Below are 82,082 nucleotides of genomic sequence, written 5' to 3'. Positions count from 1 at the left end.
GCCTCTGCCACCCCCCCCTGGGCCGGTACGGGCGGGCGCCCCGGGTGGGGGGCCCCCCCGGCGCTCATCCATCGGTAGGTGTTCGTTGCCGTGTTACTCGGAGAGGGTGAACGGCTCGGTGACCTTGTCGGCGTTCTCCTTGGTGATCAGGATGCAGTCGAACGCCTGCTTCTCCTCGGCGACGCCGGTCTCACCGGTCCGGATGAAGGAGTCGGCCTGGATGACCGCTTCCTTCGCGAACGTGGCCACCGGCTGGAGCACGGTGTACTGCAGCTCACCGGCCTTCACGGCCTCCACAGCATCGGGGGATCCGTCGAAGCCGCCGACCTTGACCTGCTCGAGCTTGCCGGCCTCCTTCAGCGCCGCGATGGCACCGAGGGCCATCTCGTCGTTGCCGGAGATCACACCGGTGATGTCGGGGTTCGCCTGCAGGATCGACTGCATCTTGTCGTGACCCTCCGTGCGGTCCCAGTTGCCGACCTGGCTCGCGACCTGGACGAGGCCCGGGTACTGCGAGATGACGGTCGCGAAGCCGTTCGACCGGGTCTGCGCGTTGTTGTCCGAGGGGGATCCGAACAGTTCGGCGTAGTTCGCGGTGTCACCGACGGCCTTCACCCACTCCTGTGCACCGAGGGCGGCGCCCTGGGCGTTGTTGGAGACGAGCTGCGCCTTTGCGAGACCGGTCTCGTTGATCTCGGCATTGACGAGGATGACCGGGATGCCCGCGGCGTCGGCCTTCTTCACCGCACCGACCGAGCCGGATGCGTTGGCCGGGTCGAGGATGATCGCGACCGACTGGTTGGTGATGGCCGTGTCGATCAGGTTGCTCTCGGTGTTGGTGTCACCGAGCGACGCGGCGACGTTGGACTCGTAGCCGAGCTCCTCCGCCTGAGCCGCGGCCACGTCACCTTCGGTCTGCCAGTAGGGGTTGGACGGGTCGTTGACGATGATCGAGATGAGGCCACCCTCGGACTCGCCCGAGGAGCCCGAGGCTCCGGGCGCTGCCTCGGGGGTTTCTCCTCCTGAGGCGCATCCGGACAGGGCGAGCGTGAGGCCCGCGCCCGCGGCGAGCACCGTTGCCAGCTTGCGGTTCATAGTGTTTCCTTTCGCTGTGCCGCGGTTGACGGGAGTCAACCGCGGGTCTTCTCGGGGACGGCGCCGGCGGGTGCCTGGGCGTCGGAGGTGGGAGAAGGGGTCGTGGGGGTGGACTGGTCGTCGGATCGACCACCACCGGAGCGACGGGGCTTGCCCGTGTACTGCACGGAATTGAGAAGGACCGCGAGCACGATCACGGCACCGGTGAACACGGTCTGCCAGTACGAGGAGACGCCGATGATCACCAGGCCGTCGGAGAGGAACCCGATGACGAAGGCACCGAGCAGGGTGCCGCGCACGTTACCGATTCCGCCGGAGAGGGCCGCACCACCGATGACGACGGCCGCGATGGCGGTCAGCTCGTAGGAGTTACCCGCCGTGGGGCTCGCACTCGTGAGCTCGGAGGAGAGGATCAGGCCGGCGATGGCGGCGAACAGACCGGACAGCACGTAGACGCGCACCTTCACGCGCTTCACCGGCACACCGGACAGTTCGGCGGCGCGCTCGTTGCCGCCCGAAGCGTACAGCCAGCGGCCGAACACCGTGCGGTTCAGGAGAAGGCTGACGACGATGCCGACGATGATCATCACGAGCACACCGATCGGCAGCCCGAACAGGCGGTTGAACCCGAGCCAGTCGAAGCCGGTGTTGCCGAGGGCAGGGTCTCCGGCGAGGTTGTTGTAGGTGAGGCCGTTGGTCATCAGCAGCCCGACCCCGCGCACGACGTAGAGCATGCCGAGCGTCGCGACGAACGGGGCGACCCGGAACCGCGCGACGAGCACGCCGTTGATGAGACCGATGAAGGCGCCCATCCCGCACGACAGCACGACCACGACCCAGAGGGACGGGTACAGGGTGACGCCGCCGATGGGGACGCCCTGCATCAGGAAGCCCGCGATCACCCCGGAGAAGCCGAGCGTCGACCCGACCGAGAGGTCGATGCCGCCGTTCAGGATGACGAGCAGCATCCCCACTGCGAGGATCGCGTAGACGGCGACGTGCGAGGACATCGTGAGCAGGTTGCTGACCGTCAGGTAGTTCGGTGACAGCACCGAGAACACGACGATGATGGCGATGAGGGCGAAGAACGCCCGTCCCTGAAGCAGGAGACGGCCGAGGTCGAACCCGTCCGAGAAGAGCGCGGGGCGTCGCTGCCCGGTCGCGTTGGTGGTCATGGTGGGCTTCCGTTCGCTGATGGTCACGAGATCACGGCTTCGCCGGACGCGGCCATGATGGCTTCTTTAGTGGTGTCGGCGCCGAACTCGGCCGCGATGCGGCCACGGCTCAGCACGACGATGCGGTGAGCGATGCTGAGGCACTCGCCCACCTCGGAGGTCGTGTAGACCACGGCCAGTCCTTGACGGGCACGCTCGGCCAGCAGGCGGAACACCTCGGCCTTGGCGCCGATGTCGATGCCGCGGCTGGGCTCGTCGAGCAGGATGACGTCGGGGTCGGTGGCCAGCATCTTGCCGATCACGACCTTCTGCTGATTGCCGCCCGAGAGCGAGCCGATCATCGCGCCACCGCCCGCCGTCTTGACGTGCACGCTGCGGATCGAGTCGGTGACGAGGTCCGCCTCGCGGCGACCCGACAGGAAGAATCCCTTGACGAAGGACCCGATACTGGCGAGCGACATGTTGCGGCCGACCGTCATCGTCTGCACGAGTCCATCGCGCTGGCGGTCCTCGGGCACGAGGCCGAGACCCGCGTCGATGCGCTGCGCGATCGACAGGCCAGCGAGGTCGCGGCCATCCTTCAGGATGCGGCCTTCGCTGATCGGGTTACGGCCCGCGACCGCCTCGAGCAGCTCCGTACGACCGGCGCCCATCAGGCCGTAGAGACACACGATCTCCCCCTGTCGCACCTCGAGGTCGAGCCGGTCGACGACATTTCGGCCGTGGATCTCGGCGTCGGGAACGCTGACGCCCTGCACCGAGAGGGCGACCTCGCCGAACTCGTAACCGGTGGGCGGCGAGCCGAGGTCGAAGCCCTCCCCCACCATGGCCCGGACGACCCAGGGGAGGTCGATGTCGGCCGACACGGCGGTGGCCGTGACGGTACCGTCCCGGAGCACGACGGCGTGATCGGTGATCTCCAGCGCCTCCTCGAGGTGATGGGAGATGTAGACGATGGAGACGCCGCGGGCGGTGAGGTCGTGGATGACGGTGAACAGCACCTCGACCTCGGTGGCGCTGAGGGCGCTGGTCGGCTCGTCCATGATCAGGATGCGGGCGTCGACGGAGAGCGCTCGGGCGATCTCGATGAGCTGCTGCTGCCCGAGGCGCAGGTCGGCGACCTTGGTCATCGGGTCGATGTCCTCGCCGAGCTCATCGAGGACGGCCTTGGTCTGCCTGGCCTCCTCGGCGTAGTCGACTCCGGACGGACCCGTGATCTCCCGGCCGAGGAAGATGTTGTCGCGCACCGAGAGATTCGGCGCGAGGCTCAACTCCTGATGGATGATCGAGATGCCGCGCTCGCGGGCGTCGACCGTGTCGGTGAACGCGACCGGTTCGCCGTGCAGCAGGATCGTGCCCGAGGTCGGTTGCTCCACTCCGGACAGGATCTTCATCAGCGTCGACTTGCCCGCACCGTTCTCGCCGAACAGCGTCGTGACCTGGCCACGGTGGATCGAGAATCCCACGCCCTTGAGGGCGCGCGTCGCTCCGTACGTCTTCACGACATCAACGGCTTCCAGCACGACCTCCCCGATGTCTTGGGCTGTCCGCTCAGCCTGGCTCACTGGACTTCCAGTTCGGACGGCGTGACCAGCCAGCCCTGGGGGTTGATGAGCTGGAAGGCACCGGTCACGTCGATGGTCTTGCCCTCGAGTGCGGTCGTGTCGACGGATTCGAGCACCGACGTCTTCAGCTGCTCGTTCAGCGCGCTGGCCGCATCCTGGAACTCGATCTGGTTGGTGAACTGCCCGAAGCCGACCGTGCCCGTGGCGTCGCGCAGGTCGGTCCCGTTGATGGCCGGACCCGTCTGCACCCGGATGAGCACGTCCTCGGGCACGCCCTCGACCGTCACCGGGTAGATGCCGGCCTGGCCCGCGCCCACGGTGCCCGTGAACGTCACGGAGAACACCGGACCGGTGCCTCCCATGACGCCGTACTCTTCGCCCGCGGCGGCCGGGTCGGCGGCGATGGCTTCTGCCAGCGTCGGCGCCTCGACGGCGCGATCCGCGATGGCCTCCTGGATGACGGGGAAGTTCTCCTCGCCCCAGGCTTCGGCGGAGAACGCCTCGGGTCCGGCGCCGAGGTCGGAGTCCGCTCCGACGACCTTGGTGCTGAGCGCCATCGCCACGAGCAGCGCGAGAACGATCACGCCGGTGATGATGGTGCGCCGGGGCACCTTCGGCGCGGCAGGGCGGGGAGCGCGCACGGGGGTCGCCGTTGACGAGGCGGTCATCGCGGCACCGTCGCCATCAGCAGTCGGAGAGTGCTCGACCGACGGGCCGAGGACTCGGGGTCGGTGGGTACAGCGCGCATCATCGCGGCTCCGTTCGTTGGTCGATTCGGGGGCGGCAGCGGCGACGAACCGGTTCGGCATCGTTGACGCTGGGGGTGGGGGAGAACGAGGTGTCTCGAAGAAATTATGTTCTAAACATTCGTTCCACAAGTCCTCAGCCGATATTAGTACCCGAACCGAGATGAAATTCTGTTCTTGACTTTTGTTCAGCATCGGGTAGGTTCAGAGCGCCGCGAGGATGCGGCGATCCGATCCGATGGAGGCTCTCCTTGACCACGTCCACTACCGTCTCCGACATTCCGGCCACCATGAAGGCGGTCGTCGTGCACGGTCCCGAGGATTACCGCCTCGACACCGTCGCCGTTCCCACACCCGGTCCCGGCGAGCTGCTGCTGCGCGTGGACGCCGTCGGCGTGTGCGCCAGCGACCTGAAGTGCTATCACGGCGCCGCGAAGTTCTGGGGCGACGAGAACCGTCCGGCCTGGGCCGAGCGCGATCGCATCGCCGGCCACGAGTTCGTCGGCACCGTCGTCGCCGGCGACGACGAGGCGCTCACCAAGCGCGGCGTGGCCGTCGGCGACCGCATCGCCTGCGAGCAGATCGTGCCGTGCTGGGAGTGCCGCTACTGCCTGATGGGCGCCTATTGGATGTGCGGTCCCCACGACATGTTCGGGTTCAAGGGCTTCGACGGCGCGATGGCCGAGTACGTCCTCGTCCCGACGCGCGCCCTGACCCACCCCGTCAGCCGCGACCTCGCACCGCACGTCGCCGCTTTCAGCGAGCCGCTGTCCTGCGCCATGCACGCCGTCGAGCGCGGCAACATCCAGTTCAACGACGTCGTCGTCATCGCGGGTGCGGGGCCGATCGGCCTCGGCGCCATCGCCGGCACGCGTCAGAAGAACCCGAAGCTCGTGATCGCGCTCGACATGAGCGACGACAAGCTCGCCCTCGCCACCAAGGCCGGCGCCGACCTCGTGATCAACATCACGAAGGAGGATGCCGTGGCCAAGGTCAAGGAGCTCACCGAGGGGTACGGCGCCGACGTCTACATCGAGGCCACCGGACACCCCTCGGCCGTCTCGCAGGGCCTCAACATCCTGCGCAAGCTCGGCACCTACGTCGAGTACTCCGTGTTCGGGTCGAACGCCTCGGTCGACTGGTCGATCATCAGCGACGACAAGGAGTTGAACGTGCTCGGCGCCCACCTCGGCCCGCACTGCTGGCCGGCGGCGATCAAGCTGCTCGAGAGCAACATCCTGCCGATGGACGAGATCTGCACCCACCAGTTCCCCCTCGACCGCTTCCAGGAGGCACTGGATCTCGTCGGCGACAGCGAGGGAGGCTCGGTGAAGGTATCCATCGTGCCCTCGCTGACCGAGGCCACCACGTCGCCCGCCGTCCGAGGCTGATCCGCGTGACGATCCTCTACGACGACCCGGACGAGTTCGCGGACGATCAGCTGGCGGGTTTCCTGGCGCTCTACGGCGACCGACTGCGCGGCGTGCCGGGGGGCGTGGTCGCGCATCGGACCTCGGGCGCCTCACCGCAGGTCGCCGTGGTGATCGGCGGTGGCTCGGGCCACTATCCCGCATTCAGCGGCACCGTCGGTCCGGGTTTCGCGACCGGAGCCGTGGTGGGGAACATCTTCACCTCCCCCTCCGCCGCGCAGGCGTACTCGGTGGCGAAGGCCGCTCATCAGGGCCGCGGCGTGGTCTTCAGCTTCGGCAACTACGCCGGGGACATCATAAACTTCGGCATCGCCGCCGAGCGCCTCCGCAAGGAGGGCATCGACGCCCGCATCGTCGTCGTCACCGATGACATTGCATCGTCGGACGATGCGGCGAAGCGTCGCGGGATCGCCGGCGACTTCCCCGTGTTCAAGGCCATGGGTGCCGCCGCGGCCGAGGGGATGTCGCTCGATGAGGTGGAGCGCGTCGGCAACGCCTGCAACGACGCGACACGCACGCTCGGCGTCGCGTTCTCCGGATGCACGATGCCGGGTGCGGATGAACCGTTGTTCAGCGTTCCCGACGGTCACCTCGGGCTGGGTCTCGGCATTCACGGCGAGCCCGGCATCCGCGACATCCCGCTGATGCGCGCGGCCGACCTGGCCTCGCTCCTTGTGGAGCAGGTGCTGGCGAACCGGCCCGAGGGCGCCTCGACGAGGGTCGCCCCCATCCTCAACGGACTCGGCACCACGAAGTACGAGGAGCTGTTCCTGCTCTGGCGCCACGTCGCGTCGATCCTCGCCGACAACGGCGTGACGACGATCGAGCCCGAGGTCGGTGAGCTCGTCACGAGCCTCGACATGGGCGGGGTCTCGCTGACCCTGCAGTGGCTGGATGACGAACTCGAGCGTCTCTGGCGCGCTGACGCGTACACGCCGGCCTACCGCAAGGCCGCAGCGCCCGTCGCGGCGTTCGTCGTGCCGTCGCCCGACGAGGTCGCGGTCGGCATCGACCAGACCCCGCCGCCGGCGACCGATGCGGCGACGCGGATGGCCGACGTCGTGCGAATCGCGTTATCCGCCATTCATGACCTGCTCAAGCATGAGGAGCACGCACTCGGCCGCATCGATGCAGTCGCCGGCGACGGTGACCACGGACGGGGAATGCTCAAGGGCATCGGTGCAGCGGTCGCCCGTGTCGGATCCGTCGACGAGCGGGCCGGAGGCGCGTGGCTTCTGAGCCGTGCCGGTCAAGCGTGGGCGGAGTACGCGGGCGGCACCTCCGGGGTGCTCTGGGGCGCCGCGCTCGAATCGCTCGCCGAGTCCCTCACCGACGACCGCCAGGATTACACCGCCACCGATGTGGTTCACGGCGTGGACGCCTTCGCGGAGGCCATCGTGGACCTTGGCCGCGCGAGCGAAGGGGACAAGACGATGCTCGATGCGCTGCTGCCTTTCGCCCGCGCCCTGCGCGAGCGGGTCGAGCAGGGGATGTCCCTGTCCGACGCGTGGCGCGAGGCGGCAACGGTCGCCGTTGCGAGTGCGGCGGCCACGGCGGACCTGCGCCCCCGGGTAGGTCGCGCACGGCCACTGGCGGAAAAGAGCATCGGCACACCCGACGCCGGCGCAACATCGATGGGCATGATCGTCACCGTCGTCGGCAATGTGCTCGCGGGGGTGGGCGGGCACGACGCCGGCACGCCCGTCCGTGTCGACGACTAGCGTTCGGTCACCGCGGGGACGGGTCGGCCCTTCCGCCGGGTCCGGCCCTCCCCCGCCGGGCGAGACGATGCACGACCTGCACCGTGTCCGGGTAGAGCTGCCGGTAGTCGGCGTAGACGTCGTCGTAGAGCGAACGCCGGGCGGGATCGGGCCGGAGCACCTTTCCGGGCGGGTTCCATCGATCGACGTCCACCTCGGTGACGAGTCCCGCCGCCAGCAATGCCGATCCGAACGACGCGCCGATCGTGATCGACGGAACGGTCTGCTCGAGGCCGCACACGTCGCTCACGATCTGGGGCCAGAGATCGGTGGCGACCCCACCGCCCGCACCGACCAGAACGTCGACGGGTATGCCGTTCGCCATGAGCACCTCGAGGTGATGCCGCACTGCGTACGCCGTCGCTTCGAGCACGGCGCGGTAGATGTCGCCGCGGGTGTGGGTGACGGTGAGTCCCGCGATCACCCCACGAGCGTCGGGATCGGCGACGGGCGTGCGCTCCCCCGCGAAGTACGGCAGCACGACCAATCCGCGGGCTCCCGGTCCCGATCGCTCCGCCTCGGTCATCATCTCGGACCGGTCCCCACCCGTCAGTTGACGCAGCCAGTCGGTGATCGCACCGGAGGTGGCCATGCCCCCCGCGGCGACGGCCTCCCCCGGCTGCGCGCCCACGGTCGTGAGGAGGCCCGCGAGCGGGTCGGGCGCGTTCATCGGCGCGACGAGGAACATCGTCGTGCCGTACTGGAGGAATACTCGACCGGCGTACCGCGAACCGGCGCTCAGGCACTCGGCCCAGGCATCGATGGTGCCGAAGACCACCGAAACACCGACGGGGAGCCCGGTCGCCGCCGCTGCTTCGGCGGTCACCCTGCCCGCCTCCTCGCCCGGCCAGCCGAGTCGGGGCAGGGCGAGGCCCGGGGCCAGCAGGTCCGCCCACTCGGTGATCCAGCGATTCTCGGAGACGTCGTAGAGAGGCGTGCACTGGCTCGCCGAATGATGGTCGAGCACGTATTCACCGGTCAGCAACTCCACGATGCGCGACGATGGCATCGTGAAGCGCTCCGCCCGGTGCCAGACCTCCGGTTCGTGACGCGCCAGCCAGGCGAGCTTGACCCCGGCCGCCTGCGCGCTGAGCGCCGAGCCGGTCCGGGCCCGCATGGCGTCTTCGCCACCGAGCATCGCGGTCACCTCGTCGAAGAGGTCGACACTCCGGGTGTCGACGCCGTAGAGCACGGCCGGTCGGAGCGGCTCACCGGAGGCGTCGGTCAGCAGCACGCAGGGTCCCATGCCGCTGACACCGACCGAGACGATCTCGCAGTGCGGGGCGGCCGTCAACAGCTCGGCGACGAGGGAGACGAATTCCGTCCACCAGACGCGGGAATCCATCTCGACCCGGCCCTGGGCCGGCCGGTCGACCGCATGGGCGCGAGACGCCTCTCCGACGACACGACCACGGAGGTCGACGAGAACCGCCTTCGTGCTCGACGTGCCGATGTCGACACCGAGGACGGCCTGCATGTCCCACCTTCCCGGGGCGGCGTGTGTCGTTCGCGCCCGACTGAGAGCATAGGACGAGCGTCGGTGTCCCGGTCCGCGATCCGCGGCGTCGAGGTCGTACCGCTTGTGCTCCACTCCTCCCCCGCGTCGCCGCGAGAATCCCGCCCCAGAAAGGACACGAGTGATGGAACGATCGCTTCCCGCTCCCCCCTCCCGCCCGACCGTCGTCGTGGTGGGCTCCATCAATGTCGACCAGGTCATCTCCGTCGAACGACTGCCGTTGCCCGGTGAAACACTGATCGGCTCGTCGCTGACCCTCTTGCCCGGCGGCAAGGGCGCCAATCAGGCGGTCGCCGCGGCCCGACGCGGGGCAGCGACTCTCCTGATCGGTGCGGTCGGCGACGATGCGCACGCCGCCGCGGCATTGACGGTGCTCACGTCGAGCGACGTAGATGTCAGCCGGGTCGACGTCGTCGTCGCCCCTACCGGGTTGGCCGTGATCAACGTGAGCGTCGACGCCGAGAACACCATCGTCGTCGTTCCGGGAGCCAACGGCACGGTCGATGACGCGGCCGTCGAGCGTCACGCCGATGTTCTCGCCGATGCCGCCGTGGTCGTGCTCCAGGGCGAGATTCCCGCGTCGGGCATCGAACGGGCGGCCCGCCTGGCGGGCGGGCGCATCCTGCTCAACCTCGCACCGGTCATCCGCGTCGACCCGGCCGTTCTCCGCGCCGCCGACCCGCTCGTCGTGAACGAGCACGAGGGCGCGCTGGCGCTGCAGCAGTTGCGGCCGGATCGACCGGTGCCGGTCGACCACGCGGAGATCGTCGACGCCCTGCGCACCGAGGGGATCCCGTCGGTCATCATGACCCGCGGCGCGGCGGGCGTCATCGTGGCTGACGGGTCGGGAGTGCACGTCCTGCCGTCGCCTCGCGTCGACGCCGTCGACACCTCGGGAGCGGGAGACGCGTTCGTCGGGGCCCTCGGCGCATCGCTCGCCACGGGGGCCTCGCTCGTCGAGGCGGCCAGGGACGCCGTGCGTGTCGGTGCTTTCGCCGTCACGGGTGTCGGCACGCAGTCGTCCTACCCGTCGCTCGAGGACGAGCTTCCGAGCGTTCCGGCGTCGGCGCAGGCGGATGCGGATGCCGCTGCCAATGCCGATGCCGATGCCAATGCCGATGCCGAGCGTGGCGAGGCAGCATCATGAAGCGGGGCGGAATTCTCAACGCCGAACTGAACGCGGCCATCAGCGCACTCGGTCACGGTGATCTCGTCGTCGTGGCCGACTGCGGCCTTCCGCTGCCTCCCGGCGTGCCCGTCGTCGACCTGGCGGTCGTCCACGGCGTTCCCCCCTTCGCGGTCGTGCTGGACGCCCTCCTCGCCGACGCCGTCTTCGAGGGCTGCACGGCGGCCACCGAGAGCGAGGACACGACAGCGGGCGACCTCATCCGGCACCGCTTCGATGTCGTGGATCTCGTGACGCATGACGAGTTGAAGACGCTGTCGCGCAGCGCCCGCGTTCTCATTCGCACCGGCGAGGCGACACCGTATGCCAATGTCGTGCTCCGGTGCGGAGTCCCGTTCTGAACCATTCCGCGCGGACCGCGGTCCGGGGCCAGCGGAAGGAGCCGGGTATTCCGCCGCAGGAATGAGAGAAGGCCCAGCATGCGCCTGGGGGGTGGCGATGCTGGGCCTTCGGGGTGCACGCGGCTTCGGATTAGCTGCGCACACAGGACCGTCGAGGTCGGCACGATCACGGGGAAATCGCACGGCCTCAGTGGCAATCCTGCACTGACGCCTAGGGTGCGTTTCGTGCTGTCACCACGGTAGCGGATGTCCGCGCTTTGGGGGACACCTCGCGTACCCCCATAACGCGGGGTAGCGCGGGACCGTCCTCTCCCTGTCCTCCGTCGACACGGGAAATTCCGCGAGTGTCGAAGCCGGGCTAATCGGAATCCTGCCGATAGCGTGCGAGAACACCGTCCCCTCCCGAAGCGGGTTCCCCTTGCGCACTCACCTCTCCGCGATTCTCTCCGTCCTCGTTCTCGCGGGGGCGACGCTCGTTCCCGCGGCTCCGGCGGTGGCCGTCGACGTATCGGCCGACGACCTCTTCGCCGCCATCCCCGTCCGGACGGACTCGACCGCACGATACGACCGTGCGGCCTTCGAGCATTGGATCGACGCCGATCGGGATGGATGCGACACCCGAGCGGAGGTGCTCCAGCTCGAATCCTCCGTGGCGACGACCACCTGCCCGGTGAGCACCGGGGAATGGCGCTCCCCGTTCGACGGCGCGTCGTGGACGAACGCCGGGAATGTGGACGTGGACCACATGGTTCCCCTCGCCGACGCCTGGCGATCGGGCGCGGCATCGTGGTCCATGGAGCGTCGGCGCGACTTCGCCAACGATCTCGGGATCACGGAGACGCTGAACGCGGTCACCGACACCGTGAACTCATCGAAGAGCGACAGAGATCCTGCGGAGTGGCTGCCACCGCTCGCGAGCTACCGATGCGACTACGTGATCGACTGGATGGTCGTGAAATATCGCTGGGCGCTCGCGATGGATGCCGTGGAGCACGCGGCCATCGACGCCGAACTGGACGCGGAGTGCGGTGCCGTGCCGGTGTCGCTCCCCGCGCGGGCCGCGGCCGAAGAAGTGCTCGCACCCGTGGTGCGTTACGAGGGGAATGACCGGTTCGCCACCGCCGTGAGCATCTCGCGGGAGTACGAGCCGGGTGTCCCGGTCGTCTATGTGGCGACGGGAGCGAACTACCCCGACGCGCTCAGCGCCGCGGCCGCGGCGGCGAAGCAAGGCGGCCCGCTGCTTCTCACCTATCCGGGCGAGCTCCCTGCCAGCGTTCGGAACGAGCTCATGCGGTTGCAGCCGCAGCGCATCGTGGTGGTGGGTGGACCTACGGTCGTGTCCCCGGTCGTGGCCGATGAACTCCGCGGCTACAGCGCCGTGGTCGACCGAGTCGCGGGTTCGGACCGCTACGAGACGTCGCGTCGACTGGCCGATTACGCCTTCGGTCCCGGCGGCGCGGCTCGCGCCTATGTGGCCACCGGTCGCAACTTCCCCGATGCCCTTTCCGCCGGCGCGGCAGCGGGGAGCACCGGAAGTCCGGTCCTGCTGGTGGACGGTCTGGCCGGGAGCATCGATGCCGCCACCCGCGCGCTGGTGCTGCGACTGGCGCCGGCCGACGTGGTCGTGGTCGGGGGAACCAACACCGTTGTCTCGGGCGTCGAGAATGAGCTTCGCCGACTCGCGCCCACCCTCCGCCTGGGTGGCTCGGACCGCTACGACACCAGTCGCAGGATCAACGCCGAGGCCTTCGACGACGCATCCCGAGTGTTCCTCGCCACGGGTGTGAACTTCCCCGACGCCCTCGCCGGAAGCGCGTACGCCGGGTCGGTGAGCGCGCCGCTCTACATCGTTCCGGGCGGCTGCGTGCCGGGCGACATCGCTGGCGACATCACCCGATTCGCTCCCGCTCAACTCGCCCTGCTCGGCGGAGCGGATGTGGTGAGTCGCGCGGCCGAGAACCTCACCGTGTGCCTGAACACCCCGCCCGTGAACGTGTCACTCGAGTGCCCGAGTGGCATCGTGCTGCGAGCGAGCAACATCAACCCGGTGCCCGCCACGGTGGACTTCGAGCTCGACCGCAACCGCGATGGTCGGGCGGATGATGTCCGCGCCGGCATCCCGATGCCCGCTCACACCACCATCACGGAGCGATTCCTGCCGACCCCGGGAGAGGACACGACCGGCACGGTTCGCATCCGGTTCCAGGACCGCATCATCCACAGCCAGGATGTGCACGTCGACTGCGTGACCCCGCCGCCGCCGGCTCCTCCGGCACCGCCCGCACCGCCCGCGCCTCCCGCACCGCCCGCACCGCCCGCTAACCCGGGTAACACGAAGAATTGCGGAGACTTCGGCACCCAACGCGAGGCGCAGGCGTGGTTCGACAGGTACTACCCGTTCTACGGGGACGTCGCGCAGTTGGACAGCGACAACGACCGCATCGCCTGCGAGACGCTGCCGTAGCCGTTAGGCGGGAGTACGCCACACCGACACGTGCGCCTTCGGGCGGCAGATCGATGCCTCCGCCGTGCGCAACGGAACGACTCCATAATCGTCACCTACTCGTGTCGTGAGCACGATGCGGCGGACCCGTTGCACGTGGAGCATGACGCTAGAGTCACGTTCATGTCCCGCCCTCGCCTCCTGGTTATCGTCGCCGGTTTGTCCCTCGCCCTCACTGGTTGCACGACCGCACCGCCGCAGACGCCCACGCCCTCCGCAACAGCGACGCAGGCAGAGCCGAGCGTGACAGCGACTCCGGCCCCTAGCCCGACACCGACACCGACACCGACACCGACACCGACAGTCACGCCCACACCAACTCCCGCCCCGACGCCGCCGAGTACCTTGACGATCACGCTCGATGGAGTGAGCTACACGGTGGGTGGCACCGCCGACACTCTTTCTTACGACGACGGGAGCGGAATCGTCGATCTCCTCAGCGGCCTGAGCGGCTCGGAACCGGCCGTGACAGACATCGAGGACCCCTGGGGCAACGGCACAGTCGTGGGCTCCAGTTACGAGTGGGAGGGCATCGTGGTCAGCGTGTACAACGGCCGGGCGGGCGTGGCGATCTCGGTGCCCGAAGTGGGCGACACGAAAGTACAGACCCCGGAAGGCATCTCCGTGGGATCGACCCGTGCCGAGGCGATGGCTGCGGGGGCGTGGACGGTATGGGACCAGGACGGTAACGGGAACGCCAACTATCTCGGTATCGGGTCTCGAGAGGTCCCCGATACGAGGTCGCTGAGCAACCCCGGTTCGGTGGGGATCGAGTACCTCATGCTGGTGCTGGCGGACGACGCGGTAGGGGCGATCCACGTGCCGGCCAATGACTTCAGCGATATTTGACCGCCGGTCCCGGACTAGCGCACGAACTGTGCCATCGCTCCGTCCACGCGCTGCAGCGCCATCCGCTGTGCGTGGGAACATCTCCTATATGGACCCGAGCCGACGTCGTGTCTCCAGCGGCGCAACGGACCTCGGGACGACGGTTTCTCGTCGCCGGGAGCCCGGCGGCTATGGCGGTGTGGTCGTCCGCTCCGCGCCTACTTCTCTGCTGCGCCTCAGCGGGACGAGTGACCGGACACTATTGCTTCCGCAGCACGGATCAGCGTTTCCTGCTGATTCTGCGTCGGCGCAGAGTAGCCGAATCGCACGCCTGCGGTGATGGCGAGGCGTCGACGTCGCTCATCGCTGGATTCCCGTCGGCGTAACGCCGAGGGTGTTGAGCATGGCCTCGACTCTGAAGACGATCTGGTCACGGATTGCGCGGACGTCCTCGATAGGCAGTCCGGCAGGGTCGGTGAGGTCCCAGTCCTGGTACGTTTTGCCGGGGTAGATGGGGCAGGCGTCGCCGCAGCCCATCGTGACGACGATGTCGGCGGCTTGCACGACATCGTCGGTGAGGGGCTTGGGGAACGCCTCGGCCACGTCCAATCCGAGCTCGGTGATCGCGGCAACCACCGAGGGGTTCAGTTCGGCGGCGGGCATGGAGCCGGCGGAGCGCACGTGCACGCGACCGTTGGAGAGGGCGTTGGTGATGACGGCGGCCATCTGGGAGCGGCCGGCGTTCTGTTCGCAGATGAACAACACCTCCGGCACGTCGTGCGCGAACGCACCCTTGGCCTGGGCGAGGGCGGTGAGCCGATCCGTCGCGAAGCGGACGGTGTGACCGGCGAGGTGCGCTTTGACTTTCGAGGTGCGGAGCAGTCCGGTGTAGGACTCGAGCACGTATCGCTCCACGGTCTCGGCGGCGAAGATTCCGGTGAATCGCTCGCTGAGCTCTTCGGCGACTCGGCCGAGGTACGCTTCCGGATAGGTGAGGCCGGGGAGTGTGCGGCGGGCGCTGACGTCAGTCATCGCGATCAGACCGTCGCGGGAAGCAGCTGGGCGAGCAACGCCTCCACGCGCGCCCTGATGTCGTCGCGGATCGGGCGGATCTCGTCCAGGCTCTTGCCCTTCGGGTCGGTCAGCGCCCAGTCCTCGTAGCGTTTGCCGGGGAAGATCGGGCAGACGTCGCCGCAACCCATCGTGATCACGACGTCGGACTCGCGGACCTGGTCCGTCGTCATGAGCTGGGGGACGGCGTGCGAGATATCGATGCCCTCCTCCGCCATCGCCGAGACCGCCATGGGGTTGATCTGGTCCCCTGGCTCGGATCCTCCGGAGAGCACCTCGACGACCCCGCCGGACAGAGCGCGCAGATATCCGGCGGCCATCTGGGAGCGGCCCGCGTTGTGAATGCAGACGAACAGGACGGTGGGCTTATGGGTCATGGGATTCCTTCCTCGAACCCCTAAAGCATAGACCGTGATCTATCAGTCGGTCGAGAACTGCCGGTGAGGATTCACGGAGCGTTCACACTCAGCGTCGCCAGAAGCGCACGGACGCGCGCATCAATGTCGTCGCGGATCTCCCGCACCCGCGCGAGCGGTAAGCCGACAGGGTCCTCGAGGTCCCAATCGAGATAGCGGCGACCGGGGTAGATCGGGCAGGCGTCGCCGCAGCCCATCGTCACGACCACGTCGGAGGCGCGCACGACCTCGTCGGTGAGGGGCTTGGGATATTCGCCATCGATCGAGACACCGATCTCGTCCAGAGCTGCGACGATGACGGACCGCACGGCGTCGGCGGGGGCGGATCCCGCGGTTCGCACGCGCACCTTGTCCCCAGCGAGGTGCCGCAGGATCGCGGCGGCGAGCTGGGATCGTCCGGCGTTCTGCACGCACACGAACAACACCTCGGGCGTCGCCCCCGATCCGGCCGGAGTGGCGGCATGCAGGGCGCCGAGCCGGTCGGCGGCGAAGCGAGAGGTGAGCGAAGGCAGGTAACGGGTGACACGGGCACGGTCGGCGAGGAGGTTGTGGCTCTCGCGCACAAACCGGTCGACCGTAGCCGGCGAGAACGTGCCGGCGAAGCGATCGGAGAGATCGGCGACGATCCGATCGAGGACGTCGTCCTCGACCCGTGGCACCTCGGGCGCGGCACGGAGGTAGTCGCTGACCCGGTCGAACTGCTCGGGAGCGATCGAGTACCAGACGTTCCGTCCCTCGGGCGAACGGACGAGCAATCCCTCCTCCACGAGAGCGCGGACATGATGACTCACCGTGGGTTGACGAAGCCCGAGAGCGGCTGCCATCTTCCCGACGAGCTGTCGACCTTCGGCACTGTCGAGGATCATCGACGCGATCTGCGCCCGAGTGGCGTCGGCGAGGAGTCGCAACGCACTCACCGAACTTACGCCACTCATAGACGTCAGTCTATGCGAAGCTAGGCGGGTGACCACGCCTCCGCCCGCCCTTGTCCGCCGAATCGCCGCCGAATTCCTCGGCTCCGGGGCGCTGGCGGCCATGGTGGTCGGTTCCGGAGCCGCCGCGGTGAACCTCACCGACGATGTGGGCGTGCAGTTGTTGATCAACGCCATCGCCACCGCGTTCGGGCTGTTCGCCCTCATCACGGTCCTCGGGCCGATCAGCGGGGCGCACCTCAACCCCGTCGTGTCGGCCGTGGACCTGGCCTTCGGCTACCGGGGCCCGCGGGACATCGCTCCGTACATCGCCGCACAGGTGCTCGGCTGCATCAGCGGCAGCGTCCTCGCGAACATCATGTTCGAGGTTCCCCCGGTGGCGTGGAGCACGACGGATCGGATCAGTGCCGGGCATCTGATCGCCGAGGTCGTCGCCACGGCGGGACTGGTCGTCGTCATTTTCGTATTGGCCCGGACCGGACGCGCCGCCTACGCCGCCGGTGTCGTGGCCGCGTACATCGGCTCGGCGTATTTCTTCACCAGCTCCACCAGCTTCGCCAATCCCGCCATCACCATCGGCCGGATGTTCTCCGACACGTTCGCAGGAATCTCCCCCGCATCGACGCCGCTGTTCATCGGAGCGCAGATCCTCGGCGGTGCGCTCGGCTACACCGTGGTCCGAGTGCTCATCCCGCGGCACTCGCCGGTGTCATAACGCCGCGTCACGCGATCACCCTGACGACTGAAGGCTTCGACGAGACAGTCGGCCAGCCGGCGAGGCGTCGGCGTCTCTTCTTACATCGGGCTCCGGGATGACCCGGACCGAAGAGCTACCAGCATCACCTGTCGCATGGAAGGGAGACGACCCGTCCGGAACGGGGGTCCATCATCGCCCCCCGAAGTGGGGTCCGCGCTTTGGAGGACAGCGCGGATAGTCTCGGCTCACGCGTTCGAATCCCCCCAGGCTGCGGATGTCGTCCTGCGCTTCACGTGTCAGGTGCACCACTGGTAAGCCCGACGCTGACCACTCCCCCGAAGTGGTACCTCCCCGAAGAGGTACCACCCTCTCCCCCGAAATGAGCTCACCCATGCCCGAACGCGCCCACAACACCGCCCGCCGTATCACTACCGCCCTTGTCCTGCCCGGAGTTGTCGCCGGCATGCTGATGTTCGCCCCGCCAGCTACCGCAGCGGCGAGCTCAGTCACCGGCAGCTGCAACGGAGTGACGAATCAGTTGTCGCACCGCGGCGCCGTGCAGCCGAACCTGCTGAAGGCCGCGGCCCGGCAGAACGCCGGGCAGATCGCGGTGCTGACCGCCGAGCGGGCCACGCTGGTCACCACGCAGGGCAGCCTCACGGCGCAGGTCACCGCGGCGGAGAAGGAGATCGCCGCGCTCGACGCTGAACTCGCCACGCTGGTCGGGAAGATCGACACCACGACGATGTCGTTGACCCAACTTCAGGCGGACAAGGCGACGCTGACCGCGGCGATTGCCGCAGCGAACACCGAACTGGCGACGCTGCAGGGGCAGAAGACAACGCTGGTGAACCAGATCACGCCGTTGCAGACGCAGCTGACGACCGCACAGACCGAGCTCACCGATCTGAACGTGAAGAAGACTCAGGCCCTCGCCGACAAGGCGACCAAGCAGGGTGAGCTCGCCGCCGCCAAGACCCGTCTGGACAGCGCGACCGCGGCAGCGACCACGGCTCAGAGCACCGTGAACGCCCAGGTGACGGCGGTCGAAACCGCTACGAAGGAGTTGGCCGACGCGATCGCCGCAGGCAACACCGTCCAGGGGGTGGTGGATGCCGCGGAGAAGAAGCTGGCGGACGCCCGCCTCGCGCTGCCGGGGCTGGAGGCGACTGCTAAGACTGCTGACATCAACGCCGCCGCGGCGACCGCTGCGGTGGTCAAGGCCGAGGAGAACCTGCGCCTGGCCGGGCAGAGCGTGATCACCCTGACCCAGCAGATCGGTGCTATTGACGCCAGGCTCCCCGTCCTGCAGACCGAGATCGCCGGCCTCCAAGGGGACATCACCACTAAGAACGTCGAGATCGCCGCGAAGCAGAAGGAGATCGCTGCCGCGACCGCGACTCCGGTCGCCGACGCCGCCGCGCTGCGGACGCAGCTCGCTGCTCTCGAAGCAGAGCTCGCCGGGATCAAGGGCAACGCGGACAAGAGGAAGCAGGAGTTGAACGCGTCGATCACCGCGAAGAAGGCGGAGATCGTCGCGGCGGAGCAGCTAGCCGCGAGCAAGACCGCATTGATCAGCGCCCTGAACGGTGACCTGGTCACGCTGCAGGGGCAACTGGCTACTTTGAACTCCGCCCTGTCGGCCAAGCAGCAAGAGAGCAATAACCTCCAGCAGCAGCTCCCGGGCCTGCAGTCGAGCCTGGCGGGCGCCACCGCGCAGGTCACCTCCGCCACCGAGACGTTGGCCGGCGCCAAGACCGCTCAGCTCGTCGCGAACACCGCCGTGACCGACGCCGACGCCGCGGTGACCGCCACGAAGACGGAAATCGCCGCGCTCGAGGCCGCTGTACCCGGCCTGATCGAGGATGCGACCGCCGCCGAGGCCGAGATCACGTCGAAGCAGGGCGAGCTCATGGCCCTTCAGGATGCCCTGCCGGGCCTGCAGGCCACCCTCGCCGCTGCCAACGCCGCGGTCAGCCTCGAGACCGCCGAGGTCAGCCACCTCGATAGTGAGGTCTCCAAACTGGTCACGACTCTGGGCACGCTGAACACCTCGATCACCGCTGCGGAGAAGGCGATTCTGTCGCTGCAGAACCAGCTCACCCCGCTGCAGACCTCCCTCAACACGCTCACCCAGCAGGTCAGCGACGCAGAGACGGCGCTGACCACCGCAAAGGCCGATCTGAGCACCATCGACGCCAAGATCGTCACCGAGTCCGCGACCCTTCGGACCCTGGAGAGCGCCAAGAAGGTCAACCGTGACGCGGTTGCCGCACAGAAGACCGTGTTGGCCGGCCTGCACGCCCAGTACAAGGCGGTTCTCGACCGGATCGCCGCGATCGACGGGACGATCGACCTCGGCGGCTGCCTCGCCTGACAGCACCGTTAGATCAGCAGTGCCACGGCAGGCCCCCGGATGACCCCGGGGGCCTGCCGACGCGTCATCCGGAAGGCGGGAGTCTCCTGCTACCGGGCCGCCGACATTCAGTAGGCAGGACGCATCCGCCCTAACGACTGAAGGCTTCGACGAGACAGTCGGCCAGCAGGCTGTCGAGATCGGCGTGCACGCCACGACGTCGGAACCATTCGACGACATTGCAGCAGTCCCGCTCGAGCAGGTCGACCCCGGTGGGGTTGCTCACCACATCGACCAGTTGCGGGACGTCGATCACCACCACGCGGCCGGCGTGCACGAGGAGGTTGTACGCCGACAGGTCGCCGTGAGCGAACCCTGCCCGAGCTATGCCGAGGAGGATCTGCACGACCTGCGCGTAGAGGTCGGGCAGGGCGGCACTCCCCTTCGGTATCTGCGCGAGCCGCGGCGCGGCCGTGTGCCCGTCACCGATGAACTCCATCAGGATCTCCGTGCCGCTGATCTGCACCGGGTAGGGCACGGCCACTCCGCGGGCGTGCAGCACGCTAAGCGCATCGAACTCCGCCGCAGCCCACAGGCCAGCCTGCACGTTCCGCCCGTACGAACTGCCGCGGGCCATCGCCCGCCGGTCACGGGTGTTCCGCACCCCGCGTCCCTCGCGGTATTGGGACGACCGGTGGAAGTCCGAGTGGTCGGCGCTACGGTAGCGCTTCGCCGCGAGCACGACGGCGGAGGCCTCGGACGCGCCGAGCTGCACGTCGGCCGGCACCGCTCGCTCGATCAGAAAGACGTCGGCTTCCTTGCCCGACTTCACGACGCCGAGTTCGGTGTCGATGGCGGCTGCGGAGGTGACGACCCAGGCGGGGAACGGGCGGGGCCCCCGCTGGGTGGGAGTGGTCGCCGGCCAGGTGGACCAGCGCTGGTCGCCGGCGGGAGTGATGGCGGAGAAAGTGGGTACGACGAAAGGGTCGGAAGGGGTCAACGGTGTCTCCAGAACGGAGGCCACCGGAGCGCGATCGGCTCGGTTAGACGGCGGCCTCGGGGGATGAGGGGTGCGGGGTCTTCTCGCTCGTCGCAGTCATGCTCATCACCCCTCTCATTCCTCGTCGCCGGATGCCTCGCTCACGTTAGCGCCGCCCCAGCATCCTGTCCAGAGAATCTCCCGAATCTCTCGAATCACCGGTCACGATCACCGATCACCGATCACCGATCACCGATCACCGATCGATGTCGATGTCCTTCGTCTCCTTGCCGATCAGCAGCGCCACGAAGGTGATGACGGCCATGACGGAGAGGTACACGCCCACGAGCACAGGGCTTCCGTCGGCGAGGCTCCACAGCCAGATCGCGATGAACGGGGCGACCGCGGCACCGAGGATCGACGCGACGTTGTACGAGACACCGGATCCCGTGTACCGCACGTTGGTGGGGAAGAGCTCGGGCAGCAGCGCCCCCATCGGACCGAAGGTCATGCCCATCAGCGTGAAGCCGAGCACGAGCCACAGCATGACGCCCGGGAAACCGGCGCCGAGCAGCGGCACCCAGAGCAGGCCGAACACGATGATGGCCCCGGTGACCAGCAGAAGGGTGCGGCGGCGGCCGTACCGGTCGGCGAGCGGCCCGGACACCATGGTGAAGATGCCGAAGAACACCACACCCGCGATCATCATGAGCACGAACGTCGTGTAGTCGTAGCCGAGGCCGGCGACCGGCGCATCCGTCGCCGCACGCCCGTAGGACAGCGAGAACGTGGTCATCAGGTAGAAGAGCACGTAGGTGGCGAGCATGAAGAAGGTGCCGAGCAGCAGTTCGCGCCAGTTGTTGCGGAACACGGCGGTGAGCGGCACGCGCACGAGCGCTCCCGACTCGGCCTTGTTGGCGAACGTGGTGCTCTCCACCAGGCGCAGTCGCACCCAGAGCCCGACGATCACCATCACGGCGGAGAACAGGAACGGGATGCGCCAGCCCCACTCGAGGAACGCGGTGGAGGGGCGGGTCGGGTCATCCGACGGGAGCAGCGCCGCGATGAGTAGGAACAGTCCGTTGGCGATGATGAATCCGATGGGTGCTCCCAGCTGCGGGAACGTGCCGTACCAGGCGCGCTTGCCCGCGGGCGCGTTCTCGGTGGCCACGAGCGCGGCACCGCTCCACTCACCACCGAGCGCGAAGCCCTGGGCCAGGCGCAGGATCACGAGCATCAACGGGGCGAACCAGCCGACCGCGGCGTACGTGGGCAGCACACCGATCAGGAAGGTCGCGATGCCCATGGTGAGCAGTGCACCGACGAGAGTGGCCTTGCGGCCGTGCTTGTCGCCGAGGTGTCCGAACACCACCGCACCCAGGGGGCGGGCCACCATGGCCGCACCGAACAGGGCGAACGATGCGAGCAGTGCCGTCGTCTCGTTGCCCGGGGGGAAGAAGAGGTAGGGGAACACGAGTACAGCCGCCGTGGCGTACACGTAGAAGTCGTAGAACTCGATCGTGGTGCCGATGAGGCTGGCGAGCACGACGCGGGAGCGGGGGTTGGCCGGTGTGCGAGCGGCCGTGAGCTCTGAGGCAGGACTGGACATGGGTTCTCCGAACGACGAGGCGACAGTCAAGCGTAGACCCCGATTCGAGGCAGTCTTTCAGCTAAGCCCGTTTTGTCGACGGGCCAACAGATCGATGAGGCGCTCCGGGGTCGCCAGGAGTGAGCGTGACGCCGGATCGTCGACCATGCGGCGAAGCAACGCGGATGCGGCCCGCACGGTGCGCACCCAGTATCCACCCACGTGGTGGCGGGTCAGCGGGGCGGTGAGGACCGACCCGTCGCGGAGGGCGATCGTGATCTCCCCCTCATCCGGTTCGTCGCTTCCAAGACCCCAGTCCCCCGCTATCCCGGCCAGCAGGCCGATGACGACCGTCGTCGCGAGACCCGGCCAGCGAAACCGGGTCTCGGCCACGCGCAGCGTCGCTGAGGTTACGTCCGTCCAGGGGATGTGCCGCGCATCCGCTTCGAACCGCCGAAGAACGAGCGCTGCCGGCGTCAGTTCCACGTGCGACCCGGCCGAGTCACCCAGCACCAACGCGTTCGCCGGAAGCTCGAGGGGACCGAACCGCTTCACCTGTCGACCTCGGCCCGGGCAGGAACGGACACTCGGTCGAATCTCGGCATGCCCCATTCTCGCAGCGCCGTTCGGGCGGCGATCGCAGCATCCGCCGCCCGACAGGCGTCTCCCGCCACTCCCATGCCCACGAAGGAAGGGTCCGACCGGCGTCGTCCCGGTCAGACCCTTTCTCGGTGGACGCTGCTACCGAACGCTAGAGCGTCGCGGCCGCGGGGTCCCAGCTCTCCGCCAGCGGTGTCGGCTGATCGACGGTGGATGGAACGGCCACCACCTGCTCGCTCTCGGCGGCCTCGGAGACGGCTAGGAGCACGTCGAGCACGTGCAGGGCGATCTCGCCGCTCGCCTTCACCGCTTCTCCGCTGCGGAGCGAGCGCGCCAGGTCGAGCACGCCGGAGCCGCGACCGTAGGTCGAGCCCGTCGCGTCGAGCGACGTGGGTTCGTCCTGACCGAAGTGCCAGAGGCTGGACGATCCATCGAACATGTTCGGGTCGGGGAGCACGATAGTGCCCTCGGTGCCGCTGATCTCGACGAATCCCGCCCGCGGGAGGGCGTTCTGGAAGCTGAACGTGGACTGCGCCGACTGGCCGTTCTCGAAGCGGATGAGTGCAGCATGGTGCGTCGGCACCTCGACAGCGAACTCGGTGCCCTGGCGCGGTCCGCTCCCGATCGTGCGGGTCGTCTTCGACGTGGACGAGATGGCGCTGACGCGATCCGCCGCTCCGAAGGCGTGCACGAGCGTGGTGATGTAGTACGGGCCCATGTCGAACAGCGGACCCGCTCCCCGGGCGAAGAGGAACTCGGGGTTCGGGTGCCACGCGTCGGGACCGGGAACGTGGAACATCGTGGTGGCCGTGAGCGGCTCACCGATGTCGCCTCGCGCAATCGACCGCATCGCGGTCTGGATGCCGGCGCCCAGCACGGTGTCGGGCGCGCACGCGACGGTGAGCCCGGCGGACGTGGCGGCGGCGAGCAGGTCGGCACCCGATGCGTGATCGAGCGCCAGGGGCTTCTCGCTCCACACGTGCTTCCCGGCGGCGATGATCCGGTGACCGACCTCCGCGTGCACGATCGGGAGCGTCAGGTTGACCACGATCTCGATCTCATCGATCGCGAGCAGTTCGTCGACGGTGCCGTGGCCGGGGATGCCGTGGGCCTCCGCCTGCGAACGCGCGCGATCCGCGTCGATGTCGGCGACGAAGAGCACCTTGAGGTCGGGGAACGACGTCATGTTCTCGAGGTAGGTGCCCGAGATGACGCCCGCGCCGATGACGCCGACGCCGACCGGTCCGGTGCCGCTCACTGGCCCGCCTCCGCGGCGTCGTCGTTCTCGGCCAGCCAGGCGAACGATTCCGCGATGCCCTCGAAGACATCACCCTTGTAGCCGTCGAACTCGACGACGCGGAGCGCGTGGGGTGCGGCAGCGAGAACCGCCTTCACATCCACGTCGCCCTGCCCGGCAGGGGTCTGGTTCTCGAAAGCCGCCTGCAGGGCGTCGGGCACGACGAGGGCGCTCTCGCTGCTCGGAAGGCTGCTCGCGATGTCACCCGACACCTTGCCGTCCTTGATGTGCAGGAACTGCACGCGGTCACCGAGCCTCGTCAGCAGTTCGGGCGTGTCCGCCCCGCCGACGGTGGACCAGAACGTGTCGAGCTCGAGCACCACCCCCGGCGCGAGAAGCTCGAGGAACAGCTCGTAGATCGGGCGTCCGTCCACCTGGTTCGAGAATTCCCAGTTGTGGTTGTGGTACCCGAAGCGGAGTCCCGCGTTCGCCGCCTGCTCCTGCAGCTCGTTGACCCGGTCGGCGATGCGGCGGGCGTCATCCGCCGTCTGCCAGCGGTCGCTCGGGATGAAGGGGTCGATGACGGTGCCGATGCCGAGGGCGATTGCCGCGTCGAACGCCCGTGCCGGGTCGGCGGAGTCGATGACGGGGGCGTGGCCCGACGGCGCGGTGACACCGGAGGCCGCGAAGGCGGTGGCGAACTCATCCGCGCGATCGACGAATGCGTAGGGCTCCACCTTCGTGAAGCCGATCTCGGCGACGCGGGCAACGGCGCCCTGCAGGTCGGCCGAGATGGCGTCGCGCACGGTATAGAGCTGGACGGAGGGGGACGAGGGCATGCGTGAAGCTCCTTCGATTCGAACGGTGTGCCGCCAGTATGGCGGGTCTGTCGTGGCGATGCGCGATCGTTACTCGCGCTCGACAGGCTTCTCCACGGTCACCTCCCGCGCGTTACGACGACGCACGCTCGAATCGGAGGGTGGGACGGCGCCGTCGACGCCGGGGCTTGAGGGTGAGGTACAGGACCGCGACGCTGCCGAGAACGAACGTCGCCGCCAGGAGGGCGGTGAGCGGATCGGTGACGAGCAGCCGGGGGATCGCCCGTGACGGCACTGTCGCGGCGAACCCGAAGGCCGCGAGAAGGCCGAGGTAGCTGCCGATCATGTTGCCGCGATGTGCGCGGACGTTGCCTCGCGCCGCGGCGAGGATGCCGACCGTGACGGTGAGGATGGTGAAGGCGGACAGGCCGTGCAGCCAGCTGTAGTGCCCGTCGGTCACGATCCAGAAGCTGCTCACGCAGACGTAGTACATGGCCCCGGCCCAGACGACCCCGAGAGCGCGATGAGTGCGGTCCCGGCGGCGACGGAAGATGTTGACCGGGCCGATGACGAGGGCGTACAGCGCGGCGACCACATGCGTGACGAGGAGCGGGTTCCAGTCCATGCTCATAGGATAGTTGCACTATCCAGCCTGCACCATCAGGAGAGTTGAGGGCCGTGCAGCTATCCCATGCTCCGGAGGAGGAAGATCGGCATGAGACTCGGTGAACTCAGCGAGGCGACCGGGGTCAGCCCCGCGAGCATCAAGTTCTACCTCCGTTCGGGTCTGCTCGCGGCCGGCGACCCGATTCACCCGACGCGGGCCGACTACGGCGATCGGCACGTGCGGCGCCTCGCCCTCATCCAGGGACTTCGCTCCGTCGTCGGGCTCGGTCTTGACGACATCCGCCGGATCCTCGACGCCGCCATCGGCGCCGATGACTCCCCTGCCCAGCGACTGATGCTCCTGAGGACGGTGCAGCACGTGGTGCTGGGCCTCGACGGCAGCCCGGCGGAACCGTCGCCGTCCGTCGACGGTCTGGTGCAGGCCATGGGCTGGCCGGGTGACCCGAGCGAAGCCCGCTTCGCCGTGGACCGGCATGTCGCCGCGATGGAAGCGGCTGGGATCGCGCCGGGAGCCGATGTCCTCGCGGCCTACGGGCGGGCCGCCGATGCCATCGCCGAAGCACAGCTGACCGTCACCCATGCACGGGACGACCTCGAGGACGTCATCCTCACGGCCGCCATCGGCATGCACATGCACAACCAGCTGATCCTGAAGATCGTCGCGCTCGCACAGGCGAGCCATTCGATCCGGCGGTACGGCGGACCGCCGCGGGACGACGGGTGATCCCGCACAATCACTCCCCTCGCGCTCGACCGAGGTACGGAAGAGGATGGATCCCGTGCCCCAGTCGCCGCCCGGATCCGAACCGGTACCGCTCACGTACCCCCTGACGGGATGGATCCGTGCGCGGAACAGCCCGGCGCGCCGAGTGCCGAGCCATGGCACCGACCTGATGGGCACCACCTACGCGATCGACCTCATCCCCGTCGATTCTCGGGGGCGGGCGGCGCGGGGGAACTGGCGAGCGGTCCTGACGACAGAAGAACCGGAAACCTTCGTCGGATTCGGCGCGGTCGTGAGGTCGCCGGCCACCGGCACCGTGGTCATCGCTCACGACGGCGAGCGCGATCACGAGGCGCGCAGGTCGCAGCTCGCACTGGTCCCGTACCTGGCGGCCCAGCCCCGGCGCATCCGACGGGGCCCGGGTGCGATCGCCGGAAACCACGTCGTGATCTCCCTCGGCGACGGCGGACCGTACGTGCTCACGGCTCACCTGCGGAAGGGCTCGGTGCGCGTGCAGGTGGGCGACCGCGTGACGGCCGGCCGGCCGATCGGTCAGTGCGGGAACTCGGGGAACAGCACGCAACCGCACGTGCACGTCCAGGTCACCGACAGCACGGACTGGGCACGGGCGCGCGGGCTCCCGATCGTCTTCCGCACCGACTCCGGGGAGGGACTCCCGCGCGAATCGGAGATCGTGTTCATCCCGGACGCCGCGACCGAACGCAACCGATAGTTCCACTCAGCTGCCGGTGCGGGGCGCGACGGCGGCCGCGAGCGCAACCCGCGTTGTCGGCGAGCCAGACCTGGCGGCGGAGAATGACGCCTCCCCTTCCCTCGTCCCACATGCGCCGCTCAGCCGCCGCCGCACCATCCTGGCCGCACTCAGTGCACGCTCGTCGTCGCCGACCCACGATGGCCGAGGCGCGCGGCCGCCTCGCCCGACGGGAATCACGGAATGCCTATTGCGTAGCCGCTAATCTGTAATACTATGTACCGGTAGCAAGTAACACTGAGTAGCGGGATGGCGGCAATGGGTAAACAGACCACGGAGATGCTGAAGGGCGTGCTCGAGGGCATCGTGCTCGCTCTCCTGTCCACACGACCCGCCTACGGCTACGAGATCACCGCACGACTGCGGGACCAGGGCTTCACCGATATCGCCGAAGGCACGATCTACGCCCTGCTCGTGCGGATCGAACAGCGCAGTCTGGTCGACGTGGAGAAGGTCCCGTCGGAGAAGGGCCCGCCCCGCAAGGTGTACTCCCTCAACGCACAAGGGCAGGAGTACCTCACCGAGTTCTGGAGGACATGGAGCTTCCTCGCAGAACATCTCGAACAGCTCCGTCAAGGAGGTACGGAACCATGGGAGTCCCCCGCATCATCACCACGCTGATCGGCGACAAGCGGCGCTGGCGGGCGTATCGCGATCGAGTCAAGCGGCTGCCGGTCGCCTACCGCACCGCGGCCGAGGGCATCGAACGGTATCTGATGCACACCGGTCCGAGTGACGGCGAGAGCTTGACCGTCATGCTCGAAGACCTGGCCGACCTGCTGGAGCAGAGCGCGGCCGCGGGAACACCGATCCGTGAGGTCGTCGGAGACGACCCGGTGGAATTCGCCGAAGCGTTCAAACGCAACTACGGCCTGGGATCGTGGCTCACCAAGGAGCAGCAACGACTCTCCGATGCCGTCGACCGCGCCGAACGGGAGCAGGGGGCTGGATCATGACCGCGATCATCGACTCCCCTCCCGCCATCCGCGTGCAGGGGCTCCGGAAATCGTTCCGGAATGTGGAAGTGCTCCGGGGCGTGGACTTCGAGGTCGCCCCGGGAAGCATCTTCGCGCTCCTCGGTTCGAACGGAGCAGGCAAGACCACCACCGTTCGCATTCTGGCGACGCTGCTCGCGGCGGACGGGGGCACCGCCACCGTCGGTGGTCTCGACGTCGGCACCCACGCCGGTCGGGTCCGCGAGGAGATCAGCCTCACCGGGCAGTTCGCCGCCGTGGACGAGATCCTCAGCGGCCGGGAGAACCTCGTCCTCATCGCCAAGCTGCGCCACGTGCCGAATCCTGCCGCCGTTGCCGACGACCTGCTCGCCCGGTTCGACCTCACCGACGCGGGCGGGCGGAAGGCCGGCACCTACTCGGGAGGGATGCGGCGACGGCTCGACATCGCCATGAGCCTCATCGGAAACCCCGGGGTGGTCTTCCTGGACGAACCGACCACGGGGCTCGATCCCCAGTCGCGCATCGACGTGTGGCGGACCATCACGGACCTCGCCGCCGGCGGGACCACCATTCTGCTGACGACGCAGCACCTCGACGAAGCCGAGCACCTCGCCGACCGCATCGCGATCCTCCACGAGGGGCGCATCATCGCGAATGGCACGCTCGCGGAACTGAGGCGGCTGCTGCCCCCGACGACCGTCGAGTACGTCGAGAAACACCCCACCCTCGAGGAGATCTTCCTCGCCATCGTCGGCACCGGGCCCGCATCCGCCAGGGGCGCCGACGGTGCTGCCAGCACAGACGGGACGCGTGAATCATGACCTCGCACCACTACGGCGACACCGTCGCCCTCACCGGTCGCTCCCTGCGCCACATCCTGCGGAGCCCGGACACCATCGTCACCACGGCGATCATGCCGATCGCTTTCCTGCTGCTCTTCGTCTACGTGTTCGGCGGGGCGATCGACACCGGATCCGGACCGTACGTGAACTATCTGCTGCCCGGCATCCTGCTCATCACCGTCGCGTCCGGGATCGCCTACACCGCCTACCGGTTGTTCACCGACCTCTCGGGCGGCATCATCGATCGGTTCCAGTCGATGCCCATCGCCCGGTCCGCGGTGCTGTGGGGCCACGTCGTCACGTCACTCGTCGCCAACTCGATCTCGCTCGCCGTGGTGATCGGTGTCGCGTTCCTCATGGGCTTCCGAACCGGCGCGAGTCCGCTGGCATGGTTGGTCGTCGTCGGCATCCTGCTGCTGTTCACCCTCGCACTGACCTGGATCGCCGTGGTCGCGGGACTCTCGGCGAAGACCGTCGACGGCGCCAGCGCGTTCTCCTACCCGCTCATCTTCCTGCCGTTCCTCAGTTCGGCGTTCGTCCCCACCGACACCATGCCCGGCCCGGTGCGCTGGTTCGCCGAGAACCAGCCGGTCACCTCGATCGTCAACACGATCCGTGATCTCTTCGCAGAGCGGGCACCCGGCGCGGACATCTGGGCGGCCCTCGCCTGGTGCGGAGGCGTCCTCGTGCTCGGCTACGTACTGGCGACCCGGATCCATCGGCGCCGGGTCCGCTGACCGCAGGGGCCGGCCCGCTTCCTCGGTCGTGGATCGGCCAGGGCTGCGGGGACGGGTCGTCGGCGGCCAGAAGCTCACGGGCATCGTGCCGCTGACCCGCGTTCGCGGTCGACTCGACGCGGTGGAGCGTAGCCGGGGACGCGGGCACCGTACCCTTGGGTCGTGGACATCCGCACAGCGACTCAGCCGCGCATCGCGACGGGACTGACGGCGGGGATCGGCCTCACCGTCGTACTCCTCACCCTGCGGGCACTGAGCCCCGAGGAGCCGTCCGAGAATCTGCCCGAGCTGGTGCAGGACTTCTTCACCCTCTCCATCAGCGTCGTCATCGAGTCCCTGCCCTTCGTGTTCCTCGGGGTGATCCTCTCCATCGGCGTGCAGCTGTTCGTGCCCGCGCGGGTGTTCACCCGTCTGCTGCCCACCCACCCCGTCGCGCGCCGGGCCGTGATGTCGTTGCTCGGCGTGCTGCTGCCGGTGTGCGAGTGCGGGAACGTGCCCCTGGCGCGTGGACTACTGGTCAAGGGGCTGTCCGTCCCCGAAGCCATGACCTTCCTGCTGGCGGCTCCCATCCTCAACCCGGTGACGATCATCACCACGTACCAGGCCTTCGGCTGGGACCACGGGATTCTCCTCGGACGCATCCTCGGCGGATTCGCCATCGCGAACCTCATCGGCTGGTTGTTCAGCATGCATCCGCGCCAGGAGCAGCTCCTGACACCCCGGTTCGAAGCGACCTGCCACGTCGACCACGACAAGCCCGTCGAGGGCTCGCGGTTCCGCCGCGGTGTGCTCGCCTTCGCGGAGGAGACGAGCACCATGCTGCCCGCACTGATCGTGGGCTCCGCCGTCGCCGGAGCGATCCAGGTCGGGGTGTCCCGCGACCTGCTGGCAACCCTCGGCGGCCACCCGGTGCTCTCCGTGCTGGCCCTGATGGCGCTGGCGTTCATCATCGCCATCTGCTCGAACGTCGACGCATTCTTCATCCTGTCCTTCGGTTCCACCTTCCTTCCGGGCAGCATCGTCGCGTTCCTGGTGTTCGGCGCCATGGTCGACGTGAAGATGCTCGCCCTGCTGCGCACCACGTTCACCGCGTCGACCCTGCTGCGGGTGACGCTCACCGTCGGCCTCTGCTGCCTCGTGCTCGGCTTGGGGGTGAACCTCCTTGCGTGAACGGTTCATCGCGCGGTGGCCGGGAGTGCTGCTCAGCCTGATCGGAATCATCGCCACCCTGTGGCTGACCGTGACGGGACAGCTCGGCCTGTACATCCATCCGCGGTACTTCGTGTTCACCGCCGTGATGGCCGTGCTCGCCGCCGTCTTCACGGTCGCGGCGTTCGCCATCGTGCCCTCGGCCGACGCCGAGCTGGACGATACCGAGCACGACCATGCGCACGACGACCACGCGCACGAGCCCGACCACCAGCCAGAGGAGCCGGGCGGGAAGCCGCCGAGCGGAACCGCGGCGCTGGTCGGCAGCGTGCTCGTCATCGTGCTGACCGCAGGCGCCCTGCTCGCTCTTCCCCCCGCCACACTGACGACCTCGACCGTGGAGAAGCGGGACCTCAACGCCTCGGTCGCCGGACCGACGGCGGAATCTATCGACCTCACCGGCGGCGATTACTCGTCCTTCACCGTGAAGGACTGGGCTGCGCTGATCCGGCAGGGGGCGAGCGACGACTACTTCGCGGGCACCCCGGTCACGCTCACCGGCTTCGTCACCCCCGACCCCGACGATGCGGAGAACGTGTTCTACGTCGCCCGCTTCGTGGTCACCTGCTGCGCCGTGGATGCGCAGCCCGTCGGCGTGGCCGTATATGCGCCGGGGTGGCAGGACCGCTTCCCGGTCGACAGCTGGGTCACCGTCACGGGCGAGTTCGACGCGAATCCGAGCCTCGCCAGCCTGCAGACGACGGCGATCACCCCGGTGACGATCGAAGAGACCACGCAACCGAATCAGCCCTATGTCTACTGACCCTGCCGCGGACGGGGGCGGCGGGCCGCGCCCGGGCCGCTCGCGGTTCCGACGCGTCAACGGAGTGGTACTCACCGTGCTCGCCGGTGCGGCCATCGCTCTCGGGGCCGCGAACGCGACGCAGGGACCGCGACTGAACTCGGCGGAGATCAACACCCGTGCCCTCGTGGCCCGCGCGGAGCAACGGCTCGTCCTGCACGCCAATCAGTCGCTGACCGACATCGATGCATCGCAGGTCACGGTGACGCCGTCCGTCCCGGTCGACGTGTCGGTCGACGCGGCGGCCATCACCATCCGCTTCCAGGAGATCCTCGACTACGACACCGACTACTCCGTGTCGGTTGCCGACGTGACCGGAGCATTCACGAACGCGGCGCGGCGGTTCGACTACGACTTCGTCACCCCGAGCGTCGACGTCTACACCCTGCTGCGGAACACGACGACCGAGGCGGGTGTGGACGCGCCCGACCGGGTGCTCCGCAACTCTCCGACCGGCGCGGAATCGACCGTGGTGTTCGAGGCGCCGCGGATCCAGGAGTATGCGGCGAGCGAGACGGTGCTGATGACCGTGCTGCAGGAGCAGGACGACACCACCGCGCTCGTGCTCACGTCGCTCAGCGACGGCGTGTCGACCACCGTCGGGACACCGGCCGGAGGTCCGTTGCACGATCTCCGGATGTCGGACGAGTTGGTCGGCTTCCGGATGGGAGGGGAGCTCGATGCGGTCACGTCGACCCGCCCCGCTCCCCTCTTCGTACTGGATCTGACCGACGCGTCGGGAGTGCCGGTTCAGGTCGTCGGGCTCGACGGCGCACCCCTTCCCGTGCTGGACTACCTGTTCGTCCCGGGCACCACCGCACTGGTGGCGCAGGCGGAGGACACGCAGCTGTACCTCGTCGATCCCGTCACCGGCACTCCCCCGACGCCGCTCGGCCAGCACGCCGAACTCCGCGGGTTCGTGCCCGGCACCACGGACCTCGTCGTGGCGGATCCCCTGTCCGGATCGCGCATCGATCTCGCGGACGGAAGCGTGCGTCCGCTCGATCTGCCGCCCGCCGAAGCGGATCCGGTTCTGACCGCGGGGAAGATCGTCGTACTCGGTGAGAACACCTACCTGCAGCAGTTCGATCGCTTCGACTATTCGGAGGCGCAGACCTCGATCAGTTCGGTACTCAGGCTCGTGGATCCCACGGGAACCCGGCCCGCCTACACCCCGGCCTCGGAATCGAGCCGTATCCGGGACTTCTGCATGTCGCCGAACGGTCAGCTCGCCGCAATCGAGGTCGTCCCGGCCGGCAGCCCCGTCGACGACTACGACCGGCTGCCCGCCTTCACCGACATCACCACGTACTTCGTCGATGTCGCGACGGGCGCGACGAGGCGGAGCGTCAGCGGGTTCCTGCCCAGTTGGTGCCGGTGACGCTGCCAGCCTCGGCCGTGGTGTTCCGCGTTCCGCGTCGTCAGAAGTGGAAGTCCCCGTCATGGTCCGGCATGCGATCGTCGAACGGAACCCCGGTCGGCCGCTCGGACAGGCGGGTCATCTGCTCCCGCATGTACGCGACGGCATCCGTGTTGTCCGGTTCGGGCAGCGGACTATTGATGGTCTCCGCCATCAGCGGGGCACCCGCGTCGAGAAGGAACGTCGCCGTGGTGCTGTTTCCTTCGGAGCTGATCGCCCGAATGTCCACCGTATCCGCGTTGTTGTTGCGAGCGAGCACGGCGGCGTAGGCCAGGAGCACGTTCGCAGCCTCGTCCCCGACGAGAAGCGATTTGTCCGCATAGGTGACGTGCTTCATGCTCCGACACTACGGGGGTACCCCACCCCTCGCCCCGGGGTTCCCAAGCGGCCCCGAGTGAGCTACGCGAACACGAACTGGTCGGTGAACTCGAACCGGAACGGCGGCGCCCGACACCGGAACGCGCACCGTCACGGGCCGCCGACGGCACGCAGTCGACGACCGAGGCGGTGTGCGGCCTCCCGGAGCTCGTCGGGTTGAACGACGTCGAATTCGGCGTCGAAGCGTGCGATCGTGGCGGCCAGCGCGCTCCAGGACCACGCACCGAGGGTGAGCACTGTGCGCCCATCGGCGCCCTCGGCCGCGAGGGCGTCATCGGGAAGATACGGAGCGAGCTCGCGGACGGCCGCGGACACCACCACCTGGCCGACGCACGGCCAGACGTCGTCGCCGCCGGACCCTTTGAATCGAGCGGCGAGGAACGTGCTCGAATCCCCGCCCGGCAGGTTCCGCGGTACGAACGCCGCACCGGTGTGTGATCGCAGGCGCATCCGGTCGATGCGGTACGTGCGCCAGTCGGCCACGTCGATATCCCACCCGACGAGGTACCAGCGCCCGCGCCGAGCGACGATGCCCTGCGGTTCGACTCGACGGGTGCGCGCGTCACCGGATCCGGACTCGTACTCGTACTCGAAGCGGAGAACCCTCCGGGCGGTGATCGCCGCACTGACGGACGCGAGCACATCCGGGTCGACGAGCACCGAGCCCGGAGGCACGTCGAAGCCGAGGGCATCGACGCGGTGCCGGAGCCGCGACGGCAGTACCTGGCGCACGGTCGCGAGCGCTCGAGCCGCCGCCTCGGCGATGTCCGCACCGGACGCGGGCGCGACCCGCAGGGCGAGCGCGACGGCGACCGCCTGGTCATCGTCGAACGATAACGGCGGCAACTCGCTTCCCGCGGCGAGGTGGTATCCCCCGTCCGGTCCTCTCCCGGACGCGATCCGGTAGCCGAGTTCGCGCAGACGGTCGACGTCGCGACGCACCGTTCGGGGACTCACGCCGAGGCGATCGGCGAGCTCGACGCCGGACCAGTTCCGGCTGACCTGCAACAGGGACAGCAGGGTCAGCATTCTGGATGAGGGGCTGGCCATGCTTCAGTATTCCCCGAGAAGAGGACAGAACATGACCGCTACCGCTGCGAGTCTCGTCGAGTGGCCGCACACCGTGGCCATTCGATCCGGCAAGGAGCCCATCATGACCCTCTCCATCACCCCTCACCTCAACTTCGACGGCGCAGCGCGCGAGGCACTCGACTTCTACCAGGCGGTTTTCGGCGGTGAGATCACCGTGCTGACCTACGCGACCATGGGCGTACCGCATGAACCGGAGCAGGCGGAGCGACTCGTCTGGGGTCAGGTCGAGGCGCGGAACGGATTCCGCATCATGGCGTTCGACGTCTACCCGGGTCAGCCGTACGACCGCGGGCAGAACCCGTTCTACGTTTCGGTACGTGGCGGCGACGCGGCGGATGTCGCTCCTGTCTGGGAGGGACTGTCGGCCGGGGCCGAAGTGCGCCAGGACCTCGCGCCGACGAGTTGGTCGCCGCTGTACGGAATGCTCACCGATCGGTTCGGCGTAACCTGGGTGGTCGACGTCGCCAGCCGCACCAGCGCCGAGAACTGAGCGGCGGCACCGGGTCGGCTCCGGCTCACTCGCCCGTTCGGCCATCCAGCATCTCCCGCAGGATGTCGAGGTGTCCGCAGTGGCGTCCCGTCTCCTCGATCATGTGGACGAGCACCCAGCGGACGTCGTGCGAGCCGGAGCCGCCGGTGCAGGCGTCGTCGGGCCGATACCTGGCGATCACCTCGCGGGACTCCGCGCAGGCCGACTCGTAGTCGGCGAGTACCCCGGCGAGCGTGTCGTCCGGGCCGACCCGGAACTCGCCATCCGGGTCTTCCGCCGACCAGCGGGTGACGACGGTGGTCTGCCCGTCGACGACCTCGCGGAACCAGGTGCGTTCGACGTCCGCCAGATGCCGGATGAGACCGGCGACGGTGGTCAGCGAGGGCAGGAGGCGTCGCCGCGCGTCATCGTCGCTGAGGCCGGACGCCTTGACCACGACCGTCGCCCGGAGGAACTCCAGGAAACCGACGAGGATGGCCCGCTCGTCACCCGAGTTCGGCGGCTCCGGGCGGGTGTCGACGTCCATGCCTTCAACATAACGAGTAGCGGCGTCCTCATTCCTGCCCCGGCGTCCGGGCCGTGTAACGTAATTTACGATGCATAAGAATTACCGATCGGTCACGCGTCGGGTGCTGGGTCTCGGGCTCGCCTGCGCGGCCGTGGCGTCGCTCGGTGCCTGCGCTGCAACCGCACCCTCAGCCGCACCGACGACTCCCGCCGCACCCGTGCCTCCCACCGCCTGCACGGTTGCGCCGATCGTCGACGTGATCCCCCGCGACGGGGCGTTGGTCGGAGTCAATCCCGACTGGGCCGATCAGACGCTCGAACAGTACGCGGCGGCGATCGGCCACCGCCCGGCAGTGGCAGTGTCGTTCGCCGACGTGCCGATGAGCGACACCGACAGGACGAACGTCGTCGCGGCGGGCGAGCAGGTGACCCGCAACGGCGGCGTTCTCCTCCTCACCCTGGAACCCAAGATGGGGCTGGCCGCGGTGACGCCGGCGGTCGCTGCGGACGTCGCCGAGGTCGCCGCGTCCATCGAGGACACCGGTACCCCGGTCATCGTGCGGTTCGCGCACGAGATGAACGGGTCGTGGTACCCGTGGGGGCAGCAGCCCACCGAGTACATCGCCGCCTTCCGCACGATGAGCGAGGCCGTGCGCGAGGGGACGCAGGCGACGGCGATGATGTGGGCGCCCAACTACGGTGGCGGTTACCCCTTCACCGGCGGCGCGTTCGAAGCACGACCGGGGTCGCCGGAGTTCGCCGTGCTCGACACGGACCAGGACGGCGTCCTCACCGCTGCAGACGACCCGTATGCGGCCTACTACCCCGGCGACGATGTCGTGGACTGGGTGGGGATGTCCCTGTACCACTGGGGCGCCGCGCACCCCTGGGGGGAGAACGAGCTCCCCGAGGACGGCAAGTTCGTGCAGCAGCTCACCGGTCGATACAACGGATCAGGGGGTGACGATACGGTCGTGCCCGACTTCTACACTCTCTACGGGGCCGACCGGAACAAGCCGGTGGCGGTACCCGAAACCGCCGCTCTCGTCGTTCCCCGCGGCGATCCGGCCGGTGAGCGCGCCATCAAGCGGGCGTGGTGGCGTCAGATCTTCTCGACGGAGACCGCGACCGCGTTCCCCGCGTTACGGATGGTCAACTGGTTCGAGTGGAGCAAGTTCGAGCCCGAGGTGGGCGACGAGGTGGATTGGACGATCACCTCCGACGAGGCGACGAGGGACGCATTCGTCGAGGACCTGCCCTCCTGGGCGCGCTTCGCGATCGAGCCGGAGGCATGCGCAGCGGAGGAGTGAGTTCCCGCATCGTGCGGGCGGGGCCGGGTGGGGGGCCGGCACGCGACGGAGGGGCGGCACCGGCCCCCGCGGGACGGACCACCGAACGGCGGAATGCGCTCCCGCACTGAGAAGGCGAGCGACCGGGGGTGTCCCCACCTTCTCCAGCCACCGAGGTCCAGGGTGGCATCCACGACAGCGTAGCCTCATCCGACGCCCGATCGCTAGGCCGGTTTTCCGCATCCGATCAGGACGTGCGGAGCCGAACGAAACGCTGTCGTCTCGGCGTTGCGTCGGTTCCGGCATTGACCTTCCGCTGCGCGAAGGGACTCCCCGCCCGCGAACCGATCCCGTGACCGACGCCCGCTCCCCGCCCGAGCAGCACCGCCGCGGCCGTCAGGACGATGGCAATCAGCGCGGTGATGATCCGCAGCGTCCCCGAAGCGAGGTCGCCCGGATGCTGGAGGAGGTTCAATGCCGACATCGGAAGCGCATGCGCGAACACCGCCGGCCATACGCTGCCGAACCGACGCACCGCCGCACTGAGGAACAGACCGGTCGGAAAGAGCAGCAGGGTGCTCGCGGCGAGCACGTCGACGGGAAGGGTGCCCTGGAGAGCGAGAGTGCCGTGAAGAGGGAGGTGGAAGAGCACCCATACGGTCGACACGATCGCTGAGGCCGCCCAGAAGCCGCGGCCGGCGAGCAGGTTCTGCAGGTAACCCCGCCACGCCGCCTCCTCCCCGAAGGTGCTGATGGAGTACAGCACGACCATCGGCACGATGAGCACGATGAGCACGAGGATCGGGGCGAGGTCCGACCAGGGCAGCGGGGACGCCAAGTGGCGGCGACGGAGAACACGAGTGCTGCACGCTCCGGACTCGGTTCGGGCCGCACCGCCACGTCCGTCGACGGGTGCCGCGCCTTCGCATTGGTCGACGGGTACGGCGTCGACGCGTGCCGGCGAGCGGGGCCCGTTCGGGAGGATCGGTCCCCCATGTCAGGCGGCACTCAACCGCCGCGCGGAGCCCGTGCCGGTGCGCAGCAGGAACCGCAACGCGTCGTCGGTGCTCGGGAACACGCCGATGGATCGATCGAGCCAATCGAAGAGGGTGAAGCCGTCCGTAGTCCGCCAGATGTGCCCCGCGACGGTGAGCGTGCCCTGGAGTTGCACATCCCACCGTCCCTGACCCGCCTCGATCAGGTCGAACGCTTCTCGAATGGTCACCGTGATCTCCTTGTCGGCCTGTGCCCTGCGGCGATGACGCTAATGAGCGAAGGTGAACGCGGTCGAAACAGTGGGCGGCTCGGAAAGGGCATGGGCTGTCACCACGGCGGTGCGCGCCGCAGGGACCGTCATCTCGGCGGATCGATCCGGGCGGATCGATCCCCCGAGACGAAGGCGACGTTAAGAAACGCGACGTTAATCGGGGGCATCTAGGGTGACCGCACCGACCCCCCCACATGAAGGAGTTTCCGTGTTGGTTTCTGCCCTCCCGCCCACCGGGCGACGGCGCGGCATCGTCGCCTGCGTCGCCGTCGCATCGCTGGCGTTGGCCGCGATCCCCGCCTCCATGGCGGCCGCCGCGCCGCCGGCCGGCCCGTTCATCTCCGAGTTTCACTACGACAATGCGGGCGCCGACGTCGGTGAGTTCATCGAGGTGCAGATTCCCGCGGGCAGCACGTCGGTCGGGCTGTCGCTGGAGCTGTACAACGGCAGCACCAGGGCACCGTATGGCACGGTCGCGCTCCCTGTCGTCACGGCTCCCGCCGACGCGCCCACGGTCGCCGTCGTCGACTATCCCGGACTGCAGAACGGCTCCCCCGACGGAATGGCGCTCGTTCGGAACGAGAGCGTGGTGCTCGAGTTCCTCTCCTACGAGGGCGCGATGACGGCCACCTCCGGCACCGCATCCGGCCAGACCAGCACCGACATCGGCGTGTCCGAGACAGGAACGGAGGCGGTGGGCCAGTCCCTCTCGCGCAGTTACAGTGCCGCCGCGGATGCCCTCGTCTGGAGCGGCCCCGCCGTCGCCACCCGCGGCGCGGTGAATGCGGGCGCGGTCGTCACCCCCGATCCCGACCCGGTCGCGGTCTGCGACGTGCCGGTCACTCACGAGATCGGCGATGTGCAGGGCACCGGGGCGGCGACTCCGCTCGCCGGACAGCAGGTCACCGTGCGCGGCATCGTGGTCGGCGACACCCCGGGACTCGCGGGCTTCTACCTGCAGGACCCGGATGGTGACGGCTCGGCCGCGACGTCCGACGGCATCTTCGTCTTCAGCGAGGTCGCCGTCGACCTCGGCGACACCGTCGCCGTCACCGGCGAAGCCCAGGAGTACTTCGATCAGACTCAGATCAGCTCCCGCACCACCGCCGAGATCTGCATCGACGGCGACGCCGGGGATCTCCCCGCACCGGCACCGCTCGACCTCCCGGCCGATGACGCGGCGCGCGAGGTGCTCGAGGGCATGCTCGTGAGCCCGGTCGACGACCTGACCGTCAGCGAGGTGTTCGACCTCACCAGCTTCGGCGAGCTGACGCTCTCCGAGGGGGGAGTGCTCGTGCAGCCGACCGAACTGGCCCGTCCGGGTGCGGAGGCGGAGGCCATTGCCGCGTCCAACGCGCTCCGACGCATCGTGCTCGACGACGCACTCAGCAGCCGCGTGACCACGACGACCCGCCCGTACCTCTCACCGACGACCCCGGTGCGCGTCGGCGACGTTCTCGAGTTCACGGAGCCGACCGTTCTGGGCTACGGCTTCAGCCAGTGGCGGCTCCAGCCCGCCGACGGCACGGCCGACGGCGTCTTCGCGCCGCAGAACACCCGATCCGCCAGCCCCGCCGATGTCGGTGGTGACCTCACGATCGGTGCGTTCAACGTGCTGAACTACTTCGTCACGCTGACGGGGTCGGATGCCCGCGGCGCCAGGACCCCTGCCGCGTTCGAGAAGCAGGCCGCGAAGATCGTGCCGGCGATCGAGGCGCTCGACGCCGACATCGTCACGCTGATGGAGATCGAGGACACCGACTCCACCGGATACACGCCGGGCGACGCCGACCAGGCGCTCGCCGATCTCGTGCGCCGGCTCAACACGGCCGCAGGTTACGACAAGTGGAGCTTCGTGCCGCTGCCGGACGAGCTGTACAGCGTCGACCGCGACGTCATCCGCAACGCGATCATCTATCAGAACGACGTCGTGCAAGCGGTCGGCGACTCCGTCGCGCTGGTCGACGAGAGCGTCTGGTACAACGCCCGCGAGCCCCTTGCGCAGAGCTTCGTCAAGGATGGCGACCTGATCACCGTCGTGGCGAACCACTTCAAGTCGAAGAGCCCGGGGTTGCCCACCGGCGACAACGTGGACTCCGGTGACGGCCAAGGCGCCTGGAACGGTGATCGCGTGCGCCAGGCCGCGTCCCTCGCGGGCTTCATCGATGCCCTGCGTGCGTCCACCGGTGACCCCGACGTCGTCGCACTCGGCGACTTCAACGCCTACACCCGCGAGGATCCGATCGAAGAGCTCCGCAGCGAAGGGCTCATCGACCTCGGCGCCGTCTTCGACGAGGGCGGCTACAGCTACGTCTACGACGATATGTCGGGCTCGCTCGACCACGCGCTCGCGACCCCGGAGCTGACGGCGAAGGTGACCGACCTCACGCACTGGAACATCAACGCGGTGGAGTCGTTCGCCTACCAGTACACGGGCGACCCCGCACTGTACGCCGCGGACCCGTACCGGTCGAGCGATCACGATCCGCTCGTCTTCGGTGTGGACCTCGATGAGCGCTGCTTCGGTCTGGTGCCCACCATCGTCGGCACGAACGGCGACGACGTGCTCACCGGCACGAACGGCCGCGACGTGATCATGGGCCTCGGCGGCAACGACACGATCGTCGGCGGCACCGGCGATGACGTGATCTGCGGCGGCGCGGGCGACGACCGTCTCACCGGATCGAATGGTGCGGATGTCCTGCTCGGCGGCTTCGGCAACGACATCCTCGACGGCGGCAACGGCGACGACACCCTGATCGGCGGCCCGGGCGAGGATCGTCTCGTGCAGGGCAAGGGTGCGGGATCCGAGCAGCAGGAGGGCGCGGAATCCTGATCGACTGACACCGGTGCGGGCGGGCGTTCCTCGGGGCGCCCGCCCGCTCTGCGTCTCCCGCCCGCACTGCTGGCGGCAGAAACGACGAAGCCCCTGCGGTGCAGGGGCTTCGTCGTTGTGGACCCGTCGAGCGTCGCGCACCTGACGCGATCCCGTTCCGGTCCATTGGCGGTGGCGGTGGGATTTGAACCCACGGTGGAGTCTCCCCCACACACGCTTTCGAGGCGTGCTCCTTAGGCCGCTCGGACACGCCACCGGGGTCGAGTGTAGTACAGACTTCCCGCCGACCCGGAATCGAGGATGCGCTTCCCCACCCGGCCGGTATGCCGCACGATGTCGGCCAGCGCGAGTACAGTTCTGCGCGTGAGCAGCCGCAAGAGCACCAGTCATCCCTTCGCCACCGCACTCCTCTTCGGCGGCCTCGTCGCGGGAACCACCATCGGTCGACGCGTCTTCCGCAGCCGCCGCGAGGCCAGCGCACTGATCCTCAACGAGACCCTGCCCGTGCACTCGAAGTGGTGGCGGGACCAGGTGAAGGTGAAGGGCGACATCCTCTACGTCGCCCTCGGCGACTCCGCCGCCCAGGGCATCGGCGCCACGAAGCCCGAGAACAGCTACGTCGGGATCCTCGCCGAGCACATCCGGCAGCGCACCGGCAGCTCGGTGCACGTGGTGAACCTCAGCATCTCCGGCGCACGGGTGGAGGATGCCATCGAGCGCCAGCTGCCGCGCCTGCTGGACCTCACCCCGGACATCGTCACCGTGTCGATCGGCGCGAACGACATGGCCGACTTCGAGCCCGAGCGCTTCGGTCGCAGCGTGCGCCGGCTCTTCTCCGCGCTCCCCGCCTCGTCGCTCGTGGCGGACCTGCCGAGCTTCCACCTCGCCGACGGCGAGCGGAAGGTGACCGTGGCGAACCGCATCGTGCACCGGGCGATCGCGGCGAACGGCCTCACCCACGTGCCGCTGTACAAGACCACGCGCCGACAGACGATAGCGCTCGCGCTCACGCAGGTGGCCGGCGACTTCTTCCACCCGAACGATCGCGGCTACCGTGTGTGGGCGTCGGCCTTCCTTCCCGCCCTCAACCACGCGATCGCGAAGCTCGATTAGCACGGATCGCCGGGGCCTCCCGGCGATGACGGTGGCCCCGGTTAGGCTCGGCGCGTGGCAAAAACCCAGTCGAACTTCCGGTGCACCGAGTGCGGCTGGACCAGCATCAAGTGGGTGGGTCGCTGCGGCGAGTGCCAACGGTGGGGAACCGTGCTCGACGCGGCCGATCAGGCCGGACCGAGCCGAGCCCTCCGCCCCGTCTCGATTCCGGATGCGCGGGCCGCCCAGTCCATCATGGATGTCGCCGTCGACACGGTGTCGCACTGGCCGAGCGGCATCGCCGAGTTCGACCGGGTGCTCGGTGGCGGAATCGTGCCCGGCGCGGCCATCCTGCTGAGCGGTGAGCCGGGTGTGGGAAAGTCCACCCTGCTGCTCGAAGTCGCCTCTCGCGCCGCCGGGGCGGGTGCCCGCGTGCTCTACGTGAGTGCCGAGGAGTCCGTTGCTCAGGTGCGTCTGCGCGCCCAGCGCACCGGAGCCATGCATCCGGCGCTCTTCCTCGCCGCAGAGACCGACCTCGCCACCATTCTCGGCCAGATCGATTCGGTGCAGCCGTCGCTCGTCATCGTCGACTCCGTGCAGACCGTGAGCAGTTCCCTCTCCGACGGTCTCGCCGGTCAGCCCAGCCAGGTGCGCGAGGTGGCGGCCACGCTCATCCGGGTGGCGAAGGACCGCAATCTGCCGGTGCTGCTGGTCGGCCACGTGACGAAGGACGGCTCCATCGCCGGACCCCGCCTGCTCGAGCACCTCGTGGACGTCGTGTGCCAGTTCGAAGGCGACCGGCACACCGCCCTGCGTTTCGTGCGGGCGCTCAAGAACCGCTTCGGCCCCACCGACGAGGTCGGCTGCTTCGAGATGACCGGCGACGGCATCGCCGAGGTCGCCGACCCCAGCGGGCTCTTCCTCAGTCGGGGCACCCAGCAGGTCAGCGGCACCTGCGTGACGGTGGCCATGGAGGGCAGACGCGCCCTCCCCGTCGAGGTGCAGGCACTCGTGGTCGACACGAAGGCGCCGCAACCGCGACGGGTGACGAACGGGGTGGATGCGTCTCGGGTGGCCATGCTGCTCGCGGTGCTGGAGCGCCGGGCGGGCGTGAAGTTCGGGGAGCGGGACGTGTACGTGTCCACGGTCGGCGGCGTGAAGCTCACCGAGCCTGCCGCCGACCTGGCCATCGCCCTCGCGTTGGTGTCGGCCGTGCGGGAGACCGCACTTCCGCACACGCTGGCCGCCTTCGGCGAGATCAGCCTCGCCGGCGAGATTCGTGCGGTGTCCGCTGCGCGACAGCGCTCCGCCGAGGCACGACGGCTCGGCTTCACGCGCACCGTCGACTCGGACGCGGGCTCCCTGCATGCGATCGTCACCGTGGAGTTCGCCGCGGCGCGCAACGATCGGGAGCGGGAGCTCGACGCCGCCTTCTAGCGGACGCGCCGGGCGGCCGCCGGGCGCACGCGTCCGCCGCCGGTCGAGAAGCGGGCTAGAAGAGCAGGAAGGACTTGGCGTCCTTCGAGCGGATGCCGTCGACCTCGACCGAGAGGTTGTAGGTCGCGCCGTCGGCCACGACCTCCTGGCGGTCGGCGTCGTCGCAGGTCGAGGAGTCCGACCACACGCGGTCCCAGGTGAAGGACGCGGAGGACACCGGCTCGTCCGGTCGCAGGGTGACCAGCCCATCGAGCGGGTCGGTCTGGCAGTCGGTCGAGACCCAGACGGTGTCGTTCCCGCTCGTCACCGTGAAGACCTGGGTGGAGGTGCCCGCGTTCACGGTGCACGGAACGGTGCCCACGTTCGCGATGGTGAAGGAGAACTCGGGCTTGGTCGATCCGATGTACTCGACGGAGTCGGTGACCGGCACCACCTCGACGTTCGCTGCGGTGCAGGCCTCTACGGCACCGTCGGCGTCGCTGTCGGCGGCCTCCTCCTCGGTCGCGTCGGCGTCCGAGGCGGCGCTCTCGTCGCTCGCGGTCGCCGTCGATCCCGAAGAATCGGTCGACGTGGCACTGTCGTCACCGGCACCGGGGCGCCCGACGATGAGGGAGATGATCAGGATGACAGCGAGCAGCCCGAGAGCGACCAGGATGCGGCGACGCCAGTACACCTTGCTGGGCTGAGGGCCGACCGGATTACGAAACGTCGACATGCCCCAAGGGTAACTTCGGGTTCCCCTGCCCCCCGGGATTGACGCGGAGCGTCGGCGCGATCGGGCCGACGCGAGGCCCGATCCGGGATCTGAGCCGACCGAGGCCGACCTGAACCGACCCGGAGTCGGCCGAGCCGACCAGACGGACTAGAGCTGCTTGAGCATCCGCGTGTTGCCGAGCGTGTTCGGCTTCACTCTCGACAGGTCGAGGAACTCGGCGATCCCCTCGTCGGGCGACCGGAGCATCTCGTAGTAGATCTCCCGATCGATCACCGACTCCCCCACCGGCTCGAAACCGTGCCGGGAGAAGAAATCCACCTCGAAGGTGAGGCAGAACAGGCGGCTGAGGCCGAGCTCGCGCGCGTCGTCCTCGAGCCGCTGGAGGATGGCGTGCCCCACACCCTTGCCGCGATGATCCGGGGACGTCGCGAGGGTGCGCACCTCGCCGAGGTCGTCCCACATCACGTGCAATGCTCCGCACCCCACGACCTCGCCGTCGGGCGTCTCCGCCATGCGGAACTCCTGCACGGACTCGTAGAGCACGACCAGGTCCTTGCCGAGCAGCACGCGGCTCTGCACGAGCGATTCCACGAGCACCTGGATGGCGGGCACGTCGCTGGTTCGCGCTCGACGCACTCGGATGTCGCTGCGGGTAGGCACGGGGAATCGGCTCCTTCGGATGGACGGCTTGCTCGTTCAGCCTATGGGCGAGAGGGGACCGCCGTGGAGCGCCTCCCTCGCGGTGAACCGGACGCGGGTCGTCCGGGAACGCCGAAGGGCCCGGCGAGGAACTCGCCGGGCCCTTCGGATGCCGCTATTCGCTGGTGATCGCGAGGTCGGGCGTGCCGGGCCCCGCTCCCACGGCTGCGGTGGCGTTGACGCCCACACCCACCGTCTCGCCGCGGTTCGTCGTGGTGAACACGAACTCCCCCGCCACGAAGTCGGCGTGCACGTGATCGCCGGCGCTGAGCTCGCCGTGCAGGATGCGCTCCGATAGCCGGTCCTCGATCTCGTGCTGCACCGCGCGACGCAGGGGCCGGGCACCGAGAGCGGGGTCGAACCCGATCTCGATCAGGCGCTCCTTGGCGGGCTTGGTCAGCTCGATGGTCATGTCGCGGTCGAGCAGACGCTCGCTCAGTCGCTTCACGAACAGGTCGACGATCTGAAGCAGCTCGTCGGGGTTGAGCTGCGGGAAGACGATCGTCTCGTCGACACGGTTCAGGAACTCCGGCTTGAAGTGCTTCTTCAGCTCCTCGACCACCTTGCCGCGCATCCGGTCGTAGCCGGTCGCGGTGTCGCCCTCGATCTGGAAACCGACCGGGCCCGCGGTGATGTCACGGGTTCCGAGGTTGGTGGTCATGATGATGACGGTGTTCTTGAAGTCGATCACGCGACCCTGGCCATCCGTCAGGCGTCCCTCTTCCAGGATCTGGAGGAGCGAGTTGAAGATGTCCGGGTGAGCCTTCTCGATCTCGTCGAACAGCACCACGGAGAACGGCTTGCGGCGCACCTTCTCGGTGAGCTGGCCGCCCTCCTCGAAGCCGACGAATCCGGGAGGGGCACCGAACAGTCGCGAGACCGTGTGCTTCTCGCCGTACTCGCTCATGTCGAGGGAGATGAGGGCGTCCTCGTCGTCGAACAGGAACTCCGCGAGAGCCTTGGCGAGCTCCGTCTTGCCGACACCGGTCGGACCGGCGAAGATGAACGACCCGCTGGGGCGCTTCGGGTCCTTGAGTCCGGCGCGGGTGCGACGGATGGTCTTGGCGAGCACCGAGATGGCCTCTTCCTGACCGATGACGCGCTGGTGCAGGGCCTTCTCCATGAAGATGAGCCGGCTCGACTCCTCCTCGGTGAGCTTGAAGACGGGGATGCCGGTCGCCTGGGCCAGAACCTCGGCGATGAGTCCCTCATCCACCTCGGCCGTGGTCTTCACGTTTCCGCTCTTCCACTGCTTCTCGAGGCGCAGGCGCTCGCCGAGGAGGTTCTTCTCCTCGTCGCGCAACGACGCGGCCTTCTCGAAGTCCTGATCCTCGATCGCGGCTTCCTTCGCGGCGCGCACGACCGAGATCTTCTCATCGAACTCGCGCAACTCGGGCGGCGACGACAGGATCGACAGGCGCAGCCGGGCGCCGGCCTCGTCGATCAGGTCGATGGCCTTGTCGGGCAGGAACCGGTCGGACACGTAGCGGTCGGCGAGGTTCGCGGCCGCGACGAGGGCGCCATCGGTGATGGACACCTTGTGGTGCGCCTCGTACCGGTCCCGCAGCCCCTTGAGGATGTTGATCGTGTGCGGCAGCGACGGCTCGTTCACCTGGATGGGCTGGAAGCGGCGCTCGAGGGCGGCATCCTTCTCGAAGTGCTTGCGGTACTCGTCGAGGGTGGTCGCTCCGATGGTCTGGAGCTCACCCCGCGCGAGCAGCGGCTTGAGGATGCTCGCGGCGTCGATCGCACCCTCGGCGGCACCCGCACCCACCAGGGTGTGGATCTCGTCGATGAAGGTGATGATGTCACCGCGGGTGCGGATCTCCTTGGTCACCTTCTTGAGGCGCTCCTCGAAGTCACCGCGGTAGCGGCTGCCGGCGATGAGCGAACCGAGGTCGAGGGTGTAGAGCTGCTTGTCCTTCAGCGTCTCGGGCACGTCGCCGCGCACGATCGCCTGGGCGAGGCCCTCGACGACGGCGGTCTTGCCGACACCGGGCTCACCGATCAGCACGGGATTGTTCTTCGACCGGCGGGAGAGGATCTGCATGACCCGCTCCATCTCCTTGTCGCGACCGATCACGGGGTCGAGCTTGTTGTCGCGCGCGGCCTGCGTGAGGTTGCGTCCGAACTGGTCGAGGATCTGGGATCCCGCCTTCTCGCCCTGCTGCTGGTCACCGCCGACGGCGATGGCCTCCTTGCCCTGGTAGCCCGAGAGCAGCTGGATGACCTGCTGGCGCACGCGGTTGAGGTCGGCGCCCAGCTTGACGAGCACCTGCGCCGCCACACCCTCGCCCTCGCGGATGAGGCCGAGCAGGATGTGCTCGGTGCCGATGTAGTTGTGGCCGAGCTGGAGCGCTTCGCGGAGCGAGAGCTCGAGCACCTTCTTCGCGCGGGGCGTGAAGGGGATGTGGCCGGTGGGCTGCTGCTGCCCCTGACCGATGATGTCCTGGACCTGCTCGCGCACGGCGTCGAGCGAGATGCCGAGCGACTCGAGCGCCTTCGCGGCGACACCCTCACCCTCGTGGATGAGACCGAGCAGGATGTGTTCGGTTCCGATGTAGTTGTGATTGAGCATCTTGGCCTCTTCCTGGGCCAGGACGACGACGCGACGAGCGCGGTCGGTGAATCTCTCAAACATGTGATCTCCCTAGAGGCCGGGCAGGGGTTCGGCCTCGATACAAAGATGCTAACGAGCCGACCCCGGGTTCCATGCCCCTGTTCGCCGTGGGCGTGAGGCGATACCCGGATTGGTTGACGTGCTTATCGACAATCGCTATGTTAACGACATTCGTTATTATCGATAGTCGTTCGGAGGAACCATGGTGGAGCGCACGGACCAGTTGACCGGGCTCGGCTGGAGCGCGCGAACCGCGCGCGGAATCGTCTGGACGGTGTTCGGAGGAGCCGCGCTGTTGGCAGTCACGCTCCTCGTCCTCGGCATCGTGTCGATCGTCGACGGCGCGGTGCGAGGGCGCATTCCGCTCACGCTCTCGGTGGACGGGCCGCTGCCCAATGAGGCGGATGCGGGATCCGCGCGCATCGTGGAGGGCGGGTACGAGAGCGCCGCCGTCCTGCTCGAGAACCTGTCGGGAGGCACGATCGCCGTCGCCACGATCGCTGCCGTGATCGGATTGCTGACGCAGGCCGCGGCGGCCGGGGTGGTCGCGTTGCTCGCCTGGCGGCTGGTGCGCCCAGGCACGTTCAGTCGCAGCCTCAGTCTCGGCGTCGCGGCGGCCGGTGCCGTGCTGCTGATCGGGGGGATCGTGGCCGTCGGTCTCGGCGCGATCGCGTCGTGGATGGCCGCGGCCGAACTCAACGCGCCCGATGCCGGCCTCGACGGGTTCTGGCCCGTGATGGCGTCGATCGACCTCTCGCCGCTCGGACTCGGCCTCATGCTGCTCCTGGTCGGCCTGGCCTTCGAGGCCGGTGAGAAGCTGCAGCACGACAATTCTCGGTTGCAGCGCGACACCGAAGGACTCGTCTGATGAACGCGCGTGCCGTCGATCTCGCGCCGGACGACAGCGACGGAGCCACGGGCATCCACTGCCGGCTCGATGAGCTGCTCGAGGAGCGCGGCATGACGTTGACCCGGCTCAGCGAACTGGTCGGGGTGAGCATCGTCAATCTCTCGGTGCTCAAGAACGACCGCGCCCGGGCGATCCGGTACTCCACGCTCCGCGCGATCTGCGACGCGCTCGACTGCGAGGTGGGCGACCTGCTGGTGCGCTCCCCCGCGACGGCCCCCCACGGTCCCTGAGCCCATTCCGGTCCCTGAGCCCGTCGAAGGGGCGGCGGTTCCGCTCCTGCGCCCCCGTTGCGATCGGCGACGCCGCGGTTGTGCTCAATCGCTCTCGATGATTCGCGGGCGATTGACCGAAAGCGGGGCGGGGCCAGCGTCACGCACCGAGCACCCCGCGCGCTATCCCGACGCCGACGGACGACCGAGCAGCCCCGCGTAGAACGGGCGGAAGGCCGCCGCCCGCTCGGGGAAGGCGAGGACGTCGGTGCTGTCGACCAGTTGGTCGATGGCGCCGACCAGCGGCATGGCGCGCAGCGCGCTCCCTCGAATCTCGGAGACGGCGGCCTCGGCGAAGCGCTCGGCCGCGAGCACGAGCGCAGGGCGATCGTGGAACGGCCGGAGACCGTCGTCCACCGGGTCACCGGGGAAGAGCGCATTAAAGCGTCGAGCCAGGATCCGGTAGGCCTCGCCGAGCAGCCGCTCGCGCTCGGCACCCGCCGCACCGGGAACCGCCCGAAGACGCGTGCCGAGCCCCTCCGGGTCGTGCACGCGGGCGAAGGCGGTGCCCACCCACTTGGAGTAGGGCGCGTAACGCCGCGCTAGGAGCAGGGAGAGTCGCATGCAGTCGCGCACCTGCCGGGATGCGACCACCGCCGACCCGAGATCGTCTCCCACCTCGGCGGTGCGCGAGACGAACGGTTGCTCCTGATCGAGCCGACGCCAGGCGCACGCGACGAGCCACCACCACACGTGGTCGGGATACCACGCGAGCGAAGCCCGGACGCGCCCGAGTTCACCGGTGTCATCGGCGAACACGGCGCCCGCGGTCACGCCGAGCAGGCGCTGCTGCGGCATGGTGAGCCAGTCGAGCGTGGACGGCGGGCTTTCGACTTCCCGACCGAACTGCGCCCGCAGCCACTCGGGCAGGGTCGTCACCTCCACGTGCGGCTCGAGCGGCATGTCGTCGCGGCCCATGCGCACCGGCCATCCGGCGAACGAATCGGGTAGCGCGGCGGCGATGCGCAGAGCCGTTGCGTCGACGTGCTCCTCGGCGACGAACACGACCGCCCGCGGGCCCCAATCATGGTCGGTGGAGCGCTCGGTGTCGTAGCCCAGCACATCCGATCCGGGGCCGAGGAGACCGGCCGAGTGCGGAACACCGATCACCGGCTTCAGCGCCTCGTGATGGAACCGCCGACACAGCGACTGGGCGGGCTCGAACATCGGCACCGCCCCACTATCGCAGGTCGGTTCGCGCTCAGGCGCCCGGCTTCTTCTCGGGGGGAAGCCCCATGCGGGCTCGTTCGGCCGACTCGATGTCGGCGTACGCCTTGCGCTCGTTGCGGTCGGCGTGGATCACGGCGCGCATGATGAACCAGAACACGAGGCCCACCAGCAGGGTCGGCGTTATCGACCAGATCGCGTTGCCCCAGAAGTCATCCATCGTGGGACAAGGATACGCCCCGCCGCCTGCACGCTTGCCGCGTGGCGGCTCTGTGCTCGAGCGGGTGATCGCACGCTCGAGCCGCCGGACGTCGACCCGTCAGGGCGTGAGGATTCCGATGAGGCCCTGCACGAGGAAGACGAGACCGAGACCGCCGACGATGAGCCATAGGGCGTAGCGGGCCATGGTGGGCTTGTGCGGATCCCTGCCCGGGTCGCCGCCCGCGCCGTTGGTGCCGTTGGAGTTGAACATCGCGCTCCCTACTTGACCAGGGGGAAGAGGATCGTTTCGCGGATGCCGAGGCCGGAGAGCGCCATGAGCAGACGATCGATGCCCATGCCCATTCCACCGCAGGGCGGCATGCCGTGCTCGAGCGCCCGAAGGAAGTCCTCGTCGAGCGGCATGGCGTCCATGTCACCGCGGGCACCCATTCGAGCCTGCTGCACGAACCGCTCGCGCTGCACCACCGGGTCGACGAGCTCGGAGTACCCCGTGGCGAGCTCGAAGCCGCGCATGTAGAGGTCCCACTTCTCCACCACACCGTCGATGCTGCGGTGCGCGCGCACGAGCGGAGACGTCTCGATCGGGAAGTCGAGCACGAAGGTCGGGCGTTCCAGCCCGCCCTTCACGAAGTGCTCCCACAGCTCCTCCACGAGCTTTCCGTGGTTGGCCAGGTGCACGTCGACGCCCTCGCGATCGGCGAGGGCCTGGAGCCGCTCGACCGACGTCGCCGGCGTGATCTCCTCACCGGCGGCGGCGCTCAGCGACTCGTACATCGAGATGCGGTCCCAGGCGCCGCCGAGGTCGTACTCCTCGCCGTCGGCCCAGGTGACCGTGTGGCTTCCCGCCACGGCGAGCGCCGCATCCTGGATGAGACTCTGGGTGAGGTCGGCGATGGAGAGGTAGTCGCCGTAGGCCTCGTACGCCTCGAGCATGGCGAACTCGGGGCTGTGCGTGGAATCGGCGCCCTCGTTGCGGAAGTTGCGGTTGATCTCGAACACCCGGTCGATGCCGCCGACCACCGCGCGCTTGAGGTAGAGCTCCGGGGCGATGCGCAGGTAGAGGTCGGTGTCGAACGCGTTCGAGTGGGTGACGAAGGGCCGGGCGGATGCGCCGCCGTGCATGACCTGCAGCATGGGCGTCTCGACCTCCACGAAGTCCGCATCGGCGAACGACCGGCGCAACGAGGCGACCGTCTTGGCGCGGTTGAGCACGTTGGTGCGCGCCTGCTCGCGCACGATCAGGTCGAGGTAGCGGCTCCGCACGCGGGTCTCGTCACTCAGCTCGGTGTGCAGGTTGGGCAGCGGGAGGAGCGCCTTGGCGGCGATCTTCCACTCCGTCGCCATGATGGAGAGCTCGCCCCGGCGGGAGGAGATCACCTCGCCCGCGACGAAGAGGTGGTCGCCCAGGTCGACGAGGTCCTTCCAGTCCGCGAGGGACTCGGCACCGACCTCGGCGAGCGACACCATCGCCTGGATGCGCGATCCGTCGCCGGCCTGGAGGGACGCGAAGCACAGCTTTCCGGTGTTGCGGAGGTGCACCACTCGACCGGCGAGGCCGACGGTCTCCCCCGTGGCGGTGTCGGGCTCGAGGTCGCCGAACCGGGCCCGCACGGCGGCGATGGTCGCGGTCACGGGCACCGATACCGGGTACGCCTCTGCGCCCGACGCGTTCAGCCGCTCGCGCTTGGCGAGCCGCACGGCCTTCTGCTCGGCGATGTCCTCGGCCGTGGCGTCGGGCGCACTGTCGGGAACCTCACCGGTCTGCGGCGCGGTCGGCGCTGTGGTCGCGGGGGTGTTGCGTGTCATGAGCGGGTGTCTCCAGGGGCGACCTGGATGGTCGCGTTGTCGATGAGTCGGGTCGTGCCGAGTCGGGCGGCGATCAGCGCCTGCGCCGCCCCGCGATGGTCGTCGGTCACCGGCAGGAACGTGCCCGGGTCGACGACGGCGAAGTAGTCCAATTCAACCAGACGCTCGGCGTCGAGCACGGCGTGCGCCGCCGCGATGGCCGCCTGCACTCCGGCGGTCGCCGCCCGGCCCGCGGCGGCGAGTGCGGCGGAGAGCGCGACCGCCGCCCTCCGTTCCGGTTCGCCCAGGTACCGGTTGCGGCTGGAGAGGGCGAGGCCGTCGGGTTCCCGCACCGTGTCCACCACCTGCACGCGCACCGGGATGTCGAGGTCGCGCACCATCCGGCGCACGAGGAACACCTGCTGGGCGTCCTTCTGGCCGAAGCTCACGACATCGGGGGCGACGATGGCCAGGAGCTTGGCGACCACGGTGAGCATCCCGTCGAAGTGACCGGGCCGCGATGCGCCCTCAAACGTGCCGGCGACCGGTCCTCCGGTCACCCGGGTCGAACTCGGACCGTCGGGGTACATCTCCTCCACGGACGGGGCGAACACGAGGTCGGCTCCCACCCCGGCGAGCGCGGCTAGATCGGCGTCGAGCGTGCGCGGGTACCGGTCGAGGTCTTCGTTCGCGCCGAACTGCAGCGGATTGACGAAGATCGAGACGACCACGAGGGCGGCCGATTGCCGTGCCCGCTCGACGTGCGCGAGGTGGCCGGCGTGCAGGGCACCCATGGTGGGCACGAGCACGATGGCCCCCGCCGGGTCCGCGGCGCGCGCCGCACGCGCCCGCGCGACGCGATCGCGCACCTCGTCGATCCGGTGCACCACCTCGGGCCGGTGCGTCACCTCGGGTGGGCTCGTCACCTCGGGTCGGCTCGTCAATCCGGTCGTCCATCGTCGAAGGCATCGCCGCGCAGCGCCGATCCCGACGAGGCTCGGGTGAGCGCGTTGTCCACCGCGGATCGGAAGAGCGGCCCGAGCACCAACCCCGGGTCCTCGACGCCGAGGGTGGCGAGCAGTCCGGTGGCCTGGTTCACGATGGCGGAGGAGAAGGTGGCCGCCGTGGCCACCGCCTCGGCGTAGGTGGCGCGATCCGCCTCGGCGATCACGATCGGCTCGCCGCCCATTTCCACCACGAGCGCCTGACCGATGGGCTGCACGGGGCCCGGTGCCGTGACGGCGAAGTAGCTCTCGCTGAGGCGCTTGAGGTCGAGGCTGGTGCCGGTGAACGACATGGCCGGATGGATGGCGAGCGGGATGCACCCCGCCGCGGTCGCCGGCGCCAGCACATCCACCCCGAACCGGGCGGACGTGTGCACGACGAGCTGGCCGGGCAACCACGCCCCCGCGGCGGCGAGGCCGGACACGATGGACGCCAGTTCGTCCTCGGGGACGGCCAGCAGAACCAGTTCGCTGCGCTCGACCACCTGCAGCGACGTGAGCACGGGCACACCGGGCAGCATGGCAGCCGCGCGCTCCCTGCTGCGCTCGGAAATGGCGGCGATGCCGGTGAGCGCGTGACCCGCGCCGGCGAGGGCTGCGCCGAGCACCGGGCCGACGTGACCGGCACCCAGGATGCCGATGCCGAGGCGCGCCGAACGACGCGAGGGCGCGATCACCTCGGCTCCTCACGACTCGGCGCGCCGTCGGTGACGACCTCGCCGTCTGCGCCGGCGGAGCCCTCGAACTCGGCGATCAGCTCGGCGGCACCGGCGTTCCAGCGGTGCGTGCGATCCGTGCGGTCGGACTGCGCCGCCGACGCTGCCAGGTCGAGGTAGAGCTGCACGGCGACCTCGCGGTCCACGCCCGGCAGCTCGCTGTTCACGGGGCCCGCCACCGTGTGCGCGTGCACGCGCGCGATGCGCAGCGCACGCTCGAGCGGGCCCTGCTTCAGGGCGATGCTCTGCAGGCGCGCGTGCGGCACGATCACGAGATGCCGCCAGACGGCACCCGTGCGCAGCAGCAGGGCGGTGGGGTCGATGGCGAAGCCCGTGCGCCGCCAGGAGAGCGGGCGGAGGATGCGACCGCGGCGCGGGGCGTTCACGAAGCCGTCATCGGGCGCGCCGCGCCCGAGCATGCCGGTGCGGATGAGCGAGGTGGAGGTCTCGCCGACGAACTCGGGAAGGATGAGCCCGAGCACGCGGGCCACGTCGCCGAGTGTGCCGACGGGGAGCAACTCGCTGCTCGCCTGCGCGGCGGCGCTCTGCCCCACCGAGCTGCTGGCCTTCGTGATCCGGATGCTCCACCAGCCCGGGATGCGCCAGAGCAGCGGCTGATGCACCTCGACCGCGTGGATGCGGCCCGGGGGGAGGGTGTCATTGCTCGTCGACAGCAGTCCGTAGCCCACCCGGATGCCGTCGGGCGTACCGGCGATGCTGTAGCGCAGCGACCGCATCACGCGGCTCACGTAGAACCCGATCGAGCCGATGAGGCCGGGCAGCACCGGGAGGAGCAGCCAGTAGGAGCCGGTCGCCACCACGATCGGAATGCCGACGAGGATGACGAGCAGGATGGCGATGGTGAAACCGCTGAGCAGGATGGAGCCGATGAGGCGGCCCACCGGGATGGTCACCACCGATTCGGGCGGCGCCGCATCCGGGTCGAGCTCGGGTGAGAGGAACTCGCGAGCGCGCTCCTCGAGGAATGCGGTGCGATGGCCCTCCGCCGGGTGCCCGTCCGCGGGTTGTCCCGTGCCGTCGGGAGCGGACACTCCCCGTGTGCCGTGGAGGGTCGCGTCGGTTGCCGGAACGCCGGCCGACACCCCGGCGCGTTCGGCGCGCTTGCCCGACGCGAGCAGCAGGATCTCCCGGCGAAGGGTGTCCGCATCCTTCGAGCGCAGGTACGACAGCTGCACGTTGGCATTCTGCCCCGCCACATTCACCTCGAGCTTCGCCGCACCGAACAGCCGGGCGACGAAGGGCCGCATGATGTTGATGCCCTGGATGCGGTCGAGCCGGCCTTTGCGATTCGTGCGGAAGAGGATGCCGCTCCGCACCTCGACCACCTCGTCGGTTACCCGGAACTCGTGCATGCGCCAGGACACGTAGAAGCCGACCATGGTGAGCAGCACCCCGCCGAGCAGGATGAGCAACGCCCACCCCAGGAGTCCGTTGTCGTAGAGCAGGCTGATCGGATCGTCGTCGCTCGGTCCGCCGCCGAAAAAGCCCTCGATGATCCGCTCGCGCAGGTTCGCGATGAGCACACCGGCGATGGCGAGGAGCGCGATACCGCCCTTCAGCAGCGGCGTGGCAGGGTGCAGCCGATGCCAGTCGCCATCGGTGAGCTGTTCGGCCGCACGAACGGCTGAGGTCACAGGCCCGCCCGTCGCGTTTCGGCGAGCTCCACGAGCCGGTCGCGCAGGTCGTCCGCGTCGCTCATGGCGAGCCCGGGGATGGACACGTTGGTCACGGCGGCCGCGGTGACCAGCTTGAGGTCGGCGAGGCCGAGCGAGCGGGCCAGCGGACCCCTGGTGATGTCGACGAGCTGCATCCGTCCGTACGGCACGGCCACGAAGCGCTGCCACATGATGCCGCGGCGGAACACCAGGTCGTCCTCGCGGAGCTGATACCCGATGGAGCGCACCCGGCGCGGCGTCAGAACCGCCATGACCGCATGGAGGACGACGGCGGCCACGAGGATCAGCCAGCCGAACCACACGTCGAGGTAGATCAGGAAGCCGCCGACCGCAGCGAAGAGAAGGGCCGAGATGAGGGTTCCGACGAGCTCGACCCCGACCAGTTTCGGCGAGACCCTGCGCCACTCGATGGCGGGCAGTTCGGTGCTACGCGACACGATCCTCCTCATTCGCTGAACACTCTAGCCCGGACCCTGGAAGACGGACCTTCAGGGCAGCGATGCCGCCTGACCGGGGTCGTCGAGGCGGGCCGTGCTCGACCCGTCGGATCGGTCGTCGGGCGGTATGGTGCACCAGCTCTCGGCGATCAGCCCTCCGATCAGGAGCAGCACTCCACCGAGCAGGGCGGCACCGCTCAACCAGAGCGACGTGCCGTCGGCGATGACCGGCCGGGTGGCGAGGAAGGCGAGGATGCCGAACGCCACTCCTGCGAGCAGCGCTCCCGACAGGGCGGATGCCTTGGCGAGCAGCACCACGCGGGTGGCGCGGAACGGATCGACGCGGCGCGCGTCCTCCTTCCGCACCGACTGGCGCACGGGCCATGCCAGCAGCAGCACGACCGCGGCGAGCACTCCGAGAGTGATCGGCAGTGTCACGGGAGGCACGAGCGCGGGCCGGCCGGTGAGCACGAGCATCATTTCGACGAGCCACCCGAGGCCTCCGCCGATGACGATGAACAGGACGATCGTGGACATGCGGGTACGGGTCACGGATGGTCCTGCTCTCCGGGAATGGGATCTGCGGCGGACGCGTCGGCGTCGGTTGCGTCACCGGGCCGGGATGCGTCGCCGGGGTTCCCGGTTGGCGCCGCCCGGTCGAGAGCCGCGAGCAGGTCGGCGACGGGGCCGTGCCCGGGCAGCTCGGCGTGGGGGTCGACCTGCAGCCACGGGGCCAGCACGAAGTCCCGCTCCGCCGCGCGCGGATGGGGCAGCGTGAGTCGTTCGTCCGATCGCGCGACCGCGTCGTAGGTCACGATGTCGATGTCGAGGGTGCGGTTCGCCCATCGGGTGGTTCGCACGCGCCCCCGGCCGTGCTCTATTCCGTGCAGCGCGTCGAGCAATGCGAGCGGGTCGAGCGTGGTGTCGATGATCGCGACCGCGTTCAGATAGGCGGGTGCCGATTCGTCCACTCCCGTCAGCGTCAGCGCGGGGGTCTCGAGCAGGTCGGACACCCGCCGAACACGGATGCCGGGTGTGGCCGACAGGTCGCGGACCGCCCCTCGGATGCTCGACTCCCGATCGCCGAGGTTGCTCCCGAGGGCGAGCACGGCGGTATGGGCCGGTCTGTCCCGGGTGATCGTGACGGACACGTCGTCGAAGGGCACGGTGATGGGAGCGCTCGGCTTGTGGACGGTGATCCGCACGCGGTGCACCGCGGCGTGGGCCAGTGCGACGGCGGCGATGCGCTCGGCGAGGGTCTCGATCAGGTCCACCGGGTCGCCCGCGATGGCCGCGGCGATCTCCTCCGCGAGCACCCCGTAGTGCACCGTGTTCTCCACGGAGTCGGACGCCGCGGCGGAGGCGAAGTCCAACCAGACCGTGGCATCCACCACGAAGTCCTGCCCCTCGGCGCGCTCGGAGTCGTAGACCCCGTGGAATCCGCGCGCTCGGATGCCCGTGAGGGTGATGGAGTCCAGCTCACGGTGCGGGTCGAGCGTGCCCGGTCGGTGATGCTCAGCCACGGTGTCGCCGCCATTCCCGCTGCACGGCGAGCGCGGTGCGCGTGGCGGGCACGTCGTGCACCCGCACCGCCCAGGCTCCGGCTTCCGCCGCGAGTGCGCTGACCACCGCGGTCGCCGGATCCCGGTCCGCCATCCCGGCGTCGGGCGGGAGCACGTCGGCCAGGAACCGCTTGCGGGATGCGCCCACCAGCACACGGTGTCCCAGGTCGACGAAATCCTCCAGCGCGCCGAGCAGCGCCCAGTTGTGCTCGGCGTTCTTGGCGAATCCGAGACCGGGGTCGAGGATGACGTTGTCGGGGTCCACGCCCTGGCGCACCACCTCGTCCACCCGGGCGAGGAGCTCCGTCCGCACCTCGGCGACCACATCGTCGTACTGCGCCCGGGAGTTCATGTCGGCACTGTGCCCGCGCCAGTGCATGACCACGAAGGGCACTCCGGCTTCGGCGACCACCCGCGCCATGTCGGGGTCGGCGAGTCCCCCGGACACGTCGTTGATCAGGGCGGCCCCCGCGGCAACGGCCCGGGAGGCGGTGTCGGCGTTGAGGGTGTCCACGCTCACCGTCACGCCCTCCGCCGCGAGTGCGGCGATCACGGGCAGCACCCGGCGCTGCTCCTCGGCGGGGGACACGCGACCCGCGCCGGGGCGCGTCGACTCGCCACCCACGTCGACGAGATCGGCGCCCTCCGCGGTCATCCGCACGCCGCGGGCGATGGCGGCGTCGGCGCCGTCGAGCTCCCCGCCGTCGCTGAACGAGTCGGGAGTCACGTTGAGGATGCCCAGGATTCTGGTGCTCATGCCGGAGGCGCCGCAGGGAAGTCCGGCGCGGCAGTCGGCGCGGTCGCAGGCGACGCCGCGGTCGCGGGTCCGCTCGGCGGCGCAGACGGCGGCGCGGGCGTCGACGGCGAGGCGATCAGCGCCATCAGCTCGGCGCGGGCGGCGCGTTCGGCGAGCACGCCGCGGCTGGCGACGGTGACGGTCGTGCTGGCGGCCTGGCGCACGCCGCGCGCGGTCACGCAGGAGTGGGCCGCCTCCAGCACTACGAGCACGCCGCGCGGCGCGAGCCCCGCATCGAGGGTGTCGGCGATCTGCTCCGCCAGTCGCTCCTGCACCTGCGGCCGGGCGGCGAGCGTGTCGATCACGCGGGGGATCTTGCCGAGCCCGACCACCCGGTCGCCCGGAACGTAGGCCACGGAAGCCGTGCCGAGGAAGGGCAGCAGGTGGTGCTCGCAGACCGAGCGGAAGGCGATGCCGCGGAGGAGCACCGGCTGCACGATGTCGGAGCCCTCGGCGTCGGTCACCGGGAAGGTGTCACCGAGGTGCTGCGCGGCATCCTCTCCGACTCCGGCGAAGAACTCGGCGTACGCCTCCGCCACGCGCTGAGGTGTGTTCTCCAGTCCTGGCCGCCCGGGATCCTCACCGATCGCGAGGATCAGCTCGGCCACGGCTGCCTCGATGCGCGCGCTGTCCACAGCCGACATGAGCCTCCCCCGCTATGCCGTGGCGGGACGGGGCCGGCTCACTCGCTTCGGCTTCGCGGGCTCGGAATCGACTCCGCCGTCGACGATCTCCGAGTCGATCGGCGCCTTGGCGGGCACCGCGACCGGGGGAAGGTCGGACAGCGGGCGCTTGTCGCTCGAGAGCCACTGCGGGCGCTCGGGGAGCTTGCGCACGGTCGCGAAGATCTCGGCGAGCTCGTTGTGGTCGAGCGTCTCCTTCTCGAGCAGGCTCGTCGCGAGGCGGTCGAGCACGTCGCGGTTGTCGTTGATGACCGCCCAGGCCTCGTCGTGCGCCTCGTCGAGGAGCGCACGGACCTCCGCGTCGACGAGCAGCGCCATGTTCTCCGAGTAGTCCCGGCCGCCGCCGAGGTCGCGGCCGAGGAAGGGCTCGCCGGAGGTGGACCCGAGCTTGACCGATCCGACCTTCGCGCTCATGCCGTATTCGGTGACCATGCGCCTCGCGATGGAGGTGGCCTTCTCGATGTCATTCGATGCGCCCGTCGTGGGGTCGTGGAAGACGACCTCCTCGGCGACCCGCCCGCCCATCGCGTAGGCGAGCTGGTCGAGCAGTTCGTTGCGCGTGACGGAGTACTTGTCTTCGAGGGGCAGCACCATCGTGTACCCGAGAGCGCGACCGCGGGGAAGGATGGTGACCTTGGTGACGGGGTCGGTGTGCCGCATGGCCGCCGCCGCGAGCGCGTGACCACCTTCGTGGTACGCGGTGATGAGTTTCTCGTGGTCGCGCATGATGCGGCTGCGCCGCTGAGGACCGGCCATCACGCGGTCGACGGCCTCGTCGAGGGCGCGGTTGTCGATGAGCTGGGCACTCGAGCGGGCCGTGAGCAGCGCGGCCTCGTTCAGCACGTTCGCGAGGTCCGCGCCGGTGAATCCGGGGGTCTTGCGGGCCAGCACCTCGAGATCCACGCTGGCCGCGAGCGGCTTGCCCTTGCCGTGCACCTCGAGGATCTGCTTGCGTCCGGCGAGATCGGGGGCGTCCACGCCGATCTGGCGGTCGAACCGGCCCGGGCGCAGAAGCGCGGGGTCGAGCACGTCGGGGCGGTTGGTGGCGGCGATCAGGATGACGTTGGTCTTGACGTCGAAGCCGTCCATCTCGACGAGGAGCTGGTTGAGCGTCTGCTCGCGCTCGTCGTTACCGCCACCGACACCGGCGCCGCGGTGACGGCCGACGGCGTCGATCTCGTCGACGAAGATGATGGCCGGGGAGTTGGTCTTGGCCTGCTCGAACAGGTCGCGCACCCGGCTGGCGCCGACACCGACGAACATCTCCACGAAGTCGGATCCGGAGATGGAGTAGAACGGTACGCCCGCCTCGCCGGCGACCGCGCGGGCGAGGAGCGTCTTTCCCGTGCCGGGAGGGCCGTACAGCAGCACGCCCTTCGGGATGCGGGCACCCACGGCCTGGAACTTGGCCGGTTCCTTCAGGAACTCCTTGATCTCCTCGAGCTCCTCGATGGCCTCGTCCGACCCCGCCACGTCGGCGAAGCTCACCTTGGGGCTGTCCTTCGAGGCGAGCTTGGCCTTGCTCTTGCCGAACTGCATGACGCGGTTACCGCCGCCCTGCATGCCGGAGAAGATGATCCAGATGAAGAACCCGATGAGCAGCAGGGGGAGGAGGATGCTGAATGCGGACAGCAGCCAGCTCGGCTGCGGTACCTCGTCGTCGAATCCGTTGGTGGGATTCGCCTCGTTGACCGCGTTGAGGACTTCTTCTCCGCGCTGCGTCACGTAATAGAACTGAACGGCCGTGCCGTTCTCGCCATCGGCTTCCCGGAGCGTGAGGTCGACGCGCTGTTCGCCGTCGACGATCTTGACGGACGAGACCGCACCCTCCTCCAGCAGCTCGAGGCCCTCCTGCGTGGTGACCGCACGGAAACCCGATCCGGTGAGAAGGCTGAAGCCGATCGAGATGCCGACGACGGCGAGCACGACCAGCAGGATCGGGCTGCGGAGAATCTTCTTGAAGTTCATGAGCGTTCGGGCACTGCGCCCGGCACCTTTCTTCCCACGCCGCTCGGTGCGGCGTCTGCAATGGTACCTGCGGATCACTGCGGAACCCGTGGGTGTTCGCTTCAGGGGTAGCGGGGTCCCGGACGTCCCGTGCTCCTGCCACTAGGGGCTTCGCGGGGGGGGGGGCGATCGCGGCGCGAGGCCGGCGGGTGTTAGCTGTAGACGTGCGGGGCGAGCACGGCCACCGAGCGGAGGTTGCGGTAGCGCTCCGCGTAGTCGAGGCCGTATCCCACGACGAAGTCGTTCGGGATGTCGAAGCCGACGTACTTCACGTCGACCTGCACCTTCGCCGCTTCGGGTTTGCGCAGCAGCGCGCACACCTCGACGGATGCGGGGCCGCGCGACCTGAGGTTGCCCACCAGCCAGGAGAGGGTGAGGCCGGAGTCGATGATGTCTTCCACGATCAGCACGTGCCGGCCCGTGAGGTCGGCGTCGAGGTCCTTCAGGATGCGCACGACACCCGAGGAGCGGGTGCCCGAGCCGTACGAGCTCACGGCCATCCAGTCCATGTTCAGGTGCATGCGCAGTTCCCGCGCGAGGTCGGCCATCACCATGACCGCGCCCTTCAGCACGCCCACCAGCAGCACGTCCTCGCCCGCGTAGTCGACCTCGATGCGTCGGGCGAGCTCGGCGAGCTTCGCGTGGATCTGCTCTTCGGTGAGCAGCGTCTCGCTGAGGTCGCCGGCGATGGCGCTCGTTTCCATGTGCGTGTTGCGTCCTTCAGGTCGACGGGAGCGGATCGGGGGCGGCGACGGGCGTGAATACCAGCATGCCCTCGCGCCGTTCCACACTAATGCCTGGCAGTGCGACCGCCCCTTGGCCGTGCCAGTCGGTCACGAGCGCGGTGACGCCGAGCGTGTGCGCGCGGCTCAGCGAGACGCCGTACTCGCTCAGCAGCACGAAGCGGACGATGCGCTGGCGCAGCGCCGCGGGGTTGGAGGCGAGTCCGCCCACGTCGAGAGTGAGGCTGCCGTCGGCGGTGAGGCCGACGATCTCCTCCGCCCACTCGCGGGCGAGCGAGTCGAGCGCGTCGTCGTCCTCGCGCAGGGATTCGGCCGTGCGGACGAGGGCTGCGGCGATCCCGGGGCCGAGTTCGCGTTCGAGCACGGGCAGCACGCGGGTCCGCACCCGCACCCGCGCGTACGCGAGGTCGGCATTGTGCGGGTCGAGCCAGGGCTGAAGGCCGGCCTCCGCGCAGAAGGCGACGGTCGTCGCCCGCGGGATCCCGAGGAGCGGACGGAGGAGGATTGCGGCGCCCGCGGGTGGGGTCGGTGCGGTGGGTGCGGCGGGTGGGGTGGGTGCGGCGGGCGCCGGTTCCGGTTCCGCCGCAAGGGCCGTCGCGGACGCGGTCGCGGCTGGTGCCTCTAAGGCCGTGGCGGCCGCCATCCCGCGGATGCTGCCGGCGCCGGATCCGCGCGCGAGCCCGAGCAGCACCGTCTCGGCCTGATCGTCGAGCGTGTGGCCGAGCAGCACCGCGGCCGCCCCGGTCTCCGCACACGCCCGGGTCAGCGCGGCGTATCGCGCATCGCGGGCGGCGGCTTCGGGTCCCTGTCCGGTCGCATCCACGGTCACCCGTCGCACGAGCACGGGATCGAGGCCGAGAGCGCGGGCATCCGCCGCCGCGCGATCGGCGACCGACGCCGACTCAGCCTGCAACCCGTGATCGACGATCACGGCGCCCGCGCGGAAGCCGGCGCGGGGAGCCTCGAAGGCGGTCGCCGCGGCCAGCGCGGTGGAGTCCGGCCCGCCGCTCAGCGCCAGGAGGAGCACGGACCCGGCGGGGAGGTCGGCGGAGGCGAGAGCCGTACGCACTGCTCGCCGCACATCGGCGATCGCGGGGGTCAAGCGGGGACGCTCCGAGGGCATCCACTAACGTTATTGCAGTACCCCACCCCCCTTCGCGAGGAGCATCCGCATGGCCAGCTACGACGTCGTCATCGAAATCCCCCGGGGGAGCCGCAACAAGTACGAGGTGGACCACGAGACCGGACGCGTCTACCTCGACCGTGTGCTGTTCACCTCCTTCGTCTACCCGACCGACTACGGCTACTTCGAGAACACCCTCGGGCTCGACGGAGACCCGGTCGACGCGCTCGTGCTGCTCGAGTACCCGGTGTTCCCGGGTGTGGGTGTGAAGGTGCGTCCGGTTGGCGTGTTCAACATGACGGATGAGGCGGGCATCGACTCGAAGGTCATCTGCGTGCCGGCGAAGGACCCGCGCTGGTCGCACATCCAGGACCTCGATGACATCCCGTCGCAGACCCGTGACGAGATCGAGCACTTCTTCAACCGGTACAAGGACCTCGAGCCCGGCAAGTGGGTCAAGACCGAGGGCTGGGCCGACGCCGCCGAGGCGGAGAAGATCGTTCAGGACGGCATCTCGAAGCTCGCCGCCGAGGGCCACTAGGCGCCCTCCCCCGCGCTGCTGGTCGCAGTGTTGGCCGCGCGCGCTTGGTCGTGCAGTTCGCTCCGGTCAGTGCGCACTCAACCGCCCGATGGGTCGGCGATTGAGCACCGAAGCGATCACCGAAGGTCACGGTGCCGGGTGTTTCGCCTCGTTCGGGCGCGGATGCCACCCGACGGTCCCCAAGCCCGTCACGAGTTTGCGCCACTTTGTCCCAACGCGGTCCCTGAGCTCGTCGAAGGGACGCAACGGTCCGGTCGCGTGGGGGTGCGGAGGTGGCGTGCTGGGGCTCCGCCCATAGATGCCCACCGACCCCCGAGCCCCACCACGCCACCTCCGCCCCCGACTCCTCGGGCGACGCCCGGTTCCCGGCGTGGACGGGTGACTCACGAGGCCACGGTCCTTAAGCCCGTCGAAGGGATACACCCGTACGGTCCCCGGGCCTGTCGAGGGACACCCCCACTGTCCGGAGCCCGTCGAAGGGACACCCCCGCGGTTTCGAGCCCATCAAAGGGACTCCCCCACGGTCCCTGAGCCCGTCGAAGGGATACACCCGTACGGTCCCCGAGCCCGTCGAAGGGACACAACCCCACGGTCCCTGAGCCCGTCGAAGGGACGCAACCGCACGGTCCCTGAGCTTGTCGAAGGGACGTAACCGTACGGTCCCCGAGCCCATCGAAGGGACGCAACCGGGCAGGCGCGGGTACCTCTCCTCCACAGACCATGGTTATCCCCAGAAGTTCGATACCAGTGTCGGGGGTGCTTTGGAACCTTGATCCATGAACATCCCGACCGCACCGGAGCTGAGAGAGGGCCCGCCACCGCCGCCCGCTGACGGTGACCCGATCGCGTTGCTGCGTTACCTCACGGACGCATGCGCGACCGGTCTCCCATGCGCGACGACTCCCAACCTCTCGGACGAACAGACCGTCGCGTTGATGACCGAGGTCGAGCGTCTCGGGCGCCGCGTCGACGCTCTACGTGTGACTTTGGCGGGAGAGATCGCTGACCGTTCCCGTCCGTCCCGGGGCGCGCGTGGGCTGGCTGTGTCCCGCGGCTGCCGCACCCCGGCGGATCTGATCGAGCAGCTCACTCAGGTCGCAGGGACCACGGCCCGCCGCCGGGTGGTGCTCGCCAATGACGTTCGTCGCGACCCGTTCCCGGGTGGCGACCGCACGCACGCCCGGTTCGATCTCGTCGCTGGCGCGGTCGAGGACGGCCGGATCGGCATCGACGCCGCCACGGTCATCACCAAGGGCCTCACACCGCTCCTCGCCCACGGCTCTCTCGACGAGCTGAGGAAAGCGGAGACCGAGTTGGTCGCCGCGGCAAGCGGCACGGGCCCTGACTCGACTGTGCCTGCGTCAGCGGACTCGCTTCGGGTGATGGTGGGGGTGTGGCAGGCGAAGCTCGACCCGGACGGTCTCGATCCGGCAGAGGACCGGGCGATGGCGGTGCGGGACTTCCGGTTCGGCCCAGAACGCAACGGGCTGCTGCATGGCTCGTTCCGGCTCATGACGGAAGCCGGAGGTCGGGTGAAGACTCTGTTCGACGCGTACCTGACCCCGACCACCGCACCCGCGTTCATGACCGAAGAAGAGCGGGCAGCCGCGGAAGCGGAAGGCGGCAAAGACCCACGGACGCCCGCTCAGCAGCGGCATGACATCTTCGTCGCGATCATCGACGCCATGGCGAGAAGTGGCCAGGCACCCGAGATCGGTGGTGCCGCACCCACCGTCCTGGTATCGGTCCGGGCGGAGGACCTAGAAGCGAACCGAGGTGCCGGCTGGTCCGACCGCGTCGAGGGCCCGGTATCGATGCGCACGGTACGGCAGATGGTATGCACCGGTGGCATCCAAAAGGTCGTCCTCACGAGTGAGGGGCGGATCGTGCAGTTGGGTTCACCGGAGCGCTGTTTCACCCCACAGCAACGACGCGCGATCTCCCTCCGAGACGGCGGGTGCGTCATCCCCGGCTGCACCATCCCCGCCGGATGGTGCGAGATCCACCACGTGATCCCTGACCGGGACGGCGGGCCCACGCATCCGGACAACGGTGTGCTGTTGTGCTGGTTCCATCACCGCACCATCGACACCTCCCAGTGGCAGATCCGGATGCGACACGGTGTCCCCGAAGTGAAGCCGCCACCATGGATCGAGTACTTCGGAAAGTGGCGACCCGCCACCAAGTCCCGCACCCGACTCCTCGACCGACTCGACACCCCACCCGACCAGCTCCCACACCGGGGGAGTCGCGTCGGTAGCCACGGTCCCTGAGCCTGTCGAGGTGGCGGGACCGCGCTGCCAGCGTCCCTTCGACAAGCTCAGGGACCGTGAGCCTTGCGTCCGCTCGGTCGTGTCCCTTCGACAGGCTCAGGGACCGCAGCGGACGTCGCGATCTCGAGTCACGGTCGCTGAGCCTGTCGAAGCGGCGGGACCGTGCGCATGCGTCCCTTCGACAAGCTCAGGGACCGTGCGCGTTACGTCCCCTTCGATTGTGTCCCTTCGACAGGCTCAGGGACCGCAGCGGACGTCGCGATCTCGAGTCACGGTCGCTGAGCCTGTCGAAGCGAAGGGGCGCGGTCGGCTAGCGTCCCTTCGACGAGCTCAGGGATCGTGAACGGCTCAGGGACCGTGCCCTCTCAAGTTTCCCGTGCACCCGTGAACCGGGCGTGATCCGAGGAGTCGGGGGCGGAGGTGGCGTGGTGGGGCTCGGGGGTCGGTGGGCATCTATGGGCGGAGCCCCAGCACGCCACCTCCGCACCCCCACACGACCGCAACCCGTTGCGTCCCTTCGACAAGCTCAGGGACCGTTGGGTGGCGTCCCTTCGACAGGCACAGGGACCATGTTGGGGCGGCGTCCCTTCGACAGGCTCAGGGACCATGTTGGGGCGGCGTCCCTTCGACAGGCTCAGGGACCGTACGGGTGCGGCCCTTCGACAGGCTCAGGACCGTGTTGGGGTCAGGGAGCGGGTCCGTGCGCCCCTTCGACGGCCGCAAGGACCGAGGGGGCGCAGGTGGGGCGGATCAGCCGGCGGGGCGACCGACGTAGGGGACGATGTCGCTGCCCCAGAGCGACTGCTGCTTCACGAAGTCGCCCGGCTTGGGCGCAGCGATGATCGAGTTGCCTCCGATGTAGATCGCGTCGTGGTACTTGGAACCGTTGAGCGATCCCCAGAAGATGATGTCGCCGGGCTGACGCTGACTGAACGGCACGAGCTTGCCCTGCGCTTTCAGGGTGTTGTACTGGTTGGTCACCGAGTGCGTGCCGATGTAGATCCCGACACTCCCGAACGCCTTCATCATGAGCCCGGAGCAGTCCCAGGTGTTCGGGCCCGCTCCACCGAGCTGATACGGCAGACCGATCTGGCGGCGGGCGAAGTCGATAGCGCCCTGCGCAATACCCGGATTCGGCTGGACGACGGGCGGCGCGACAGGCGCGGGCGCCGGAGCAGGAGGGGGTGCGACGGGCGCTGGCGCCGGGGCAGGAGGGACGGGCGCCGGTGCCGGTGCAACGGGCGCAGGAGCAGGTGCGGGAGCGGGTGCCGGAGCTGGCGCGGGAGCAGCCGGAGCCGCGGGTCGCGGAGCGGAAGGAGCAGCCGGCGCGGGCGCCGCGGGTCGCGGAACGGGCGGCGAAGAAGGGGCAGCGGGTGCGGCGGGTGCAGCCGGAACGGGCTCCGTCGCCGCATCGAGCGGCGCGGTCCCGCCGGACGCGGATCCGTCCTCCTCCGGCACGACGACGGGCGGTCGGGTCAGACTCTCGATGTAGGCGCCCTCGACCTCTGCGGTCGTGTCCTTCAGCAGGGCGAGCTGGGCGAGAAGCTCGTCGCGGTTGCGGCTCTGCTCGGCGAGAGCCGCCTCAGCGGTACGGGCTGCGTCATCCGCCTCGGCCAGGGTGCGCTCCGCCTGTTCGGCGAGCTCCTCGAGCTCTTCCCTCGCTATGGATGCCTGATCGCCCAGCGATCGCGCCGTGTTCGTGTCGGCGAGCGCCTCGGCGTAGGTCGCCTGGTTCGACTCGGAGAGCTTGCTCGCCGCACTCAGCGAGTAGAGCATGTCATCGGCGTCGGCCGAATTGAGCAGCAGCTGCAATGACATGTCGGCACCACCGGAGCGGGCGAGGTGTGACGCGAGCAGACCGGCGCGCATCCGAGAGGTGACCGCGCGGTCGGTGGCGACCTCGGCCTGCTCCGTGAGCGTGTCCAGTCGAAGTGCGGCCTCGTCGAGGGCGACGCTCGCCTGGGCGTACAGCTCGCCCTTCTTCAGCGCTTCGATACCCGACGCGTCGGCGGCCTGCTGCAGGCCGACCAGAAGCCCGGTGACCTCGGCGACGGACGCTCGCGTCGCTTCTTCCGAGTTCTTGGCATCCTGCACGTCTCCCCAGGACGGATAGTCCGGGGCTGCCAGCGCCGGGGCCACCACGCCACCCACGGCCGCCAGCGCGCCCACCGACAGCACGGAGGCGGCGAAGATCGCGGGACGGGACGAATTCATGCGTCAGCGGGTCGACGTGATCCGCACGCCGCGCGTACCCATGAAGGGCACCGGGTCGATCGAGGAACCGTTGATCCGGACCTCGAAGTGCAGGTGGCACCCGGTGGATCCGCCGCTGGTTCCCGCAAGGGCGATGTTCTGCCCGGCCGAAACCTGCTGGCCGACGCCCACGAGGAGTCCGCCCGGCATGATGTGACCGTAGGCGGTCGACAGGCCGTTGCCGTGGTCGATGCTGATGTAGTAGCCGTATCCCGACCGCACGCCGCCGTTGAGGCCGGAGTAGGTCACCGTTCCGGCGGCCGCCGCGTACAGGGGTGCGCCGCAGGTACTGCCCGAAACGAGGTCCTCGCCGGCGTGGAAGATGTAGCGCTTGTAGATCGGGTGGAAGCGATTGCCGTAGATGCCGCTCGAGAATGCTCCGCCCAGGGGGGCGGCCCAGCCGGCCGCGCTCACGGCTCCGGGAGGAGAAACCGGACCGGAGACGCCCGAGGCTGCGGAGGATGCGGCGGCCAGCTGGCGGAGCGCCTCCTGTCGCGCGAGCTCTTCGGCGCGCTTGCGCTCCCCCACTTGGTACTGCGCCTCGGTGACCGAGGCCTGATCGGTGAGCACGCGGAGCTGGGCCTCGAGGTCGAGCTGGTGCTGTTCCTGTTCCGCCTGCTTGGCTTCCAGCGCCGTCTGCGCTGCCACGGAGGCGTCGAGCGCTTCCTGGGCTGCGCTGGCGAGAGCCGCCAGCTGGTCCTTCGCCACGACGGCCTGGTCGCCCAGCGCCTGGGCCGTGTTCTGGTCCTGCACCGCGTTCGCGTAGATGCGGTCGGTCTTCTCGGTGAGCTTGCTCATCGCACCGAGCTGGTAGAGCAGGTCGTCGGCGCCGCGACTCCCGCTCATGAAGAGGTTGCCGCTCAGGTCACTACCCGCGGTGCGGGCGAGCTGAGCCGCGAGCATCCCGGCCTGCTCCTTCGAGTCGCCGGCGGAGGCGGCGGCTTCGTCGGCCTGCCGCTGCAGCTCGCTCGCCTCGAACGACTTGTCGTCGACGGCCTGCTGCGCTTCGCGGTAATCCTGCCCGCGCTGTTCGACCAGGGCGGTGGCATCCGCCACCTCGGTCTTCAGCGCGGCGAGGTCGGCCTGCACCTGGCTCACCAGGGCGGCCTGAGCGGATTTGCTGGTCATCGCCTCCTGCACCTCTTGCCACGAGGGGTACTCGTCAGCGGAGGCGGGAGCGATGGCACCACCGAGCACGAGGGCGACGGATGCGACTCCGGCGACGACAGCCGACCAGCCACGACGCGACCACGAAGGAACGTGGCGTGGCGCCTCGCCCGGCGTGTCGCTGTGCATGGGTATATGGCTCCTCAGGAGTTGGTACTCGACATTCGAGCACACTTTGATAACAGTTGTCGCCCCCATTTTCGGGGCGCGCCGACCGGGTGTCGCCGAGGCGACGCATCCCACAGTAACAAGCGAACGCCGATTTCCGACCATTTTTGTTGATCCGACCCCGCGCCGAGACCCGTGCACGTCCCGCTGCGAGGCGGAATCGGATGGCCGATCCGAGCCGTCGAGGGGTCTATATTGCGCCCGTTCCGCCGCGATTCGTCGCGCTCTCCGAGGGCCGGATCGGTCTCCGACGGCGTCGGTTTGGCAAAACCTGCGCGCACCCGTATGCTTTTGCCTCGGTAGCAATGATGTCTAGCCATCACGGCCCCATCGTTTAGTGGCCTAGGACGGCGCCCTTTCACGGCGTTAACACGGGTTCGAATCCCGTTGGGGTCACGCACCAATACAATTTAATATGCACTTGGTTTCCATATCGAGGCCCTGTAGCGCAGTTGGTTAGCGCGCCGCCCTGTCACGGCGGAGGTCGCCGGTTCAAGTCCGGTCAGGGTCGCAAGGAAGAGCCCGTTTTTCTGGTGAGGCATGGCCTTTCGAGAGGAAGGGCTCTTTTCCTTAGAGGATGCACCGCCCGTCCGGGTCACGCATTCTCTGGCTGGGTAGCTCAGTTGGTAGAGCGTTCGACTGAAAATCGAAAGGTCCGCGGATCGATGCCGCGTCCAGCCACACACCTCACCCTTACGTCCCGGCGCTCCACGCGCCGGGACGTTTTTCATCTGTTCGACACCCGGAGCGGCAGCTCGGCCCCGGGAAACGCCGAGAGGCCGTGAAACCCGTAGGTTTCCCGGCCTCTCGGCGAATGCTCGACGGAACGGATCAGCGGCGCAGCGCCTGCGTCGCACGGCCGCGGCGGCCTCGCGGCGTCGGCTGCAGCACGGGAGTCTCCGGACCCGGATCCGGATTCGACTCGAGTTCGGGACTCGTGGCCCGGTCCTCCGGCCTGTTCCACACCTTGATGATCGCCCAGGTCACGGCGGCCAGCGGCACCGACAGCACGGCTCCGATGATGCCGCCGAGAATAGTACCCGCCGTCAGCGCGAACAGGACGACGAGCGGGTGCAGCTTGAGGGACTGCGCCATGACGATCGGCTGCAGCAGGTTCCCCTCGAGCTGGTTGACGATGATGATGACGACCACGACCCAGAGGGCCGTCGTCGGACCGTTCGCCACCAGGGCGACGAGTGCAGCGAGCACACCGGCCAGCGTGGCTCCGATCAGCGGGATGAATGCACCGATGAATACGACGACCGCAAGCGGAAGGGCGAGCGGCACCTGCAGGATCAGCAGACCGATGTAGATACCCACGGCATCGACGAGCGCGATGATCGCGGTGCCCCGCACGTAGCCACCGAGGGTGGTGAGCGAGGTGTGTCCGATGCGCTCCCCCCGCTTCTGCTGGTAGCCCGGGAAGGGCCGCAGGAAGAAGCGCCACATGGCGCCGCCGTCCTTCAGGAAGAAGAACAGGATGACCAGCACGAGCAGCAGCCCCGTCACCAGCTGAGTCGCGACCGACACGCCCGCGAGCGCTCCGGAGCCGAACTGGCTGCTCGTGACGAAGTCGATCGCCGCGTCCCGCGCCTCCTGGATCTGGGCCGCATCGACCGGGATGGGCAGGTCGCTCGCCCATCCGATCAACTGATCGACGCCCTCGGAGGCGGACTCGATGAGTTCGCCCCACTGGTTCCGCACGGCGAACACGATGAGCGTGAGGACCCCACCGAAGATCGCGACACCGGAGATCATCACGAGCGCAGTCGCAAGCGCCGGCGGAAAGCGGTGGCGGATGAGCCAGTTGACGACGGGGCCCACCGCCGCAGCGACGATCAACGCGATCAGGATCGGGATCACGACGAGCTTGAGCTGGATGAGCGCGTATACGACCACGGTCGCGAGGATGAGGGCGAGCAGAATCTGCCCACTGCGCACACCGACGCGGCCGAGGTGATCGGTCATCATCGATGAAACGGTGGGTCGCTGCTGCGAAGTGTCCGGGAGAGCCATGCTGCGACCCTACGCGGGAGGACGGGTGCAATGCGGGGCCCGGGCCGAAGAGCGCTTCGCGCGAAGTCGCTGGAGGTAACGCGACGGCGGGAACTCGGCGGGCCAGTGCGCGAAGAGGGAGTGGAAACCCCGCCGCATCCGCAGCCCCATGCCGCTGCGATCCGAGATCGGCCGCCCAGAGATCTCCACGATCAGCCGCCGGTCGTACCGGATGCGTCGCACCGGTCCGAGGTGCACGCTGAGGTCGATGTCGTCGTGCATCAGGAGGTCGTGGCGGTGGACCTCGCCGCGCACGCGCTGCCAGTCGGCGGCGCGGAGAGCCAGATTGGAGCCGAAGAGCGGTGGGTGCCCGAGCGCCGTGCCCACCGTCACAAAGTACGCCCGCATATAGAGGACGTCGGCGAGGAGGCGCTGAGCCGTCGTCAGCCCGTAGAACCGGCCCGGACCGGTGAGCGCCGCCAGGTCTTCGTCGGCCGCGAAACGCACGGCGATGCGCGACAACCAGTCGACCGGGAGGATCGAATCGGCGTCGCAGCGCGCGAGGATGCGGCCTCGGGCCGCGTCGTAACCGGTGCCGCTGGCCGCAGCGATCCCCGGCTCGCGCTCGGTCAGCACCGTGGCTCCGAAACGGCGGGCGACATCCGCACTCTCATCGGCACTGCCGTTGTCGACCACCAGGATCTCGAGCGGCCGTACCGTCTGCGCGGCGAGCGAGGCGAGACACCGCTCGAGCAGCCGTGCGTCGTCCTTGACCGGGATGACCACGGACACCGGCACGGTCAGCACGGGTTACCGAACCGACCGTCCGACGGCGCCGACATTGCAGCGGCGGGACTGGCCCGGGTCGGACACGCGGAAGTGGCCGACCACCCCGAGGGGCGATCGGCCACTGTGCTTCCGTGCGAAACGCGTGGGATCAGTTGGAACCCTGAACGTTCTGCTTGGCGTCCTGTGCGCGGTCCTTGACATCGCTGGCCGCGGACGCGCCCTCTTCCTTGACCGTGCTGGCAGCGTCCTGCGCGGTCTCCTTGACCGACTGGGCTGCGTCCTGCATCGGCTCCTTGAGGTTCTCCGCGACGCCCTTGGCGGCGTCGGTGACCTCGTGCACGAGCGGCTTGGCGGCCTCTTTGACGGAGTCCCCCAGCTCGCTCTCACGGTCGGTGACCGGGATGAGCGAGGAGATCAGCCAGCCGGCTCCGAAGGCGATGAGTCCCACGGCGAGCGGGTTACCGCTCGCCTTGCGGGCGACCGCCTTGGGGGCACCGGTGACGGCGTCACTCGCGGACGACAGAGCGGACGAACCCGAGCCGTGTACGTCGGATGCGGCGCCCTTGACCTTGCTCTGAGCGTCGGAGGCGACTCCCATGACCTTGTCTTGTGCGTCGGATGCAGCTCCCATGACCTTGTCCTTTACGTCGGAGAATTTGGACTTGACCTTCTCGGTCTGGCGGTGCGCGATGCTCGACGGGCTGACCTTGTCGGCCAGTGCGTCGACGTCGCTGCCGAGTTCACGTCGCGTGCGCTCGATGTCGGCACGAATCTGGTCTGGATCGTTGCTCATCGCGGTCCCTCGTCTTTCTTCAGTGTCTCTGGAATCTTCTTGAGTGAATCGGCGGTCTTGGGCAGGCCCTTGACCTGCTCCATTTCCTTCTTGCCGCGCTTGTACAGCACGAAGGCGACGATGCCGTAGATGATGGCGACGACGAGGCCGGACCATGCGAGACCGATCAGGTAACCGATGGCAACCCACAGCGCGAGCGACAGGAACAGGAGGGCCATGTAGCCCGCGAGTCCGGCACCGCCGAACATCCCGGCGCCCTTGCCCGCCTTGGATGCGGACTGCTTCGCTTCCGCCTTGGCCAGCTCCACTTCCTGACGCATCAGCGTGGAGAGGTCCTTCGTCACCTCACCGAGCAGGTCACCCAGCGACGTGTTCGCCGCGCGGTCCTCGGCCGATCCGGGCTCAGGACCCGTCGAGCCGGACACAGGGTGTGCCGTTCCGGAGATGTGATCCGTCACAGTCGGTCTCCACCCTGGTTACGCAGGCCGGTTACCGGGTCGACGCCCGGCTCGAACTCCACGTAGCTGGAGTCGTCGTAAACGATGCCGTCATCGAGGGGCTCTCCCACGGCTGCCGGGACAGTTCCGCCGGCGGCGGTGTAACCCGCGGCACCGGAGGTGGAACCGAGGCCGGCGGCGTAGCCGGAACCCGTGGACGGGTAGGAGGTCGTGTTGGGGTAGGACGAACCACCCGACGGGGAGTTGTCGGACGGCGAGTCACTCGTGATCGCCTTGGTCAGGCGTCCGGCCAGAAGGCCGGCTCCTGCCGCGACGGCGATGAAGACGCCGGGACGACGACGGGCGAAGGTCTTGACCTCGTCGAGAAGCGATCCGGCGTCACGACCGTCGAGCCAGTCTGCGACGCTTCCCACTCGGCTGGCCGCCTGGGAGACCAGGTCGGAGGCGAGGCCGCCGCCCTCGGTCTTCTCGGCCATGGAGGAGAGCTCCTTGGACACGGACTGCAGGCCCTCGGTGACTCGCTTCTGCTGCGTGCCTGCCTGGCTGGAAACCTCGCCCTTCACCTGCGAGAACAGGTTCTTCGCCTGCGATCCGGCTTCCGATACGACCTTGGACGCCTGGCCCTTGGCCACACCGGCCACGTGCTGTCCGGCGCTGGCTGCGTCACCGGCGACGCCGGCTGCCTCCTGCTGAGCTGTGGAGGTCTTCGTCTGCGGCTGCGTGCCGCCTGTCAGGTCATTGACCATAGTTCGCTCCTTTGGCTAACGGTGACCCGGCCTAGCTGCCGGTGTCCCACGTTCCATGGAAGACGCATGGGAATGCCCTGACAAGGGGGTTGTCGCGTTCACCGATACGGGGTATCGGAACGTTCTCCCAGCACAATGCACCGGAGAGGACGACCGTTCGGTCGGCTCGAGCTCCGGTGTTCGTCCTCAGGAGGTACTGCTCGCGATCCTGCCCGCTTCGCGCTGCAGCACGTCGTCGGACACCGGCACGTCGGCCTCCGCGAAGCGATGGCGCAGCTGCTCGAGCACCTCGCTCTGCGACGATCCCGTCATGTCCTGGAGCGTCTGGTCGAGGATGCCGCGTGCCTTGTCGTCGAGCCCGTCCTCGGTGCGGGCCTCGTTCGCGCCGTCCATGATCGGGGAGTTCTGTTCGCCTGCGTCGGTCATGAGGTCTCCTTAGGGGTTGGTTCCGACCCTAGTCCGCGGGGTGACGCGGCGGGTCGGCAACCTCGGGGAAGGAGGACCATCGCTTCGACGCAGTGGCGGAGATGATCGAGAGCAGCGCTGCGCGAACCTCGTCGTGATGCGCGAGGGGCGGGAAAAGATCCCTTTCGAGGGTGTGCGCCGACTCCCACGCCCTCCTGCCCGCACTCGTGCGGGTCACGCGGTGGCGGCGGCGATCACCCGGGTCCGCAGTGCGCTTCACGTATCCGTCGCGTTGCAGGCGCTCGAGTGTGCGCGACATCGTTTGGGTCTGCACGCGGGCACGCCGCGCCAGCTCCGTCTGACTGAGCGGTCCGTCCCCGAGCAGGTGCAGCACGATGAGCCCGGCATGCGTGATCCCCAGCCGCGCCAGTGCCTCGACCCAGGCATGCTCGACCAGCCTCGCGGCCGTCGAGAGGAGCCGGCCGGTGGGCCACGACTCCATCGCGTCACCGTCGCCCCCGTGCGGGCTCGGCGGGGACGCGGTCATGCGAACAACCTACTGCTACGGTCGAATAGTAAGCTGGCTTACTATTCGACCGACTGAACACGGCGGGAGCACGAGATGGCAGGACGCAACGACCGTTCGGCGGCGGGCTCGAGGGATCGGGTGCGCCAGTGGACCGTCGCGGCGAGCGCCGTCGTGGCGGTGGTCGGAGCCGTCATTGGCTCGGGTGCCGTAGGTGGCACGCCCATCGACGAGGCCGCGGGCGGCGCACTCAGTGCCGACTCGACGCCCATCGCGCCGGCCGGCCCGGCATTCGCCATCTGGTCCGTCATCTACGCGGGACTGCTCGCCTTCGCCGTGTGGCAATTCCTCCCGGCTCACACGGCGAGTCCACGCATGCGCCGCCTCGGTTATCCCGTCGCCGTGACGCTCCTTCTCAATGCGGCATGGATCCTCAGCGTGCAGGCAGGCCTTCTCCTGATGAGCGTGATCGTCATCGTCGCATTGCTCGCCACCCTCGCGTACACCTTCCTCGAGATCCTCCGCACCCGCCCGTCCGGTGCGGTCGAAGCGATCGTGGTCGACGGCACGATGGGCCTCTACCTCGGTTGGGTCTGCGTAGCGACGGCCGCCAACATCACGGCGTACCTGACCGATATCAGGGTCCGCCTCCCCGGCCTGTCGCTCGATGCGGCGGCGGTGCTGGTGCTGGCGACCGCCGGGCTCGTCGGCGTGCTGCTCGCCGTGCGGAGCGGCGGGCGGTTCGCTCCCGCGCTCGCGCTGTGCTGGGGACTCGCGTGGGTTGCGGTGGCTCGAACGAACGGCACCCTGCTCTCCCAGCCCGCTGCAGTCACGGCGACCGTGGCGGCGATCGGAGTCGCCGTTGCGACCGTCGCCCTGCGGCTCCGCGCTTCCCGCCGCACGGCGTCCGCGACCGATTAGATCCCGCCCGATTAGATCCCGCCTCGTTTCATCGAAGACCGACCTATTTCCTGCTCCCCCCAAATTGGGGTGTCCATCAGGGTACTCTTGGCGCTAGTGTCGATTCATCGATAGCTAAAGATTTTTCACCTTTCTCTGGCGAAGAATTCACCCGTTAGCTACCGTGGAGCTCCCTAACTCCGAGACCCCGCCCCTACAGCGACGCCGTTGCACCCAACTGCGACGTCAGTTCCACCCTCCGCGACCGCGGTGCCCCAACACCCGTCCCGCGATGCCCCTCATACGACCTGTACCTTCCCGAATTGCAGGCTTTGCTTGATGTACGCCACCCCGCAGCACCGGCTACCCACCGGCTGGCAGCCCACCCGACACCCGAACGACCCGGACCCATCGTGAGTGTTCTCCACGAGAAACCCACCGCGACCGCTACCCCACCACTTCGCTCCAAGCGCCGTGCCGAGCCCCGATTCGTCGACACGCTCGCCGCGCCGAGCGCCCCGAACGCCCCGTCACCCGGGTCCACCTGGGCCCGCCGGTACCGCAACAAGCTCCTGATCACCGACACGGTGATCATCCTCGCCGCGGTCGTGCTCTCGTTCTTCCTCCGCTTCGGCGTGCCCGACACGTATTCGGCACTCGGGGCGTTCCCCGCCGACTACGGAACGATCTCCGCCGTCATCGTCGTCACCTGGCTGTGCATCCTCGGCGCGTACCGCACGCGTGATGCCCGTGTGCTCGGCATCGGCGTGACGGAGTACAAGCGGGTGGTGAACGCGAGCGCCTGGACCTTCGGTCTCCTCGCCATCGCATTCCTCATCCTCGGCGTGCAGATCGCCCGGGGGTTCTTCATCGTCGCGCTGCCGCTCGGTCTCGCCGGGCTCGCACTCAGCCGGTGGCTCTGGCGTCAGTGGCTCACCCGGCAGCGCCAGTACGGCCACTACCTGTCGCGCGCCATCGTGGTGGGTGAGCGCGAGGACGTCGAGTACGTCGTCGGACAGATCCACCGCAAGTCCGGTGCCGCCTACCAGGTCGTCGGCACCGCGCTCGACGGCGACCCCACCGGATGCGTGACCATCGACTCGCTGCGCATCCCGGTCGTGTCCGACCTCTCCCGGGTGGCACGCGCCGCGGCGTCGCTCGGCGCGGACGTCGTGATCGTCGCCGGCCAGCCGAGTGCCGGTAACCACTACATCCGCAACCTCGGCTGGGATCTCGAAGGCACGAACGCCGAACTCGTGGTGGCCTCGCGCCTCACCAACATCGCCGGCCCGCGCATCCACTTCCGTCCGGTCGAGGGCCTGCCGCTCATGCACGTCGAGCTGCCGCAGTACGAGGGCGGCAAGCACGTGCTGAAGCGCCTGTTCGACATGGCGGTATCGGGTGGGGCCCTCCTCGTCCTCTCCCCACTGCTCCTCGTGCTCGCGGTGATCGTGCGCGTCGACAGCCCCGGACCCGTGCTGTTCCGCCAGGAGCGGGTCGGCCGCAATGGGCGCACGTTCCACATGCTCAAGTTCCGGTCCATGGTGGAGACGGCGGAGGACGACCTCGCCAGCCTGCTCGACCGCAACGAGGGCGCGGGCATCCTCTTCAAGATCAAGAACGACCCGCGGATCACCCGCGCAGGCAAGACCCTCCGCAAGTACTCACTCGATGAACTGCCCCAGCTATGGAACATCCTCGTCGGTGACATGAGCCTGGTCGGCCCCCGTCCGCCCCTCCAGCGCGAGGTGCTGGCGTATGAGAGCCACGTGCACCGCCGGCTCTACATCAAGCCGGGCCTCACCGGGATGTGGCAGGTCAACGGCCGGTCCAACCTCAGCTGGGAGGAGAGCGTCCGTCTCGATCTGTACTACGTCGAGAACTGGAGCCTCACCGGCGACCTCATGATCATCTGGCGAACGTTCCGAGTACTTCTCAAGCCGATTGGAGCGTTCTGATGACGCACAGCACCCATTCCCCGAAGGGCCGCTCGAACCCGGGCGCCAAGCTCCGCATCGCCATGGTCGGCACCCGCGGGGTGCCTGCGGCCTATGGCGGTTTCGAGACCGCGATCGAAGAGATCGGCCAGCGCCTCACCGCGCGGGGCCACGAGGTGACGGTCTACTGCCGTACCACCGGCGAGCGTCCGAAGACGCACCTCGGCATGAAGCTCGTGCACCTGCCCGCGCTGCACCTGAAGTCGCTCGAAACACTCACCCACACCGCACTGTCCGCCGTTCACATGATGCTTTCGCGCCGTCAGGACGTGGCCTTCGTCTTCAACGCGGCGAATGCACCGTTCATCCCCGCCATCCGCTCCCGCAAGGTCCCCACCGCCGTGCACGTCGACGGCCTCGAGTGGAAGCGCGGCAAATGGGGCAAGACGGGTCGCCGCTACTACCGCTGGGCCGAGCAGTCCGCCGTGCGTACCGCTGACGCGTTGATCTCCGACGCGAAGGGGATCGCCGACTACTACGACCACGAATTCGGCATTCCGACTGAGCTGCTCACCTACGGTGCGCCGATCCTGCGCGACCCCTCCAGCGAGCGTCTGGCGGAGCTGGGTCTCGAGGCGGGCAAGTACCACCTCGTGGTGGCGCGTTTCGAGCCGGAGAACCACGTCGACGTCATCGTCTCGGGGTACATCGCGAGCAAGTCGATCTATCCGTTGGTCGTGGTGGGTTCGGCGCCGTACTCCGAGGAATACACCGACGGCATCCGCACGGCGGCCGAGTCGGACCCGCGCGTGCACATGCTCGGCGGTGTCTGGGACCAGGAACAGTTGGACCAGTTGTACGCCAACGCACTCACGTACGTGCACGGCCACTCCGTCGGCGGCACCAACCCGTCTCTCCTGCGCGCCATGGGAGCGGGCACCGCCGTGCTCGCCTACGACGTAGTGTTCAACCGCGAGGTGCTCGGCAACGACGGGCAGTTCTTCACCGACGGCCTCGACCTCGCCACGCTGCTGGAGCATGCGGAAGCGGACGTGCCCGACACGCTGCGCTGCGGGCTCCGCCTGCAGGACCGCGCCGAGGCGACGTACGACTGGGATCGGGTCACCGACGGCTACGAGGCGCTCGCGCGGCGGCTCTTCGACGGGTATTCCACCCACGGGCTGAGCGACGCCAAGCGCTCCGACGTTCCCTGGGAACCTGCCACGCGCCTCGACACCACGCCGCCCACGCTCGACGGCGCGCTCGACTCCGCTCCGGCCGCGGTGCTCGACGCCGCCCTCGCCGCGGCGCTCGACCGATTCGCGGGCGAGTCCCGCGACGGAACCGTCGGCGCTTTCTCCCCCGTGGCGGTCGACGCTGCGGACGCCGACGAGTTCGACCCGGTATCGCCCAAGGCCGCCAGTTGACGAGTCCGTTCCCGGTCCGGCCGGTTGCACCCGCGACCCGTTCGGGCCGGGAACACGACCGTGCCCTGTCGCGGCCGGGGGCATGACCGGCCGGCCGCGCCCGACAGCACCTCTCCCGCTCTTCTCTCGATCGCGCGTGCATGCCTGCGTGCGGTCCCGAACGCCGCGTAACGCTAACGTGTACGCGGTGGGGGATCGGGGGATGTCGTGGTGAATCTTGCCGACGCCGCCGCGCGCGGATCGGGTGTCACGCTCCTCAGCCAGTTGCTCCGGGTCGCACTGCAGTTCGGGTCGACGATCATCCTCGCCCGCCTGCTGGTGCCCGGGGACTTCGGACTGGTCGCCATGGCCGCCGCGGTGGTCAGCTTCGCGGAGGTCATCCGCGACTTCGGCCTCTCGAGCGCGGCCATCCAGTCCAAGACGCTGAGCAACGACGAGCGCACCAACCTGTTCTGGGCCAACACGGCACTCGGCGCCGCCTGCACGCTGCTCGCCATCCTCGCGGCGCCGCTCATCGTGCTGCTTTACGGCGACGACCGGCTGCTCGCGATCGTGTACGCCCTGTCGGCGTCCTTCCTCATCGGTGGCCTCAACACGCAGTTCAAGGCCGATCTGACGAGGCGCATGCAGTTCACCGCACTCGCCACCGTGGACATCGTCTGCGTCACCGTCGGCATCCTCGCCGGGGTGATCGGCGCACTGGCCGGCATGTCGTACTGGGCGATCATCCTGCAGCAGTTGACCACGACGATGGTCTCCTTCCTGCTCTGCGTCGTCCTCTCGCGCTGGAAGCCCGGACTCCCCCAGCGGCACGTCTCCATCCGACGGTTCATGCGCTTCGGCGGTGGACTGCTCGGTACTCAGGCGATCAGCTACCTCACCAAGAACGTGGACAGCATCGCCATCGGCGTGGTCTGGGGAGCGGGTCCGCTCGGTCTCTACGATCGTGCGTATCAGCTGCTGATGACCCCGCTCAATCAGATCAACGCGCCCATGACGAGAGTCGCGCTGCCGGTGCTCTCGCAGATCCAGGACGAGAAGGAGCGCTATCAGCGGTACCTCCTGAAGGCGCAGCTCGTGGGAGCGTACGTCACGGCGAGCGTATTCGCCGTGAGCGCAGGTCTTGCCGTTCCCCTCGTTGCCGTGCTCTTCGGCGACCGCTGGGCCGGAGTGGCCCCAATCTTCGCGATCCTGGCGATCGGCGGGGTGTTCCGCGCCATGGCGCAGATCTCCTACTGGATGTATCTGTCGCTCGGGCTGACCGGGGCGCAGCTGCGCATGTTCCTCGCCGTGCGGCCCGTCATGGTGGTCATCATGCTCGCGGGCGTGCCGTGGGGACCGGTCGGTGTCGCCGTGGGCCAGACCCTCGCGTACTCGCTGCATTGGGCCGTCTCCCTGTGGCGGGTCGGTGTCGTCAGCGGCATCCCGACCGCTCCCCTGTTCGCGAACGCGCTGCGCATCGTCGGTGTGGTGAGCGTGCCCTGCGGTGTAGCCTCCTGGGCGGCGACGCTGATCGATGTCGCGCCACTGCTCCAACTGCTGATCGGGCTCGGCTTCGCCGCCGCATACGCGCTGCTCGCGGCGCTCCTGGTGCCATTCGTGCGCCGGGATCTCGCGATCATTCAGACCTTCGCTCGGCGCATGGTCTCCCGACGAAAGGGCAAGCGATGAACGGACCGCGCAAGCGCACGAATTCCCGACGCGGAGGGAAGCCGACCGTCGTGGTTGCTCACCCGAGCGCAGACCTGTACGGCTCGGACCGGGTGATGCTCGAGAGTGTGCGCGGCTTCGTCGACGGCGGCGCCCGCGTCATCGTCACCCTGCCCGCACCCGGACCGCTCGTTCCCGAGATCCTCGCACGCGGTGCCACTGTCGCGTACTCGTCCACTCCGGTGCTCCGCAAGAGCATGCTGCGTCCCGTGGCATTCCTCGGCCTGATCGTGCGCGGAGCGCGCGATCTCGTGCGGAGTCTGCTGTTCCTCCGTCGACACCGCCCGGACGTCGTCTACGTGAGCACCGTGACCATACCGCTCTGGCTGCTCGCCGCCCGACTGGGCGGCGTGCGCACCGTCTGTCACGTGCACGAGGCGGAAGGGTCCGCCCCGCGCCTGGTGCGTTTGGTATTGGCGCTTCCGCTCGTGCTCGCGCACACCGTGATCACCAACAGCGAGTACAGCCGCGCCGTCGTCACCGGCTCGGTGCCCGCCCTCACCCGACGCACGCGCACCATCTACAACGGCGTTCCCGGGCCGGACTCCGCCCCGCCCGCCCGCGTCGACATCGATGGTCCTCTCCGGGTGCTGTACGTCGGTCGTCTTTCGCCCCGCAAGGGCGTCGACCTTCTCATTCCGGCCGCGGGAATGCTCCGCGAGCGGGGCATCGACGTTCACGTGTCCCTCGTCGGAGCGGTCTTCCCGGGCTACGAGTGGTACGAGACCGACCTCCGCGACCTCGTCCGCGATTCCGGGCTCGAGCACGCCATCACCTTCGCCGGATTCCAGCCGAGCGTGTGGGACGCCCTTCGCGCGGCCGATGTCGTCGTCGTCCCGTCACGGCTCGACGAGCCGTTCGGCAACACCGCGGTCGAAGCCGTCCTCGCGGCACGACCGGTGGTCGTGAGCGACACGTCGGGCCTGCGCGAGGCCGCCGCGGGGTACGCCTCCGCCGTTTTCGTGCCGGCGGACGATGCCGAAGCGATCGCCGACGCCCTTCAGCGGATACACGATGAGTGGACGGCACGGCGTGATGCCGCCGTGGCCGACAGCGGGATCGCCAGCACCAGGCACAGCCTCACCACGTATCGCCGGGCGATGATCGCCGCGGTCGTCGCACCGGACGACCGCCCCGCGTCCCCCTAACCGGGGGAGGTCGTTCAGACGACCGCAAAGTAAAGTTAACGCAGCCGCAAGTACCCGACTGCGGCCATCGAAAGGCAAAACCTTGAAGCTCTATGACTACGTCCGTGTCGTTCTCACGCGGTGGATCGCCGTCGGCCTTCTGGCCGTCATCGGCGGCATCGCCGGTTGGGGGATCGCCCAGCTCACCCCCGACACGTATCGGGGATCGAGCAGCGTACTGGTCGCCCTGACCGGCGGCGGCGACGCTGGAGAGCTCGCTCAAGGCTCGACCTACACCCGCAACCTGATGCCCACGTACACCCAGCTCGTGACCACTCCGGAGGTGCTGAACCCGGTGATCCGCGAGCTCGGCCTCGACACGACCCCGACGGACCT

78 protein-coding genes and 4 tRNA genes (1 of these 82 running past the window's edge) are annotated in these 82,082 nt (G+C 68.8%); 35 read left to right on the top strand and 47 right to left on the bottom strand.

Translation table 11 applies throughout. The annotated features are described in order from the left end of the window. Window positions 1–93 precede the first annotated feature (93 nt). Genes EY822_RS07655 through EY822_RS07640 form a run of 4 tightly spaced genes read right to left on the bottom strand, consistent with a single transcriptional unit; the run spans window position 94 to window position 4,503 of the window. Complete coding sequence (locus EY822_RS07655) at window positions 94–1,095, bottom strand: D-ribose ABC transporter substrate-binding protein (RefSeq protein ID WP_150307725.1); 1,002 nt, start codon at window positions 1,093–1,095, stop codon at window positions 94–96. Window positions 1,096–1,130: 35 nt separating this feature from the next. After that, on the bottom strand, window positions 1,131–2,270 hold the full coding sequence (locus EY822_RS07650) for an ABC transporter permease (protein WP_150307724.1): 1,140 nt from the start codon (window positions 2,268–2,270) through the stop codon (window positions 1,131–1,133). A gap of 23 nt (window positions 2,271–2,293) precedes the next feature. Then, on the bottom strand, window positions 2,294–3,793 hold the full coding sequence (locus tag EY822_RS07645; protein ID WP_227497121.1) for a sugar ABC transporter ATP-binding protein: 1,500 nt from the start codon (window positions 3,791–3,793) through the stop codon (window positions 2,294–2,296). 38 nt (window positions 3,794–3,831) lie between these two features. After that, window positions 3,832–4,503 carry a DUF2291 family protein gene (locus tag EY822_RS07640; RefSeq protein ID WP_150307722.1) on the bottom strand — a complete coding sequence of 224 codons (672 nt, stop codon included), beginning with the start codon at window positions 4,501–4,503 and terminating at the stop codon, window positions 3,832–3,834. 329 nt (window positions 4,504–4,832) lie between these two features. Here EY822_RS07640 and EY822_RS07635 point away from each other — a divergent pair, with 329 nt between their 5' ends. Together EY822_RS07635 and EY822_RS07630 are read left to right on the top strand one after the other, a co-directional pair. Continuing rightward, entirely contained in the window at window positions 4,833–5,972 is a 1,140-nt protein-coding gene (locus EY822_RS07635; RefSeq protein WP_319803465.1) for a zinc-binding dehydrogenase, read from the top strand. 5 nt (window positions 5,973–5,977) lie between these two features. Then, the gene (locus EY822_RS07630; protein ID WP_150307721.1) at window positions 5,978–7,732 is read left to right on the top strand and encodes a dihydroxyacetone kinase family protein; all 1,755 of its coding nucleotides are present in this window, start codon (window positions 5,978–5,980) and stop codon (window positions 7,730–7,732) included. Window positions 7,733–7,739: 7 nt separating this feature from the next. Here the strand turns inward: EY822_RS07630 and EY822_RS07625 are convergent, their stop codons facing one another. Then, complete coding sequence (locus EY822_RS07625) at window positions 7,740–9,248, bottom strand: FGGY-family carbohydrate kinase (RefSeq protein WP_150307720.1); 1,509 nt, start codon at window positions 9,246–9,248, stop codon at window positions 7,740–7,742. A gap of 163 nt (window positions 9,249–9,411) precedes the next feature. On the opposite strand from EY822_RS07625, the gene EY822_RS07620 reads away from it, so the two are divergent. The 4 genes from EY822_RS07620 (at window position 9,412) to EY822_RS07590 (ending at window position 14,166) form a co-directional block, all read left to right on the top strand. Next, window positions 9,412–10,434 carry a ribokinase gene (locus tag EY822_RS07620; protein WP_150307719.1) on the top strand — a complete coding sequence of 341 codons (1,023 nt, stop codon included), beginning with the start codon at window positions 9,412–9,414 and terminating at the stop codon, window positions 10,432–10,434. Beyond that, window positions 10,431–10,814 carry a D-ribose pyranase gene (gene rbsD, locus EY822_RS07615; protein ID WP_150307718.1) on the top strand — a complete coding sequence of 128 codons (384 nt, stop codon included), beginning with the start codon at window positions 10,431–10,433 and terminating at the stop codon, window positions 10,812–10,814. Before EY822_RS07620 ends, rbsD begins: the two co-directional genes overlap by 4 nt. A 418-nt stretch (window positions 10,815–11,232) precedes the next feature. After that, the gene (locus EY822_RS15395; protein WP_227497120.1) at window positions 11,233–13,278 is read left to right on the top strand and encodes a cell wall-binding repeat-containing protein; all 2,046 of its coding nucleotides are present in this window, start codon (window positions 11,233–11,235) and stop codon (window positions 13,276–13,278) included. Window positions 13,279–13,662: 384 nt separating this feature from the next. After that, window positions 13,663–14,166 carry a hypothetical protein gene (locus EY822_RS07590; RefSeq protein WP_227497119.1) on the top strand — a complete coding sequence of 168 codons (504 nt, stop codon included), beginning with the start codon at window positions 13,663–13,665 and terminating at the stop codon, window positions 14,164–14,166. Window positions 14,167–14,505: 339 nt separating this feature from the next. Here the strand turns inward: EY822_RS07590 and EY822_RS07585 are convergent, their stop codons facing one another. From EY822_RS07585 to EY822_RS07575, 3 genes are all read right to left on the bottom strand, one after another. After that, complete coding sequence (locus EY822_RS07585; protein ID WP_150307715.1) at window positions 14,506–15,177, bottom strand: arsenate reductase ArsC; 672 nt, start codon at window positions 15,175–15,177, stop codon at window positions 14,506–14,508. 5 nt (window positions 15,178–15,182) lie between these two features. Further along, complete coding sequence (locus EY822_RS07580) at window positions 15,183–15,593, bottom strand: arsenate reductase ArsC (protein ID WP_150307714.1); 411 nt, start codon at window positions 15,591–15,593, stop codon at window positions 15,183–15,185. 71 nt (window positions 15,594–15,664) lie between these two features. Then, window positions 15,665–16,567: a metalloregulator ArsR/SmtB family transcription factor gene (locus EY822_RS07575; RefSeq protein ID WP_150307713.1), complete on the bottom strand. Its 903-nt coding sequence runs from the start codon at window positions 16,565–16,567 to the stop codon at window positions 15,665–15,667. 28 nt (window positions 16,568–16,595) lie between these two features. On the opposite strand from EY822_RS07575, the gene EY822_RS07570 reads away from it, so the two are divergent. Next, window positions 16,596–17,279: an aquaporin gene (locus tag EY822_RS07570; RefSeq protein WP_150307712.1), complete on the top strand. Its 684-nt coding sequence runs from the start codon at window positions 16,596–16,598 to the stop codon at window positions 17,277–17,279. 373 nt (window positions 17,280–17,652) lie between these two features. Beyond that, on the top strand, window positions 17,653–19,638 hold the full coding sequence (locus EY822_RS07565; RefSeq protein WP_227497118.1) for a coiled-coil domain-containing protein: 1,986 nt from the start codon (window positions 17,653–17,655) through the stop codon (window positions 19,636–19,638). A 130-nt stretch (window positions 19,639–19,768) separates the two neighbouring features. On the opposite strand, the gene EY822_RS07560 is transcribed toward EY822_RS07565, so the two are convergent. The 6 genes from EY822_RS07560 to EY822_RS07535 form a co-directional block, all read right to left on the bottom strand. After that, window positions 19,769–20,617, bottom strand: a complete 849-nt coding sequence (locus tag EY822_RS07560) for a serine protein kinase RIO (RefSeq protein ID WP_227497117.1) — start codon at window positions 20,615–20,617, stop codon at window positions 19,769–19,771. A 235-nt stretch (window positions 20,618–20,852) separates the two neighbouring features. Continuing rightward, the gene (locus tag EY822_RS07555) at window positions 20,853–22,205 is read right to left on the bottom strand and encodes an MFS transporter (protein WP_150307709.1); all 1,353 of its coding nucleotides are present in this window, start codon (window positions 22,203–22,205) and stop codon (window positions 20,853–20,855) included. Between the two features lie 57 nt (window positions 22,206–22,262). Beyond that, window positions 22,263–22,739 carry a hypothetical protein gene (locus EY822_RS07550; protein ID WP_150307708.1) on the bottom strand — a complete coding sequence of 159 codons (477 nt, stop codon included), beginning with the start codon at window positions 22,737–22,739 and terminating at the stop codon, window positions 22,263–22,265. Between the two features lie 196 nt (window positions 22,740–22,935). Continuing rightward, a complete protein-coding gene (locus EY822_RS07545) occupies window positions 22,936–24,042 on the bottom strand; it encodes a Gfo/Idh/MocA family protein (RefSeq protein ID WP_150307707.1) in 1,107 nt (368 codons plus the stop codon). After that, window positions 24,039–24,860: a sugar phosphate isomerase/epimerase family protein gene (locus tag EY822_RS07540; RefSeq protein WP_150307706.1), complete on the bottom strand. Its 822-nt coding sequence runs from the start codon at window positions 24,858–24,860 to the stop codon at window positions 24,039–24,041. The genes EY822_RS07545 and EY822_RS07540 overlap by 4 nt, the downstream gene beginning before the upstream one ends. Before the next feature lie 112 nt (window positions 24,861–24,972). Continuing rightward, window positions 24,973–25,464 (bottom strand): DUF2306 domain-containing protein, encoded by a 492-nt coding sequence (locus tag EY822_RS07535; RefSeq protein WP_150307705.1) that lies wholly within the window; start codon window positions 25,462–25,464, stop codon window positions 24,973–24,975. A 90-nt stretch (window positions 25,465–25,554) separates the two neighbouring features. On the opposite strand from EY822_RS07535, the gene EY822_RS07530 reads away from it, so the two are divergent. The 9 genes from EY822_RS07530 to EY822_RS07490 all read left to right on the top strand — a co-directional run bounded on the left by EY822_RS07530 (window position 25,555) and on the right by EY822_RS07490 (window position 32,889). Next, window positions 25,555–26,190 carry a MerR family transcriptional regulator gene (locus EY822_RS07530; protein ID WP_150307704.1) on the top strand — a complete coding sequence of 212 codons (636 nt, stop codon included), beginning with the start codon at window positions 25,555–25,557 and terminating at the stop codon, window positions 26,188–26,190. A gap of 55 nt (window positions 26,191–26,245) precedes the next feature. Next, window positions 26,246–26,923 carry a M23 family metallopeptidase gene (locus EY822_RS07525; protein WP_227497116.1) on the top strand — a complete coding sequence of 226 codons (678 nt, stop codon included), beginning with the start codon at window positions 26,246–26,248 and terminating at the stop codon, window positions 26,921–26,923. Window positions 26,924–27,220: 297 nt separating this feature from the next. Then, a complete protein-coding gene (locus EY822_RS07520; protein WP_150307702.1) occupies window positions 27,221–27,583 on the top strand; it encodes a PadR family transcriptional regulator in 363 nt (120 codons plus the stop codon). Continuing rightward, window positions 27,553–27,918, top strand: a complete 366-nt coding sequence (locus EY822_RS07515; RefSeq protein WP_150307701.1) for a DUF1048 domain-containing protein — start codon at window positions 27,553–27,555, stop codon at window positions 27,916–27,918. The genes EY822_RS07520 and EY822_RS07515 overlap by 31 nt, the downstream gene beginning before the upstream one ends. Beyond that, entirely contained in the window at window positions 27,915–28,739 is an 825-nt protein-coding gene (locus EY822_RS07510; RefSeq protein ID WP_150307700.1) for an ABC transporter ATP-binding protein, read from the top strand. The genes EY822_RS07515 and EY822_RS07510 overlap by 4 nt, the downstream gene beginning before the upstream one ends. Next, window positions 28,736–29,497, top strand: a complete 762-nt coding sequence (locus EY822_RS07505) for an ABC transporter permease (protein WP_150307699.1) — start codon at window positions 28,736–28,738, stop codon at window positions 29,495–29,497. Before EY822_RS07510 ends, EY822_RS07505 begins: the two co-directional genes overlap by 4 nt. A gap of 162 nt (window positions 29,498–29,659) precedes the next feature. Further along, window positions 29,660–30,667 carry a permease gene (locus EY822_RS07500; RefSeq protein ID WP_227497115.1) on the top strand — a complete coding sequence of 336 codons (1,008 nt, stop codon included), beginning with the start codon at window positions 29,660–29,662 and terminating at the stop codon, window positions 30,665–30,667. Further along, window positions 30,660–31,469 carry a TIGR03943 family putative permease subunit gene (locus tag EY822_RS07495; RefSeq protein WP_227497114.1) on the top strand — a complete coding sequence of 270 codons (810 nt, stop codon included), beginning with the start codon at window positions 30,660–30,662 and terminating at the stop codon, window positions 31,467–31,469. The genes EY822_RS07500 and EY822_RS07495 overlap by 8 nt, the downstream gene beginning before the upstream one ends. Further along, window positions 31,459–32,889, top strand: a complete 1,431-nt coding sequence (locus EY822_RS07490; RefSeq protein WP_150307698.1) for a hypothetical protein — start codon at window positions 31,459–31,461, stop codon at window positions 32,887–32,889. Before EY822_RS07495 ends, EY822_RS07490 begins: the two co-directional genes overlap by 11 nt. A gap of 40 nt (window positions 32,890–32,929) precedes the next feature. Here the strand turns inward: EY822_RS07490 and EY822_RS07485 are convergent, their stop codons facing one another. Beyond that, window positions 32,930–33,265, bottom strand: coding sequence for a hypothetical protein (locus EY822_RS07485; protein WP_150307697.1), 336 nt, complete (start codon window positions 33,263–33,265; stop codon window positions 32,930–32,932). A 131-nt stretch (window positions 33,266–33,396) separates the two neighbouring features. Then, complete coding sequence (locus EY822_RS07480; protein ID WP_150307696.1) at window positions 33,397–34,356, bottom strand: helix-turn-helix transcriptional regulator; 960 nt, start codon at window positions 34,354–34,356, stop codon at window positions 33,397–33,399. Between the two features lie 31 nt (window positions 34,357–34,387). On the opposite strand from EY822_RS07480, the gene EY822_RS07475 reads away from it, so the two are divergent. Next, window positions 34,388–34,888, top strand: coding sequence for a VOC family protein (locus EY822_RS07475; protein WP_319803464.1), 501 nt, complete (start codon window positions 34,388–34,390; stop codon window positions 34,886–34,888). 25 nt (window positions 34,889–34,913) lie between these two features. Here EY822_RS07475 and EY822_RS07470 read toward each other — a convergent pair whose 3' ends face one another. Continuing rightward, entirely contained in the window at window positions 34,914–35,414 is a 501-nt protein-coding gene (locus EY822_RS07470; RefSeq protein WP_150307695.1) for a DinB family protein, read from the bottom strand. 70 nt (window positions 35,415–35,484) lie between these two features. Here EY822_RS07470 and EY822_RS07465 point away from each other — a divergent pair, with 70 nt between their 5' ends. Continuing rightward, window positions 35,485–36,705 carry a glycoside hydrolase family 26 protein gene (locus EY822_RS07465; RefSeq protein ID WP_150307694.1) on the top strand — a complete coding sequence of 407 codons (1,221 nt, stop codon included), beginning with the start codon at window positions 35,485–35,487 and terminating at the stop codon, window positions 36,703–36,705. A 226-nt stretch (window positions 36,706–36,931) separates the two neighbouring features. Here the strand turns inward: EY822_RS07465 and EY822_RS07460 are convergent, their stop codons facing one another. Further along, window positions 36,932–37,522, bottom strand: a complete 591-nt coding sequence (locus EY822_RS07460) for a CPBP family intramembrane glutamic endopeptidase (RefSeq protein ID WP_150307693.1) — start codon at window positions 37,520–37,522, stop codon at window positions 36,932–36,934. Between the two features lie 159 nt (window positions 37,523–37,681). After that, a complete protein-coding gene (locus EY822_RS07455) occupies window positions 37,682–37,909 on the bottom strand; it encodes a hypothetical protein (RefSeq protein WP_150307692.1) in 228 nt (75 codons plus the stop codon). 250 nt (window positions 37,910–38,159) lie between these two features. Here EY822_RS07455 and EY822_RS07450 point away from each other — a divergent pair, with 250 nt between their 5' ends. Continuing rightward, window positions 38,160–40,787, top strand: a complete 2,628-nt coding sequence (locus EY822_RS07450; protein ID WP_319803463.1) for an ExeM/NucH family extracellular endonuclease — start codon at window positions 38,160–38,162, stop codon at window positions 40,785–40,787. A gap of 166 nt (window positions 40,788–40,953) precedes the next feature. Here EY822_RS07450 and EY822_RS07445 read toward each other — a convergent pair. Beyond that, window positions 40,954–41,043, bottom strand: a tRNA-Ser gene (locus tag EY822_RS07445). Window positions 41,044–41,150: 107 nt separating this feature from the next. On the opposite strand from EY822_RS07445, the gene EY822_RS07440 reads away from it, so the two are divergent. Then, complete coding sequence (locus EY822_RS07440) at window positions 41,151–41,900, top strand: SGNH/GDSL hydrolase family protein (RefSeq protein ID WP_227497113.1); 750 nt, start codon at window positions 41,151–41,153, stop codon at window positions 41,898–41,900. 54 nt (window positions 41,901–41,954) lie between these two features. Continuing rightward, complete coding sequence (gene radA, locus EY822_RS07435; RefSeq protein ID WP_150307691.1) at window positions 41,955–43,316, top strand: DNA repair protein RadA; 1,362 nt, start codon at window positions 41,955–41,957, stop codon at window positions 43,314–43,316. Between the two features lie 55 nt (window positions 43,317–43,371). On the opposite strand, the gene EY822_RS07430 is transcribed toward radA, so the two are convergent. The 3 genes from EY822_RS07430 to EY822_RS07420 form a co-directional block, all read right to left on the bottom strand. Next, entirely contained in the window at window positions 43,372–44,031 is a 660-nt protein-coding gene (locus EY822_RS07430; RefSeq protein ID WP_150307690.1) for a hypothetical protein, read from the bottom strand. A 147-nt stretch (window positions 44,032–44,178) separates the two neighbouring features. Continuing rightward, a complete protein-coding gene (locus tag EY822_RS07425; protein WP_150307689.1) occupies window positions 44,179–44,691 on the bottom strand; it encodes an amino-acid N-acetyltransferase in 513 nt (170 codons plus the stop codon). A 154-nt stretch (window positions 44,692–44,845) separates the two neighbouring features. Continuing rightward, window positions 44,846–47,371, bottom strand: coding sequence for an ATP-dependent Clp protease ATP-binding subunit (locus tag EY822_RS07420; RefSeq protein ID WP_150307688.1), 2,526 nt, complete (start codon window positions 47,369–47,371; stop codon window positions 44,846–44,848). Between the two features lie 181 nt (window positions 47,372–47,552). Between EY822_RS07420 and EY822_RS07415 the strand changes: the two genes are divergently transcribed. Further along, on the top strand, window positions 47,553–48,218 hold the full coding sequence (locus EY822_RS07415; protein WP_150307687.1) for a hypothetical protein: 666 nt from the start codon (window positions 47,553–47,555) through the stop codon (window positions 48,216–48,218). Further along, window positions 48,218–48,490 (top strand): helix-turn-helix domain-containing protein, encoded by a 273-nt coding sequence (locus tag EY822_RS07410; RefSeq protein WP_150307686.1) that lies wholly within the window; start codon window positions 48,218–48,220, stop codon window positions 48,488–48,490. Before EY822_RS07415 ends, EY822_RS07410 begins: the two co-directional genes overlap by 1 nt. Before the next feature lie 162 nt (window positions 48,491–48,652). Here EY822_RS07410 and EY822_RS07405 read toward each other — a convergent pair whose 3' ends face one another. The 15 genes from EY822_RS07405 to EY822_RS07340 all read right to left on the bottom strand — a co-directional run bounded on the left by EY822_RS07405 (window position 48,653) and on the right by EY822_RS07340 (window position 62,471). Then, the gene (locus EY822_RS07405) at window positions 48,653–49,696 is read right to left on the bottom strand and encodes a DUF4037 domain-containing protein (protein WP_150308817.1); all 1,044 of its coding nucleotides are present in this window, start codon (window positions 49,694–49,696) and stop codon (window positions 48,653–48,655) included. 34 nt (window positions 49,697–49,730) lie between these two features. Beyond that, window positions 49,731–49,916, bottom strand: a complete 186-nt coding sequence (locus EY822_RS07400) for a hypothetical protein (RefSeq protein WP_150307685.1) — start codon at window positions 49,914–49,916, stop codon at window positions 49,731–49,733. A 99-nt stretch (window positions 49,917–50,015) separates the two neighbouring features. Next, window positions 50,016–50,168 (bottom strand): hypothetical protein, encoded by a 153-nt coding sequence (locus EY822_RS15385; protein ID WP_227497112.1) that lies wholly within the window; start codon window positions 50,166–50,168, stop codon window positions 50,016–50,018. Window positions 50,169–50,176: 8 nt separating this feature from the next. Next, window positions 50,177–51,724: a lysine--tRNA ligase gene (gene lysS, locus EY822_RS07395; protein WP_150307684.1), complete on the bottom strand. Its 1,548-nt coding sequence runs from the start codon at window positions 51,722–51,724 to the stop codon at window positions 50,177–50,179. Continuing rightward, window positions 51,721–52,647, bottom strand: a complete 927-nt coding sequence (gene panC, locus EY822_RS07390) for a pantoate--beta-alanine ligase (RefSeq protein ID WP_227497111.1) — start codon at window positions 52,645–52,647, stop codon at window positions 51,721–51,723. Before panC ends, lysS begins: the two co-directional genes overlap by 4 nt. Then, window positions 52,644–53,384 carry a Rossmann-like and DUF2520 domain-containing protein gene (locus EY822_RS07385; RefSeq protein WP_150307683.1) on the bottom strand — a complete coding sequence of 247 codons (741 nt, stop codon included), beginning with the start codon at window positions 53,382–53,384 and terminating at the stop codon, window positions 52,644–52,646. The genes panC and EY822_RS07385 overlap by 4 nt, the downstream gene beginning before the upstream one ends. Next, window positions 53,381–55,078 carry a PH domain-containing protein gene (locus tag EY822_RS07380; protein WP_150307682.1) on the bottom strand — a complete coding sequence of 566 codons (1,698 nt, stop codon included), beginning with the start codon at window positions 55,076–55,078 and terminating at the stop codon, window positions 53,381–53,383. The genes EY822_RS07385 and EY822_RS07380 overlap by 4 nt, the downstream gene beginning before the upstream one ends. Then, window positions 55,075–55,557 carry a PH domain-containing protein gene (locus tag EY822_RS07375; RefSeq protein ID WP_406610092.1) on the bottom strand — a complete coding sequence of 161 codons (483 nt, stop codon included), beginning with the start codon at window positions 55,555–55,557 and terminating at the stop codon, window positions 55,075–55,077. The genes EY822_RS07380 and EY822_RS07375 overlap by 4 nt, the downstream gene beginning before the upstream one ends. Before the next feature lie 51 nt (window positions 55,558–55,608). Continuing rightward, entirely contained in the window at window positions 55,609–56,094 is a 486-nt protein-coding gene (locus EY822_RS07370) for a DUF3180 domain-containing protein (protein WP_227497110.1), read from the bottom strand. An 11-nt stretch (window positions 56,095–56,105) separates the two neighbouring features. Then, a complete protein-coding gene (gene folK / locus EY822_RS07365) occupies window positions 56,106–57,080 on the bottom strand; it encodes a 2-amino-4-hydroxy-6-hydroxymethyldihydropteridine diphosphokinase (protein ID WP_227497109.1) in 975 nt (324 codons plus the stop codon). Further along, the gene (gene folP / locus EY822_RS07360; protein ID WP_150307679.1) at window positions 57,073–57,876 is read right to left on the bottom strand and encodes a dihydropteroate synthase; all 804 of its coding nucleotides are present in this window, start codon (window positions 57,874–57,876) and stop codon (window positions 57,073–57,075) included. Before folP ends, folK begins: the two co-directional genes overlap by 8 nt. Beyond that, a complete protein-coding gene (folE, locus tag EY822_RS07355; protein ID WP_150307678.1) occupies window positions 57,873–58,559 on the bottom strand; it encodes a GTP cyclohydrolase I in 687 nt (228 codons plus the stop codon). The genes folP and folE overlap by 4 nt, the downstream gene beginning before the upstream one ends. A gap of 12 nt (window positions 58,560–58,571) precedes the next feature. After that, on the bottom strand, window positions 58,572–60,566 hold the full coding sequence (ftsH, locus tag EY822_RS07350; RefSeq protein ID WP_150307677.1) for an ATP-dependent zinc metalloprotease FtsH: 1,995 nt from the start codon (window positions 60,564–60,566) through the stop codon (window positions 58,572–58,574). 191 nt (window positions 60,567–60,757) lie between these two features. Beyond that, window positions 60,758–61,309: a hypoxanthine phosphoribosyltransferase gene (gene hpt, locus EY822_RS07345; RefSeq protein WP_150307676.1), complete on the bottom strand. Its 552-nt coding sequence runs from the start codon at window positions 61,307–61,309 to the stop codon at window positions 60,758–60,760. Between the two features lie 16 nt (window positions 61,310–61,325). After that, a complete protein-coding gene (locus EY822_RS07340; protein ID WP_150307675.1) occupies window positions 61,326–62,471 on the bottom strand; it encodes a tRNA lysidine(34) synthetase in 1,146 nt (381 codons plus the stop codon). Window positions 62,472–62,520: 49 nt separating this feature from the next. On the opposite strand from EY822_RS07340, the gene EY822_RS07335 reads away from it, so the two are divergent. After that, window positions 62,521–63,012 carry an inorganic diphosphatase gene (locus EY822_RS07335; RefSeq protein ID WP_150307674.1) on the top strand — a complete coding sequence of 164 codons (492 nt, stop codon included), beginning with the start codon at window positions 62,521–62,523 and terminating at the stop codon, window positions 63,010–63,012. Window positions 63,013–63,788: 776 nt separating this feature from the next. Further along, window positions 63,789–65,285 (top strand): HNH endonuclease signature motif containing protein, encoded by a 1,497-nt coding sequence (locus tag EY822_RS07330; RefSeq protein WP_150307673.1) that lies wholly within the window; start codon window positions 63,789–63,791, stop codon window positions 65,283–65,285. A 750-nt stretch (window positions 65,286–66,035) separates the two neighbouring features. Here EY822_RS07330 and EY822_RS07325 read toward each other — a convergent pair. Both EY822_RS07325 and EY822_RS07320 read right to left on the bottom strand, forming a co-directional pair. Continuing rightward, window positions 66,036–67,499 (bottom strand): C40 family peptidase, encoded by a 1,464-nt coding sequence (locus EY822_RS07325; RefSeq protein ID WP_150307672.1) that lies wholly within the window; start codon window positions 67,497–67,499, stop codon window positions 66,036–66,038. A gap of 3 nt (window positions 67,500–67,502) precedes the next feature. Continuing rightward, on the bottom strand, window positions 67,503–68,834 hold the full coding sequence (locus EY822_RS07320; RefSeq protein WP_150307671.1) for a M23 family metallopeptidase: 1,332 nt from the start codon (window positions 68,832–68,834) through the stop codon (window positions 67,503–67,505). A gap of 362 nt (window positions 68,835–69,196) precedes the next feature. Between EY822_RS07320 and EY822_RS07315 the strand changes: the two genes are divergently transcribed. From EY822_RS07315 to EY822_RS07305, 3 genes are all read left to right on the top strand, one after another. Further along, a tRNA-Glu gene (locus tag EY822_RS07315) sits at window positions 69,197–69,269 on the top strand. A 41-nt stretch (window positions 69,270–69,310) separates the two neighbouring features. Beyond that, window positions 69,311–69,384: transfer RNA gene (locus EY822_RS07310), tRNA-Asp, on the top strand. 97 nt (window positions 69,385–69,481) lie between these two features. Beyond that, a tRNA-Phe gene (locus tag EY822_RS07305) sits at window positions 69,482–69,554 on the top strand. Between the two features lie 150 nt (window positions 69,555–69,704). On the opposite strand, the gene EY822_RS07300 is transcribed toward EY822_RS07305, so the two are convergent. From EY822_RS07300 to EY822_RS07270, 7 genes are all read right to left on the bottom strand, one after another. Then, window positions 69,705–70,889, bottom strand: a complete 1,185-nt coding sequence (locus tag EY822_RS07300; RefSeq protein ID WP_150307670.1) for an AI-2E family transporter — start codon at window positions 70,887–70,889, stop codon at window positions 69,705–69,707. 9 nt (window positions 70,890–70,898) lie between these two features. After that, window positions 70,899–71,675 carry a glycosyltransferase family 2 protein gene (locus EY822_RS07295; protein ID WP_227497108.1) on the bottom strand — a complete coding sequence of 259 codons (777 nt, stop codon included), beginning with the start codon at window positions 71,673–71,675 and terminating at the stop codon, window positions 70,899–70,901. A 130-nt stretch (window positions 71,676–71,805) separates the two neighbouring features. Next, the gene (locus EY822_RS07290; RefSeq protein WP_150307669.1) at window positions 71,806–72,450 is read right to left on the bottom strand and encodes a DUF3618 domain-containing protein; all 645 of its coding nucleotides are present in this window, start codon (window positions 72,448–72,450) and stop codon (window positions 71,806–71,808) included. Next, window positions 72,447–72,875 (bottom strand): phage holin family protein, encoded by a 429-nt coding sequence (locus EY822_RS07285; RefSeq protein WP_150308813.1) that lies wholly within the window; start codon window positions 72,873–72,875, stop codon window positions 72,447–72,449. The genes EY822_RS07290 and EY822_RS07285 overlap by 4 nt, the downstream gene beginning before the upstream one ends. Window positions 72,876–72,904: 29 nt before the next feature. Beyond that, the gene (locus EY822_RS07280) at window positions 72,905–73,654 is read right to left on the bottom strand and encodes a hypothetical protein (RefSeq protein WP_150307668.1); all 750 of its coding nucleotides are present in this window, start codon (window positions 73,652–73,654) and stop codon (window positions 72,905–72,907) included. A gap of 186 nt (window positions 73,655–73,840) precedes the next feature. Continuing rightward, entirely contained in the window at window positions 73,841–74,080 is a 240-nt protein-coding gene (locus EY822_RS07275; RefSeq protein WP_150307667.1) for a hypothetical protein, read from the bottom strand. Window positions 74,081–74,108: 28 nt separating this feature from the next. Then, the gene (locus EY822_RS07270) at window positions 74,109–74,606 is read right to left on the bottom strand and encodes a MarR family winged helix-turn-helix transcriptional regulator (RefSeq protein ID WP_150307666.1); all 498 of its coding nucleotides are present in this window, start codon (window positions 74,604–74,606) and stop codon (window positions 74,109–74,111) included. Between the two features lie 75 nt (window positions 74,607–74,681). On the opposite strand from EY822_RS07270, the gene EY822_RS07265 reads away from it, so the two are divergent. The 6 genes from EY822_RS07265 to EY822_RS07240 all read left to right on the top strand — a co-directional run. Next, window positions 74,682–75,506 carry a TspO/MBR family protein gene (locus EY822_RS07265; protein WP_150307665.1) on the top strand — a complete coding sequence of 275 codons (825 nt, stop codon included), beginning with the start codon at window positions 74,682–74,684 and terminating at the stop codon, window positions 75,504–75,506. Window positions 75,507–75,898: 392 nt separating this feature from the next. Further along, window positions 75,899–77,443, top strand: a complete 1,545-nt coding sequence (locus EY822_RS07260; RefSeq protein WP_150307664.1) for a sugar transferase — start codon at window positions 75,899–75,901, stop codon at window positions 77,441–77,443. Beyond that, complete coding sequence (locus tag EY822_RS07255) at window positions 77,443–78,849, top strand: DUF1972 domain-containing protein (protein WP_227497107.1); 1,407 nt, start codon at window positions 77,443–77,445, stop codon at window positions 78,847–78,849. Before EY822_RS07260 ends, EY822_RS07255 begins: the two co-directional genes overlap by 1 nt. Window positions 78,850–79,059: 210 nt before the next feature. Continuing rightward, window positions 79,060–80,520, top strand: coding sequence for a lipopolysaccharide biosynthesis protein (locus EY822_RS07250; protein WP_227497106.1), 1,461 nt, complete (start codon window positions 79,060–79,062; stop codon window positions 80,518–80,520). Between the two features lie 50 nt (window positions 80,521–80,570). Then, entirely contained in the window at window positions 80,571–81,707 is a 1,137-nt protein-coding gene (locus EY822_RS07245) for a glycosyltransferase (protein WP_227497105.1), read from the top strand. Window positions 81,708–81,789: 82 nt separating this feature from the next. Next, window positions 81,790–82,082 carry the beginning of a YveK family protein gene (locus EY822_RS07240; protein WP_227497104.1) on the top strand. The gene runs 361 nt beyond the window's last position, so 293 of the gene's 654 nt are visible here — the first part of the coding sequence; it begins with the start codon at window positions 81,790–81,792; the stop codon falls past the right edge of the window.

The organism is Planctomonas psychrotolerans (assembly GCF_008642235.1).
GTDB classification, from domain to species: Bacteria; Actinomycetota; Actinomycetes; order Actinomycetales; family Microbacteriaceae; genus Planctomonas; species Planctomonas psychrotolerans.
This window is presented reverse-complemented; position numbering and strand designations above follow the sequence as displayed.

Coding starts and splice junctions, on each gene's coding strand:
- folP (WP_150307679.1), bottom strand. CDS start 57,876: ATGAGCACCAGAATCCTGGGCATCCTCAACGTGACTCCCGACTCGTTC.
- EY822_RS07585 (WP_150307715.1), bottom strand. CDS start 15,177: ATGACTGACGTCAGCGCCCGCCGCACACTCCCCGGCCTCACCTATCCG.
- EY822_RS07655 (WP_150307725.1), bottom strand. CDS start 1,095: ATGAACCGCAAGCTGGCAACGGTGCTCGCCGCGGGCGCGGGCCTCACG.
- EY822_RS07465 (WP_150307694.1), top strand. CDS start 35,485: ATGCATAAGAATTACCGATCGGTCACGCGTCGGGTGCTGGGTCTCGGG.
- EY822_RS07255 (WP_227497107.1), top strand. CDS start 77,443: ATGACGCACAGCACCCATTCCCCGAAGGGCCGCTCGAACCCGGGCGCC.
- EY822_RS07515 (WP_150307701.1), top strand. CDS start 27,553: ATGGGAGTCCCCCGCATCATCACCACGCTGATCGGCGACAAGCGGCGC.
- EY822_RS07485 (WP_150307697.1), bottom strand. CDS start 33,265: ATGAAGCACGTCACCTATGCGGACAAATCGCTTCTCGTCGGGGACGAG.
- EY822_RS07275 (WP_150307667.1), bottom strand. CDS start 74,080: ATGACCGACGCAGGCGAACAGAACTCCCCGATCATGGACGGCGCGAAC.
- EY822_RS07280 (WP_150307668.1), bottom strand. CDS start 73,654: ATGGTCAATGACCTGACAGGCGGCACGCAGCCGCAGACGAAGACCTCC.
- ftsH (WP_150307677.1), bottom strand. CDS start 60,566: ATGAACTTCAAGAAGATTCTCCGCAGCCCGATCCTGCTGGTCGTGCTC.
- EY822_RS07565 (WP_227497118.1), top strand. CDS start 17,653: ATGCCCGAACGCGCCCACAACACCGCCCGCCGTATCACTACCGCCCTT.
- EY822_RS07265 (WP_150307665.1), top strand. CDS start 74,682: ATGGCAGGACGCAACGACCGTTCGGCGGCGGGCTCGAGGGATCGGGTG.
- EY822_RS07650 (WP_150307724.1), bottom strand. CDS start 2,270: ATGACCACCAACGCGACCGGGCAGCGACGCCCCGCGCTCTTCTCGGAC.
- EY822_RS07540 (WP_150307706.1), bottom strand. CDS start 24,860: ATGCCCTCGTCCCCCTCCGTCCAGCTCTATACCGTGCGCGACGCCATC.
- EY822_RS07370 (WP_227497110.1), bottom strand. CDS start 56,094: ATGTCCACGATCGTCCTGTTCATCGTCATCGGCGGAGGCCTCGGGTGG.
- EY822_RS07300 (WP_150307670.1), bottom strand. CDS start 70,889: ATGGCTCTCCCGGACACTTCGCAGCAGCGACCCACCGTTTCATCGATG.
- EY822_RS07415 (WP_150307687.1), top strand. CDS start 47,553: ATGGTGGAGCGCACGGACCAGTTGACCGGGCTCGGCTGGAGCGCGCGA.
- EY822_RS07270 (WP_150307666.1), bottom strand. CDS start 74,606: ATGACCGCGTCCCCGCCGAGCCCGCACGGGGGCGACGGTGACGCGATG.
- EY822_RS07505 (WP_150307699.1), top strand. CDS start 28,736: ATGACCTCGCACCACTACGGCGACACCGTCGCCCTCACCGGTCGCTCC.
- EY822_RS07430 (WP_150307690.1), bottom strand. CDS start 44,031: ATGTCGACGTTTCGTAATCCGGTCGGCCCTCAGCCCAGCAAGGTGTAC.
- EY822_RS07620 (WP_150307719.1), top strand. CDS start 9,412: ATGGAACGATCGCTTCCCGCTCCCCCCTCCCGCCCGACCGTCGTCGTG.
- EY822_RS07510 (WP_150307700.1), top strand. CDS start 27,915: ATGACCGCGATCATCGACTCCCCTCCCGCCATCCGCGTGCAGGGGCTC.
- hpt (WP_150307676.1), bottom strand. CDS start 61,309: ATGGAAACGAGCGCCATCGCCGGCGACCTCAGCGAGACGCTGCTCACC.
- EY822_RS07555 (WP_150307709.1), bottom strand. CDS start 22,205: ATGTCCAGTCCTGCCTCAGAGCTCACGGCCGCTCGCACACCGGCCAAC.
- EY822_RS07640 (WP_150307722.1), bottom strand. CDS start 4,503: ATGACCGCCTCGTCAACGGCGACCCCCGTGCGCGCTCCCCGCCCTGCC.
- EY822_RS07400 (WP_150307685.1), bottom strand. CDS start 49,916: ATGGATGACTTCTGGGGCAACGCGATCTGGTCGATAACGCCGACCCTG.
- EY822_RS07320 (WP_150307671.1), bottom strand. CDS start 68,834: ATGCACAGCGACACGCCGGGCGAGGCGCCACGCCACGTTCCTTCGTGG.
- EY822_RS07330 (WP_150307673.1), top strand. CDS start 63,789: ATGAACATCCCGACCGCACCGGAGCTGAGAGAGGGCCCGCCACCGCCG.
- EY822_RS07625 (WP_150307720.1), bottom strand. CDS start 9,248: ATGCAGGCCGTCCTCGGTGTCGACATCGGCACGTCGAGCACGAAGGCG.
- EY822_RS07340 (WP_150307675.1), bottom strand. CDS start 62,471: ATGCCCTCGGAGCGTCCCCGCTTGACCCCCGCGATCGCCGATGTGCGG.
- EY822_RS07475 (WP_319803464.1), top strand. CDS start 34,388: ATGACCGCTACCGCTGCGAGTCTCGTCGAGTGGCCGCACACCGTGGCC.
- lysS (WP_150307684.1), bottom strand. CDS start 51,724: ATGACACGCAACACCCCCGCGACCACAGCGCCGACCGCGCCGCAGACC.
- EY822_RS15385 (WP_227497112.1), bottom strand. CDS start 50,168: ATGTTCAACTCCAACGGCACCAACGGCGCGGGCGGCGACCCGGGCAGG.
- EY822_RS07490 (WP_150307698.1), top strand. CDS start 31,459: ATGTCTACTGACCCTGCCGCGGACGGGGGCGGCGGGCCGCGCCCGGGC.
- EY822_RS07580 (WP_150307714.1), bottom strand. CDS start 15,593: ATGACCCATAAGCCCACCGTCCTGTTCGTCTGCATTCACAACGCGGGC.
- EY822_RS07470 (WP_150307695.1), bottom strand. CDS start 35,414: ATGGACGTCGACACCCGCCCGGAGCCGCCGAACTCGGGTGACGAGCGG.
- EY822_RS07535 (WP_150307705.1), bottom strand. CDS start 25,464: ATGGACTGGAACCCGCTCCTCGTCACGCATGTGGTCGCCGCGCTGTAC.
- EY822_RS07410 (WP_150307686.1), top strand. CDS start 48,218: ATGAACGCGCGTGCCGTCGATCTCGCGCCGGACGACAGCGACGGAGCC.
- EY822_RS07290 (WP_150307669.1), bottom strand. CDS start 72,450: ATGAGCAACGATCCAGACCAGATTCGTGCCGACATCGAGCGCACGCGA.
- EY822_RS07520 (WP_150307702.1), top strand. CDS start 27,221: ATGGGTAAACAGACCACGGAGATGCTGAAGGGCGTGCTCGAGGGCATC.
- rbsD (WP_150307718.1), top strand. CDS start 10,431: ATGAAGCGGGGCGGAATTCTCAACGCCGAACTGAACGCGGCCATCAGC.
- EY822_RS07420 (WP_150307688.1), bottom strand. CDS start 47,371: ATGTTTGAGAGATTCACCGACCGCGCTCGTCGCGTCGTCGTCCTGGCC.
- EY822_RS07325 (WP_150307672.1), bottom strand. CDS start 67,499: ATGAATTCGTCCCGTCCCGCGATCTTCGCCGCCTCCGTGCTGTCGGTG.
- EY822_RS07405 (WP_150308817.1), bottom strand. CDS start 49,696: ATGTTCGAGCCCGCCCAGTCGCTGTGTCGGCGGTTCCATCACGAGGCG.
- EY822_RS07575 (WP_150307713.1), bottom strand. CDS start 16,567: ATGAGTGGCGTAAGTTCGGTGAGTGCGTTGCGACTCCTCGCCGACGCC.
- folE (WP_150307678.1), bottom strand. CDS start 58,559: ATGTCGGCTGTGGACAGCGCGCGCATCGAGGCAGCCGTGGCCGAGCTG.
- EY822_RS07335 (WP_150307674.1), top strand. CDS start 62,521: ATGGCCAGCTACGACGTCGTCATCGAAATCCCCCGGGGGAGCCGCAAC.
- EY822_RS07530 (WP_150307704.1), top strand. CDS start 25,555: ATGAGACTCGGTGAACTCAGCGAGGCGACCGGGGTCAGCCCCGCGAGC.
- EY822_RS07480 (WP_150307696.1), bottom strand. CDS start 34,356: ATGGCCAGCCCCTCATCCAGAATGCTGACCCTGCTGTCCCTGTTGCAG.